Raw genomic sequence first — 115,343 nt, forward strand, 5'->3', positions numbered from 1 at the left:
AGGTCCCTCAAGCGCTTGGCCAGCCTGTCGATATCGCGCAGCGCCGCCTTGCGTCGGTTGAGCCACCCATCGCTGTTCAAGCGATCGAGCGGCACTGCACCGGGTTCCGACCCGTAGCGCCATATCCGCCCAAACTCACCGACCGGAACCAGCAAGGAAGCTCCGTCCTGATATTCCAGCCTGGCGACATCCTGCTGCTCACCGGCCAACTCGACCTGTTCGACCGCCACCAACATGGCCAGGCCATGGTCCTCATGGACGACGACGTCGCCGATGCGCAACTCGGGTTCGAGTATGCTGGTGGCCGCGCCGCCATTTGCTTTCACGGCGTGGCCAAACAGGTCGGCCGCGGCCACCACCGCGATTCCTGATTGCTCGTCGACAAACCCTTCGTCGAGAACGATCTCGGCCTTGAGAAGAGAGCCCCTTGGGGCCGAACGGATCCGCGGCCAGTCAGCCACTTCCCCCATTCGCCGACCAAGCTTCCGATCGAGCAGACGATCGGCTCGCTGCAGTTCGGAGGTTTCGCCCGCGAATGCCACGGTGACACCCAACCTTGTCTGCCTTTCCACAAATTCGGCGAACTGATGCCCGGATCGCACCTGCTGGAAGAATTTGGGAACTCGCGCGGCAGAAACGGCGAGACTCGTGCCGTGGCGTTTACGGACTGCGACGTCCCATTCTTGACGCGACAGGTAAAACTGTTCCGGCAAGGGTTTGGCGGGCGCGGCAACCTCCTGCCTCGCACCACGAGCATCTTCGATCAGGCCCAGGAAGCGGTCGAGCGGCGCGCCTTCGAGACCTTCCGCGATGGAGACACAGGCGCCGGATGCCACATCGAAGACCGACGGCATGCTGCCGTACAACGCGACGAGGCGTTCTTCCATCGACGTCGCGCGCATCGCTGCCAACTCAGGATGATCCCCCGTTGCGAAAATCAACTCGGATGCTGGCCCAACCGTGACCGACTCGCGCGAGTGTTCGCTAAGCTGGCTGATGGGGTCATAGGTCTTGAGTTCCCGGATGCAGCTATCTGGACCGATGACGACACGAACCGGGTGATCGGCGCCAGCAGGGAATATGTCCATGAGGTCGCCCCGAAAAGCTATCTCGCCCGGTTCGTCGACCCTTTCATCGACACCGTATCCAATCGCCTCGGCTCTCGTTCGGAAACCATCCGGGTCGAACTTTTGTCCGAGTTCCAGAATTGTAAAACCGCCAGCAATGACTGGTGCGGGCGGCACCCGCTGGAGCGTGGTCTCGATCGACAGAACCACGATGCGCGGACGTTTTGGCTCGCTTGCGATCTCACGCAGAGCGCGAAGCCTCCGCCCCATATTGGCGCGTGTCGGCCATACCCTGTCGTAAGGCAGGCAATCCCAGGACGGCAGGAAGATGACGTCCGCGCTCGGCAGAAACTGACGCAAAGCCGCAGCGGTCTCTTCGGCACTGCGTTCCGAGGCGGCTATATGGACAATATGCTTGTTTGGACCGCTCTCAAGGGAGTCGGCCAGCGCCGCCGCGATTGCGGCGGAAGGCGAGGCGCCCTGGTCTCTCGCGAGGTCCCCGTCATTCGACGGGTGATCCATTTCTTCGATGATTTCCGTCCGCGAAATGGGTCTGTTCACTGAGGTCTCACCTTGCCATCGTCGGAGAACGTCAGTGGAACCACCCCGTTCCTTGGGGGCGGATAAAGTGTTGCAGGCAGTGGCAGCGCGCGCGGTCTTGCGTTCTATGGAGCAACGCGCCAACGATGCGGCTCTCGATGAGCCGCTTCTGTTGGCAGCGGTCACCGCCGCCGACGATGGCCGTTTAGCCGGCCATGCTTCCAGAGTCTCCACAAGGACTTTGAACGAGCTCGTGATGGCGCGGGCGCTACGTGTCAGCCTTGCCGACCAGCGGGCTAGAATGGCCGCCTTGCTCGGAGACCTGGTTAGAATTCGTTTGGAAATCAGAGACGCCGCCGCCGTCCACGCTCATATAAGAGGCACCGTGGGCCTGTGGCTTCAGGAGCTTCGCTTCCCGGACCAAGGACGACCAATTGAGCCCTAGGAGGGCTATCAGTTCGCGGGCGTCTTTTTCGCTGACGCTGGTTTCCTTGATCAGGCGATCAATGAAAGCTGTCTTAGGCTCATCCATGGCGAACTCCCCGAAGAGTCCGACGTAACCGCGAATGCCTACCCTACGTTCCGGCGGAGCTGCGTTAGGTATGAAAACGTACAAAGCCGTGGGTGCGTTTGTTCCATGGGCTGCGGTTTTGATCGCGCCTTTGGCAAACCAGGTTCTGCTCATTCGGATTTCACCGCCATCCGGAACTTTTGGCTGGGATAAAAGTTCGGTGGGCAACATCAGCTAGGTAGCCATTTTGTCCCCCTCTTCGTCCTCGGATGTACTTATCCGCAAGCTTCAGACCATCTCGGACATTCGAGAAGCCGAAATCGCGGTTTTGAAAAGCATACCGATTCAGGAGAAAGATTTTTCGGCCAACCACGACCTGGTGCGTGAGGGTGACCATCCTGTTTACTCGTTTGTCGTCCTGGACGGTTTGGTCGGGTCCACCAAATACACAAGCGAAGGAAAGCGACAGATCACGTCTTTCTTCGTGGCCGGGGACATTCCCGATCTGCACGGGCTGCATCTGTCGGTCATGGATTGTAATTTCTCGACCATGACGCCGGCCCGAGTGGGCTTCATGCGACACGATGTTCTACGCAGCATCTGTGACCAGCACCCTCGCATCGCCACCGCTTTCTGGCGGTCGACGCTGATCGACGCCGCGATGTACAGGGAGTGGGTCACCAACGTTGGAAGACGTGAGGCTTACACCCGCATGGCTCACATTTTGTGCGAACTCATATTTCGCTTGCGGGCGGTCGGACGCATTCAGGATCACATTGCGGATATTCCCATAACCCAAGCCGCACTTGGCGACGCATTGGGTTTGTCGACGGTCCACGTCAACCGAATGCTTCAGGAACTACGACGTGAAGGCCTGATCGCCACCACGGGGTCGAGAATGCATGCAATCGACTGGCCCGGCCTCACTCACGCAGGGGATTTCGACACGACTTACCTGCATCAAAAGAACCCGGCAGATTAGTGGTGACGGAAGCTCTCCCATGGCACGATTTTTCTTTGACACCGGCGATCGCGATTTGGTCTTGCAGGATGAGATAGGTGTCGAATGCACTGGCCTGGAAGAGGTGCGCCGAGTCGGATTCGAAGGCCTTATCGATCTTACGAGAGACGCATTGAAAAGCGTCGACGGACAGAAATTGTTTGTCGAGGTGCGTGATGAAAATGGCGACAAGGTTCTGCGGCTAAGCCTCTCGCTTCAGATCAAATTGATGAGATGAATTCGGCCGATTTTCGCGCCATTATCGGATCAGCCCCCCACCCAACCAGCTTCAACATGGCCATCGGACTGCATCGAGCGAGAACTCTCGAAGGGCCGCGAGCCATAGATCACTCAGTGCTCGGTCATGGAGTAGATCCATGAATGCAAGTGGGTGGGCGCTTTAATCTATGTAAGTGCGCCTAGTCGGCGACCGGATTAATTGGGTCTGTGCGTGCCGGGGGACAATGCACCCTTGCTCGCACGCAGGACCCTGCTGATGACGGGCCCGAGTATCAGCCTGGAGCAAAACATGACAATTGTCGCTTCTTGGACCCTTCACCCCACCAGATCAGACCGACACGAAAGAGGTCCCATGTCTCTGGAGGATCGGTGTGATGGCTGAACACCGTCGCAAGCTCGAAGCTTCCGATCCGGCGCTTGTGGAGCAGACACAGCCCGTTACCTACCCTGGCGGCTCGTCCTTGCCAGGTTCTGGCGAACAGACGAACCTGGTCGACCTTGTTCCCGCATTGCGGGCATTCGCACGGTCGCTCAGCGGCAGCATCGACGAAGCTGACAATCTTGTTCGAGAAACATTGGTCAAAGGGATTGCAGATCTCGATGGTCTTGATGGAAGCCGGGTAAAGCCCTGGATCTTCGCCACCATGCGCAGGGCTTCCTTGGCCAGGCTTGAAGGCACAGCCCCCCAGGCTCGAGGGTCGGCGAGTTGCTTGTCGGAACCTTTTGCCACCGACACACAGGAACAGATGGAAGCCGGCCCCAGGGTAGCGCGTGCCATTGACCTCCTGGCGGATCCGGAGCGGCAGGCCATCGTTCTGGTTTGCATGCTCGGACTGTCCTATGAAGACGCCGCCGACATCTGCGATTGCGACACAGCCACCATCAAGGGCCGGATACAGGATGCGAGGACAAGAATGGCTGTCCTGTCGGGCGTCCCGGCGGAAGCCACGCCTGAAAAATCGAATTGACGGTGAGCAAAGCGGCCGTGTTCAAGGCAAAAAATTCGGGATGCCTTTCAGGCAGCCACACATCGCTTGCCTTGAGGTGGCCCATAGCTCAACCGCCGGTTTGTTATCCATGACAGGGAACCATGAGGGGATCCGCCGAGTTCGACCCTCGGACAAGCTCGGGTTCCCAACATGGAAGAAATCGGCAAGGCGCAACAGAAGGCCATAGCCCGTCTCATACGTCAGTGGATTGCATCGGACGCCAGTCGTCGCCAGCTTCGCCAGTTGCTGGACTTACCGACAGACGCTGACATGCCGCGCGAGCATCGGTCATTGCTCGACGAACTCGACCGAAAGCTCGACGAATAAGTGCATGCTTGCCGAGACACGGACGCTCAGTCGTCATCTTCCCAGCGGCTGCCGGGACAGCTGTTCAAGCTCGTTCTCGTCCGTGATCCCGGCTTGGTAGTAAGCAAGGATGCGCGATGCGCGCCGTTCTCTCTCGGCTTCAGTCTCGTTCTTGAGATTGCTGCGTGCAAGGACACGGCTCAGTACGGCAAGTTCCGATGGGGTATAGGCATCCCTATGCATTTCATCCCGCCCATGCACTGCAAGAAACCTACAATAAGGATTCTCCGGCGCGCCCTAACGCTGGTCGGGACAGAATGTTCCATGGGTTTTCGTGGAAGGAGAAAAAGCTTATCAGCGCTAGATGTGAGTTTCTGGGGCTTGCCGAGCGTTTAAAAGCTGCGAAACGGCGGTTATGATTTGCGGCAGAAAGAAGGGCTTGGTGATCATAATGCTGTTGGGCACTCCTTCCGCTCCCCAGTGTACCGCGCTGTCGCCGCTCATATAGACAACTGGGATGGTCGAGTTGGACCTACGCAAATGCCGGGCGATCTCCCACCCGGATTGTCCCGGCCCCAAACGGATGTCGGTGAGCACGGCCTTGAACCTGGTGGGATCGGGGTCGAAGGCCGCCAGCGCCTCGGCAGCATTTCGAACGCCGACGACCTGAAAGCCAGCCTCCTCCAAAGCTGACTCGAGGTCGAGCAGTATCATCGTCTCGTCTTCGACGATCAGAACAACGCCATCGCTCATCCGGGATATCCCCAAGTCGCCACCGCTACTACGATCTCGGCGTCAACTTGGTTCCATATGACACGCATCGGCCTGTTGTCACCGCGACCTCGCGGCGGAGTCATGAGAAGCCCGCCTCGGAAAGCCGAGACGGGCTGAAGCTGCTTCGACAGCCTCGAAGGCCAAGACAAGGGAGGATTGTAGGCCCGCGACCGAACCTTGAAGTGCAGCGAATGTTCCTCTGGATGTAGGCTCTTATTCGATTAGCCTCCGCGGCAGCCCGCCTCCAATGCGGGGCATTTCGTTTTTGCTCAAGATTTCTCCTGATCTCCAGAAGCTTGCTGGATTTCCGTCATCACCTGCCGGGGATCGACATTCTCGGCCAGTTGCGGCAGCTCCTGATCGGCCGGTGTGGAGACATTGAGGCGCTCCGTCAAAGCAGCCACCATTTCGATGAGCCTCGTGGTTTCGTGCTCGTTGAGAAGGCTGATCTGCAGATCCAGCTCCGCTCGGCGCTCGCTGTGTTCGGCCATCCTGTTTTGGTTGATCAGCACGAAGGTGGACAGGAAGATCGCCTCGACCGAAGCCACCATGGCCAGGATCACAAAAGTTGGGTCCCAAGCTGGGACGGCCGGTATCAGGCCAAGGTTCGCAAGGATCCAGGCGACCAGAATTGCGAGATGCAAATAGACAAAAGGCATGCTTCCCGCGAAGCGCGAAATGATGCCGGCAATTCGCACCTGAACGCCTTGGTGCTCCTCCTGTTGTCGCCTGTGGTCGACCAGAGCCTGTATGTTCTGCTGAAGGACCGACTGCATGTCGGCGGGATGCTGATCGTTCATCTTTGAAAGCCCGGTTTGGCGGCCAATGTCGTCCGAGCGTTGCTCATCGCCCGCCTGGCACGTCCGGCGAGGCTGCACCGCCTGAACTCGCGGGCTCATGGCCGCCGGTCTCTTCAGACGAGGAGTGCCGTCCTGCAATCGTGTCCACCATGGCGATCACCGCCCCCGGGGCGCTCTGATGAACCATATGGCCGGCGCCCTCAACGACGTCGAGGAGGGACCCACCGACCTCCGCATGCAGGCGTCGTGCCTCCCCCTCGGCGTCGAACAGCCGGTCTCCAGAACCCGCCAGGATGCCTGTCGGGACACCAATGTCCGTGTAGCTGGCCTTCGTCAGCAGGGCCGCCGCCAGCATCGATGCCGATTCCGAACACACCGCCCGCAGTTGGGAAGGGCGGCTGGCGATATCTTTTGCGAGAACGGCGAAGTCGGCAGCGACATCCGCTGGGTGGAAGATCTTCTGCATCGTCCAAGGCCAGGCAAGCCTCACAAGCACCGGCAGCAAGGTGTGGCGAAACGCGGTGCCGACGAATGGCAGAGCCGGGAGGGCGGCCAGCGCAAGATCAAGCCGCGGCGGCGGATAGTAATAGCCGGAGACCAGCACGACGCCGGCAACCGAACGAGAATGCCTGCGCGCCAATTCGAGGGCTACCCAAGCGCCCCACGAATGTCCAAGCACGATGTAGTTCTCGATACCCAGCCTGCCGGCGGCGGCATGTATGAGATCGGCTTGGTCGCGGGCAGACCACCGCCGGCCGCGCGACCGCGTGCTTCGCCCGAAGCCCGGCCGATCAAATGCGAGTACCCGATAGGTTTTTGCCGCCTGATCGAAGATGCCGCTCGACTTGAAATCCTGTGCCATGGATCCGTTTCCATGCAGCAGAATGAGCGGCATGCCGGTGCCGGCTTCGATAAAATGCAGGCGAAGACCGTCAACCTCCATGACATGGCCGTGCGCCCGGCCAACAAGCGCACGTTTGGCGCGGGCGTGATTGTACCCGGCAAGTGCCGATAATGCGGCGATGAGCAGCACGGTCGATAGCTTCGGTCCATCCCTGTCGAACGCCATGCCCATGCCTGCCAGCAACTGCCCTGCCCGGTGCCCTGCCTGCCCAAACCTTCGGAGTGGCGGCTTGTTCCGCTGGACAAAGACGACGCTTTGTAGCCGGCTCAAACGGCCTAGGCGGTAAGCTCTCTATGGGCATGGGACGCGGCGATGGCAGCTTGTCCAAACGCGACCGCAATCTGATTCAGCGCTTTCACAACGTCGCCGATGGCGTACATGCCGGCGACGGAAGTCTGCTGGTGCTCATCGACCGTGACGTAGCCCTCCGCGCAACATCTCGCGCCGACGGCCAGGGCGAGGTGCGAGCGCACCTTGCATCCCAAGGCCGCGTAGACTGCATCGAAGCGGCAGGTCGCTCCATCCTGCAAAATCGCCGCACAACCGTCAGCAGCCGGGCTGAGCCTGTCGAGAGTGTGACGGATGACTATCCCTCTTTCGCCCGCCGCGCGACGCGTGCTGGTTGAAAAGTCCGATGCATGGGTCCCCAGCATCGTTACGTGTGGTGTGAATCGGCTGAGGAAAATGGCCTCGTGCAAGGCTCTGTCACCCTGCCCCACGACCGCTATCTTCCGGTCGATCACCTCATATCCGTCGCACACCGGACAAAGCCGAACGACACCGGCCGCGATTGCCTCCGCCAAGCGGGGCAATTCGGGTGTCGTGTCGACAATCCCGGTCGACAGGAAAACCTTACGCGCGCGGATTGCGCCGATCGAGGTCTCAGCATCAAAGCCTCCCTCGCCAGCGGCCAGCGAAAACACCTGCCCCCGCATCAAGGTTGCTCCGTACAAGCTCGCGTGGCGGCCAAGCCGATCGAGAAGGTCGGGGCCACTTATCCCTTCGGGAAAGCCCGGACAATTATGGCTCTTCGGGATCAGAGCGGCACGGGGCTGGCCGGCATCGACCACCAGCACGCGATGGCGAAAACGGGCGAGATATTGGGCTGCGGTCAGTCCCGCTGGCCCGCCTCCGACGATCAGCACATCTTCAGCGTCGGCGAGCGGGTGACCGGCATGGCTTTCACCGCAGGTTTGCTTCATCAGCGGCGAACTATCTGGTTCGTTCGATGTTCCAGCACGACACGCGGAGAGACCGCATAAGCCCGGCCGGCTTCAGCCGCAGCCAGAGAGCTTCGATCTCGTTGTCACACCGGTCCTGCTCGGCGTCGAAACCTTCTTACCGCTTCGGGGTTAATCCTGACGGACAAGGTGAGCACCTGCGAAACACAACCGTTGACCTCGTCCTCAAACGACGTCGGGCGGCTCGCAGGCCATGAATGATATGAGTGAAGAGCTGAGGCCGCCGACAAAGGGCGCTGCCGAACTCGCTCAAACGGGGAGCGCCGTTTTATGAATGGATGCCTCAAGGCTTCAGATGATCCGGGTCGCTACCTTTAACGTAAACGGCGTCAACGGTCGATTGCCGGTTCTACTCAAATGGCTGGGTGAGACGCACCACGACATCATCTGTCTCCAGGAATTGAAAACATCGGACGAAAAGTTTCCTGCCGATGCCATCAGCAACGCCGGCTACGGGGCGATATGGCACGGACAGAAGTCGTACAACGGCGTAGCCATTCTCGCTCGGGGCAAGCAGCCGCATGAGCGTCGGCGCGGGTTGCCCGGTGACGCCGATGACACGCATAGCCGTTACATCGAGGCGGAGATCGACGGTCTCGTCGTTGGTTGCCTATACCTGCCCAACGGCAACCCGGCGCCTGGTCCGAAGTTCGACTATAAGCTCCGCTGGTTCGAGCGGCTGATCGACTACGGACGGCTCCTGATCAAGGACGCGCCCGCCAGCCTGCTTTGCGGCGACTACAACGTGGTGCCGGCGCCGATCGACGCCGCGGTTCCGGCACGATGGCTGGGCGACGCCGTCTACTTCCCGGAGAGCCGACAGGCTTACGCCGACCTGCTTGCCGATGGCTGGACCGATGCCGTCAGGCTGATCCGTCCCGAGAGAGGCGTCTATACCTACTGGAATTTTTCCTATCGGGGCGGTTACGACCGCAGCTCCGGCCTTCGCATGGACCATCTTCTCGTGAGCCCCTCGCTCACGAACAGGCTGGCCGGCGCGGGCGTGGATGAGACGGTACGGGGATGGGACAAGCCAAGCGATCACGCGCCAGCCTGGATCGAACTCGACTGGCCCCGGTGAACCGAGACATCGGGCTTCAGCCAGACCGCATGACGCCAGGTTCGTCCGCCTCTCTTAATCGTTGCGAATCCTCGGGGGCGGCGACCAGATCCTGGAATCCAAGTGTGACGACGAGATAACCCGCCTCGTCGTAGACTTTCGTCACCCAGTTGGTCGGGTCCGCGCCATCGATAATTCCGTCAAGCATGGCCTCCTTGGCTGCGCGCTTCGCCTCTTTGATGGCCTCATCCCGATCAGCCATGTCGGCGAAGATTGCAGGCTGGGACATGCCTTCGATAAACTCGAAGCGAAATTTCGGCATCGATCCCTCCTGTCGGTGGTGATAACGGATCGGCCATTGCTGGCAGGGTGACGGTCAACGCCACCGTTTCGAAAAGGATGCACCGATTGTGCGTGCCTGAACCGGAGGTCAGGCAGCGTTGCTGGCTTCCGTTTGCCAGTCGTCCTGCCAACGCGCGCGCACGGCAATCATCAGCATGGCCGATTCCGTGATCCCGGTCTGGAACAGCCTGATCAGCTCTCTCGCGATGGAGTGAGCCGCCGCGGTGTCCGGCAAAATGGCAAACTCCTGGCACATCGCGTCGAAGACCGCGCGAAGCGTGTCCAGGTCATTCGGGTAGAGGGTATCCGTGCGAATGGGTCGGTCAAGCATCAAGCGTCTCCAAACGAGCGAGAGTGCGATGGTCTCCCAAGCAGCGGAGCCCGTTACATGCCCGCTGACCTCTCGCTTATGCGGCACAGCGCACGACGTGTCGCTAACCTATGATGGACCGAGGCAAGTTCGCGCACAAAAGATCCAATTGCGTATAGCGACGCGGCTAGCGCCACGCCCAATGGAAGCCGCACGACCGCGTGCGGGCCGCAATGGAACTCTTGGCCGTCAACTGCATTATCCAGTCCGGGCAAAACGGGGGCGATATGGGGGTCACTTCAGGCGATCGTCAATCTGAACTGCAGCGCTTCGAGCTGTTGGCGGCGCTGGGCGACCGGATTCGCGAGATTACTGATCCTGCCGAACTGGCCCACGCTGCCGCGGAACTGGTAGGGAGACATTTCGATGTCAGCCGAGCCGGATACGGCACGATCGATCTTGAGAAAGAAACCATCACGATCGAGAGGGATTGGAACGCGCCAGGCATCAAAAGCCTGGCTGGGACCCTGAATTTCAGGAACTACGGCTCGTATATCGAGGACTTGAAGCGGGGCGACACCGTTGTCTTCGAAAATGCCGAGACAGACCCGCGAACAAGGGATCATGCAGAGGCTCTCAAAGCCATCAGCGCCCAATCCGTCATCAACATGCCGGTTACCGAGCATGGCGGTTTGGTGGCGCTGCTATACCTGAACCACTCCGCGCCCAGACGCTGGGCCAAGGAGGAGGTTGCCCTTATTTCGGAAGTGGCGGACCGGACGCGTACCGCCATCGAGCGGCTTCGCGCTGAGCGAGCGCTGCGTGAGAACGCCGAACGCCTGGCTTTTCTCGACCGTCTTGGAAGGGAGATTGCCCTCGCGGCCGACGCCGACGCCGTCATGGCGATCACCACTCGTCTGTTGGGCGAACATCTTGCCGTCTCGATTTGCGCCTACGCCGACATGGAGCAGGACCGGGACCATTTCACCATCCGTGGCGACTGGAGCGCACCCGGCTCGCCCAGCATCAGAGGGTACTACAGTCTTACCGATTTTGGTCGCCTGGCGGTCACCAATCTCAGCGCCAATCGGCCGCTCATCATCAACAACAACCTCGAGGAAATCGCGCCCGAGGAGGCAAAGACCTTTCAGGACATCGGCATAACGGCAACCATCTGCATGCCCTTGGTAAAACAGGGCCGGCTGACCGCCCTGATGGCCATTCACGACAAGCAGCCCCGCGTCTGGTCACAGCGCGAACTGTCCTTGCTGACGGAGGTGACGGAGCGGTCCTGGGCTCACATCGAGCGCGTTCGCTCGGAACAGGCGGCCCGGGCCAGTGAGGAGCGCCTCCGGCTTGCCACGGACGCAGCCGCTATCGGGACCTGGGACTACGATCCCGTCACCAAGGCGCTGCGGTGGGATGACCGGTGCAAAGCCCTTTTCGGCCTCCCGCCAGACGCGGAGGTAACATATGAAAGCGCGTTCCTGGCGGGTATTCATCCAGAAGATCGGGCCCGCGCCGACGAGGCCGTACGCCAGGCGCTCGCGCCGGGCACGTCTTCCCGCTACGACATCGAATATCGGACGGTCGGCTTGCACGACGGCAAGGAACGCTGGATTGCGGCAGCGGGCGAGTCGCTTTTCCAGTCAGGGCGCGCGGTCCGCTTCATTGGTACCGTCATGGATATCACCGCGCGAAAGCGGGTGGAGCATCAGCTTCAGATGATGAACGTCACCGCTGCCGCGGTAGCGGCCGAGCTCGACGTGGAGCGGATTGTTCAAACGGTAACTGATGCCGGCGTAGCGCTGTCGGGCGCACAATTCGGAGCTTTCTTCTACAATGTGATCGACGACAAGGGCGACAGCTACATGCTCTACGCCCTGTCGGGCGCACCTCGCTCCGCGTTCGAAAATTTTCCAATGCCTCGCAACACGGCGGTGTTCGACCCCACTTTCCGCGGGACAAGCGTGGTGCGCTCCGACGACATCCTCGCCGACCCCCGCTACGGCAAGAACTGGCCCCGCAAGGGAATGCCGGAGGGCCATCTGCCAGTGCGTTCCTATCTTGCGGTACCGGTCGTCTCGCGTTCGGGAGAGGTGCTGGGCGGCCTCTTCTTTGGTCATGCAGAGATCGGCGTCTTCGCCGAACAGCAAGAGAAGGCCTTGCTGGGGCTTGCGGGCCATGCCGCGACGGCAATCGACAATTCTCGACTGTTCAAGGCGCTGCAGACGCTCAATGGCACCCTTGAACAACGTGTCATGGACGAAGTCGCCGAACGCACCAGAGCAGAAGAGCACCTGCGGCAGGCCCAGAAGATGGAAGCTGTCGGACAGCTTACCGGTGGCATCGCGCACGACTTCAACAATATGCTGGCTGTCATCATCGGCGGACTGAACCTTGTGCAGCGCAAGCTCAGAAACGGCGATACCAACGTCCACCAGTTCGTGACCGGCGCGATCGATGGAGCCCAACGTGCTGCAGAACTTACCAAGCGGCTGCTTGCCTTCTCTCGCCAGCAACCTCTGGCGCCCAAGCGCCTGAATCCAAATCGCCTCGTCTCGGATATGAGTGAATTGCTGAGCCGGACGCTTGGGGAGACAATCCAAATCGAGACCGTGCTCGCCGCGGGACTTTGGCATGTGGAAGTCGACGCAGGGCAGCTGGAAAGCGCGTTGCTCAACCTTTGCGTCAACGCGCGGGATGCCATGCCCGCTGGTGGAAGGCTGACCATCGAGACATCCAATGCCCATGTCGACGACCGGTATGCGAGAGAAAACGCAATACCCTCCGGCCAGTATGTGATGATAGCTGTCACGGACACCGGAACCGGCATGACCGCTGACGTGTTGGCCAGAGCCTTCGATCCGTTCTTCACCACAAAGGGGGTTGGCAAAGGCACCGGGCTGGGGCTCAGCCAGGTTTATGGATTTGTTCGCCAGTCCGGCGGCAGCGTCAAGATCTATTCCGAGCAGGGTATCGGAACCACTTTGAAAATCTATCTGCCGCGCTCGCACGGCGACGTGGTCGACAGCCCGGCCGAGTCCGTGGCGGGCGAGCACCCCGGCAGTGAGGACGAGATCATCATGGTTGTCGAGGATGAAGATCGCGTCCGGCTGATGGCTGCGGAGGCGCTGCGGGAACTGGGCTATTCCGTGTTGGAAATGCAAGGGCCGCGGGACGCGCTGGCGGCCGTCGCAAGCGGGCAAGTGCCGTCGCTTCTGTTCACTGACGTCGTCATGCCGGAGATGTCCGGCCGGGAACTGGTGGATCAGGTCAAGAGCATGCACCCGTCGCTAAAAGTGCTCTACACCACCGGCTACACACGAAACGCGATTGTCCACAACGGCACACTTGATTTTGGAACGGAGCTTTTAACCAAGCCCTACACGATTGACGAATTGGCAGAGAAGATCCGTAAGGTGCTGGATCGCAAGTGAATGGTCACTGTCCGAGGCACACCAATCCCTCTCCGCTTCAGTTACTTTACGGGACGCCGCGCTTGGGCGGAATTGATGCCTTCGGCAAGACAACTGCCGTACCGCAGAGGCTATTGGGGCTTCGTGCACCCAACAGTGAAACCTTTTCCCTACTCGCAGCTTGTTTGCGACACCGGAGGAAACGATCGTGTCAAGGCGAGATGGAGAAATGGGGGATCAACCGACCAAGAGGCGTCGTACACGTCCCTTGAAGGGCGAGGACGCGGAGGTCCGGCATGTCGTCGAAACGCATGACCTGTCGCCCGCTCAGGCAAGGGAGCTGGTACGTCGCCACGGCAACGATTGGCGCAAGATCGATGAGGCGGCGAAGTCATACAAGGACAGCACCTGACGGAAGCCTCCAGGTCTCTCGGGAAGACGCTAAATCCTATTTACAGCAGCGGCTCATCTCGCCTGACAGGCTTGTTCGAGAGCCCGCGATTTCCAATTGAAAAAGAAAGCCCACTGCCTCGGGGGAGTGCAGCGGGCGATCGGCTAGGAGTTGAGGGGACATCTCCACGCTGGGTAAACAACAGATCAACAGCGGATCGGTTCCAACGCTGCGCCCGTGGCAAGGAAACCCGACGCCTAATCTCTTTCCGTGCCTTGTTCATCATCAGAATGATCGATGAATTCCCCCTCTTGCAAGCTCATAACCGGGTATCAACCGTAAACCCAGGCAAGCCATGCTCCCGGCGTATTTGAATGCACCAGCAGCGGATCAGGACCATCACCAGGATTCTCGGCCCTCCCGCAGATGGATAGACGTCCCGGCCTACGCCCTGGATCAAGGTGGCCCGGCGCTGCGCCTTCATCAGAAGTTGGGCCCGGCATTTGCAGATGTCGGGATTGCCGATCAGCTCAAGAAAGTCACGGCCCAATATTCCGAAAAAGCCGCTGTGCATGACGGCGTGAATCAACTGTCGTACTTCGAGCTTGCAACTGCCGTCGAAGTCCTGTCCCGCCGGATCGCTGCCGTCGTTCCCGTGGGGCAGCCGATCGGAATTTATCAACCAAACTCCGTCTGGTACATCGTTGCTGTCCTGGCGAGCATGGCGGCGGGAAGGATTTCGGTTCCCCTCAACGCCCGGGACCCAATCGCCCGTGTCAACGAGATTGTCGGCGTCGCGCGGCTCCGCGCCATTCTTGGCGTTGGACACCGGCATGCGGGTTTACCCGAGGACATCCGGTGGATCGATGTGACTGCCAGCCCCGAGTCGACGGCGCCGCTGTCATCGACGCAATTGCCTGCCGTATCCGTCGATGCACCGGCGATGGTTCTTTACACGTCTGGCAGCACCGGATCTCCAAAGGGCATAGTCAACAGCCAGCGCAGCCTGCTCTGGCGGGTGCACCAATATGCCGATGCGTGTCACATCAATTCCGACGATGTCTTCCTCCCCTTGACCGGGCCGGCCACCATAGCCGGATGTCGAGAAATCCTGACTTCGGTCCTGTGCGGCGCCACTTTGCATATGGTCGACGTGGAAGCGATCGGCCTGCGTGCGGTTCGCGAGCGAATGCAGCAGGTTGGCGCGACGCTTACTTACCTCGTGCCCGCGCTGCTTCGCGCCCTCATGGCCAATGCCCCCGCCGATGCGTTCGGATCGCTCAGGGTGGTCCGCGTCGGCGGCGAGAAAGTGCTTTGGACCGACATTGCCCTTTTGCGAAAGGCGATTCCTGCTCATTGCCTCGTACAGATCGGCTACTCGTCAACCGAGACGACCGGGTCACAATGGTTTCTGCCTCGCGTTCAACCAAAGAACCAAACGTCCGTGCCGGTCGGCCGGCTCTTGCCAGGAATAGCTTTTGCGATCGTCAACGAGGACGGTGACAGCGTACCGCGGGGCGGAAGCGGGGAACTCGTCATCAAGAGCCCCTACGTCTTGCTCGGCCACTGGGAAAACGGCACCGTCATCCCTGCCGAGGCGGATCCCGATGATCCAAGTCAACGGATATTCGCGACCGGCGATCTCGTCCAATTGGACAATCGGGGCCTGCTGAGGATCGTCGGCCGCAAGGGGCGCCAGATAAAGATCAACGGTCGGCGCATCGAGCCGGCCGAAGTCGAGAGGATCCTGCGCTCCGCCTCGTCAGTCGAGGATGCGGTGACGATCGTGACCGAGGCCAACGAACTGGTCGCTTTCGCGATCCCCAGGAATTCCGCCGGTCCGGCCTTCGCCGACGACCTTCGCCAGCTGCTTGCAAAGACGCTACCGCCGCCATTGCGGCCGCTTCGGCTCCACAGGGTAGAGGACATTCCGCGCCTGGCGGGCGGAAAAATAGATGTGGCGAAACTCGGGAAAATGGATCTTCTGGCCAAGAAGCCTACCCAAGTTGCCGATCCACCGATTTCAGGCAGCGATCTCAAGGCCCATCAAGCAGTGCAGAATGCCTGGACCAGGGTCCTCAACACGCGGGCAGCCGTCGGGCGATGGGATGAAGCGGGAGGGGACTCGCTGAAGCTGCTCCACTGCGTCATGGAGATCGAGAACGAAATCGGCCAGGAACTGGATCTTGAGGCATTTACCGTCGGGATGAGCGCCGAAGCGATGGTCAGCGCGGTCGCGTCCGCACAAGCCGGCAATGCGCCCGATCATGTGCTGGAGCATGATCGGCCTTTTCTCTTTCTGTTTCCCGGCTCCGTGGGCTATGGGCCTAGTCTTGCAGCCTTCGCCTCAGCCATGGGCAAAGTCGCAACGGTCCGTCCGATAAGATATCCCAGCCTCGCGACCATTCTCAGCGGCCAGAACGATCTTGCCGCCATGGTGGACGCCGCGCTTGAACAGATCAACCGCATCCAGCCGTCGGGCCATGTAAGGCTTCTCGGCCACTCGCTCGGCGGAGCCGTCGCATTCGAAGTTGCCGTGCGCCTGCTGAAGGAGGGAAGGTCCGTGAAGTTTGTCGGTATCCTCGACACCAGCCTGGCTGGCGAGCGGAGCCGTCCCTGGGAGACAATCACCCGCACCTTGCGCCGGGTCCGATCCAACCGCATGTCACCCTATCGAATGGCTTGCCGTGTTTTGGCGAAGCTCACGGTCAAGGTCGGCCAGGAAGCTCGTCTTGCCCAAGCCATCGACCACTTTTCCCGAGGACAATTCAACGCAACCAGCTTCCGCATCAAGCTGGAGTTGCAGGAAGTCTTGCGTGCGCAGGCCTTCTTCCGTTGGTTGGAGCAGCCAAGAACGGTGCTCCCGATCACCGGAACGCTGTTCCGTTGCGCGCGACCGGGAATGCCTCTTGCGATCGGATGGGATCGGGTGTTCGCGGACCTGCAGGTCATCCCGATTGCCGGCAACCACATTGATCTGGTCGTCGAGCCTCACATCGGCGTCAATCGTCCGCTGATCGAGGAGGCGGTCGCTCGCACTTATTCGCCGGCCGAGTCTTCAACCATGAAAGGCAGCTTCGCGTGACTTCGCGGTTCGGCAAGGATGTTCTGGCACTGGATGCGGCCGCGGAGGTCGACCGCATCGTAGCATCCGTGCGCGAGCAGGTATTGGTCGCGCTCCGCCGGCGCGGAGTGGTGGTCGGGCTCTCAGGCGGCATCGACAGTTCGGTGGTCGCGTCGTTGTGCGTGGCTGCCTTCGGCAAGGACAGGGTGCTCGGGATCTTCATGCCGGAGCGTGACTCGTCCGGGGACTCGCTGAGGCTGGGGCGCGTTATCGCCGGTCAGCTGGGCATCGACACCATCGCCGAGGACATTGCGCCGGCTCTCGACGCCATCGGTGCCTATAGCCGGCAGATAGAGGCCATTCGCACCGTTGTTCCGGACTACGGCGAAGGGTGGAAATGCAAGCTGGTGCTGACCTCGGTGCTGGAGAGCAAAGGCCTCAATATCACCCGTCTCACCGTTCAGGATCCCCAGGGGAAGATCGATACCGTGCGCCTGTCAGGAGCGGCCTATCTGCAGATAGTGGCCGCGACCAATTACAAGCAGCGCATTCGCAAGATGACTGAGTACTATCACGCGGACCGTCTCGGCTATGCGGTGGCGGGCACGCCTAACCGGCTCGAATATGATCAGGGTTTTTTCGTCAAGCAAGGCGACGGAATCGCTGACCTGATGCCGATCGTCCACCTCTACAAGACGCAGGTCTATCAACTGGCGGAATATCTCGGTGTGGACGGGGAGATCCGGCGCAGGCCGCCGACGACCGACACCTTCTCCATGGCGCAGAGCCAGGAGGAGTTCTACTTCGCCCTGCCCTATCATCAGACGGACCTATGCCTCTACGGCGTGAACCATGGCATCTGCGCCGATGAGGTCGCTGATGTTGCCGGGTTGTCACCAGACGAGGTCCAGAAGGTCTTCAAGGATATCGAAGCCAAGCGTCGAGCGGCGCGCTATCTGCACGCCCAGCCTTTGCCTTCGGTGCCAATGACGGTGGACTGACGGATGTGCGGGATCGCCGGAATTGTCGCGCTGAGCGCCACTGCCCCACCTCCTTCGCGGGAAGCGCTGTTGCGTATGGTGGGCGCGCTCGCACACCGCGGACCCGACGAGCGGGGGCTGTACCGCGAACGACGTGCGGGTTTGGCGCATGCCCGCCTGTCCGTGGTCGACCTGCTGCACGGCCAGCAGCCACTCGCCGACGTGAGCGGCCTGACATGGATCGTCTTCAACGGTGAAATCTTCAACTACGTCGAATTGCGTGACAAGTTGATCGCGCTTGGTCACCGCTTCCGCACGCGTAGCGACACGGAAGTCGTGCTCCATGCTTACCAGGCCTGGGGCCAGGCCGCCTTTGGGCGGATGAATGGTCAATGGGCAGTCGCGATATGGGACTCTGCTGCCGGCCGCCTGACCCTGTCGCGTGATCGCTACGGCATCTGCCCGCTGTATTATTGCGAGCACGGCGGCCGCGTCTTCTTTGCAAGCGAAGTCAAAGCCATTTTCGCCGCGGAAACAGCGATTCCTCGCGCCTTTGATCCGGCAGGAATCGATCAGACGTTCACATTCTGGACGGTGATCCCGCCGCAGAGCGTCTTCGAAGGCGTCAAGGAACTGCAGCCTGGACATATCCGGCTCTATGAAGGTGGCGTGGCACGGGAGACGGCCTTCTGGGAGCCGCATTATCCCCGAATTTCCGCTTCCGACCCTGAATGGTTCACCGGCTCGTGCGATGATGCCGTCGAGGCGGTCCGCGGTGCGCTCGAAGCCGCGACGGCGCTGCGGATGGTGCAGGCCGACGTGCCGGTGGGCTGCTATTTGTCCGGTGGGCTCGACAGCTCGCTTGTCGCGGCGCTCGGGAGACGTTTCGCGGGGGAGCGCTTCCAGACATTCTCCTTGCGTTTTGCCGACGCCGAATACGACGAGACCTATTTCCAGCGCCTGGTCGCCGCCGCGACCGCGAGCGAGCACCACGAGGTGGTGATTTCCCGCCGCGACATTGCAGCGGTTTTTCCCGAGGTCGTCTACCACGCCGAGCGGCCAATCCTGAGGACGGCGCCGGCCCCGCTCTTCCTTCTGTCCAAGTTGGTCCGCGAGCGCGGCATCAAGGTTGTGCTGACAGGGGAAGGCGCCGACGAGATGTTCGCCGGCTACGACCTTTTCCGCGAAGGCAAGGTTCGCCGCTTCTGGGGGCGTCAACCTGCTTCGAGCCGGCGTGCGCGACTGCTTGAGCGACTCTACCCCTATCTGTCGCGCTCACCGGTGCACCAACAGGCCATGGCGCGACAGTTCTTCGGGCGCGATCTTGATGCCTGCGACAGGCCCGGCTTTGCACATGACACGCGCTGGCGCACCACGAGCGCCATCAAGCGCCTATTCTGCCCCGACATGCGCGGCGCCTCGCAGCACCGCAATGCAGTCTCCGAACTGCTCGCCCCTCTCCCCGCCGAATTTTCGCGATGGAGCTTCCTTGCCCAGGACCAGTATCTCGAAATCCGAACGCTGATGTCGGGCTACCTGCTCTCCTCGCAGGGCGACAGGATGCTGATGGCACACTCGGTCGAGGGGCGCTTCCCCTATCTCGACGACGATGTCGTGGCGCTCGCGAATTCGCTTCCGGATGCTTACAAGTTGCGCGTCCTCGACGAAAAGCACGTGCTCAAGCGAGTGGCGCAGCCGATCGTGCCACCGCAAGTCGTTGCCCGCACGAAGCAGCCCTACAGGGCGCCAAACGCGCTTAGTTTCGTTGGTCATGATGCACCAGATTACATTCGCGAAGCACTGTCGGACACGGCATTGCGCGCGGCAAATGTCTTCGATCCGAAATCGGTGGCTTTCCTGCTTGGAAAGTGCCGGTCCAAGGCCGGCGACGGCGATCTCTCCAACTCCGACAACATGGCACTGGTCGGCGTGTTGTCGACCCAGCTTCTGCATCAGCAGTTCATCGCGAGCCGCCCACGCGGAGCGGACAAAGCCGAGCTCAGGATCGACGTTGATCACGAACAGCGGGAAAGGGTCCTGGCATGATCCACGGCGCCGTACCACTCCTGCAGGACTACCTCATCCATTCCGCCGGCCGGCTTGGCGGCAAGGTCGCGTTGGTGGCCGGCAAGCAACGCGTCACCTACGCGGAGATCGATGAGCGCTCCGACAGGATCGCGCATTTCCTGGCTGCGGCCGGCGTCGAGCGCGGCGACCGCGTCATGATCTTCGCCGACAATACGGTCGAAACCGTCGTCAGCTTCTGGGCGGTCCTCAAGGCGAACGCCGTGGTCTGCATCGTCAACCCGCTTACGAAAAGCGAGAAGCTTCATTACCTGCTCAACGATTGCCTGCCAGCGGCGCTGATCACGGACAGCCATCTGCACTCGATATTCTCCCAGCCGTCGCGCGACTGTCACTCGCTGCGGGCGGTGATTGTCTCTGGGCCGGTCGACGAGGCCGAGTTCAACCGATTGCCGCACGCCGTGCGTTGGGACACGATCATCGAAGGACCTTCTGTTGCGCCGCCGCGCAAATCGATCGACATCGATCTCGCCGCCATCGTCTACACCTCCGGATCCACCGGCGAACCCAAGGGGGTCATGTTGACGCACGGCAACATGACTGCCGCGTGCGCATCGATCGCCTCCTATCTGGAGCTGCGTGAGGATGAGGTGATCCTCAACGTTCTGCCCCTCGCCTTCGACTACGGGCTCTATCAGATGATCATGGCCTTTCGCACCGGCGCACGGCTCGTCCTCGAGCGCTCCTTCGCCTTTCCGGCGCAGATCCTTCAGGTCATCAAGGACGAGCAGATCACAGGTTTTCCGGGCGTGCCCACGATCTTCGCGGCGCTTGCGGAACTCAGATCGCTGAAGAGCAACGATTTCGCGAGCATCCGCTATGTCACCAATACCGCGGCCGCCCTGCCGCTCAAGCAGATTGCCATGCTCAGGGAGCTGTTTTCGGGCGCACGCATCTATTCCATGTACGGCCTCACCGAATGCAAACGCTGCAGCTATCTGCCGCCCGACGATCTCGGGCGAAAGCCCCTCAGCGTAGGCATTGCCATTCCCAACACAGAAGTGTGGATCGTCGACGAGAGTGGCAGGCGGGTCGGTCCGGGCGTCGTTGGCCAACTTGTAGTTCGCGGCGCAACGGTGATGAAAGGCTATTGGGGCAAGCCAGAGGCCACGGCAAGGAAGCTGAAGCCGGGGCCGCTGCCGGGCGAGCAGGTCCTCTACACGGGCGACTACTGCCGGATGGACGCTGAAGGCTATTTGTACTTCGTCGGCCGTGGTGACGAGATCATAAAATCACGAGGCGAAAAGGTCGCTCCCAAAGAGGTGGAAAGCGTGCTGATGGACGTCCCTGGGGTGAAGGAAGCCGCGGTCATCGGTGTTCCCGACGACCTCCTCGGGCAAGCTGTCAAAGCATTCGTCGTCATCGAGCAGGGAAGAATTGTCGGCGAAAGGCAGCTCCTGATGGAGTGCCGGAAACGGCTGGAGAGTTTCATGGTGCCAAAGACCATCGTCATCGTGCCCAGCCTGCCGATGACCGATACCGGAAAACTCAAGAAAGCGGCCCTGTCGTAGATTGTTTCCAGACGCGCGATCGCAAGTCGCCTTTGCAACGGAGGATGGATTAGATGGATTCCATGATATCGGCCGCGGAAAGCGACGACATTCATATCAACCAGATCCGCAGCTTCCTGGCCTCGAATTTCTACATCGCGGACGTCAAGGCGCTATCCCTCACCGCATCATTGCTCGATCAGGGGATCGTCGACTCGACCGGAGTGCTCGAGGTGATCGGGTTCATCGAAGAGACTTTCGGCATCACAGTGGAAGACAGTGAACTCCTGCCGGAAAACCTCGATTCGATTCAAGGAATCGCGCGGTTCATCGTTCGCAAGAAGAAATGATCTGGCGCAAGAAGCAATGATCTGGACGGTCGGCCCGATACCGGCCGAACGCGGTCATGCCTGCCGCCTGGCCCCTGCCAGGACCACCCGCACTTCACCGGCATGGTTGGCGAAGGTGCGTATCTGCTCGTAGCCCTTGCTGCGCTCCAGAAGACTTATGACCTGGCGGTCCTGACCAAGCCCCACCTCGAACAGCAGGACGCCGCCTGGTCGGAGGTAGCGCAGCGCGTCCTTGACGACCCGCATATGAATGCTGAGCCCATAAGGACCGGCCGCGAATGCCTCTCGCGGCTCAAGCACGACCAGATGGCGGCGATCACCCTCGAGCCGCTTCTCCGAAATGTAGGGCGGATTGCAGACGATGGCATCAAGCGTGCCGTTGAGCTCCAGTCCGGACACGCCTTCGAACAAATCACCCTGATGCACTGAAATCCGGTCAGTCAAGCCATGATGAACGACATTTCGCCGCGCCGCGTCGATACAGCCGTCGGTAAGATCGCAGGCCCAAACTCGGGCGGATTGGATATGGCTAGCGATCGCGCAGGCCAGGTTGCCGGCGCCACAGCACATGTCGACGACACGCGGCGCCGGCAGGTCCATTGCGCGCAGGACATCTACGGCAATGGAGCCGAGCAGCTCTGTTTCCGGCCGCGGCACCAGTGCACCGGGCGCAACCAGGATCTTCATTCCCATGAAGATGATGCTGCCTTTGTTGTAAGCGCCGGCGACGCTGATCTCTTCGCTCACGACCGTTCTCGCAACGACATCGAAGATATTGCCGCTACCGGCGACGCCGGCAGCGATTGTCTATTGCACCGCCGCGTTTTCGAGCGCGCTGCTGAACCTGACCTCGATCGTATCACCCGGCGCCACCGCGGTATCCTGGTCGGCCGGCTGCTTGCGCCATTGCGCATCGACGGAGCGGATGATCGTCACCTGGGCCCGCACGGTTTCGCCGCCGATCGGCTGCGGCAAGGCGGATGCTCCCTGCGGCTGCAATTTCTGGCTGACCGCGTGCAGCCTTGCGGTGATGTCGGCAAGGCGCGCCTGTGTATCCCGCAACTCGTTCAACAAACCGGCACGCCTCTGGTTGTCATTGCGCTCGATCTGCCTTGCAAGATCATCCTGTTGGCGCCGAGCCCTCATGAGTTCGACCGAAGTTTCAAGCGCACGGCTCGAGGACAGAAGCACCGCGCGCCGGACATCGGCGAGCCGGTTGTTGGTCAGGTTGCCAGCCTTGAAGAGCTTGGTCACCTGCGCCAAATCCTCTTCATCGGCCTTGACTCCATCGGCTTCGTCCTGCTCGCGCTGGAGCAACGCCTGGACCTGGGTCGCTGCATCCTTGGCGCCCTTCTCCAGAAAGCTCTGCTCCTGCCCGAAATTGTCCAGCGAGAGCTTCAGCCCTTCTGCCTCGGCCTGCGCGATTTCGGTTGCGAGGGAAGAAGACAGCGGAAAGCCCTGGGGGGCCTTCATGTCGAAATCGGGCTGTTTTTGAAGTTCGGCACGTATGCGCGCACTGTGGAAATAGTCCTTGATGTATTCTCCCCAGATCGTCTCATAATCGCGCTGCAGGTCCGTTGGGTCCGGCCCAGCCTGGTTCGCCCGTGCACGCAAGAGGCTGAAGCCGCCGGCGACGGCTATCGCCTGCCGAACCGTCATGAGCGGACGAAAGGCCTGCTGGCCAGGAGCGAGCACTTCGCCAGTCACATAAATTGGACGGTATTCAGCGACGATCGCCGTCACGTCGCCGGGCCTGACGACCGCCACCTGCTCACGGCCGTCCGGCATGCGTATGTGGTAGATCTTGGTCGGCAGGATCGCCTGCAAGCGCGTCTGAAGTTCGGACGGGGTCAGGCCGGCGACAGGCACCGTGCCTGCCTCGGCGAGAACGATGGTGCCGTCCATCTGCACCACCGCACGCTGCGTCCGCTCGGGAAGCGAGGTGATTGCGATCTCGATGGTGTCTCCGGGCGAAATTCGATAGATCGTCGCATCGGCTGCCGCAGCCATCGGCAGGGCGCAAAGCATCGCAAGTGTCGCAAGGAAGAATCGGCTAAGGTTGACCATTCGCGACAATCTCCTTCTTGTCCTGGTTTTCGGGCCAGTCGACGCGGGTGACGAAGTCGTAAACCGGTCCACCGGCCACGCCCCAATTGCTGGACCAGATCACCTGTGTGCCGTCCGGCGAAGGTGACGCATGCGTCTCGCTCCAGTAGTCGAAGGGCGCGTTGCGTGTCTGCACGATGCGCCGAACTTCGCCGCTGCCGTCGATGCGCAACGCGATGACCTCCCGTGCATATGGTGCCCAGCCTGGATTGGCCGATATCTCCTCAGGGTTGCCGCCATAGGTCAGGAAGACCCAGCCGGGCCGCTTCAGAGCACGCGACGATGCATGCTCTGCTTCGCCGTATCCGGTCAGGGAGGTCACCTTCCCATCGGACAATCTTCGCTTGATCACGTGATACTTGTCGGGGCCGGATTTGCTGATGCCAACATAGACCTCGCTGCCGTCGTCATCGAGCGTAAGGTCTCCGTGGCCGGGGCGGTGATGGTCCGTCCACCTCTGTCGCAAGGTGCCATCGACACTGAAAATGGCCCTCTGCTCGGTGCCGTCGGCCAGGTTTTGAAAGCAAAGGATGTTCGTCCCGAGCGGGGAGATGGTGCAGGAGCTGGTGGTTCCGGGAACCTGAGCGAGATCGATGTCCGGGAATTTGAATCGATCCGCGAGATCGAAGGCGAACACCACGGCTTTTCCATCCGCGCGGACAGCGCGGACGGCTATACGTTTGCCGTCACGGCTTGGATTGCCCTTCGACGGCCCGAACTGCAGATCGTGGTATTGAGCCGTGACGAAGACAACCTCTTCGTGGTTTGTCCTTGGCGCCCATGTCGAGATCTTCCGATCCTCAACGCAGATCATCACGTCTGCGTTTCGTGGATGCCATTCGCATTCACCGCCTTTGTCGCGGTGGAATAGCGGAGCATATGTCTTGCCGTCGAGGAAGCACAGCCCGTTGCAGCCATTGGCCAGCACGAGCAGGCTCTGGTCCGCATTCCAGGCTTGAGCGCTCGAATAGCGATGGCTGCAATATTTCGTCCCACACACGACACCTCCCCCAAGTGCGCCGGGTTTAGTGATGCGCATGAAATTCGTGCCGAATGCCGGATCTGTCGCGGGATGCAGATAATCTGGGAGATCCATCGGCATTGGCGCGACGAACGTCGTGGACATGCTGTTTCCCTGGCTGTCGGCCGCCCGCAGCAGGACGGCAAAGGCGATCAGGAGCAGTGCCAATGGAAATGGGTAAAACCTCATGTCATGTAGCTCATTTCGCGGCGTACCCGACCTTCGCCTAGGCGCGCCCGCCACCAATCGATGGTTCTGGCCAAGCCGTGGCGCAAACTCGTTTGCGCAGTCCATCCGGTTTCGCGTTCGAGCCGTGATGAATCGGCCAGCAGAGCGCGAACCTCGGAGTTTTGCGGCCGCAATCGACTCTCGTCGCGGTGAACGGGCTTCTTGCAGTTGCTCAGTTCGCGCACGAGATCGAGCACGTCCGATATGGTCACGGCACGCTGGCTTCCAGCATTGTAGGCATGGCCGAATTCGAGTGTGGCTGAACCCGCGCTCAGGAAGGCAGCCGCTGTGTCCTCGACGAAGGTCAGGTCGCGGACCGGGCTGGTATCTCCCACCATGATCGAAACACATTTTGGATCGAGCGCCTGCCGGATGATTGTCGGTATTATGGCTCGTTCGCTTTGTCGCGGCCCGAATGTATTGAACGGCCGGAGGATCACGACGGGCAGGTCGAACGATCTGGCATAGGACTGCGCCATCATGTCGGCGCCGATCTTGGACGCCGAATATGGCGATTGTCCCTGAAGAGGATGGGACTCGCTGATCGGCATGCTGAGCGCCGTGCCGTAAACCTCACTGGTCGAGGTGTGAATGATCCGTTCCGTCTCCCATTGGCGGGCCGCTTCAAGGACATTCAGCGTCCCCATGATATTGGTTTCCACATAGGACTGGGCGGCCGCGTATGAGTACGGGATCGCGATAAGCGCAGCGAGATGAAACACGACGGCTTGGCCGCGCACGATCCGGTTCAGGAATGCACCGTCGCGTACATCGCCTCGAACGAGTTTCAGATGACCTCGGATGTCGTCTGGCAGATCATCCAGCCATCCATGACTGTCGAACGAATTATAGAGGGCCAATGCGGTCACCTCGGCACCGTTGCGGACGAGTGCCTCGGTCAGGTGCGATCCAATGAACCCATCCGCGCCAGTGACCAGAACTCTCTTGCCATTGTAGCTCATAACCAGGTGTTCCTTCTTTCACCTGAAGCGCTCCGGTTGCCGAGCGCGCACACACAAACAGCCTTCAACGCCTGAGTAGCCCGACAGGCACCCAGCCGATTACCGCCAGAAAACCGAGGATCATCCACACAACATCCGAAGCGATGGTTCGTCGGGGATAATAGGAAAGATCGAACTTGGCTTTGATCGGAAACAGCGCCTCCCTGTAGAAGGACGACAGGTCTCCTGAGGCCGGGTAGAGAGAGGCTTCGTGACGGAAAAGAACTTGCGTCGGGCCGACCAAGCCGGGTTTATATCTTAGGACCGCCTCGAAGCCGCCATGGAAGCAGTCAGCAAAGGCGAGGCTTTCCGGCCGTGGCCCGACGATGGCCATGTCGCCTCTGAGCACATTCCAGAGTTGCGGCAACTCATCCAGTTTGGTGCTGGCCAAAATGCGCCCGATCTTCGTCAGCCGACGGTCGCCTATGCTGGTCAACGCAGGGCCCTGAGGATCACACAGAACCTCGAATTTGCGGAACTTATAGATATGAAACATGCGCCCCCCTGCACCGATGCGAGGCTGCCGGAAAAGCACGGGGCGTCCGCCCTCGAGAAATAGCGCAAATGCAATCAGCAACATCAGCGGCGCGAAAACGATCGCGGCCAAGGATGCGGCCACGACATCCATCGCCCGTCTGCCAAAACCATGGCTCACGCCTGACACGACGGGCGGGTGGATGGACAGATCAAACGCGTTCATGCGGCGGTTCCCGCGTGGATGCCGCTATTGAGCGCGGTCGCCAGGACGTCCACCACGGCTTCAACCGCGGGCGCGGTAATCTGAGGATGCAGCGGAATGGTCAACTCGCGTTCCGCGAAATCCTCGGTGCGCGGCAGGTGGGTACCCGGGTAAAGCTCACGGTAGAGGGTCATCTGATGAACGGGCGGGTAATGGACCGTGGTTTGTATGTCCTGCGCCCGCAGCTCATCGACGACATGCTGCCTGTTGACGTAGCGCGGCAAGAGGATCGGCATGATGTGGTAAGCCGAGGCTCGCGGTTCTTCGAACGGTATTGTGATCGCCGGACAACGCAACGCGATAAGGCGCCGGTACAACACGACAAGAATGCGCCTTATCTCGTTCCACTCCTGCAGGTTCTGGAGCTGAACCAAGCCGATCGCGGCCCGCATTTCATCCATTCGGTAGTTAAAGCCGAGCATGGTCACATCGTAGTGCGCGGTGCGGCTGTTTAGTCGCTGGCGTGTTCCGGTGGTCATGCCGTGCGCGCGAGCCTGGCGAATCCTGTCCAGCAGTTGGGGGTCCCGGGCAATTACGGCCCCACCCTCCGCCGTCGTCATGTTCTTGTTGCCGTAGAAGCTGAAGGCGGCGCCCGCACCAAAGGTGCCAACCGCTTTTAGGCCGGGAGCATGTGCCGCATCCTCGATGATCGAGAGCCCGCGTGCGCTGGCGAATGCTTGCCAGGCGTCCTTGTCGGCAAGATAGCCGGCGAAATGAACCAGGATCACGGCCCTGGTGCGAGGGCTGCAGCGTGCTTCTGCTTCTTTGAGCGACATCAGAGGGACGTCTGCCGATTCTATGTCGACAAAGACAGGAGTGGCGCCGACATAGAGCACTGCGTTCGCGGTAGCCACGAAGGTCAGCGAAGGAACCAGCACCTCGTCGCCCGGACCAATCCCCAATCCGTGAAGGATAAGATGAAGGGCTGCGGTGCAGGAACTAACCGCTACGCAGTCCTCTGCCTCGTGCATCAAGGCAAACGCCTCTTCGAAAGCCCGGACCCGTTCACCCATCGTCAGCCAACCGCTGTCGATCACTTTCGCCAAAGCCGCTTTTTCTGGCACTCCCAGGACCGGGGAACTTACCAAGAGCATCGTCACCTCCTCGATGATCCTCGCGCCTGGCCGTTACGCTGCCGCGGCGGCCACTTCGATGGACGCCGACTGCTCTTCCCAGGAAACTGTCTGCGCGTTCTGGAAGTCCTCGACGCGTCCGATGTCGAGCCAAAGACCTTCGTGCTTGTAGACATGCACGACGCGTCCGGCCTGGAGCATCTGCAGCATGAGGTCGTCGAACCCAAACGGTATCCCGGATGGGATGAAGTCGAGGACGTCCGGGTTCATGCAGTAGATGCCCATGCTTACCAGATGCGACAGCGCAGGCTTCTCGCGGAACACCTGGACGGTGTTGTCAACCTCGTCGATGACGCCGAAATCCATCTTGGTAAGCCGCAGCGACGTCGCTATCGTGACGGAGTCTTTGTGCAGGCGGTGCGCCGCGGTAAACCGGCTGATGCTCAGGTCGGTCAGCACATCGCCGTTCAAGACAATGAACGGCTCATTCAATTCGTCTCTGATCAAGGAAAGCGGGCCGATCGTTCCGAGCGGTTCCATTTCCTGCGTGTAGCGGATCCTCAGATTCCACTGCGAGCCGTCACCGCACACGCTCCGGATCAGGTGCCCGAGATAGCCGGTGGTGACGTAGACGTCTTCGATTCCGCTACGCCGCAGCCATTTCAGCAGCAACTCGAGGACTGGCCGCGCGCCAATTGGCATCAGCGGCTTGGGCAAAACCGATGTAAATGGCCGAAGGCGCGTTCCCATGCCACCGCATTGAATTACCGCTTTCATTCGATCCTCCCTACGCACATGGCCAGAGTTGGCCTTGACGGCTGAAACCGCATCCGGAGCCAAGACGGCGAACCGCCTCGCGCAGCAGGGTTTCAGTTGTCCGAACCTGCGAGAGATTAGGGAGCCAACCGGGATACTGTCGTCGTGCGTTTGAATGGCACGGGCGAATTTCTCTGATCCCGGAACCGTAGGGGACGAAACATATCCCGCGGACCTGACGGGCGTGGTCGAGACGCGCAACAGACCAAGGTCCCACTTGAATTGCGATTGAAGGTAAACATTTTCCTAAAACCGAGCTACATTAGCGTACGGTAATTAGCAGGACGGGGTTGTAGGACGTCGGGGTCCACCTTTCTGGACGTACCGGCGCTCCTGCAAGGCGCGGCCAGGTAGTGCGGGTTGTTTGTGCGTGGGGGTTTCTATGTACAAGATCGTCATAGCCGATGATCATGGCCTTTATCGACGTGGCTTGCGCATGGCGCTGACAGCCGGAATCCCTGGTACGGAAATAATCGAGGCGACCTGTTTTGATGCCGTGGTTGGGCTCTTGGCCGAACACGAAACAATTGATCTTGCGATCCTGGACCTGAACATGCCCGGGCTGCTCACCCAGGAAGTGCTCGGCGATGTTCTCGCCGCCTATCCCAAAAGCAGGTTTGCGATTGTGTCAGGAAACGATTCACGATCGGAAATTTTGTTGGCCCTTTCAGTTGGCCTCCACGGCTACATCGTGAAGTCGCAGCCGGATGAGGAGGTGGTGCTGGCCGTCAAAGAGATCTTGTCAGGCCGCATCTATGTACCAGCCCTCCTGTCGCGAAGCTCTGGCGCAGCCGCGCCTCAGACGCATAGATCTCCCGTGGAGGCTTCGCACCAGGCCTTGGCCAGCCCAGGTTCTCTGGGAAGGCTCACGTCAAGGCAAAAGGACGTGCTCAAGCTTATGGCCGAAGGTTATTCGAACAAGGAGATCGCCCGCGATCTCGACATCGCCGAGGCCACGACCAAGATCCATGCCGCCGCAATCTTGCGTGAACTGGGAGTCCGAAACCGCACCGAGGTCGCTGTTTTGATGAGGACATGGCTTGGAACGATCTAAGTTAAGGCTGAATCTCGCCCTGGGATAGGCGTAGCTGATATCGCAATCCACCAGCCGACATTTCCAGTTTCGAAGAGTGACCGACCAAGGGCGTTCCATCGGCGCCAAGGACAATCGACCCAAAACCTTTCCGCAGGACAGGCTTGGCATTTCGGCCGCCTCGTTCGATCCAGTCGAACACGATGTCGCCGTCCGAGCCCTCGGGTGCGACGCCCCACCTTACCTCCACCTGGCCTTGGGAGTTCCCGAGCACCCCGTGCTTGACCGAATTTGTCGTGAGTTCGTGGACGACCATCGCGAAACTTTCCGCAGCGCCTCCGACGATTCTGACATGAGGCCCTGTGATCGTTGCTCTGTGTGCCTCCGCGTAGGGGCGAAGCGCATGTGCGACAATATCGCGGATCGTAGATGATAACTCTGCATTGTTGATCAACAGCAGGTGCGTGGATTCGAGCGCCCGAATTCGCTCTAAAAGATCTCCTCTGTACTTGGAAATATCCTGGTCTGAAGCAGGGATCATTTTCACGACAGCCGTGATCACGGCAAACAGATTACTGAGCCGGTGCCGCTGTTCAAGTATAAGCCGCTCCTGTCTTCTCACCGCGGCCCGCAACAGTGTCGTCTGCCGCCGCTCGGTAAGGTCAGCCGCGATCCCGAACCGCTGATGATAGCCATCGCGGATGTCCTCACGGCCGCGCAGGGCAATCCAGCGGAACTGTCCGTCCGACCGCCGAACTCGAACCTCTGCGTCGTAGTTGGCGGTTGCCGCGATGAATTCTGAATGGGCCCCGAGTTTTGGCCAGTCCGCCGTATGAATGATCGCCGACAGCTCGTCCAGAGGACGGGAAGCGGCTGGCGGCAAACCAAGAATTTCCCAAAATTGATCTGAACCGGAGACAATTCTCTCCTTGTAGTCCACGCGCCATGTGCCAAGCCTTCCGGCGAGCAGCGCAAGGTCCAGCCATTCCTTTTGGCTCAAGAGCGCTTCGCTTGCAGCCCTGCGTTCAGTGATATCCTCGAAGACGACAAATATGCCCATCGGCAGTTGTTTCTCCGGACCAGACCAAGAGAGGGTCACGCGAGCCCAGAAAACAGTGCCATCCTTCCTTCTCAAGCGCATTTCCAAGCCAAACGACGGCGCCTCCGCGCTTAGACCACGTCCAAGCCTGGCGAACAGATCGCGTTCGTCAGGATGAACGAGCGTTTCGATATGCTGGCCGACGAGCTCTTCCTGTGCGTAGCCGGACATACTGCACATGCACATGTTGACCTGCAGCAGCTCACCACGGTCATTTGCGGTCGCAAATCCCAAGGCGGCCCGCTCGAAAGCCCAGCGATATCGCGCTTCGGTCGTCTCGATGGCGGTAAGCCTGTTCTCGGCGACATCGAGCGCGCTCCTCAACTCCTGCCTTGAACGATGGAAAAGAAAGGCGATCATCCCGCCGGACAAGGCGAGGAGAATGGCCCCGGAAAGATCATCTCCGACCAACTGACCGTTCGCCGCCAGGCGAACTGCCAAGCCGACAGCCACCATGGCAAACGTGGCAGCCATCGCAGGCCAGCGGTCCTCCAGGAAGGCGATGATGACAATCGCCGGCACACATTCCAGAAAGGCCGCACTGCCACCACCTGTCAGCGACGATTTCATCTCGATAAAAAGGGTAGCCAGCAGGACGGCCGACGAAACCAGATGTTGTCGTAGCCTGTCCGACAGTACGGGACCGCCTATCCGCAATCTCATCCTGACTACCTACAACTTTTGGCTTAGCCAATGCGGCTTAGAGCCTTTGGTTATCGGACCTAGTGCTGCTGCTCGCTTTCGCGCGCCGAAATGTCAGCCTATCAGAATCATCAGAAGAAAGTTCCAACACTTAGCCCATGCGCTGGCGCCGATCTGACAGCGAAACCGGAAAGTGGTGACGACAATGAACCTGGTCGAACGGCCGAGAAGTACTGTTTTCCAAGTGCAACGTGCGATGGCGGCCATGGGGCCTGGCAGCAGGCCGTCTCCCTTGCGCCATGCCCAAAGCTCCGACCGGCAGGTTGAAAGGCCTGCTGCCGCCACCGAAGGTGACCAACCGCCGCTGCATTCTTTCCCGGGTATGCTTGATCGCCTTGGCTACGGATGTCTCGTGCTCAGCGAAACCAGGAAAGTCCTCAAGTGGAACGCCACCGCGCGCGTCATTCTCAGCGGTTATGGCAGCCAGGTGAACAACGCCGACGGCCTTTCGGGAGCGCTCAGAAGCCTGATCGCGAACGTGCCGTGCCACCTCAACCCCGGATCGTTTGCATGGATTGTGATCCGCAGCAGCGGAGATCGCCCCGTTGTCATCAACGAGCGCGGCCTCTTCGCAGCCGACAACACGATCGTCGTCGCCCTGTTGGACCGAGAGACGAAATCGGCGCCCAATCCTCAAACCCTGCAGCGAATGTTCGGTTTGACCGGAGCCGAGACACATCTGGCGGTGCGGCTGGCAAAGGGCTACACCCCATTGGAAATCGCTGAAAGCTGTGCGCTCAGCCGGACGACCATCCGAACCCAGCTCGCATCACTGTTCGCCAAAACTGAAACCAGGCGTCAGGCAGAATTGGTCACCCTTCTCGCACGCGTCTCGGTGTTGCCCTAGTTCCCTGAACATTCGGGGATGATCGTGTCCAGCCTTGCGGCCACCGCAGGGGCGGCCGTCGTGAATCCGTGCTCCATAAATCGGTTCGGCGCGTGCCGCGTCCCGTGCGCGGCCTTGAACGGTCAGCTCCATCACTGTCTTCGGGTATACCATGGCCCTAGTACCGGGCGGATCCTGAACAGGTATTCCACGAGGTACTGGCTTGCGATCTTCATCACTGATGGGCGAAGAATTTGCAGCGTGTCGCGGATAGTCACGGGCAAGGACTGGTGATGAAATCTGGCGGGTACGCGTGCAACCCGCAATGCTCGCAAGAGGCTCTCGGGGTCAGGAAGATTCCTTCTGTTTTCGAGCAGCTGCCAATTAAGCTGCTTAACGGCAAGCGTAACTTCGTCCACTTCCGTGTAGCTCTTCGATGTGGTGATGCTCGGATGGTTCGTCGCGTCGTAAAAAATCAGACCCTCATTGATCGCAACCATGTCTCCGTGACCGGCCAGGTCCACGAAGAACAGTTGGTCAACGCCGGCGGGGATCGATTTGTGTGCACGCATTCGGCATCCAGCCTGAAGAACCTTGCTGTTGATCAACAGTGTCGAGGGGATGATGCCGAGGCTCCTCGTCGTCCGGACAAGGTAAAGATCCCTGAGGCATTGCTGGCTCGAATAGACTGAAACGCGGTTTTCCTCCGATGGCGTCGAGCGGAGCATGATCCTGCCGTCTTCCACGATATTGGCTGCACAGGTCATGAATGCGGCCGAGGGATGCTCCTTGGACACCTCGGCAAATCGCTTGAGCGCGCCGGGCGCGAGCCAGTCGTCGTCATGCAGCAACTTGATCCAGGTGCCGGTGCAAGCGAGCATGGCGTTGTTGGTATTCTCGACCTGGCCTCGCCCCCTGCCGTTCTCGACAATCCGAATGCGACCGTCGGCACGCGCATATTCGTCGACGATCCTCCAGGACAGCCCTCCTTGCCCCTCGTCGTCGCTAACCACCAGTTCCCAATTCGCAAAATCCTGCTGGAGGATGCTGTCGATTGTCCTTCGAATGGTATCTGGCCTGCGAAAGGTCGGGATGGCCACTGAAATGAACGGCCGCAGTGTCACCAACTCCGCCGACCCCTCATCTTGCGAAGGTCCGACCCCTGTTGGCAGGGCTGCGGAAGGAAGGGCGTCGCGACTGTCCATCTGCGTCATGTTATCTTTCCTCCAAGGCGATGCACCGGCTGCGAGGCGACGTCTCGTCCGGTTGAACACTTTGCTTCAACAGATAGAGAGAGGCTGCCGTCTTGATGAAGAAGCCCCCGGCGCCGCCGGCAGCCATGAGATAAATGACAGTGAGAGGTTCCCAGCCAGCTCTGGCGCCGGCTAGAAGCGGACCAAACACGAGCACCGTCCTTACGGCATCGACGACCAGGCGCACCTCCTGCCGTCGCAGGAGAGCCGGCACATCCTGAAGCGGCGTCGACAAAGCTTGCACCGCGCCCATGAACGCCAGCGCCGTCATGATTTCGGCGGCGGGCAGCCATGGCCGTCCCAATAGGGGTACGACGAGCTGCGGTGCGGCGAGGCCAAGAGCCAGAATGGGCAGTGAAGTGAGCCCGCCGGCAAGGATCAGCAGGCCTCGTGCGAGGCCGAGCAGATGCCTGCGGCCGCCGCCCTTATTGGCTTCGGCGACAAAGACATTGCTGAGCGGCGTGGCAATGAGTGTGACGGGGCCGGTGACGAGCCGCGACGCGACGCCCAGATAGCCAGCATAGGCGGTCCCGAACATCGAGCCGACGAGTATCGCCGGAAGGTTGTTGATGGCGAAACTTGCGACCGTTGCCGGGATGTCGAACAGTGGAAATTTGTATTCGCGCCTGGCCTTTTCAAAGACCGTTTGCCACGGCGCGCGGGCAATACCGCACACGTCCTCCCAGCGGAAAATCCGAACGCCAAGGAACCCAATGAAGATGAATTGGCTGAGAATGTGAGCGTGCACCATCGCCTCTCCTCCGAGATGGACGATGCCGAACATCAGCTGCAACAACGCCATCGTCGCGGGCAAGATCAAGCGGCCGAGCGCGAAGTCGCGCAGCAGGCCGGCACGCAGGCTCCAGCAATTCATGGTCTCCACAAGACCTGCGCCTGCCATGCCGATCGGAACCAGCCACACAAGGTCAACAGCGCGGACCGGAACGGTGCTCGACAACATAACCCCCGCCGTCAAGGCAAGAACGCCGGTTGCCGACACGGCCAAAAGAATGAGCTTAACCGTGACGTATGCCTGCGCGTCGCTCTTGACGCCGTACAGCGAAGCCTCAAAGCGCAGTGCCGCAACCGCCCCCAGTATGTTCACGGTCGAAAGATAGATCGTGAACAAGCCGAAATCAGCAGGAGAATAGAGCCTAGCCAACACCGGAATGGTCGCGACAAGAATGAGCTGACCGGCAATTGCCATGGCCGACACGCCACCGGCCGCTCGAAGGACCTTGCCGATCGGGCTTTGAGGAAGTCGGATCATGGCGAGCCTTGCTCACGGCCGATGCCGTTCGAATTCATGAGATCCTCTCGCGCAAAAGATCGGCACTGTCGCCAAACCGATATCTGCCGTACCGGGTGAGGTTCACCCGGGTGAGGACGCTCGCCACCGGAACCGAGAGCGTTCCGTCGCTCAGGAGCTGCTCCACCACCCCGCGCGCGACATGCCGCGAGGTTCTTGCCCAGCGAACGGTAACGAGAACCGCGTCCGCCCAGCTCTTGAGGAACATGGCTTCTGGCCCAGCCAGCCCCGATGGCCCGTTTATGATGACGAGGCTGTACGCCGAGTGCAGATCTTCCCTGCACTTGGCGGTGTCGACACGCGCCAGGAGAGCCAAAAGATCTTCTGCAGGTGCCATGGTCGTCAGGTCGATGCCAATTTCGGGAATGCTGGCGACCGCGTCATCCAAGGTACAACGACTGCTGATGTAGTCCGCGAAGGAATGACGGGCCTTGGGTCCGTTGAACTGGCGCAGAAACTCGGGCGTAAGTTGGGAGCCCGCCCGCTGGAGATCCACCAGAAGAACACGATTGCCCAGTCGGGTGGCCGCCAAGGCCAGGCCCCACGCAAGCTCGGTCGCTCCGTCAGCCCGGACGCTTGGCGTGAGCAGGATCGTGTGCGGAGCACGACCCCTTGCCTGATTTGGCGCGGCCGCGACCAGCAGCGACGTCACCGCACGGCTGTAGGCCGACTTGGGCTGGCCCAAAACCAAGTCACGCAACTGTTTGGCGTGCATCCTGCCCGGTTCGGGCACGAGCCCCACGCACGGTATCCTGAGCACGGCTTCCGCCTCCGCTTCACCGCGCAAGGTGCGATCGAAGCGATTTCGCATGAGGACCAAAACGGCGCCAAGGAGGCCGAACGCAATCATTCCCGGTGGAACCAAAAAAACCGGCGGCAATGTCTGCGGAATTGTCGGCGGCCATGCAACGGAAAGGACCGAGACCCCGGCGGACGGAGCTCCGATGCGCCGCTTCAGGTCCTGCTGGCGGCCGAGAAGTTCGTTGTAGCGTTGCGTCAGGAGGCTGACTTGAGGTTCGAGCGCCCGCAAACCGGCGAGCCGGCTGGCCGTGTCGGCCGCGACCGCATCGAGCACATGCATTCGATTTCCCAGAACCTCGACCTGGGCACGATAGATGTCCGCTTCAGCGACGATATCAGCGATTGCCTTTTCGATCGCGACGGAAAAGGCATTGGCCAGATCCTTGTCCGCTGGCGCCCTGGCCACGCGAGCCGAAAGGTCGGCCAACTCCTGCGTGCCGGCGGCCTCGGCCAGGGTCGCGGCCGGCGCGCCCTGCTTTCGAAGCTCCTGGATACGCTGGAGCCGGGACTCCAGCGCCGCCAGATCCGCTTTGGACATCGATATCTGTTGGCTGAGATCCGCCCTCTCCCCGGCCACCTTGTCAGCCGAGCCTTGATCGACCGCGCCATGGCTCAGCCGATACTCCTCGAGCCGATTGGACGCATCCACCAGTTCATTCTGCAGTTTGGGCAAACTGGCGACGACGGCGTCAAGTTCCTGCATGTTCGACGCCTGACTTTTCTGCGCGAGGTCGTCGACATAGATCTTGGTGAATGTATTGGCCACCAGCGCCGCGCGCGCCGGGTCATCGTCCGAGAAGCCGACGGAAATGACCCGGGACCGGAGCTCTTGTCCGACCCTTACCCCTTTGCGCAGCGCTTTCATCTCGGCGGCCTCTGCTGCTTGCGGCGCATTGGTGGATACAACATCCCGCGGCCAAAGGCGCTTCAGCAGATCGCCAGCGAAAGAGTGCGATGTCGGCGGATCGGCGGGCGTTGGCCCCTGGCTGGAGCTTCCCTTCCCGGCTTGCGGTTGTGCGGTCGCGTTGGCCGCGCTCGGTTGACGCAGCGCTGCGGCGACTCGACGAAGGTGGCTCTCCGACGAGAGCATCGTGATGTGGTCGTCAATGCTTGAATCGATCATGTCCTGCGCTGAGCCCGGGCTGGCGGGAAGGGCCGCCCTGGCAGGAGCGTCTATGATAAGCTGGCTGGTGGCTTCGTACATGGTAGGGCGGGTTATTCCCGCCAAGGCCGCCAAGATGCCGCCGACAACCGCGAAGAGCAGAATGATCCATTTCCTGCTCGCTAATGTCACCAGCAGTTGGCGAGACGGGGTTGCTGAATTCGGGGCGCTTCTGGGAGGCCGTACGCGGGCCCTGCTTTCAGGAACCGGGGCAGCCACCGGGGTGGCTCGTGGCAATTCAATTCGGCTGACTGCGGAACCCGCCATTTCATACTCCTGCCAGATCGAGTTCACGGGATGAGTTCGATGCCGACGCCTGCCGCTTGGCCTCGTTGCACCAGGCTTGAAACATCAGCACCGACCACAGTTCACGGGAGCGGTCCTGTCCTGTAACGTGATCGCGCCAGCAGGCGTCCACCTTTGTGCTGTCCAGCAAGCCTTCGCCCTGGTTGCGAACATCGGACAGAATATCGGTGGCCCAGCTGCGCAACGGGCCCCGCAGCCAAGCCGCGATCGGCACGTCGAAGCCCTGCTTCGGCCGGTCGATCAGCCGTTGCGGAAGATAACGACGCAGCACATTTCGAAGGATCCACTTGCCTCTGCCGTTGCGAACCTTCATGGCAGCCGGAAGGCGCCAAGCGAATTCGACGGCGCGGTGGTCCAGCAGGGGACAACGCGCCTCGAGGCTGTTGGCCATGCTGGCTCGATCCAGTTTGACGAGAATGTCACCAGCGAGGTAACCGGACATGTCGTCGTACAGGAGGCGAGACAACAGCCCGTCGAGCCGCGGTGCAGAGACTATGGATGCAGGAGTCTCGTGCCGGGTGAGGTTTTCGGCCGATGATCCCGTCAGCCGCCTGTGCAGCTCGTCTTCATCCTTCGCGGCGAGAAGCCAGGCGAAGCGAGTGAGCCGATCGCTGCGCAGCGCATGCCGCACATGCGACGGAAGTGGCAGGTTGCCAATGAAATCGTGACGAGCCGCCCTGGACAGCATCCCTGCGCCGGCCGCCACCGTTCGTCGTGCACTTGCGGGTAGGCCTTGGTACCGTTTCAGCCGGTCCGCCATGAAGTGGCGGCCATAGCCTGCAAAGCACTCGTCTCCGCCGTCCCCCGACAGCGCCACGGTCACGTGCTGGCGGGCCAGCCGCGCCACCAGCAGAGTCGGTATCTGCGATTCGTCGGCGAATGGCTCATCCCACACCGTTGGCAGTTCGGGGATCACGTCACGCGCGGCGGCGGCCGAAAGGTGTAGTTCCGTGTGGTGGGTGCCCAGATGGCGCGCTACCTCGGCGGCGTAAGGGGCCTCGTCAAAGCCGCTCTCCGCGAAGGCGATGGTGAAAGTGCGCACGGGATTTGGCGATTGAGCCTGCATCAAGGCTGCAACGGTAGAGCTGTCGACGCCTCCCGACAGGAAACCGCCCAACGGAACGTCGGCGATCATGCGCTCGCGAACGGCAAGCCGGAGCAGATCATCCAGTTCATTGGTCAAATCGTCGTCACTGCCGGCGATCTGGTGTTCTCGGCCGTTCTTGGCGACTTCGGCCAGCGACCACCAGCGACTTGCGCCCTGCGAAAGGGAGGCGGCCCCGCGCCCCTCCGCCACAGTCGCGGCCGTGAGGGTCAGGACCGAGCCGGGTGGCAGCTTGAAGACACCTCGCCAAATGCAACTCTGATCCGGGACCCACCCCTTGGAAAGCATTGCAGTGGCGGCATCCAGATCGATCTCCGGAGAGTAGCCTGAAAAGCGGCTGATTGCTTTCAGTTCGGAAGCAAAGACCAGCGCATGCCTGGCTGAAGCGATGTAGAGGGGCTTTTTGCCCAGTCGATCCCGCGCGAGATGGAGGGTCCTCGTCTTCAGGTCCCACAAGGCGAACGCGAACATGCCAGCAAAACGCTGGAGTGCGGCCTCGAGGCCCCAGCTCTCGATCGCACACAACATGACTTCCGTGTCGCTGGTGCCGCGGAAATGGTGCCCGACGCCTTCAAGCTCGAGACGCAGGTCACGGAAATTATATATCTCGCCGTTGAAGGTGATCGCATACCGACCGCTTGTGGACAGCATGGGCTGTTGCCCCGTTTCCGACAGATCGACGATCGCCAGCCGCCTGTGGCCTAAGGCAATGCCTGCTTCGCGATCCGTCCAGAGTCCTTCGCCATCCGGACCGCGGTGACGAAGCGCCATCATCATTTGCCCGATCTGATCGAGCGACTTGGGGTCGGCAGCATTGGACGCGAGAAGTATCCCGGCTATCCCGCACATCACATCACCTCTGAAGGCTCAAGCTCGCGCCGGAAAACGCTTGGCGGTCCCGCGACGAGGCAGAAGGTCAATGCAAACCACACGATCGGATGACGAATGATGAGGTGCGGTATGCTGAACACGGCTGCGGACGCCACGAGCACCAAAAGCGCGTCGTAGCGAGCGCGCCAGGCGGACATGGCCGCCGATCCAACGATCCACAGCAAGGCGATGACCGCGACCAGCCCGCCCTGCAGATAGAGGTCGAGAACCGTATTGTGCGCTTCGAACGGCCGCTCCAGAAATTGCATGTCGGCCGTCGGCGGGCGCTCCAGGTGGGGGCCAGGACCGAGGCCGAGCGATGCCGATTGCAGCCCCTTCTGAAGCGCCTCATCCCACAGATAAACCCGAAGTTCGAATGTTTCAGCCGTGGCCTCGCCGCCTCCGTCCTTGGTGAGGCTCTTGGCAAAATTCGCCGCAAAGCTTTCCTCGCTAAGAAGATAGGGGGTCATCGCTATCACCAAGGGGACAGCGCCGACCATCAGCAGAAGTGCGATCTGCCTGGGCAGGCTGGTTCGATTGCCATCGGATGCCAACCATGCCTTCAACCGCAACCCGAGGAAGGCGACGCCGCTTACAATCGTGGTGTAGAGATAGGCATCGCTCCTGGTCAGGCGGCCGACAAAAAAGATGAACACGAGGCTTGAGAGCGCAAGGACCTGACCCCACCGATTGCGAGTAGTGGTTGCAAGGTGCAGCGCCAGCGGACCAAGAAGCGCGCAATAGAGCGCGAGCTGGTTCGGATTTTCAGACCAGCCGCGGAAGCGGTCCCAATACCACGGATCGACGCCGGGCTGATGGAGCCAGCCCCACGCGATGGCGAGTTGGATGGCAAATATTGCGTCGGCGAACACGATTGTCCACCAACCGCTGCGCCGAAGACGACGCCCCGCGTCGGGCTCAACACTCGCCAGGCAAGTGATGCTGGCCAACAGCACGTAGGCCATTGTGTCGTGCAACAACCCTGTCGGGTAAAGCAGGGTCGTCAAGTAGCCGACGATCGTGCCGATCCCCAATGCGAGAGAAAGGAGCAGCCAAAAAGTCGCGAGTTGCGCGAAGGCTGGTGTCGCTTCGACGCGCCCGCCGACCAACATTCGTCCGGCCGACAGCATGATCCAAAGCGCCAGGAGCAGTTCGCCATAGCCGAATGGCATGCCGGGGACGGAGAGCTGCGACGCGGCTGACAGGATGACACCGCCGGCAAGCAACGCGTCGCGCATCATTGCCGCGCCCCGTCCAACCGGCGGTTCGCAATGCCGCTCTCCAGAGGCGATGGAGCAAGCAAGCCGCGAGATTTGGTCCTGAGATTGCTCTTATAGACATCGCAGTACTGGTCGACGATGCCCGGCAGGGCAAAACGCTCCCTGACAAGCGAGGCGGAGCGCTGCCCCATGGCCGCTCCCAAGGTGCGGTCCGACAGTATGTCGACTATCCGGTCCGCAAGGGCGCGAGCATCGCGCGGCGTGACCAGATAACCGTTCCACCCATCTTCGACGACGTCGCTGCAACCGGGCATTCGCGATGCGACTATCGGCAATCCAGCGAGTCCGGCTTCCAGCAAGACGCGCGGAACGCCCTCCCGATATTGTGTTGGGAAGGCGAACAAATCAGCCATGCCAAGCAGACTGGGGACATCATGCCGTTTGCCCAGCACGGTTACATGAGAAGCAAATCGTTGGATTTCGGACTTTTCGACGGCGAATGGTCCTTCCGATTCCCGTGGGCCAACGAGCACGAAACGCGCATGAGGTCTTTTGGAGAGAATGTGCGGAATCGCCTCGAGAAGGGTCGGAATGCCCTTAAGGCGGGTGAGCCGGCCGACAAAAATGACGATCTCGGCCGATTCCAGTCCGAATTCCCGCCGCATTGCCGCTGGAGATGAGGCAAGACGTCTTGCCACCGCGAATGCATTGACGTCGATGCCCGACCCCTGAATAAGGCGTCCGCTGCCGCGTGGGATCAGCCGATAGCGCTCAAAAAAGGCTTGGTCGTCGCGATTTTGGAAAACCGTGGCAGCAGTCCAGAAGGAAGCAACCCACTGCAGACCGCAGAAGGCGGGCCGCATGGCCAAGGCTCGCGGCTCCAGCGATGAGAAGGTCCAGCCCAAGCCGTTGATCGTGCGGACGACCGGGACTTCTCCCCGCACCGCCAGCGGGGTTAGCAAATTGGGTTTCGTATCGAAGCTTTGGACGATGTCGGGGCAGAGTTCCCGCAACAACCTTCGCAATGTCCTGATCGTCCCGGCTTTGCCGCTGCCATTGGCAAAGCGATTGAACTCGTAGCGGCGGTGCGGAATGCCGTGCCGTAAAAACAGAGCTTCATCGCCGGTCGAGACCGCGGTGACCCGAAAACCCCGCTCGCGGAGTTCCATCAGAAACGAGATTCTCAGGGCGTGATCCTCGCCGCCGATGCAGACCAGGTGCGGGTTCATCGTGCCGCTCCCGAAATCCAGCAGGCCTTCGGCTCCCATAAGCGGCTCGAACTTGGATCGTTTCCCATGGCCCGATTTCGTTGCGATTTACACCAGCAATTCAGGCTACGGGCAGGGCTGGCCGTTGTCCTCGTCCGTTCGAATGACGCAACTAGAACCATGCTTGCGTGCCAACGGCGCAAGGATCAGACCGCGGGCTGGACTGTTTGGATCGAGACGCCGTGCGCTATGGGATCAGCCGCGCGAATGCGCATTCATCGCGAACGGGTGATCGGACTATCAAGATTGCTCGTTGGGGTGGGTTGAGGTCGATCCGAGAACGTATATTCATAGGCTCGGCGGCGGCCGTCCTGCTCGAATACCCGGATCCAGCGGACCTCGGAAGCACGAAGCGTGATTTCCCGGTTTGTCGCGAGCTTGGCTGCTCGAAACGGAGTTGGTGCGACTACCTTGTGGGTCACCACGACTTGGCCGGCGAAAATCTCCTCGACTTCGTAGCTTGGCACGTCATCCATCCCCTGCGCGATGGCACCAAACCACGATCAAGGCAGAATGTTCCCGCAATGCCTCGGACGGCAGCCGTTTTTAGCCCAAAAAGCGGCGTGCGCGCTCAACTCGACGGCGAGCGGAGGAGCCGACCGGCAGGAGCGCTCAGCTCCTGCCGGAAGCACAATTGCGTGCGTCAAACCACGAAAAAGGAGCTCGCGCCAATTGAGAGATGCGGAGCAACGGTCGCAAACTGCGTCTGAGCATGGCCGCCGATACCGTCACTGTCGAAAGAGAGCGCGCCGGTCGAACTGTTATAGATGACGTGGTCGCTTCCATCATGCGCACCTTTGCCGATGTGGAAGTTCGCGGCCGAAAGGGCGCCCTGCTGGAGTCCGGTGAATACGCTGTGATCAAGTTGGATCTTGTCCTGGGAAACCTTGAAGTCGGTTATCTTGTCGATATTTCCAGAGCCAAGCGCGGTGTTGAACACGAAGACGTCCTTGCCGCCAAAGCCCGTCAGCGTATCGGAACCACCCCCGCCATTGATCTTGTTGGCGCCGGCATTTCCTTGGATCGTCTGGGCAAACTCGTTGCCGGTCAGGTTGATTTGCCCCGTTCCCGAAGCCTGCGTGGTCGCAAGTTTCTCGACGGATGAGCCCGCCGAGAGAGCATAGCTCACCGAGGCGAACACCGCGTCCTTGCCGTTGCCTGGCTGCTCCACCACCTTGTCATGCACATTGTCGACAAAATAGGTGTCGTTGCCGCCATAGCCTTTCATTGTATCGGCGCCGCCTCGACCATCGATCTTGTTGGCGCCGTAATTGCCATTGATCGCCTGGCCGAACTCGTTGCCCGTCAAGTTGATCGTATGTGTGCCGCCCGTCTTGTCGGTCGAGAGTTGCTCGACATGCGAACCAGCAGACAATGCGTAGCTGACCGAGGCGACCACCTTGTCGAAGCCGCCGCCTGATGCCTCCATCACCTTATCATGTGCATTGTTGACATAGTAAACGTCGTCCCCGCTGGTCGAATGAAATACGTCCGCGCCAGGGCCGCCATGGAAGATGTGATGGGTCGACTGCGTGGGATCGGGGACAGTCGGCGTGGTGGGCGTAGGCGTTGTCGGCTCAGAACTCGGAGGCGGTGTCGAAGGACTAGGGCTGGCGAGGTTGTGCTGGCGAAAAACGGCCTGCAACTCAGGGGAGTTCTCCAGGGCGGTGTCGCCATTCTGAGAACCCCAGGCATACGCATAGTCGAAGGCTGGGGACGGAACCAACTTTGCCCAGTGATCGATCATCGTTTGCATTTGGGTCGACGTCGGCATGACGTGCTTGCCGCCGGTGTCCGTCTGCCAACCGCCGCCGCCAAATGTCTGATATACAGGAACGATCTTGTCAGCCGGAATGCCTGATTTCACGGCCGCAGCCACGGCTCTGTCGATCATGTTGTAGTCGACGCTGCTTATCCCCGTGCGAACCGGGTATGGGTCCAGTCCATAGTAGTCGATCCCGGTGTTGGCGGGATTATAGGTGTTGGAAAAGTCCGGGTTGGTGGACGACCCCATATTCATCATGGTGATGAAGGTCTTGGCGCCCGGGAAATGGGAATGGATCCAGTCGGATTCAGCCTTCAGATTTGCCGCACTCGCGTAGGTGCCCCATCTGCCGGTAGGATCCGGCTCGTCCATCAGGAAAAATCCAAACACTTTTGGATTGTTGAGGAAGGGCGTGACTTTTTCGATGAACGACGAGGTCACCCCGTCATGAGCGCTTAGATAGACAAGCCCCTTCATTCCGCTGGGCAGCTCATTGACCTGCGAAAGATACTGAACGTCCGCCAGGTTAAATCCGGCGCCCGCAACTTCGGCAGCCGAACCGCCTGATGCATAATGGAGAGTCGCCATGCGTTTTCCTTCTTGTTTGGCAACACCCCGCCCTGGATGGGGGTTAGACCGAAAGCTACATTAGATGAAAATCACATACCAACATCTTTGAACGAAGTTTTTGATCGCTGTGGGGATGGCCACATCAACGGGTCGGTGCAATTTACTGTAAAGTCAGTGGCTTGCAGAGAAATCTGCGGGTTTTCCACTGACGACCGCATGCACAGTTCTCCACTGTTTTCACAGGCACCCCTCTCCCCACCGCGACTCCCGGCCACGATTTCGCTTCATTTTGCATAAAGTTCGCCATATGTTAGCGAGCCATCATGTCCCGGGGGCACATGTGATATGGTGGAATCAGAAAAGGTTACCTTCGGATGAACAAAGAAAGACACACGACAACGTCGTGTCATAGCAATAAGCTATGAATAAAGAACCACAAAACGCCTCTCCGCTACGCTCCGCAATACTGGACTGCCTGCCTGGGATAGCTGGCATCGGACTCTTTTCCGCAATGATAAACATCCTTGCGTTGACCGGATCCGTTTACATGCTGCAGGTCTATGATCGCGTCCTGCCGTCGCAAAGCGTCCCGACCTTGGTCGGGTTTACCATCGGAATGCTGGGCCTCTACGCGGCCTACGGTCTGCTCGATTTCGTGCGGCTTCGCCTGCTGGTCCGAATCGCCAGTCGATTCTACTGCAGTTTACAGCAGAGAACATTCGCGATTTCGTTGCTTCTTCCGCTCAGGGCCGGTCGAGAAGCGGACCGGGTGCTTCCGTTGCGGGACCTGGATCAGTTGCGCGCATTCCTTTCGGGAACGGGGCCGACGGTTCTTTTCGACGCGCCATGGATCCCGTTTTATCTGCTCATTATCTACATGTTGCATCCGTCGCTCGGCGTGCTTGCGACCCTCGGCTCCGTCGCCGTCGTCGTGCTGACCATCGTGGCTGAGATCATCAGCCGCCGCCCTGCGGCGCTGGCGTCCGAAGCGATCCTGACACAGCGCGCGCTTGCTGATTCCGGCCGTCGGAACGCCGAGGTGGTCCACGCCATGGGCCTCTCCGAACGGCTGGCGGGGCGCTGGGGCGAAGTCACTCACGCTTATCTCTCCTATCAGGAGCGGCTCTCCGACATCGTGGGTGGAATCAGCTCGCTGTCGAAGGCGCTTAGGATGGTGCTGCAATCTTCGGTGCTAGGGCTCGGCGCGTATCTCGTCATCGGAGGCGAAGCATCCCCTGGCGTGATCATCGCGTCGTCGATATTGCTGGGTCGCGCGCTAGCCCCGGTCGATGCGGCGATTGCGAACTGGCGGGGTTTCCTGTCCACCCGGCAGAGCTATTCCCAGTTGAAAGCGGCGCTCCGTGCGTTCGAGAGTCCAATCGAATCCATGAAGTTGCCGCCGCCAGAGGCTCGTCTGGCGGTCGATAGTTTGGCGGTAGCGCCTCCGGGTACACCCAGGCCGACGCTCATCGATGTAAGCTTCCAGCTTTCGAGCGGCGCGGGAATGGCCGTTATCGGCCCAAGCGGCTCGGGAAAGACAACATTGGTGCGCGCGCTGGTGGGAGTTTGGAGCCCTCTGCACGGCACGGTACGGCTGGACGGGGCCTCTCTCGACCAGTGGGACGCGCAACGGCTCGGCGCCCACATTGGCTATCTGCCGCAAGATGTTGAACTGTTCGACGGGACGGTGGCGGACAATATTTCGAGATTTGGCGGCAAGAGCGACCCCCAGGGCGTGCTCGCCGCGGCGAAAGCCGCGGGCGTCCACTCGATGATCATGCATCTGCCGGCAGGCTTCCAGACGCGCATCGGCGAGGGAGGAAGAGCGCTGTCGGCAGGGCAAAGGCAGCTTATCGGCCTTGCCCGGGCGCTCTACGGCAACCCGTTCCTGGTCGTGCTGGACGAGCCAAACTCAAATCTCGACGTTGAAGGTGACGCCGCCCTGGCCGGAGCCATCATGGCCGTCCGCCAGCGTGGGGGTATTGTGATCGTTGTTGCACACAGGCCATCTGCCCTCACCAACATCGATCAGGTCATGGTCCTGGCGGATGGCAGGCTGCGCACCTTCGGCTCGCGCGAGGAAGTGCTTGCCGGCATGCGGCGGCCGCCCTCGCCTGCCGCGCAACGTCCATCTTCGATCGCGCCCATCCACTCGGGAGTGACCGGACATGCGTGACATCTTGCCCCGCGTGCTTGCGTTCATGCCGACACTTGCCCGGTTCGGAACTCGATACCAGCCCGCCGAAACCGACTTGCCAAAGGTGCCAGGCAGCATCCCTGCGCCAGGGACCCTTTGGCCAAGCATGACGCTGGGGCTCGTTGTGACTGGCCTGCTGGTGGTCGGCGGCGGAGCATGGCTTGGCTTGACCAAGATAGCTGGTGCCGTGATCGCGCCCGCCACGGTGGTGGTCGAAAGCAACATCAAGAAGGTCCAGCACCAGACCGGCGGCACGATCGGCGGCATCTTTGCGCAAGACGGCGACCATGTTCGGGCCGGTGACATATTGGTCCGGCTGGACGGCACGCTGCCACGGGCCAATCTGCAGATCATCAGCGAAGATCTTGATCGCACCACGGTGCGGCTTGCGCGACTGGAGGCCGAACGCGGCGGTTTGCGTGAAATGCAGCTTCCAGCCGGCCTTGAGGCCGGGATGCCAAAGCCGGAGCTGGCCGCCCTTGTCAGCGGCGAGCGCGCTCTGTTCGAAACCCGTGCCTCGGCATTGGCCGGGCAGAAGGCGCTCTTGTCGAGCCAAACAAAGCAACTCGAGCGTCAGATCGATGGCCTGAAGGCGCAGCAGGTTGCAGCCGATGAATCAGCGGCGCTGCTGAGCACTGACCTTACGGATGTCGATGCCCTCTATTCGAAGAAACTGGTATCCAAAGAGAGGATCAGCAACGTCAGGCTGGATGCGACGCGAGCCAAGGGCGAGTCGGGGCGACTTGCAGCCGCGGTAGCAGAGGCACAGGCCAAGATCAGCGAGATCGAGTTGCAAATCCTGCAGCTCGACGAGCAACGGCGAAGCGATGTGACCGGTGAACTGCGCGAGACTGAAGCCAAGCGCACCGAACTCAACGAACGCAAGATCGTGGCGCAAGACGAACTGACCAAAACCGAGATCCGCGCTCCGCAATCCGGCACAGTTCAGCAGTCGTCCGTTCACACTGTCGGCGGCGTGGTCGCCCCGGGCGAACTGCTGATGACGATCGTTCCCGAGGCCGACAACCTTGTCGTGGACGCGTTGATCCCTCCTTCCCGCATAGACGACGTCAACCCGGGACAGAGCGTTTCGATCCGGTTTCCAGCTTTCGATGCCGGGACTACCCCTGTTTGCAACGGCTCCGTCAAGTACATCTCGGCGGACCTGATCAAAGATCCGCAACGCCAGCTTTCGTACTTTTCGGCCCGTATCAAGGTCGACAGTCAGTCGGAGTGCTTGAAGGAAGCCAGGCAACTCAGACCGGGCATGCCAGCGGAAGTTCACATCCGCACGGATGAACGCAATGTCTGGTCGTATATGCTGAAACCTCTCACGGACCAGATTTCCAGGGCTTTCCGCTAAGCAGGCCTGGAATTCCGCATGCCGGGTCCAGCCCGAGAGCCATGGGCTGGACATATCATGCGTCCGCAGGATGCCGGTTTCGCGGCGCAACCTATAATGCCTTCTGATGAAGGTACTGGTCACCGGCGCTGCCGGCTTCATAGGCTATCATGTCGCCAGGCGGCTCCTGGAGCGCGGTGACGAGGTCGTCGGCATCGACAGCATCAACGATTACTACGACCCGCAAATCAAGCAGGCGCGGCTGCGGCTCCTGGACGAGGCGAGCCGCAAGACCAATGCCGGCTATCATTTCATCCATGGCGATCTCGCCGACAGGGGCGTGGTCGACGGCTGCTTTGCCGACCATGGCTTCGACCGGGTGATCCATCTCGCCGCCCAGGCCGGCGTGCGCTACAGCCTGGAAAATCCGCGTGCCTATGTCGAGAGCAACATTATCGCCTACACCAACATGCTCGAGGCCTGCCGCGGCAGCCGTGTCGGGCACCTGACCTATGCCAGCACCTCGAGCGTCTACGGCGCCAACACCGACATGCCGTTTTCCGAGCATCGGCCGGCCGACCATCCGCTGCAGTTCTACGCCGCCACCAAGCGTGCCAACGAACTGATGGCGCACAGCTACAGCCACCTGTTCGGCCTGCCGACCACGGGGCTGCGCTTCTTCACCGTGTACGGCCCCTGGGGCCGCCCTGACATGGCGCTGTTCCTGTTCACCAGGAGCATCCTGGCCGGTGAGCCGATCAAGCTGTTCAACAACGGCAACCACACGCGCGACTTCACCTATGTCGAGGACATCGCCGAGGGCGTGATCCGTGCCAGCGACAGCCCCGCCGCGGCCAACCCGGCCTGGGATTCCGGCCGTCCGGATCCGGCGACCAGCAGCGCGCCCTGGCGCATCTTCAACATCGGCAACAACAACCCGGTGAAGCTGACCGCCTATGTCGAGGCGCTGGAAAACGCGCTCGGCCGCAAGGCGGTGATCGAGCTGCTGCCGCTGCAGGCCGGCGACGTGCCCGACACCTTCGCCGACACTTCGGCGCTGCAGGCGGCGGTCAGCTATCGCCCCCGCACCTCCGTCACCGAGGGGGTGGGGCGGTTCGTCGAGTGGTACCAGGATTTCTACAGCTGACGGGTCGGGTTCGCGAGGCCCGGGCCGCAGCCGACGGTTTAAGAGCGGGGCGTGGTTTTGCGGGTCGAGCCATCACTTACTGATGCGCCGGAACACCGCGAAAGTTGCGGTGCGCGAGAGCAAGGGGCGCAGCATCGAAGGCGATGCAATCAGGAAAGGACCCGCTATTGGAAAAACCTTCTCCAATAGTTTCGACCGGTTATGGGGAGAGTGCTAGTGGTACCGTTGGCTGGGATCGAACCAGCGACCTCCGGATCCACAATCCGGCGCTCTAACCATCTGAGCTACAACGGCACGTCTTAACGTTGGTAGCAGGATCGGGGTGGAAGGTTCACTCTCCGCGATCCGCTCTTTCGTTCGGCGATGCGTCCTTACGGGCTTATGAATTCTAATTCAAGGCTTTTGCAAAGCAAAGGCCACTTCCCCACAGCGGCGCCCCTTTCGCCGGGCAAAGAAAAAGGCCGGCGGGAGGAGGTGCCGGCCTTTTCCTGTTACGAGCCAGCGGGAGGAGGTGCTGGCTGGTCACCCCGAAGAGCAGAGGGAGGAGGTTCCACTTGCCGGGTATTCGCTCGGTCGCCACTGTCTCACATCTATTTGTCCGACAAAATGCGACCTTTTGTTGCATCCGCGGACGATGCGCACTTGTTAGGCGGCCTTGATTTCCTTGATCGCCTTCTCGAAGGCGGTCTTGATCGGCTTCGAGACGTCCTCGGCCGCCTTGGAGGCAACGGCCTGGAAGTCCTTGGCCTGCTCGACGGTCAGTTCGACGCGCTTACGCAGGAACGCGGTCTGCAACTCGATGACTTCCGACAGCGACTTCGCGCCGATCAGGGCTTCGAGATGCGAGAAGCCGGCCTCGGCGTTGGCGCGCAGCGCGGTGATGGTCTTGAGCGACAGGTCGCTGGAAACAGCCTTGGCGGTTTCGTAGGTCGACTCCAGGGCCTTCTGGGTCTCCTCGGCACCGGTCTTGAGCTTGGCGTAGGCCTCCTTCGACTGCTCAACGCCCTTTTCGGCGAAAGCGCGGATCTGGTCGGTGGCCTTGGAAGCGTCGAAGCTCGGGAATTCAACGTTTTCAATCGTCTCGGCGGTCTTGGTCCTGGACATTTTCCATCCTTTTCAGCGGCAGCGGCTTTGACAGAAAGCCGTCTCGTTCATGTATGATGGCAATATAAAGGCAAATCTTGTGCATTGCAATATCTTTGTTGCAGTGCACAAAAAAATGTTTTCGGACGTTAACCAAACGGCCAAAATTCAGCCTTTGCACGTTCTGGCTTGTGGACCTTCGTGGCTGCGGCTTTTATTAACAAAGCGTTAACTGCAAATTCGCCGCTCCGTGAGGGTTCGCCAAGCGCATGCCGTCCGAATATTCCTTCCTCGACGTCGCCGTGCTTGACGCGGTCCGCCAGCGGTTTGCCGCCGGCGACGCAATCGCGATCCTGTCGGTGGACCTCGAGCAGGTGATCTGGGCCAACGGGCCGGGCGCCGCCATGTTCGGCTATCGCGACATCGAAGCGATCATTGGGGCCTCGGCCCGGCTGCCGCTGGTCGCACGCCGCCAGGTCATGGCGACCAGCGGTTTTCCCCAGATCGGGGTCGATCGATCGATCACCGTGCGCCTGGCGACCGGCATGACCAGTCGTGCCGTCGGCTTTCTCGCCAGTGCCGTGACCCTGCCCGACGGCGAGAATGCCATCATGCTGGCGGTGCCGGCCGCGCAGACCGGCTCGCGCAGTGCCGCCGAGATCGCCGGCCGGGCAATCAGCGGCTTTACCGAAGACGGCCATTTCATCGCCTTCATCGATGCCAAGGGCAATGTCGAGGCCGCCTCGGAGGGATTTTCGGCGCTTGGCATCCAGCCCGCGACACTGGCGGCCCTGGTGGCAGACGTCGCGGCCGAGGGCGAGCGCATCGTCAAGCGCCTCGTTCCGGGCGGCAGGACCTCCTACCCCGCCGGTCTCGCCCGGCTGACGCCGGAGCGGCATCTGCTGGTGGTGATAGACGAGGACCAACTCGAGGACAGCGCGGCTCCGGCAGACGGTTCGCCCGCGACCACGGAAAGCCCTGCCGAGGAGGTTGGCGTTCGGATGGTGGGAACCGCCGCGACAGAGGCGAGCGAGCGGTTGCCCGTCGCTGCCGCGACCGAGCACGAACACGTCCCTTCCGAACCCATGGCTGGCGAGATGCCGGAGCCGACAGCGCGGGAAATCGAGGAGCCGGCCGGGCCGACACCCGCTGCCGCCGACAATGATCAGCCGGCGGCGGGCACGCCGGGGCAGCACGATCATTGGTATTTCAATGCCGGAGAAGACGACGCGCCAGCCGCGCCGGAACCGAAACACGTGGCAGAGGCGGTCGGCACCGAAGCTGCGGTGCACAGCGTAAAGCAGGACGAGGCCACCTCGCCCGTAGCCCCGACCGCGACCATGGCCACCCGGACGATAGACCGCTCGGCCGCACCGCTGCGTTTTGTCTGGCGGACCGACGCCGAGGGTAAGTTCAGCGCCCTGTCGCCGGAATTCGCCGATATCGTCGGCCATCCGGCCGCCGACGTGATCGGCCGGCGCTTCCGAGATGTGGCGGCGGCCTTCGGCCTTGATGCATCCGGCGAGATCTCCGGCCTGCTGGAGCGGCGCGACACCTGGTCCGGCCGCTCGGTGCTGTGGCCGGTCGTCGGTACCGACCTGAAGATCCCTGTCGACCTGGCGGCATTGCCTGTCTATGGGCGCGGCCGCGCCTTCGAAGGCTTTCGCGGCTTCGGCGTCGCGCGAAGCGGGGATGCGGTCGTCGATCCGGAAGCGATCGGCATGGCCCTGGTGCCCAATGGCGAGATGCCGGCGGCACCCAAGCCGAAAACCGTGGAGACAATGCCGGAAGACCCAAAGGCCGAAGAACCAAAAGCATCGGATCCGTTCAAGGGCGAAGTGCCGGCGCTGACCATCGTCCCGAAACCGGAGCGGCGCTTTGCCGACAAGGTCATCCGGTTGGCCGAACACCGGCAGCCGGCCAACGACAAGGGACTGTCCTCGCTGGAACGCAGCGCATTCCGCGAGATCGGCGAGCGGCTGAAAAAAGACAGTTCCACGGCAGAGCCGCCGGCGGCAGCCGAGCCGGCAAGGCAGGCGGAACAAGGTGCCGGAATAGGGTCCTTGCCCGGGCCGCACGACGCGGCCAAGCCGGAGGCCGATGCGAAGCCGCGGGCGGATATCGCCGACCCGAATGCCGGACCAGCAGGCTTGAGCCAAGAACCGGCGAGCGGCCCGGCGCATGAGATGGCAGCGCCCGATGCGGAAGACGAGCCGGATGCGGGCGAATTTTCCCCAAGCGATGCCGAGGATCAGAGGGATCTGGCGCGGCTCGACGGTGCGCAACCGGACCAGGCCGAACAACAGGCGCCGGCCTCCGGATCCCCGCCGCCGGAGGCCTCGGGCTCCCTGCTCGACTATGCCGCCCACGATAGCGACAAAGAGGCGGCGACGGCCGAGGATGGCGAGGCTGCGGCCCAGGCAGAACCTGCCCAAGCACCGGCCGATGACGACAGCATGACGTCAGACGATTTTCGCGACGCCGAGGATGACGAGGATTGGGCCGGCGACGCAGCAACTGCATCCGGCGATCAAGCGATTGCGGCCACCGGCGGAACCGGCGGCACGCATCACGCGGCCGAGACGCTCATCCAGCCGCCACGGCTGCAGGTACCGCCGCTCAAGACCGAAGGGTTCATGCCGTCGGCTTTTTCCGTCGGCACAGAAAACAAGACGCCCGATACATCGCTGCTCGGCAAGCTGCCGGTGCCGCTGATCATCCATTCAGGCGACCAGTTGCACTATGCCAACGAGGAATTCCTCGACCTGACCAGGTACGCGACGCTGGAGGACCTCGAGGATGCGGGCGGCCTCGGCGCTTTGTTTGCCGATCCCTATGCCGATGACGGCGCCTCCGACGGCAGCGACCGGGCGCTGCGGCTGAAGACGCGCGACGGGCAGGAATTCCCGATCGACGCCATCCTGCGCTCCGTGCCCTGGCGCGACGGCAAGGCCCTGATGCTGGTCGTTCGCCGTTCCGGCGAGGATGATGCGCCCGCGGCGGCGCATGCGATCGGCGAGGAGCCGACGCAGCCCGACATTTCCGAGCTCAAGGCACGCATCGCCGAGATGCGCACCATCATCGACACAGCTACCGACGGGGTCGTGCTGATCGGCAGCGACGGCACCATCCGTTCGATCAGCCGCCCGGCCGAGGCGCTGTTCGGTTTCGACAGCGACGAGGTGACCGGCAAGCCGTTCGCCTCGCTGTTTGCCATCGAGAGCCAGCGCGCGGCGCGCGACTATCTCACCGGCCTGTCGGAGCCTGGTGTGGCGAGCGTCTTGAACGACGGCCGCGAGGTGATCGGCCGCGAAGCACAGGGACGCTTCATCCCGCTGTTCATGACCATCGGCCGGTTGCCCAACGACAGCGGCTTCTGTGCCGTGGTGCGCGACATCACGCAGTGGAAGCGGGCCGAAGAGGATCTCACCCAGGCGCGTGCGGTGGCCGAACGCGCCTCCTCGCAGAAGACAGATTTCCTCGCCCGCATCAGCCATGAGATCCGCACGCCGCTCAACGCCATCATCGGCTTTTCCGAACTGATGGTCGACGAGAAGTTCGGGCCGGTGGCCAACGACCGCTACCGCGATTATCTGCGCGACATCAACCGCTCGGGCAACCACGTGCTCGATCTGGTCAACGACCTCCTGGATATCTCGAAGATCGAGGCCGGCCAGCAGGAAATGGCTTATGAGGCGGTGTCGCTCAACGATACACTGGCCGAAACCGTGGCGATGATGCAGCCCCAGGCCAACCGCGAACGCGTCATCATCCGCTCCAGCTTCGCCTCGCGGCTGCCGGAAGTGGTGGCGGACCTGCGCAGCGTGCGCCAGATCGCGCTCAACATCCTGTCCAACGCCGTGCGCTATACCCAGGCTGGCGGCCAGGTGATCGTCTCGACCGCCTACGAGACCTCGGGCGACGTCGTCATGCGGGTGCGCGACACCGGCATCGGCATGAGCCAGGCCGAGATCGAGCAGGCGCTGAAGCCGTTCAAGCAGATCAATGCGCTGAAGCGCGGGCGCGGCGACGGCACCGGCCTTGGCCTGCCGCTGACCAAGGCGATGGTGGAAGCCAACCGCGCCCGCTTCACCATCAATTCGACGCCCGGCGAAGGCACGCTGGTGGAGGTTGCGTTCCCCTCGACCCGGGTGCTCGCGGAGTAGCAAGCCAAGAAAAAAGGCGCCCGGTAAGGACGCCTTAGGAAATTGGATTGCTGTCACAACGGGGGCTTGAGCTGAATTCAGATCCTCGGGGCTGAGGAACGGGATTTCTCCCTCAAGTTACGTGCGACTATCGACGCCGGGCCTTAACAAGTCCTTACCGGGGCGCCAAAAAATTTACGAATGTGTACCACTCGTGAAATCTAGGTAAATTCGTGCGACATATTTCGTTAACCATGGCGGTCGTGGTCACTGCGCGAGCTGCGGCAAGTCGCGGAACAGTTCCAGCGCTTCCGGGTTGGCCAGCGCTTCCTTGTTCTTGATGGCGCGGCCGTGGACCACGTCGCGCACCGCAAGCTCGGTGATCTTGCCCGACTTGGTGCGGGGGATGTCGGAGACGGCGACGATCCTGGCCGGAACATGGCGTGGGCTGGCGCCGCTGCGGATCTTGGCCCGGATGCGCTTTTCGAGATCGTCATCGAGCTTGACGCCGGCGGCAAGCCGCACGAACAGCACGACGCGCACATCATTGTCGAAATCCTGGCCGATGCACAGCGCCTCGAGGATTTCCGGCATCTGCTCGACCTGGTTGTAGATCTCGGCCGTGCCGATGCGCACGCCGCCGGGGTTGAGCGTCGCGTCGGAGCGGCCATGGATGACCATGCCGCCATGATCGGTCCATTCGGCGAAATCGCCATGGCACCAGACATTGTCGAAACGCTCGAAATAGGCCGCCTGGTATTTCCTGCCGTCGGGATCGTTCCAGAAGCCGATCGGCATGGACGGGAAAGCCCTGGTGCACACCAGCTCTCCCTTCTCCTGCCGGACCGGCTTGCCGTCATCGTCCCAGACGTCGACGGCGAGGCCGAGGCCCGGCCCCTGGATCTCGCCGGTCCAGACCGGCTGGGTCGGCACGCCGAGCACGAAGCACGAGACGATATCGGTGCCCCCGGACACCGAGGCAAGGTGCACGTCCTTCTTGATGCCATCATAGACGAAGCGGAAATCCTCGGGCGAAAGCGGCGATCCGGTGGAGGATATGGCGCGTATCGTCGACAGATCATGGCTGCGGATCGGCTTGAGGCCGGCCTTGCGCACTGAATCGATGAACTTGGCCGAGGTGCCGAAAAAGGTCATCTTCTCAGCGTCGGCGAAATCGAACAGCACATTGCCGTCGGGATAGAAGGGAGAACCGTCGTAGAGCAGCAACGTGGCGCCGGAAGCGAGGCCCGAAACCAGCCAGTTCCACATCATCCAGCCGCAGGTGGTGAAATAGAAGAAGCGGTCGCCATCGCCGAGGCCGGCATGCAACCGGTGTTCCTTGACATGCTGAATGAGCGTGCCGCCGGCCGAATGGACGATGCATTTGGGAACGCCGGTGGTACCGGACGAAAACAGGATGTAGAGCGGATGCGAAAACGGCAGCCCCTCGAAGGTGACGGGCCTGACGGCAAAGGGCGACAGGGCCTCTTCCATCGCCACTGCCTTGTCGATGGTATCAGCCACGTCGGCGGAGGTGCCAAGATAGTCGACGAGCAGGACTTTGCGGACGCCGCCGAGCCTGGCCGCGACCGCCTTGACCTTGTCGGCGACCTCGATCGCCTTGCCATTATACCAATAGCCGTCCGGCGCGATGAAGATGACGGGCTCGATCTGGCCGAACCTATCGAGCACGCCCTGCTCGCCGAAATCGGGAGAACAGGATGACCACACCGCCCCGATGGAGGCCGCCGCCAGCATGGCGGCGACGGCTTCGGGCATGTTGGGCATCATCGCCGCTATACGGTCACCCTTCTTCACCTTGAGCGCCAGGAAAAGCTGCTGCAGGCGCGAGACCAGGCCATGCAGTTCATTCCACGACAGCCGCCTCTCGACCTTGTCCTCGCCGCGAAAGACGATGGCCTCGCCAGCGCCGGTCTTTTTCAGAAGGTTTTCGGCGAAATTCAAAGATGCGTCCGGAAAGAAAGAGGCGCCGGGCATCTTCTCGCCGTCGAGCAGCAGTCGTTCACCCTTGTCGCCTTCAAGACCGCAGAAATCCCAGACGAGACCCCAGAACGCCTCCCGGTTCTCGACCGACCAGAGGTGGAGGTCGGCATAGGACGAGAATGGACTGCCGGTACTCGCTGCCGCGGCCTTCATGAAAGCGGTCAATGGCGAGGCATCAATCTGGTCTTGCGTCGGGGTCCAGAGCGGTAGTTCGCCAGCCATGATCGATCCTCCCACGGTCGCCATCGCTTATGCATATCGCTGCGCGGCAGAGCAAGATTTTGTTGGGCCGATGCGGTCAGGTGTGCGCAAATGCCATCGCCGGGCCATAAAGACTTGAAATGCGTCGGCCCTAAGTCGTAGTGACGACAGGGGTTATACCCGTCGGACGCTCGTTTTTGTCGGAATGGAAGCATACGGGGCTATATGCCATCATCCTTGATCCGCCGCGGAGTATGGGCGATCGGCGCTGCCGCGATCGTCATCGCTCTGGTGGTCGCGGCCCTGCCGCTGATCGCCTCGACGCGGATCGTGCGTGACCGCATCGCGTGGGAATTGAGCGCCTGGAGTGGCTTTCGGGTTGCCATCGAGGGGTCGCCACGAATCGAGGTCTGGCCGAATTTCCGCGCGATCCTGACCGATGTGACGCTGTCAAAATGGACCGACGGCGATGCGCCGCCGGTCGTCGAAGCCGAACGGGTCGAGGTCGACCTCTCGGCCATGGCGGCATTGCAGGGCGATGTGGTGTTTTCCACGGCACGACTGGTGCGGCCGACGATCCGGGTCCAGCGCACGGCCGACGGTCTGTTCCTGCCCACGGCGCCGACCGGCGGGCGCATCGCGCGCTCGATCGACGCGGCCCGTGGCCTGGTCAACGCCGACCCCGCCAAGCCCGACCTCGATAAACTGCCGGCCGATACTTTCGGCACAGTGGAGTTCAGGGACGGCCGCATGGTGGCGTCCGTCAACGGCAAGGATGAAGAGATCCTGAGCAGTCTTAGCGGCCAGGCCAACTGGGCGGCGATGAACAGCAATGCGACGCTGTCCGCGACCGGGATCTGGCGTGGCGAAAGCGTGACCGTGGACGCCGCCTCGCCGAGGCCGCTGGTGCTGTTTGCCGGGGGCATGGCGCCGCTGACCCTGTCCTTCAAGGCGGCGCCGGCCACCTTTTCCTTCGACGGCACGGCCAGCATGTCCGAAAACGCCTATTTCGACGGCCAGGTAAAATTCGCGGCTCCTTCGCTGCGCCGCGTACTGGAATGGTCGCAGGCCGGCATCGCGCCGAGCGCCGCGATCGGCTCGGTCAGCATTTCCAGCAAGGTCACGGCATCGGCCGGACGCGTCAAGTTCGAGAACACGGCGCTGGCGCTGGACAACAATCCGGGCATGGGTGCGCTGGACGTGTCGCTTGGCGAGGCACAGCCGGTGATCTCGGGCACACTTGCCTTCGACACGCTCGACCTCAGGTCGTTTCTATCCGCCTTCACGTCGCTGGGACCGGCGAGCAGCGGCGAACCAGGTCAGATCGACACGAGTTTCGCCGACCGGGTCAACCTCGATCTCAGGCTATCGGCGGCGCATGCCACGGCGGGGAGCATCCAGCTTGCCGATGTCGCGGCCACCGCGCAGGTCAAGGACGGCCTTTCCGTCTTTGACATCTCCGACGCCTCCGCCTTCGGCGGCAACATCCAGACCAGCCTTCGTTTCGACCGCAAGCCCGAGGGCACTCAGGTCGAGATCCGGCTGCTGGCCTCCGATGTCGATGGCGGGGCGTTCGGCACCGCGGCCGGGATGACCCGGCTGGTGCCGGTCGGCACGGGCACCGTCTCGGTCATCCTCAAGGGACCAGGAAGGACCTGGGATTCGGTTTTTGAGAACGCCGACGGCTCTGTCTCGGCGACCTTTGGCCCTGGCGCGCTCAGCAAGTTCAACCTGCCGGCCTTTCTCAAGCATACCGAACAGGGCGGCTTCTTCGCGCTCGACGATGTCTCGGACGGGACGCTGCCCATCGATGGCGCCGAAGTGAAGGCAACCATTTCGCGAGGCGTGGCCAGACTGGACAAGGCCGAGGCCAATTCGGCGAAATACAAGATCTGGCTTTCCGGCATCGCATCCTACGCAGGACGCGGACTGGCGCTGTCGGGCGGTGTCATCCAGCCGGATCAGCCAGCAACGCAGAAGAGCGGCCAGCAGGGACCCAACCAGTCGTCGTTTTTCGTCGGCGGAACCTGGAGCACGCCGTTCATTTCACCCATCAGCCGCGGCGTTTCGGGCGAATAAGGCCTGGCCCCTCAGTTGAAACGCTTCTAACCGCGTTGCGCGGCCCGCTCGTCAAGCTGCCGCTGCACCTCGCGCCGCTTATTGGCGACGGAAGCGATGATGACGCCAACCGTGACGATCGCGATCAGAAGGGTGCAGGCGGCATTGATCTCCGGCGTCACACCGAGGCGGACCTGGCTGTAGATCTTCATCGGCAGCGTGGTGGCGCCAGGGCCGGAAGCAAAGCTGGCGATGACCAGGTCGTCCAGTGACAGCGTGAAGGCCAGCATCCAACCAGACACGATCGCCGGCAGAATGACTGGCAGGGTGATCTGGAAAAAGGTCTTCACAGGTGGCGCGCCAAGATCCATGGCGGCTTCTTCCAGCGAGCGATCGAAGCTGACAAGCCGCGACTGCACGACAACAGCGACAAAGCACATCGTGAAGGTGATATGCGCGAGGATCACGGTCGTCATGCCGCGATCCATGCCGATTGCGACAAACAGCAGGAGCAGCGACAGGCCGGTAATGACGTCAGGCATGACCAATGGTGCGAAGATCATGCCGGAGAACAGGACCCTGCCCCGGAAGCGTGTGTAGCGGGTCAGCGCCAGGGCCCCCATTGTGCCGAGAACGGTGGCCACGGTCGCTGAAATCAGACCGACGCGGATGGTCACCCATGCGGCGTCCATCAGGCCCTGATTGTGGAACAGCGATACGTACCATTTGGTGGAAAAGCCGCCCCAGACGGTGACGAGCTTTGACTCGTTGAAGGAAAAGACGACGAGCAGCACGATCGGCAAATAGAGAAAGGCAAAACCGAGCGTGATCGAGGTGATGTTGAAGCGGCTCCAGGTGGTGTTCATTTGTCCTGCTCCTGCGCGCGGGCCTGGGCATGCTGGAACAACACGATCGGTACGATCAGCAGCAGCAGCAGGATGACGGCAACGGCCGACGACACCGGCCAGTCACGATTGGCGAAAAACTCGTTCCACAGCGTCTTGCCGATCATCAGCGTCTGCGAGCCGCCGAGCAAATCGGGGATGACGAACTCGCCGACGGCAGGGATGAACACCAGCAGGCAGCCGGCTATGACGCCGGGCAGCGACAGCGGAAAAGTGATCTTCCAGAAGGCTGACGTCGGCGGGCAGCCGAGGTCCTTGGCTGCCTCGATCAGCGAATAGTCCATTTTTTCCAGCGACGAATAAAGCGGCAGCACCATGAACGGCAGGTAGGAATAGACGATGCCGATGAAGATGGCCGTGTAGGTGTTGAGGATCACCAGCGGCTGGTTGATGATGTGCAGCGACAACAGCAGCTGGTTGAGCAGGCCCTCGGGCTTGAGGATGCCGATCCAGGCATAGACGCGGATCAGGAACGACGTCCAGAACGGCAGGATGACCAGCATCAGCAATGTCGGGCGGATTGTCGCCGGAGCGCGGGCCATGCCATATGCGATGGGATAGCCAACCAGCAGGGTCAGCACCGTCGAGATGGCAGCGATGACGACGCTGGTGAGATAGGCCTTGAAATAGAGTGCGTCCTGCGTCAGCCAGACATAATTGTCGAAGTTGAGGTCGCGAAAGCCGGCGAAGAAACCGGAAACGCCGTCCCTGAAATCGAGCACCGGCGTATAGGGTGGCATGGCGATAGCCGTCTGCGACAACGAGATCTTGAAGACGATGACAAAGGGGACAAGAAAGAAGAACAGCAGCCAGAGATAGGGAACGATGATGACGAGCCGGCTGACGAAGCCGGCACCGAGCCGCGTCAGGAACGGATTGGCGGCGGTCGGTGGCGCGGCGGCATCGGTAACGGCGATGTTGGACATGACCGCCCCCTACCGTGCCAGCACGACGCCGGCGTCGGGCCGGAAAGACACCCAGGCACGGTCGTTCCAGGTCAGTGGATCCTCGGTCACACGGGCCGCGTTCAAGGCGCTTGCCCGCACGATCTGCCCGTCGTCCAGCCTGACGTGATAGACAGTCATGTCGCCGAGATAGGCGATGTCGTAAACCTCACCTTCCAGCGCGTTGACGGCATCGGCCGGCTTCTTAGACGAGACCCTGATCTTCTCCGGCCTGACGGCGAAGACGATATCCGCATTGGCCTTCGCAGCCGCGCCACCGTTCTCGACGACGATCTGAGCTCCGCTTGGACCTGTAATGCGCGTCGTGTTGGCCGCCTGTTCGGCAACCTTGCCCTCGAACATGTTCACGTTGCCGACGAAATGGGCGACGAAGCGCGAGGTCGGGGCTTCATAGACTTCCGGCGGCGTCGCCACCTGCATCACCTCGCCCTTATCCATGATGGCGATGCGATCGGCCATCGTCATCGCCTCTTCCTGATCATGGGTGACGACGACGAAGGTGAGACCAAGCTCCTGCTGCAGATCCATCAGTTCGAACTGAGTTTCCTCGCGCAGTTTCTTGTCGAGCGCGCCGAGCGGCTCGTCGAGCAGCAGCACCTTCGGTCGCTTGGCTACCGAGCGGGCAAGCGCGACGCGCTGGCGCTGGCCGCCGGAAAGCTGGTGCGGCTTGCGCTTGGCGAACTGCTCGAGCTTGACCAGCTTCAGCATGTCGGCGACGCGTTTTTCGATATCCGGCTTCGGCATGCCTTCCTGTTTGAGACCGAAGGCGATGTTCTTCTCGACGGTCATATGCGGGAACAAGGCATAGGACTGGAACATCATGTTGACCGGCCGGCGATAGGGCGGAATGCCGCGCAGATCCTGGCCGTCGAGCAGGATGCGCCCGGCCGTCGGCTCCTCGAAGCCGGCAAGCATCCTGAGCAGCGTCGACTTTCCGCAACCCGATGCGCCAAGCAGAGCGAAGAATTCACGCTCGAAAATGGTCAGCGACAGATTGTTGACGGCGGTAAAGTCACCAAACTTCTTGGTGACATTGTCGAACTGGATATATGGCTTGGCGTTCGGGTCGTTCCATGGCGCGAAGTCCCTGCGGATGCTGCCAAGCGATTTCATATCCCCACTCCGTGCTTTTTTATTCCCCAAAAGAAATCGACCCCGGCAGTTGGCTGCCGGGGTCGCGCCGGATTGCCTACTGGCCGGTGACGATCTTGGTCCAGCTGCGCGTGACGATGCGCTGGGTCTTGGGATCGTAAGGCTGGGTGGTATAGAGCTTCTGCAAGGTCGCGGCGTCCGGATAGACCGAGGGATCGTCGAGCAGCGCCTTGTCCACGAATTGCTGCGATGCCTTGTTGCCGTTGGCATAAAGGACATAGTTCGACGACTTGGCGATCACTTCCGGCGTCATCATGTAGTTGATGAATTCAAGCGCCTCGGCAACGTGCGGCGCGTCGGCGGGGATCGCCATCTGATCGAACCACATCTGGGCGCCTTCCTTCGGCACGGAATAGCCGATTTCCACGCCTTGCTTGGCCTCGACCGCGCGGTTGCGAGCCTGGAACACGTCACCCGACCAGCCGACCGCCAGGCAGATATCGCCATTGGCAAGTGCGTTGATGTATTCGGACGAGTGGAACTTCCTGATATAGGGACGGACCTTGAGAAGAGCTTCCTCGGCCTTGGCGATATCGTCGGGCGACGTGCTGTTGGGGTCGAGACCGAGGTACTTCAGCGCCGCCGGCAGGATGTCGGATGGAGAATCCAGCACATAGACGCCGCAATCCTTCAATTTGGCCAGGCTATCGGGGTTGAAGAAGGTATCCCAGCTGTCGATCTTGTCGGTGCCGAGCGCCGCCTGCACTTTCTTGGTGTTGTAGCCGATGCCGACCGTGCCCCACATGTAATTGACCGAGTATTCGTTGCCGGGATCGTATTTGGCGGTGCGCTCCGTAACCGTGTCCCACATGTTGGAGAGGTTCGGCAGCTTCGACTTGTCGAGTTTCTGGAACACACCGGCCTGGATCTGGCGGGCCAGAAAATTGCCGCTCGGCACGACGACGTCGTAGCCGCTGCCGCCGGCGAGCAGCTTGGTTTCGAGGATCTCGTTGGAATCGAACGTATCGTAAACGACCTTGATGCCAGTTTTCTTGGTGAAATCATCGATGATCGAACTGTCGATGTAATCTGACCAGTTGAAGACGTTGACGACGCGGTCCGCGGCGTGACCGGCGGGCGTCAAAAGCGCCAGAAATACCGAGGTTGCCGAAAGCCAGAGTGCTTTGCGGATCATGCTATTCTCCTTTGGTGAGTGTTCCATTGCCGGCGCGTCGCGACATGCTCGCGCGGCCGGGCATTTGCTTTAGACTGTTGAGCTTTCCAGAGGTCGACGGCCGCCATTCGGCACGCCGCCGACGGCCGCCCGCACGGTCGGGGCGGGAAGGAATTGCGATGCCGTCAGAAGCTTTCGCCGCCGTGCGGTCAGAGATACTAGAATGTGGTCCGGTCTCGATCGGGCCGCCGGGGAGACTTGGCAAGATACGCCTGTCTTGTTGTTGCCGTGTTCCCAGCCTGCCCGGGCGGAAGCGACATTGTCAATGGGCAAAGCTTCGGCGCCCGCATCAATTAGGCGAAGGCACTCCGGTGACCCCAGCCCGCTGAGGCCGCGCCTGGCGCTTGAATTCGAGCCCAATATGGACAAGCAGCGCCGTGACCACCACCGCGCCGCCGACGATGGTGCGCCCGGACGGCACCTCGGAATGGATGAGCCAGACCCATATCGGCCCCAGGATCGGCTCGAACGTGCCGAGCAACGCCGCGATAGCCGCCGGGATCAAGCGCGCGCCAGTGGCGAAGAAAGCAAGACCAAGGCCGAGATTGACCACGCCGAAGACGAAGAGGAAGCCCATGTCGCCGACCGACACCGCGAACGTCGAGGCCTGCGAGGCAGCGAAGCCCGCCGCAAGGATCGTGCCGAGACACGTCGCCGGCGTCATGCGCACGCTGGAGAAGCGCCGGGTGATGACGGTGGCGATCGAGAACATGAACGCGATCAGCAGCGCCAGTCCATCGCCTATGGGCGAGACGGCGCCGTCAACAGATTCAGACACCATGATGGCGACGCCGGCGATGACGGCGACGATTGCTATCCAGGTCGCGACGGTTACCTTTTCGCGGAACAGCGCCCAGGCAAACAGGGCCGCCAGAAGCGGCACGCCGGCTTGCATCAAAAGAATATTGGCGACGGTGGTATAGGCAAGCGCCACCACGAACGAGGTCGACGCAATGGCGAAGCAGAACCCCACCGCAATGCCTGGCAGGCCCATGTCGCGGAATGATTTCAGCATGCCGCGCCAGCCGTCACGCCAGACCATGAAGCAAAGCAGGAAGACGGCAGCCCACGCGGAGCGCCAGAATATCACGGTCCAGCTGTCGCCGACCGTGATGAACCGGGCGATGGTGCCGCCGAAACTCCACATCAGCGCCGACAGGAACACCAGAAGGAAGCCGATGCGCTCCTCGCGCAGCGGGATGGCCGCGGACGTGGCGATCTGCCTTGATGTGGTGTCGGTCATGGGCGCGACTGTCGAGATTTTGAGGACGGCACGATGCGCAGGAGACGACAAGAACGTACCCTGTTCGCGTACCGCAAAGGCATTGGCGAGGCGTGATCCAGTGCAGTGTTCCGTTTGGCGCACTGCCGGCACCCTACCGGCGCGCCCGACAACAGTCAGCAGCGCTTGGGCGACGCCTACGACGTGCGCTTGTTGCCGCGAATGAAGCGCCAGACTCCGGCCAAGGGAACCAGCAAGATCAAACCGAATTTCTTCAGCGCAATGAGCGCCACGGCCAGAAGGCCCGCCTTCGCCGCCAATTTTCCCGCTATGAGGCCACCAATGCCAACTGCCGCAACTGTATCGGAGCCGGGTATGAAATCAGTGTATTTCTTGCCGGTATTGAAGGCGGCGAGGCCAAGGACTTCGTCCAGGCTTTGCCTTATCTCCGGCAATTGCTCCACCGTAGCGATATAACTCATCACAAAAACGCCCTCCTTACCCAGAAAACGGACGTCGTAGTTGAGCGTGTGGACGGTATCGTCTCCGAATTGCAGTTCCTTTGCCCAGTGCAAACGCTTGTTGACCGAGTCGTAGACTGGCGGCGAGGCCCAGCCGATCAGGGTAATGGGAGGAAAGCCATCCTTTGCCCTTTGATCGTTGCCTGACAATGTGTCCGCCTGCATGGTGCGCAGCAACTCGCCGTAGTCGATGGATGCGGCGTCGCCATCATCGACATAGCCTATCTTCTCCATCGCAACTCTATGCCCCAATTGCCATCGGCAATGGGATCATATTTGGCCGGAAAGATCATGCCGACCGAATCGGCAGCGGAACTGGCAGGATTGCCCCAGGCTTCTGTCAAAACAGAGGCAGTGTCTTTCTTGTTAAGAAAATAGAACTTATCGCCAAGGGTCAGGTGTACACCTTCGGCAAGGTCCACCGTGCCGATCTTCGGCTCGATTTTGTCCAGGAAAGCCTTGCCGTCGTCATTGTACCCTTGGTAAGATTTAAAAAAATCCGAGGATTTTTCCGCCTGAGCGGGCCAGACCGAAAGGGCAAGGCCCAAACCAAGCCAAAGAGCTATCCGGCTCATCAATCCCCCCGATCGCTGCACAGATTGTCGTTGATATCTTAACAGCAATGCTTAATCAATATTGCATCCGCTATGTTTAGCGTGACGGCTTATTGTCTTCCTGAGTAGGAAGCAGTCTTCTTCTTCGCGCGGCAAGTCACCACGACATCACTGGAAGTCGAAGGCACTCAAGCCGGTGACCATCTCGTCGAGGCCGAGCGGTCGCGTCACCGGCGGCTCTGCGCGCGCCAGGCAGCCGACGCGCTCGCAAAGCCGGCAAGCGGGGCCGACAGGCGTCGCCGCGACGGTGCCCGCCCCCATCTTCGCGCCGGTCGCCGCGCCAGGCAGCACCGTGCCATAGACGATGTCGTCGCGAAAGCCGATGTCGCAGCCGAGCAGCAGTGCCGTGCGGCGGGGTCGTTCGGAGAACGCGCCTTGCGGCCCCTCCAGCGTGCGGGCGATGCACAGGAACTCGGCGCCGTCGGGCATTTCCACCGCCTCGACGAATATCTGGCCCGGCTGAGTGAAGGCGACATGCACGGGAAGCTTGGCACAGCCCCCGCCGAAGCGGCTTTGCGGAAAGCCCTGGCTGCCGGCCTTGCGGAAGCGGTTTCCCGCATTGTCGATCTCCAGCATGAAGAAGGGCACGCCGGAAGCACCTGGCCGCTGCAGCATGGTCAGCCGGTTTGCCGTCTGCTCGAAGGAAACGCCGAAGCGCGAGCGCAGGACATCAATGTCGTAGCGTGAGCGAACGGCCGCCGCGTGAAAGGGCAGATAGGGCATCATCAGCGCATGGGCGGCGTAGCGGCCGAGTTCGAAGCGGGCAAGGCGGCGCGCCTCGTCCGTGGTCAGCCTCAGTGCCTGGATCTCACTGGCGACCGCAACCGACATGCGGATCAGGCAGGCCTCCATCGCGACTTCACGCAACTGGTCGAACGGCGACAGACGCTCGGACAGGAACAGGCGCTGCGAGTGGCGGTCGTAGCGGCGGCGCCAGTTCGGCATGGTGGCGACCGGGAGAACCTTGACCACGATGCCGTATTCGCGCTTCAGCCATGCCTTCAAGGCGCCAAGCAGGTCGTCGCCGGGATCGAGCACCGACGTGAACGCCTCGGCCTCTTCCTCGATCGAGGCGAAATGGTTCGGTCGCCGCTCGAAAATCTCGCGCACCTCGTCGATCGGCAGGCGGGCGCCAGAGAGGGCGGTCGCCCGGCCCTCGCGGGCCAGAAGCTCGTTGAGATCGGACAGCCGCTCGGCTTGCTCGCGATAGGCGCGGAACAGTTTTATGACCGCGGCGGAGGCGTTGGGCGCCGCCTCGGCAAACTCGATCAATTCCTGGTCTCCCGGCAGTTCGCCGACCAGCAGCGGATCGGTGAACACCTCCTTGAGGGCAGCGACCGATCCCCTTGCCTCGCCCTGAAGCTCATGCGGATCGACTTTGTAGACGGAGGCGAGCTTCAGGATCAATTGCACCGTCAGCGGCCGCTGGTTGCGCTCGATCAGGTTGAGGTAGGACGGCGAGATGCCGAGCCCCTCGGCCATCGCCGTCTGGGTCAGGCCCTTGGCGCCACGGATGCGGCGGATGCGCGGCCCAGCGAAAATCTTCTGGTCAGCCATCGCCAATCCTTGACAGGAATTTACACGCCGCCCGCTGCATCCCGTCTCCTTCGCTTTACAGGATTGACAAATTTACAGCGCCTTGCTGTCAAATACAACACAGGTTTTCTCTTATATCCGCCCGATTTTACTGATTTTTCTAGCCCATGCGGTGCCAGAATGTAAATTCAGTCACATAGAAGCAGCCCGAGAATTGGCTGTGCAGAAATCTTCGGAGTGACCAATGACTGATTTTTACAACCTCGTCCCCTCGGCGCCTGAAGGTCGCTTCGACGGCATTGAACGTCCCTATTCGCCGGAGGACGTGAAGCGGCTGCGCGGTTCGGTGCAGATTCGTCAGAGCCTTGCCGAAATGGGCGCCAACCGGCTGTGGAAACTCATCCACGAGGAGGACTTCGTCAACGCGCTCGGCGCCATGTCCGGCAACCAGGCGATGCAGCAGGTGCGCGCCGGGCTGAAGGCGATCTACCTGTCGGGCTGGCAAGTCGCCGCCGACGCAAACACCGCCTCGGCAATGTATCCGGACCAGTCGCTCTATCCGGCCAATGCGGCGCCCGAACTGGTCAAGCGCATCAACCGCACGCTGCAGCGCGCCGACCAGATCGAAACCTCCGAAGGCAAGGGGCTTTCTGTCGAGACCTGGTTCGCGCCGATCGTTGCCGACGCGGAAGCCGGCTTCGGCGGTCCGCTCAACGCCTTCGAGATCATGAAGGCGTTCATCGAGGCCGGTGCCGCTGGCGTCCATTACGAGGACCAGTTGGCGTCGGAGAAGAAGTGCGGCCATCTCGGCGGCAAGGTGCTGATCCCGACCGCGGCGCATATCCGCAACCTCAACGCGGCGCGGCTCGCGGCCGACGTGATGGCTACGCCCACCTTGGTCGTGGCACGCACGGACGCGGAAGCTGCAAAGCTGCTGACCTCCGATATCGATGAGCGCGACCAGCCCTTCGTCGACTATGATGCCGGCCGCACGGTGGAAGGCTTCTACCAGGTCCGGAACGGCATCGAGCCTTGCATCGCGCGGGCCATTGCCTATGCGCCGCACGCCGACCTGATCTGGTGCGAGACCTCGAAGCCCGACCTGGCGCAGGCCAAGAAATTCGCCGAGGGGGTGCGCAGGCACCATCCAGGCAAGCTGCTCGCCTACAATTGCTCGCCGTCGTTCAACTGGAAGAAGAATCTCGACGACGCGACGATCGCCAAGTTCCAGAGGGAACTGGGCGCCATGGGCTACAAGTTCCAATTCATCACGCTGGCCGGCTTCCACCAGCTCAACTACGGCATGTTCGAACTCGCCCGCGGCTACAAGGCGCGGCAGATGGCGGCCTATTCCGAGTTGCAGGAAGCGGAATTCGCGGCGGAAGCCAATGGCTATACGGCGACCAAGCACCAGCGCGAGGTCGGCACCGGCTATTTCGACGCGGTCTCGATGGCGATCACCGGCGGCCGGTCGTCGACCACGGCCATGCATGAATCGACCGAGCATGCGCAGTTCAAGCCGGCCGCGGAATAGCGACCAGGAAATACCGAGGAAACGCCCAACAGGGCCTCAGACACAGGAGAAGACCAATGGCATCGATAAGCCGCGTCAAGGAACGGGCCGAAGAGCAATCGACCACGATGAGCGTCGACCAGCAGGCGACAATCCGCATGCTGGCCAACGACCTGCACAGGCTCAACCAATCGGTGATGAAGGCGGTCGAGGCGGGCGTCTCGGTGGAGCTCGTGCGCTCCGCGAGGCACCATGGCGGCGACGGCAATTGGGGCGACCTGCTGATCCCGGTCATCGTTACACAACAAAGCCATGGCTGACCCGGAAGCGCTACAACCGGCCATTTGCCCACGCCGCGTATGCGTAGGTGAATTTTATTTTCACGCAACCAAGCTATGGACAGGGCAGTACAGTACTGTTGCTTGAATCCACTGTGTGGGAGACGGTTTCAGAAGTCTTTTATTTCAACTTGACATAGGGTGCGATCTCACGCCAATTGTCCGCAGATTCAACTCTGCATTGAAATAGGGGCAAGATTCTTGGCCGACTTGGGTGCCTAGTGAGTGACGAGGACGAGAGTACAAAACATCTGAATCGGGTGACCCGGGGTTCAAACATTGCGACGATCCGAGATCCTTCGCGGGTGCTTGTTGTCGGGAAGTCGCCGATCAATCGCGTCGTGGTGTCTAAAATCGTCGAGCGTTCCGGGCTCAAGCCAATCTCGGAATCGCCTGAAATGGCGGTGAAGACCTTACGTTCGCTTATCCCCGGGGCGGTTGTCCTCGATGGTGGCCCCGACAACAAAGACTGCGACACGCTGATGTCCAGTATCGACACGTTGCGGCGAGCCGCGGGCAAGGCACTTCCTCCCGTGATCCTGCTTTCAACCAAGAATGACACGCCGGAGAGCCTGGGCCTGGCGCATGTCGTCGACGCGGTGGTGGCCAAGCCGATCACGCCCGAACGGCTGCAACCGGTCATCGATCGCCTGACCGGCCGCTAAAAACGAGTCCAAAAAGGCGAGATCCGTTTTTCCATCCAGAATTGCGCGAAAAAAAGCAGTCGGAGGTCTACGATCAAACTCTGTTGTTGATGCTTTCGACCAGCGCGGGCAATTGGCTGAGATCCGATGTCTGGCGGAAACGCGGCTCGGCGACCGGCGCCTCGACATGTTCGAGCACCCAGGTCAATTCGTGCGGCACATGGACACCCCAGCCGCCGGCCTCGATGGCGGGCAGCACGTCCGACTTTAGCGAATTGCCGACCATCATGCTCCTTGCCGGGCCATCGCCATGGCGGTCGAATAGGCGCGCATAGGTCGCGGCGGTCTTGTCGCTGACGATCTCGACGGCGTCGAACAACTCGCCCAGCCCGGAGCCGGCCAGCTTGCGCTCCTGATCGAACAGATCGCCCTTGGTGATCAGCACGAGGCGGAAGGTGCCGGCGAGCTTCTCGACCGTCTCGCGTGCATGCGGCAAGGGCTCGATCGGATGGCCCAGCATCTCGCGGCCGGCGTCGAGAATCTCCGATATGACGGAAGCCGGCACGCGCCCGTCGGTGACCTCTATCGCCGTCTCGATCATCGAGAGCGTAAATCCCTTGATGCCGAAACCGTAGATCGCGAGATTGCGCCTCTCGGCTTCCAACAGTCGAGCCGAGATCTGCTCCCCCTCGCCATGATCGGCCAGCATGGCGGCAAAGCGCTTTTCCGTCATGCGGAAGAACCGTTCGTTCTGCCAAAGCGTGTCGTCGGCATCGAAGCCGATCGTGGTCAGTTCGTTGCTGGATCTCATCGCCGGCTTCTCGAGTGCGGGAAGACGCCAACCTATGCCGACGGGCAAGCGGTTTTCAACCCGCAACGGCAAATGCCCGCGGCGGCTCCCCTTCCCTTCGGTCGCACGGCACGGCTATACTTGAAAATCCGCAACCCAATCTGGTGAATGATGCCGCCTGCAAAAAAGGAAGTCCGTCCGTCGAGCCGCGGAGGACGGGCGCGCACGCCTGCCTTCGTGAAAAACCTGCGAGGTGTGAAGAACTGGAAGGAAGTCAGCGATTGGCTGGAATGGCGCGGCATCGAGGATATCGAATGCATCACGCCTGATCAGGCCGGTGTGGCGCGCGGCAAGATGATGCCGTCGAAGAAATTCACTTCCAACACCTCACTGGCGCTGCCTTCGGCGGTCTTCATGACGACGATTTCCGGCGGCTATCCGGAGGACGGCAACGGCTTTCACTATCCGGAAGACGACGGCGACCTCAAGCTGATGCCGGACCTGTCGACATTGACCGTGGTGCCCTGGGAGGAAGACCCGACGGCCGCCGTCATCTGCGACCTCGTCCATCAGGACGGCCGCTCGGTCGAGTTCACGCCGCGCAATGTGCTGAAGCGCGTGCTCGCGGCCTATGACAAGCTTGGGCTGAAGCCGGTCGTGGCACCCGAAATCGAGTTCTACCTCGTGCGCAAGAATCCGGACCCGGACTATCCCCTGACCCCGCCTGTCGGCCGCTCGGGGCGCGCGATCGGCGGCGGCGCCGGCTATTCGATCGCCGGCGTCAACGAGTTCGACGAACTGATCGACGACATCTACCATTTCTCCGAAAGCCAGGGCCTGGAGATCGACACGCTCATCCACGAAGAGGGCGCCGGCCAGCTCGAGATCAATCTGCGCCACGGCGACCCGATCGAGCTCGCCGACCAGGTGTTCATGTTCAAGCGCACCATTCGTGAAGCCGCGCTCAAGCATGAGATCTACGCGACCTTCATGGCCAAGCCGATTCAGGGCCAGCCGGGCTCCGCCATGCATATCCATCAGTCGATCGTCGACAAGAAGACGGGCAGGAACATCTTTTCGGCCGAGGATGGTTCGGAGACCGAGGATTTCTTCCATTTCATCGGCGGCATGCAGAAACACGTGCCGAATGCGCTGGTTATGTTCGCGCCCTACGTCAATTCCTACCGGCGGCTGACGCAGGCGGCCTCTGCCCCGGTCAACAACAAATGGGGTTACGACAACCGCACAACGGCGTTCCGCGTGCCGCGTTCCGACCCTGCGGCGCGGCGCGTTGAAAACCGCATCCCGTCCTCCGATGCCAATCCCTATCTGGCGCTGGCGGCTTCGCTTGCCTGCGGGTTGATTGGCATCACCAGGAAGATAAAGGCCGAGCCTCCCGTGCTGACCACTGCCAACGCACACGAGATCGATCTGCCGCGCAGCCTGCTCGAAGCCGTCGACCTGTTCGAGGGCGACGAGGAACTCTGCGCATTGCTGGGCAAGTCCTTCGCCGCCACCTATGCGGCGATCAAGCGGGCGGAATTCGAAACGTTCATGGAAGTGATCAGTCCGTGGGAGCGGGAATATCTGCTGCTGAATGTTTAGGGGAGTAAGGCAGTAGGGCAGTAGGGCAGTAAGGCAGTAAGGCAGTAAGGGGGGTGGCAGACGATGGCGAAGATCGAATCGTACAGGGATCTGATCGTCTGGCAGCAGGCCATGGACCTAGCAGTATCAGTCTACGAGGCGACAAAAGCCTGGCCGAAAGAAGAACTCTATGGCGTGACTGCTCAGCTACGCAGGGCAGCCACCTCCGTGCCCGCCAACATAGCTGAGGGTTACGGACGGGAAAGCCGGGCTTCCTATCAGCAATTTCTCAGGATTGCGCAAGGATCACTCAAAGAATTGGAGACCCATCTGCTGATCGCGCAACGCGTCGGCATCACCTCGCATGAGATAGCCCAACCGCTGATGAACCGCAGCGAGAGTGTGGGAACGCTCTTGCGGCTTCTAATCCGCAAATTGTCACCCGAGTAGTTTATCTACTGCCCTACTGCCCTGTGAGCATCATGAACTACCAATCCCCCATTTCCCCCGGCCGGTCCTGGTATGAGGACACGGCCGGGCCGCGGCCCGAATATCCAGCGCTCGACGGTGATCGGACCTGCGACGTCGTTATTATCGGCGGCGGCTTTACCGGCCTGTCGGCAGCGACGCATTTGGCCAAGGCCGGTACTAGCGTCGTCCTGATCGAAGCATATCGTTTTGGCGACGGCGCTTCGGGGCGCAATGGCGGCCAGCTCGGCACCGGGCAGCGTGCCTGGGCCGAGGACCTGGAGGCCGAATACGGTCTGTCCCGCGCCAGGGCGCTGTTCGATCTCGCCGAAGAGGCGAAGGCGCATCTGCTCGACTTCGCCGCCATCAACCAGATCGACATCGACTACATGCCGGGCCAGCTCTCGGTCGCGCACAAGCCGCGCTATGTCGACGACTACAAGGCGCATGCCGAAATCATGGCCGGCCGCTTCTCATACCCGCACATCTCCTTCATGGATGCGAAGGAGACGGCGGATCGGCTGGGGTCGAGCGCTTATTTCGGCGGCACGCGCGACACCGGCACCGGCCATATCCATCCGATGAAGCTGGTGATCGGCACGGCGCGGGCGGCGGCACAAGCTGGCGCCCACTTGTTCGAAGGAACGCCATCGACCGCCATCGTCTCGGCAGGCGGCAAGGTCAGGGTCTCCACGCCAAGAGGGACGATCTCGGCGCAAAAATGCCTGATCGCGGTCAACGCCTATGGCGGCACGCTCGAGCCGGTGAGTGCCGCGCACATCATGCCGATCGGATCCTTCATCGGCGCGACCGTGCCGCTGGGGTCGGATTCGAACGTGTTGCCGGGGGGCGAATCGGTCGACGATTCCCGCTTCGTCGTGCGCTATTTCCGCAAATCCAGGGATGGACGGCTGCTGTTCGGCGGACGCGAGGTCTATGGCGTCAACGATCCCAAAGATATCCACATCCACATTCGCCGCCAGATCGCGGAGCTCTATCCGGCGCTCAGCGATGTCCAGATCACCCATGGCTGGGGCGGCTATGTCGGCATCACGGTGCCGAGGAAGCCATTCGTGCGCGAAGTGATGCCGAATGTGATCTCAGCCGGCGGCTATTCCGGTCACGGCGTCATGCTGTCGAACTTCTTCGGCAAGCTCTATGCCGAAACCATCACTGGCAACCGCGACCGGCTGAAGCTGATCGAGGACCTGAAAATCCCGCCATTTCCTGGCGGCCGCCGGTTCCGGGCGCCGCTGCTTTTCCTTGCGCTCAACTGGTTTGCGCTGCGGGACAGGATCTAATGCGTCGCGCAAAGTGACCTTTGGGAAGAACGACATGCACAAAACAAGATCCAAGTGCGTCGTGGGGCCTTTTCCGACGCGACGTGCTTAGGCTGGGATTGGATCGCCGTTATCGCTGCGATCACGAACTCATGTAATATTGTAATATTCATGTAATATTTGTTGCCCGGGCGACACATTGCGGAATTGTCGGCAAAAGCGCAGAATCCTTGCTAATGGCGTACTGACGCCACAATCGCGGGCGAAAGGTCCGCATCTGGGCGATTGTTCGGGGATTGTTGCGGGCTCGCCCGCGTTTTGGGACCGATGCTGATCGAACGCGTGACTTGCGATATTAGATCGAAAGAACACCGGCCCGCTTATGGAGGTGGCAAGAGTGAGAGAGCCCTTCAGTTTCGGTGCTCCGGAACGTCGGCGCTTCGCCATGCAGTTCGGCTATGACATGCGCCCGTCATTCTGGCAGGGAGTCCGTTCGAACTCGCACCTGGTTATCGCGGCAATAGGCACCGCGGCACTGCTTGGCGTTGCCGCAGTGGCGCTCTGGCTGGCGTTGCCGACCGGCGAGAGGCAAGCAGCCGCCAGTCCCGAGCAGAGCATTCCGACCATTCCGGTGAAGACGACGAAAGTTCCCTCCTCGGGGACGACGGTGACGGTGGCGGCCGTGACGCCGCAGGCGGAGCGCAAGTCCAGCCAGGTGTCACCGACCAAGGCAGCGGCGGCGGTGGACATACCAGCGCTTGCCGCCAATGATCCCCGCTGGACAGGGGCGCAGCCGAAGGCTGCCGCGGCAACTGATCCCGATCAAACGGCGGCTCCCAGCCAGGTAGCCAAGCAGCCCGAGCCGGCGCCTGGCAAAACAGCGGCGGCATTCGCGCAATCGTCTACCGGTACCGATGCCACCGACGAGCTTGCCAAGGTCGCCGCGCCGACCCCGCCTGTCAATAGCAGCAATCCCGATGGCGCGCAGACCGCCGCCATTCCGGAGACGCAGCCGCAAGCACCGGACCAAAAACCCGCGAATGCACAAGGCGAGGACAACGCAGCCAAAGCGAAGCCGCGCAAGGTGGCGGCGACGGGCAACGGCCGTATTCTCAGGGCTGTGACCATGCGCGGTGCTCCGAAGAAGGGGGCCACCCCCATCGGTACGATCCCTGCCCGGACCTCGGTGCAACTGATGGGCTGCAAGCAGTGGTGCGAGATCGTCTACAACGGCAAGCACGGCTGGGTGTACAAGAGCTACGTCAAGCCCGGCACGTAATATCCGACGATCGCCGCGTTCAGATGCAGCGCCCCCCGTCGACCTCCAGCGCGACCCCGGTGATGAAAGCGGCCTCGTCCGAGGCCAGCCATAAAGCCGCGTTGGCGATATCGAGCGGGGTCGACAGCCGCCCGAGCGGGATCGAGGCGCGGAATGCCTCGCGGATCTCGGGCGTGTCGGCGCCCATGAATTTTTCAAGCATCCCGGTCTCGCCGGCAACCGGGCAAAGGCAGTTGACGCGAATGTTCCTGGGCGCGAGTTCCACCGCCATCGACTTGGTGGCGGTGATCGCCCAACCTTTCGAGGCATTGTACCAGGTGAGGCCGGGCCGCGGCCGCAATCCTGCGGTGGACGCCGTGGTCAGGATGACACCGCCACCTTGCCGCTCCATGATCGGCACAACCGCAAGGGCGGCGTGATAGATCGCCTTCATGTTGACTGATGTGATCAGGTCGAAGGTTTCCTCGTCGACCTTGAGCATGTCGCCATTGCGATGGGTGAACCCGGCATTGTTGACCATGATGTCGATACGGCCGAAGGCGCTTTTGGCGGCATAGACCATCTCGTCGAACTCGGAGCGCAACGAAACGTCGGTCTGCGTCCAGATTGCCGCCTCGCCGATCTGATCGGCGACGCGTTTCGCACCCTTGGCGTTGAGATCGGCGACAACGACCCTGGCGCCCTCTTCCGCGAAGCGCTTGGCCATGCCTTCGCCGAAACCCGATGCCGCACCGGTGATAATGGCGACCTTGTTTTCCAGACGCATGCTTTTCCCGCTCATGGATTTCCTCGATATCACTGCACAGCTTGCACAAGGGCCGGCGACCGATGCGATCGATGCCGCACGGATGGCGCGCCGATTTCTCCCTTAGCTTTCGTCACATTCACGTTCTATGCTGCAACTGCGAAAGCTTCCGGAGTCTTCGTTCACCGACAAGCCTCCCGGCGGCGCCAGTGTCAAGCGCACACGTGGACCGACGCAAAATCCAGCGGTTGGTCCCCGATGTGACACCATGGCACTGGAAAATTTAAATCGATTAGAATATATCAGCCGCGTATTTGCGACCGGCGTCAAAGCGGACAGACCATGACCAGCCAGATCATCCCCGTCGACCCTTTCGACTTCATCATTTTCGGTGGTACCGGCGACCTGTCGGAACGCAAGCTGCTGCCGTCGCTCTACTATCGCCAGCGCGACCATCAATTCTCCGAGCCGACGCGCATCATTGGCACATCGCGCTCGAAAATGAGCGACGAGGAGTTCCAGGCTTTCGCCAAGCAGGCGATTTCGGACCATGTCAAGCCGGCCGATATCGATGCCAAGGAGTTGAAGACCTTCCTCGCCCGGCTTTCCTACGTTCCGGCCGATGCAACGAGCGGCGCCGGCTTCGACAAGCTGAAAAAGGCGATCGGCGAAAGCGACCACATCCGCGCCTTTTACCTGGCCGTGGCGCCGGCGCTGTTCGGCGACATCTCGCACAAGCTCAAAGAGCACAACCTGATCACGCCGAATTCGCGCATCGTGCTGGAGAAGCCGATCGGCCGCGATCTAGCCTCGGCGCAGGCGCTCAACGACCTGGTCGGCGACGACTTCCACGAAAGCCAGATTTTCCGCATCGACCACTATCTCGGCAAGGAGACGGTGCAGAACCTGATGGCGCTGCGCTTTGCCAATGCGCTGTACGAGCCGCTGTGGAATTCCGCCCACATCGACCACGTGCAGATCACCGTCGCCGAGACCGTGGGCCTGGAAGACCGCGTCACCTACTACGACAAGGCCGGTGCGCTGCGCGACATGGTGCAGAACCACATGCTGCAGCTGCTTTGCCTCGTCGCCATGGAAGCGCCCTCGTCGATGGACGCCGACGCGGTGCGCGACGAGAAGCTCAAGGTGCTGCGGGCGCTGAAGCGCATCAACGGCAACGAGGCGCCGAAGCACACCGTGCGCGGCCAGTACCGCGCCGGCGCCTCGGCCGGGGGACCGGTGAAAGGCTATGTCGAGGAACTCGGCAAGGACAGCAACACCGAGACCTTCGTCGCCATCAAGGCCGAGATCGGCACCTGGCGCTGGGCGGGCGTTCCGTTCTACCTCAGGACCGGAAAGCGGCTGGCGACCCGGGTTTCGGAAATCGTCATCGAGTTCAAGCCGATCCCGCATTCGATCTTCGGCGACAGCGGCGCGGGGCCGATCTTTGCCAACCAGCTGGTCATCCGGCTGCAGCCGGACGAAGGCGTCAAGCAGTTCATCATGATCAAGGACCCAGGCCCGGGCGGCATGCGGCTGCGCCAGATCTCGCTCGACATGAGTTTCGCGCAGTCGTTCGACGGCCGCGCGCCCGACGCCTATGAACGGCTGATCATGGATGTAATCCGCGGCAACCAGACGCTGTTCATGCGTCGCGACGAGGTGGAAGCCGCCTGGAAGTGGATCGACCCGATCCAGAATGCCTGGGAAGGCGCCAAGCAGGAAGCGCAGGGCTATACGGCAGGCACATGGGGGCCGTCGGCCTCGATAGCGCTGATCGAACGTGACGGGCGGACATGGCACGAGAGCAATTGAACGGCGCCAGCTACAACTGGAACGCTTTTCCCGACCGTCCGCAACTGGCCTCGGCGCTGGCTGGCCGCGTCGCCGATGCCTTGACCAAGGCGATCACCGGGCGCGGCACGGCATTGCTGGCGGTCTCCGGCGGCACGACACCGGCAAAGTTCTTTGCCGCGCTCTCTGCGGCGCCGATCGCCTGGGACAAGGTGATCGTGACGCTGGTCGACGAACGTTTCGTGCCGGCCTCCTCGCCGCGATCCAATGCCGGGCTGGTTGCCGCCAACCTGCTGCAGAACGCGGCCAAGGCGGCCCGCTTCGTTCCGCTCTACCACGAAGCGGTCGGCATCGAGGATGCCGCGGCTTCCGACGATGCGGCCCTGCGATCCCTTCCCTGGCCGCTCGATGTCGTGATCCTCGGCATGGGGCCTGACGGCCATACCGCCTCTTTCTTTCCCGACGCCGACGATCTGCCGAAGCTGCTCGACCCCGCCTCGGACAGGATCATCCTGCCGGTTCACGCGGCAAGTGCGGGTGAGCCTCGGCTGACCCTGACCCTGGCGCGGATCATCGACGCCGGTTTCATCGCGCTGCACATCGAGGGCGAGGACAAGCGCACCGCCTTCGACGGCGCGGCCGCGCCCGGGCCGCGAAAGCCTATCCGTGCCGTGCTCGACGCATCGCCCAAGCCCGTGGAGGTTTTCTGGGCGCCCTGATTTCAAGTTTACAAGTGGTCCCGGCAACGGCGGGAGGATGTTTCCGGGACCTCGCCTGAAAGGACCTGATCCCATGACCGCAAGACGCGACATCGAAGCCATCACCGAACGGATACGCCAGCGCTCCAAACCGGGCCGGGAGCGCTACCTCAGCCGTATCGCCGAAGCGTCGAACCAGACCGCCAACCGGTCGGTGCTGTCCTGCGGCAACCTTGCCCATGGCTTCGCGGTCTGCAGCCCCTCGGAAAAGCTGGCGCTAGGTGCCGACAAGGTGCCCAATCTCGGCATCATCACCTCTTACAACGACATGCTGTCGGCGCATCAGCCCTTCGAGACCTTCCCTGCCCTGATCAAGGAGGCCGCGCGCGAGGCGGGCGGCCTCGCCCAGGTGGCCGGCGGCGTGCCGGCGATGTGCGATGGCGTCACCCAAGGCCAGCCCGGCATGGAGCTGTCGCTGTTTTCGCGCGACGTGATCGCCATGGCAGCCGCGATCGGCCTGTCGCACAACATGTTCGACGCCGCCGTCTATCTCGGCGTCTGCGACAAGATCGTCCCGGGTCTGGTGATCGCCGCATTGACCTTCGGCCATCTGCCGGCGGTGTTCATTCCTGCCGGCCCGATGACGACGGGCCTGCCCAACGATGAAAAGGCCAAGGTCCGCCAGCTCTATGCCGAGGGCAAGGCAGGACGCGCCGAACTCCTGGAAGCCGAGTCCAAGTCGTATCACGGCCCGGGCACCTGCACCTTCTACGGGACGGCGAACTCCAACCAGATGCTGATGGAGATCATGGGCCTGCACACGCCGGGCGCGTCCTTCGTCAACCCCGGCACGCCGCTGCGCGACGCCTTGACCCGCGAAGCGACGAAACGGGCGCTGGCGATCACCGCGCTCGGCAACGCCTATACGCCGGTCGGACGGATGATCGACGAACGTTCGTTCGTCAATGGCGTCGTCGGCCTGCATGCCACCGGCGGCTCGACCAACCACACCATCCACCTGATCGCCATGGCGGCCGCCGCCGGCATCGCGCTGACCTGGCAGGATATTTCCGACCTCTCGGAAGCGGTGCCTCTGTTGGCACGTGTCTATCCGAACGGGCTTGCAGACGTGAACCATTTCCATGCCGCCGGCGGCCTCGGCTTCCTGATCCGCGAACTGCTCGACGAAGGCGTCCTGCACGAGGATGTGCAGACGGTGTGGGGCGAAGGCCTGCGGCCCTATGCGGTCGAGGCAAAGCTCGGCGCCGACGGCGGCGTGCTGCGCGAGGCTTCGCCGCGCGCAAGCGGCGACGAAAAGGTGCTGGCGCCGTTCAACAAGGCCTTCCAGGCGACGGGCGGCCTGAAGGTTTTGGCGGGCAATCTCGGCCACGCCGTCATCAAGACATCGGCCGTCAAACCGGAGCGGCGTATCATCGAAGCGCCGGCCAAGGTGTTCGACAGCCAGCAGGGGCTGAACGACGCCTTCAAGGCGGGCACACTCACCGGCGACTTCATCGCCGTTATCCGCTTCCAGGGTCCGAAGGCCAACGGCATGCCGGAACTGCACAAGCTGACCACCGTGCTCGGCATCCTGCAGGATCGCGGCCAGCGCGTCGCGCTGGTCACCGACGGGCGCATGTCGGGCGCCTCCGGCAAGGTGCCGGCGGCAATCCATGTGACGCCGGAAGCGGTCGAGGACGGGCCGATCGCGCGGATCCATGACGGCGACATCATCCGCCTCGACGCCGATGCCGGCACGCTGGAAGTGCTGGTGCCAGGCACCGAATTCGCGTTGCGCCGCACGGCCGAAGTCGATCTCATCGGCAATGAATTCGGCTTTGGACGCGAGTTGTTCGCCGGCTTCCGCCAATTGGTGGGCCGCGCCGATCACGGCGCCAGCGCGTTCGGCACTGCCTGACGCATTCTGTCCGGCATGAAAAAGGGCGGCTCGTGGCCGCCCTTTTTGCCGGTCGAAATCGCAATCCTTATTGCACCGTCAGTTCAACCCGCTCTCCGGCCTTCACGGTCACGGCGCCTTCCTTCTTGCTGTTGTCCGACTTCTCCGAAACCACGGCGTAATCGCCGGCCGCTATCGCGGCCTGATACTTCTCGTCATAGGCATAGCCGATCGACTTGCGATTGCCATTGATGTCCTTCTTCGTCTCGAAGATCTCGATCTTGGAGGTGCCGGGCGCCGTGATTGCCAGCACGCCGGCATTCATGGCGACCTTGAGGTCCTGGAACTCGCCGACCTTGACGCTGAAAGGCTGTTCCACGATGGCGAGATCGACCGTCGCGATCAGCACATAGTCATCGGGCGGCAGATCGAACTTGCTGTCGGGGCCATAGGCATAGGTGACCTCGTCGCGGGTGCCATCGATCTTCTTCTTGGCCTTGAGCACCTTGAAGCCGATGCCTGAACCGTCAGCCTTGTCGCCGCCGGCCACATAGTATGCGTTGGCAACGACATGGCCGACGCCGACGATGATGTCCTTGTCGATCACCCTGCCCGCGGCGAGCGGGATCGTTTCGGTGACCACGCCCTGCCCGATCGTGACGGTCACTTTCTCGTCGCCGGCCGGCAACACGACTTTCGTGTCTCCATAATAGGTCGGAGGGTTGTCGACGCCCGGATAGGCGATCACGACAGCCGCCCCGCTGGCCACATCGGCACCTTGGCTCGGACGCGGATGCAGGATGAGTGTGCCGGCATTCAAGGTGAACAGCGGCTTGTAGACCTGGCCCGCCTCGATCTTGATCTTCTGCTCCGTCTTGGCCTCACCGTCGCGCGCGACGACGATGTAGTCGCCCGGTTCCAGATTGGCTTTGTAGTCGCCGTATTCGGTGGTGACGTTGTCGCCGCGCGTGCCGTCCGATTTGGCCTTGTAGACTTCCCAGGCATTGCCGTCGGTGACAGGATCGCCGCCCTCGGCCAGCACCACGGTCGGCATGAAATTGAACTCGGGCTTCGCCGGCTCGGGCGCTGGTGCCGGAGCGGGGGCCGGTGCTGGCTCGGGCGCCGGTGCCGCGACGGTCTCGACCAGCGCCTCCTGCAGCGCCTTCTCATCGGAAGCCTGGATGTATTTGCCGCCGGTATTGTCGGCGAGGCAGGCAATCTGCTTACCTTCGTCGGCGGTCAGGCCGAAGCCGACGACGTCGGCGGTGAAATCGACGCCGGAGGCTTCGAGTTCCTTGCCCAGCGCACAAGGGTCGCCGCCGCACGTTTCCAGCCCATCGGTGATAAGAACGACAGTTGCCTTGTCCTCGGTGTAATTCAGCGCTTCGGCCGCCTGCTTGACGGCTGCCGTCAGCGGCGTCTTGCCGAGGAACTTCATGCTGTCGGCGGCTGCCGAGATGGCGCTTGCCGAGCCCGCCTGGGGCGGCACGATCAGTTGGATGTCGTCGCAGCTGCCTTTTTCGCGATGGCCATAGGCCATGAAGCCGATCTCGTCGTCGGCGGGAACCGATTGAAGCACGGTCCTCAGCGATTCGCGGGCGATTTCCAGCTTGGGCTTTCCGTCGATCTGCGCCCACATCGATCCCGACGCGTCGAGGATGATGATGACCTTGTTGGCGGCAAAGCCGAATGTCGTCGTCGACAAAAGGAGGATCGCCGCAGCGACGCTCCGCGCAAGTATCGCCATCGAAATCTCCTGAGTTAGCCACCCCGTCCGCTGGCCGAAGCTATTTGAGCGCGTGCAGGGACACAAGCCACCGCTATCAACGATAGCTCGCATAGGGCCCGTGCGTACCCAATTCAGTATGTCGTGCGGCGCTCTTCCGAGGGCGGGCGGCCAAACTGCAGCCGATAGCTCTGGGCAAAATAGGAATGCGAGGTGAAGCCGGTCGCGATCGCCACGTCGAGGATCGGCATGTTGGTCTGGCGCAGCAATTCGCGCGCCCGCTCCAGCCGCAGCCGCATATAGTAGCGTCCGGGCGTGACGTTGAGATGGCGCAGGAACAGCCGCTCCACCTGGCGCACCGAGAGGCCCGCCGACTTGGCGAGCTGTACCGCTGACAGCGGCTCATCGAGATGGTCGGCCATCAGTTCGACGATGCGTCGCAACTTCTCCGACTTACCGGTGAGGTCACGTTCCGGCCCGACGCGCTGGCGGTCTCCGGCGGAGCGGATGCGCTCGTGCTGGAACTGGTTGGCGACGCCATTGGCGAGGTTGGAGCCGAAATCGCCACGCACGATCTCCAGCATCAGATCGATCGAGGTGGTGCCGCCGGCGCAGGTGTAGCGTTTGCGGTCGATCTCGAAGACGTTGCCCGTGCAGTTGATGTCGGGAAAGCGCTCGACGAAGCCGGCGCGGTTTTCCCAATGGATGGTGCAGCGATAGCCTTCGAGCTGGCCGGCCTCGGCCAGCAGGTAGGATCCGACCGACAAGGCACCAAGCGCGTTGCCGCGCCGGCCCCAGCTGCGCAAGGCGGCCAGAACCTTGCTCTTGCCCGGAAATTCTGTCGTCAAGCCGACCGAGACGAAGAGAATATCGACCGGCGGCAGGTCGGCGACGGCGTAGTCGATCTTAAGCGGCAGGCCGTTGGAAGCCATCACCGGGTCACCATCGGCCGACACAGTTGTCCAGCCGTAGAAGTCACGGCCAAGCAGGCGGTTCGCCGACCGGAAGGTATCGATCGCAGCGGCCAGCGAGAACATGGAAAACTTGTCGACCAGCAGGAAGGCGAACTGCCGGCCGCCTTGAACGGGATCATTCGTGACCGGCCGTTCCGGGGAAATAGTGGGGTTCGGCAAAGCTGCGGCTTTCAGGGTCAACCCGGGCTCAGAAGGAAGGCCGCTTCAATCCGGCCGCAAGGTAGGCCGAAGCTAACGTATTGGCCATCAACATGGCAATGGTCATCGGCCCGACACCGCCGGGCACCGGAGTGATCGCACCGGCCGCCCTGGCCGCTTCGGCATAGGCGACATCGCCGACGAGACGCGACTTGCCCTCGCCTTTCTCGGGCGCGGGAATGCGGTTGATGCCGACATCGATGACGGTGGCGCCAGGCTTAACCCAGTCACCCCTGATCATTTCCGGCCTGCCGACAGCGGCGACCAGGATGTCGGCCGTGCGGGCAAGCGCCGGCAGGTCCTTGGTGCGGCTGTGCGCGATGGTGACGGTGCAGTTGGCGGCAAGCAGCAGATTGGCCATCGGCTTGCCGACGATGTTGGAGCGGCCGACGACGACGGCGTTGAGGCCGGACAGGTCCTTGCCGCGCACGCGCTCGATCAAAAGCATCGAGCCGGCGGGCGTGCAGGGAACGAAGGCCGTGTCGAGTTCACCGGTGCCGAGCTTGCCGACATTGATAAAATGGAACCCGTCGACGTCCTTGTGCGGCGCGATCGCCTGGATGATCTTGCCGGCATCGACATGGGCTGGCAGCGGAAGCTGGACCAGGATGCCGTTGATTTCAGGATCGGCGTTGAGTTCGGCGATGAGCTTGAGCAGCGCCTCTTGGGACGTTTCCGCCGGCAGCGTGTGCTGAAGCGAATGAAAGCCGCATTCCTTGGCGGTGCGGGATTTGGAGGCGACATAGACCTGGCTCGCCGGATCCTCGCCGACGATGACCACGGCCAGGCCTGGCTTGGCCTTGCCTTTGGCGACCAGCTCGGCGGTCAGCGCCTTGACCGTCCGCACCACGTCTTCGGCAACGCTTTTTCCGTCAATCACTTCGGCCATGCCACCCTCAACATCGTTCCGCCCAACGCCGCTTCGAGAACATAATGCCGCGGCGCAGGCAATCTGCAGCGCGGCATTGTCACGAAAATACAAGCTCGCAATCCCGTCAAAGCGCCTTCCCATGCCGTTTACGCGAAACCGGCACGGTTTTGTTCGGCCTCCGCAGCCTATCTGATGGTTCAGAAGTAGCGGCGGCGGGTGCGGTTTTCCGTGAGTTCGCGGACCGCTTCGCGGAATTCACGCAGGCTGGCGCGGATCTCTTCGACCGATGCTTGTTCGCCACCCTCCTCGACCGGGGTCGGCCTCGCGGGCGGGGCGGCCGGTGGCTGCGCCGGAGGAGCGGGCGGCGGCGGATACGGCATCTGCGCCGCATAAGGTCCCGCTGAGCTTTGCGTGGAGGGATGGCCCGCTTGCGACCAGGGCTGCGCCTGGGGGTAGCCCAACGGCTGTGCATAGGGAGAGGACGGAAACGGGGGAGCCGGGTACGTTGCCTGTTGCGGCATCAGGGGCGAGCGCGAAGGCAAGGTCATCCGCTGCCCATACCCCGCATCGGGGCCCGGCTGGAAGGGTGACTGCGAATAATCCAGGCCGGCCGCCTGCCGAGGCCCGAAACCGGACTCCGGATGGCCAGGAAATAGCGGAGCGTTGACAGGCCGTCCGTTGTCGGCGAAGGCGGGCAGGCCGAACCCGCTGGAGATGTCGTCGTCGGCTTCGGCGGACGGCTTGCGGGACATGGCCTTGCGCATTCTCGACATAAGTGCGCCGATCCTCCCGGAGCTTTCGGCGGGAGCGGCCTCGGTCCGCGTGACCGGCGGCGGTGGTGCGGGCGGCGGCGGCACAGGCGCTGCCGCCATCGGTGGCTCTGGCGGAGGCTCCGCCCGGAATGCCTGCTCCTCGCGAGGCGCTCTCTGGTCAGCCAACTTGCGTTCGTCCACCTTGCGCTCGCGGCGTGAGCGCGCGCTTGCCGTCTCGCGCAGGCTGTCATAGGTGCCACGCAGAGCGCCGAGGCCAACACCGGAAGCAAGGCCAAGCAGCAGGCCGGCCAGCGCCACCAAGGCTCGTGAGGGTCCATTTGGCTCGAGGGGGGCCTGGGCGGGAGTGATCACATTGATGTTGGTCGTGTTGATGCCCGTCTGTTCACCAGTCTCCTTGGCGCGCAGGAGATATTGTTCGTAGACGGAACGCTTGGCTGTGGCCTCGCGCTCCAGTTCCCGCAGGACAACCAGGTCGCTGTTGACGTCGCCGCTTTGGACCTTTGCCTGGGCCAGCCGGGAAGCGAGATCCTGTTCGAGCTGAACCGCGCGCTTCAAGTCGACCTGCAGCGAAGAGGCGATGCGGCGCAGTTCGGCCGCGATGCGCTCGCGCGCGCCGGCGATCTGGGCGTCGAGGGCCTGGAGTTCTGGATGCCGCGGTCCCAGCCGGACCGCGGCACGATCGGCCTCCTGCTTCAGCGTTGCATATTGCGAGCGCAGATCGCTCATGGCGTTGGAGTTGATCTCTTCAGGCAACGTGCCGGTCAGAACGGAATTGACGTCCAGCGAACGCGCCGACGCCGCCCGGGCATTGAGTTCCAGCGTGCGGGCGCGGGCGACCGAGAGCTGCTCGTTGAGCTTGAGCATTTGATCGTCGCTGATCAGATGGCCTTGCGCGTCGACCAGGCCATGCGTGGCCCTGAAATCCTCGACCTTGCGCTCGGCCGCCTCGACCCCCTTGCGCAGATCGTCGAGCTTGGACGTCAACTCGTTCGTCGCGCGTCCGGCCATGTCGGACTGGTATTTGGCGGCTTCCTGCTGGAAGACGGTTCTCGTCGTATTGGCAATGAGCGCCGATTTGTCGCCGTTCTGGGTTACGGCGCTGACGGAAATGACAAAAGTCTTGCCGCTGCGTTCGACCGACAGGCTCTTGGCCAGATTGCCGACAGCCAGAGCCTGGCGGCGAACCTCATCGACGCCGCCCGGCCCATCGTTGCGTGACACGATCGAGCGGATGAGCGACATGACGCCGAGGCCGCCGGAGCCCTGGCCATTGAATTCCGGGTCGTTGACGAGGTTGAGATTCTTGACGACCTGATCGAGAACGGTGCCCGAGGTGAGCATCTTGATCCGGGTTTCGACGACGGCCAGCGCGGCATCGGGCTGGCCTACCGGTTGGGTGAGATCGCGGTCGGAGAGCTTCAGGTCACCCGGCTCGATGATCAGTTCGGTCGTGGCTTCGTATTTCTTCGGCATCGACAAGGCGATGGCAACGCCAAGTCCAGCGCCCAGTATCGTGGTCGCAACGATCAGCAGCTTCGACCTGGCAACGCCGCGAACGACCAGCATCGGATCGATCAGCGGCTTCCACTGCTGACTGTCCGCCCCGCCATTGGAGGACGGGTCGGCTCTGCCCGTAGCGCGGGACCCGATTGCATCATGGGCGCCACCCGTGCCCGAAGGTTCCTCCGGGGCGGGCCTTGCTGGCGGCATGTCGGGTGGCAAATCGCCGGTGCCGGTTTCCCCCCGCGAATGCCAGGCGCCGTCGGATTCAAACGGCTGCTCCTCGTCCAGGCGAGACCGTTCGGCGCTATCGGCTGCCGACCGAGGCGGGCTCGCCTTCGTCTCGCGACGGGAACGAGCCAGGCGATGGCGCGTGGCGGCATCCTCGCGCCACGAAGGGTCCGCGCGATCTCCAATCGAGACCAGCGAAGCATCGTCCTCGCCACGCACGGCTTCGCCAAGCGCCAGCAACGAGCGCTCGCGCTTCCAGTCTTCACGGTTTTCCCTGTCGACCATGTCGTGGAGCTTTACTCTTGGCCGCTTGGCAGCGGCGGTCGGCCATTCGTTAAGTCACGCTAAACAGGCATAGGAAACAAAAGGTTAATTTTCGAAAGAGGACGGCAAGAATTCACGCCATGGTTGCAACAATTTTCAACACAGCTGAAAGCTTCAGAACGGCGCGTTAAACTTTCCAGCCTATGCATTTTCCTCGACGTATGACTGAGGCCAGCGACATACCGCAAAGGCGGACCTTCGCGCGGATCGGCACCTTGATGGCCGAACGGCGGGGGCTGGTGCGCGACTATTTTTCGGCGATCAGCGGCGCCGGCGGGCGATTGGTGTTTTCACTCGCCTATTTCATCGCGCTCGCCAATACGCTGTCGATCGCAGAGTTCGGCATGTTCGCCACCGCCTCGGCGGCCGGCGTCATGCTGTCGAGGCTTCTCGCCTTCGGTTTCATTTCGGCACTCTACCGCACCGCCACCATCCGCCCCAATCTGATCGGCACGTTCACGGCGGGTTTCCTGCTGCTCGGCGCCGTCTCGCTGCCGCTTTTGGCCGTGGCCTCGTTCGGCGTCTACCTGATCTTCTTTGCCGGCACCGTGCCGCTGTCGGTATTCACGGCGATCGTTTTTGCCGAGGCGCTGCTGTGGCGGCCGGTGGAAGTGGCGCTGATCGTCAACAACGGGCTGGGCAAATTCGGCCGTGCAGCCGTGCTGGCGATCCTGGCCACCGCACTGCGGGCGCTTGGCGCGGTGTTGTTCATGGTCTCGCCACAGCATGACATTTGGATGTGGTCGTGGTTCTACATAGGGGCCAACGCCGCCTCGCTGCTTTTGGCTTTCGGCTGGTTCTATCCACGCCAGCGGCTGCGGCTGCGCATCGAACTCTATCTGCGGCGGCTCGCCGATTCCATCTATGTGGCCGGCGCCGAGGTGCTGTTCTACCTGCAATCGGAATTCGACAAGCTGCTGGTGCTGGCGATCGGCGGCCCGCATTTGGCCGGCATTTATGCCATCATCATGCGGCTCGTCGACCTGACGGCGATCCCCATCCGTACCTTCTCCATGATGCTCGTGCAGCGCATGATGCGCGCGCCGGAGCTGCTGTCGCGCCTTGCGATAAAGAGCGGCATCGAGGGCGGCGTGTTCCTCGTTTCAACGCTGGCGCTGGCAGCGCTTGGCATCGTGCTGCATTTCTTTCCCAACGCGCTCGGCAGGAATGTTTCCGAGGCCGCCCCCCTGGTGGCGCTGGCGATCTGCGTGCCTGGACTGCGCAATCTGGTCGAATACCAGGCCGAGCTTCTTTTCGCGCGCGGCCAGACGCTGGTGCGAGCGCTCAATCTCGGCCTGCTCGCCGCCCTCAAGGCGCTGCTGCTAATCTATGTGCTGACCACCATTTCCGAAACATCTGATCTGGTGCTGTCGCTCAACATCGTCTTCCTGCTGCTCTACCTCGCGTCCATGCTGCTGACCTATTCGGCGCTGCGCAGACCGGCCAAGGCAATCTAGGACAATCAGCGATCAAGCCCGATCAGGCGTCGGATCCGGCCTATATCGGTGCCGATAAAGGACTGCATGCCGATTGCCACCTGCTCTGGCGCCATGCTGGCAACGAAGCGGCGGAACTCGTCGTCCGACAGCGCCTTGCCCGTCCAGTGGACGCGGCAGAATTCTTCCGAACCGTGGAAGTGGCCGGCTCCGTCCAGCAGATCGTCGACATAGCGTCCGTAGATCATGCATTCGGAGAATTTGCGCGCCGAGCCGATGACCTCGACCCAGTCGCGGCCATGGACCTTTTCGATCCGGCCGCACATGGCAAGCACCGTGTCGCGGCGCCAGGCGATCAGCGTCGAGATATAATCATGGACCGATGTCCGGGACGAATCGATGCCAAGTGCCGTTCCGGCATTGCGCGACCACAAGCGATGCTCGTCATGGCCGTCATCGGCGAGCACACCATCCCGGCGAAACAAACGCGCCTTGCCATCTCGCCAAAAGGCACCGCAATCGAAGGCCTTCAGGAAAGCGACGTCGGAATCGCAGAAGATCAGCACATCTTCCCCCGCGTGGGCCGATATGGCGATACGGCGCAGCTGCTGCACGTGCCAGCCACGCAGCGGCTGGGTCTTCAGGCTGAGCCAGACGCGGCGGCGAAACAAGCTGAGCGGATCGTCGAAGGCGCGCAGCCAGCGCGGCAGGAGATCCCGCTCATCGACGACCGAACGGCGGCTGGTCTGCAACTGACGGAAAAGCGCAAGGTCGCGATGTTCGACCAGAATGTAGTGGTGCGCGGCACCCGAGACATGCCGGTCAAGCGTTTCGCACAGCAGTCGGCAGCGTTCGAAATCCGGGGCGTAGCTTGCCGTCACAACCGCTGCCGTCGGCGTGTTCGGCACCAGGCGTGGGCCGGCCAGCGGGTCTGGGACGAACCGCTTGTTCAACGAAACTCTCCGGGAGCATCTGCGACGGCTTCGGCGCCGCGCGCCCATTTCTGCTTGACGACCCGCCACAGGAACAGGGGGTTGCCGACCACGTAGCGGCGCCAGAGCCGGCCGGGCTCGACCGCCAGGCGGAACAGCCATTCCAACCGCAGGCGGCGCATCCACAGCGGTGCGCGCGGCACCGAGCCGCTCAGGAAATCGAGCAGCGCGCCGACCGCGATCGGCAGCGTGCAATGGCGTTCGTCGATGTGACGTTCAATCCACAATTCCTGGCGCGGCACGCCCATCGCGACCAGCAGCATATCAGGCCGTAGCTTGGCGATCCGGTCGATGATCTCCGGCTCCTGCGCGGGGGAGAAATAACCGTCGTGAATGACCACAAAGTTGTGCTGTACGGCAAGCGCCGCCAGCTTCACGGACGCCGCCTCGGCGTTGACACGGGTCGCTCCGAGCAGCCCCACCGTCAGCGGCCTCTTGGAAGCCTGCAGGAAGGCCGGCACGAAATCGGTGCCGTTGAGATTGTCGGGAAACGGCGCGCCGTAGAGAAGCTTCGCGGCGAGATCGACGCCAATGCCGTCCGGCAGGATGAGGAAATCGTCGAGCGCCTCGGCGAACACCGGGTCGGTGTGGGCGATATTGGCATTGTGGGCGTTGAGGAAACTGACCTTGGTGAAGCGCCGCTCGGCGATCAATCGGTTCAGCAAGGCAATCGCATCGTCCCAGCGGATCGCCAGCACCGGGATGCCGAGGATTGCCTTCAGGCTGTCAAAGCCGAACGCGGCACGGGCGGCGTGCATGTTCATGCAAACACCTCCTGCCGCACGGCGCCGATTCTTTCGAGACCGACACGAACCGCGGCGTCGAGCGCCTTGACCTGCCGGCGATGGAAGGTGCTGCCATCGACATCGTTGATGTCGGCCGCGGCTGCCTCCAGGGCCTTGGCGAAGCCGGCCGGATCGTCAGTGACGACGCAATTGTCGGGGCGATGACCGATACCGCGCAGCGACCGGCTGGTGGCCACCGAGGGCAGGCCAAGCTCGAAGGTCTCGATGGTCTTCAGCTGCACGCCGCTGCCCGCGGTGCTGATCAGCGGGATGACGGCCGCGCCGCGCACGAAAGCCCTGGCATCCGCGACACGGCCGACAAACTCGACGCCCGGATGCGCGGAGGTGACGCCGGAAGGCATGTGACCCGCTATGCGGATGCGGAAACCAGGCCGCAGATGCGGCACCACCTTGCCCAAGAACCAGTCGAGGCCGATGCGGTTCGGCTGCCAGGTCCAGGTGCCGATCAGGGCCGCGTCACAGTCGATCGCGCGCCGGCCGTTCCAGACTGGCGCCGTGGCGCCGGTCACCAGCGGCAGCACCGCCGAACGATCATCCGAGGCGACGCCAAGTGCCCCGCGATCCTCCTCGGCCAACGTGAAGACAAAACGCGCGCGGCGGCAGAGGCGCTCTTCGACCAGTTTGAGCAGCCTTGCCTCGCGCCGAAACAGCAGGCGCTGGAAAATGCCGGCGGCGGCAACGGCGTTCTCCCGCGCCGAGAGATGCTCGACATTGTGGGCGACGAAAATCGAAGGCCGGTCTTCGAAGACCCGTTCGAAAGCACCGGCGAACTGCACGGAATTCAACACATAGCCATCGAACGGACCGGCTCGTTCGAGGGCGGCCTGAACATCGTGGCTGGACACCGCACGCAACTTGACCGACGCGAAGGTCAGGCCTGAAAACATCGCCTTGCCGACCCAGACAAGCTTTTGCAGCGGCGAAGCACTTTCGGTGCGCACGTCGACCGCCCCCAGCACCACGGTATTTTCGGGATCGGCCGCGGCTTTTCCGGGCCAGGTGAAGCCGATGACCGTGACGCGCGCGCCGGCGCGCCGCAGGGCGGCGATAATCGCGGCGTTGGCTATCTCGTAGCCCGAGGCGAGAGCACCGTCGGGCACGATCGATGTGGCGAACAGCAGATGCATCTTACCTATCCTGTGGTGTAGCCGGTAGCAAAGCGCGGTGAACCCTTGATTAAACGAGCACGATCAACGCCCCAAAACCCATGTCAGGCGGGCCTCTCCGTGCAAGGTGATTAACGAAACCTTATCATCGTGGTGCTACCAGAACGCGACTCACGACGCGGCTGGACACGGATGATCCCTTTGCCATTGGACGGTTCGGTATCGATCGCGGGACGATCTCGCCTGCTCGACGTGGAGGCCGTCGAAGCGATCGTCACCTTGCCGACGTTCAAGCGGCCGCAACAGGTGCTGGAGACACTGGCGTCGCTTCGCGCGCAGCAAACCGACAGGCGCTTTGCCGTCATCCTCATCGAAAACGAGGCCGAGGCGCGGGAGGGCGCCAAGGCGGTGCTGCCGCTGTTAGAGCGCGGCGAGATACCGGGCATGGTCATCATCGCGCATGAGCGCGGCAATTGCAGCGCCTACAATGCCGGCTGGCAGACGGCGATCCTGCAGTTCCCGAACTTCAAGCATCTTCTGGTCATCGACGATGACGAGACCGCCGATCCGCAATGGCTGGAGCGGATGTGCCACGCCGCCGAAACGCTCGCCGCCGACATCGTCGGCGGCCCGCAGGTGCCCGTTTTTGCCGATCCTGCCCATGCCAAATGGGCCGAGCATCCCGTCTTCGCACCCCCCTACCGGGAGACGGGACGGGTGCCCGCGCTCTATTCGTCCGGCAATCTTCTGGTCGGGCGCAACGTGCTGACCGCGATGGGGCCGCCCTTCCTCGATCTCAGATTCAATTTCATGGGCGGCGGCGATTCCGACTTTCTCAGCCGGTCGGCGCAACGCGGCTTCGTGCTGGGCTGGTGCGCCGAAGCCAAGGTGCGGGAGACCGTTCCGGCCCGGCGCGTCGAGACCGACTGGATCCGCGCCCGCAGCCTACGCAACGGTGTCATCTCGACACTGGTGGAAAAGAAGAGGCGCGCCGGCATGCCGTTCGCCGGCGCCAAGGTATTCGCCAGGAGCCTGGCGCTGCTTGCCGCCTCGCCGCTTCGCGGCATCATGCGGCTGGCGCGCACGGGATCCCCGGCGGCCGCCATCTACCCCGTCCATGTGGCGCTGGGCCGCGTGCTGGCCGAATTCGGATATGCCAATGAGCAATACCGCCAGCCTGAGAAGAACTGAGCGCGCGCCGCTCAGCGCCGCGTTCACGCGCGGTGGCGTGGCGACCGCGATCGCCGCGCTGCTGTTCACCGTCATCATGGTGTCCTTCCGCCCGTTCCAGCCGGCCGGCGCCGAACTCACCGGCGAAGGGGGCGACATCGTCAATCAGCTCGGCTTCGGCTCGCTCGGCGGGATTTCGATCTTCGCTCTGCTGGCCTTCGCCGATCCGCGCGTCGTGCGCTCGCTGCTCAGCCCGTCCTGGATACTGATGCTGGGCTTCTTCTTCCTGTCCGTGGTGCTGGCGACCGATCCGCCCTCGGCAATGCGCGCGGCGTCCTTCACCATGATCGGCATCCTGACGATGGCGACGATCCTGGCGCTACCCCGCGACGCGGAGTCCTTCTCCAGGGTCATCATCTTCACCGCGGTCGTGGTCATGGGCCTGTCCTATCTCGGCCTGATCGTCTTTCCGCACGAGGCGATGCACACGGCTGACTCGCAGGAGCCCGAACATGCCGGCCTGTGGCGCGGGGTGTTCACCCACAAGAACATCGCCGGCCCGATCATGGCCTGCTTCAGCTTCGCCGGGCTTTATCTCTACCGACGCGGCCAGCGCTGGTGGGGCGCGGGTATCTTCTGCGCGGCGATGATCTTCATGCTGCACACCGGCTCCAAGACCACCGCCGGGCTGGTGCCGTTCTCGATCCTGATCGTGATGTTTCCGAGTCTGATGGGCATGCGGCTCGGTACGCCGATCCTGTTCATGCTGGCGATCATCGCCACGGCGGTCGGCACGCTGGGCATCGTCTTCCTGCCGCCGGTGAAGCATCTGGCGGCCATCTACTTCCCCGACCTCACCTATACCGGCCGGACGACACTGTGGGAGTTCGCCGGCTCGATGCTGGCGAAGAAGCCGTGGACCGGCTACGGTTATGAGAGCTTCTGGGGCACGCCGCTGCTGCTCAACCAGGACCAACCCTTCGATCGCCCGTGGGACATCAGGACCATCGTGCACGGCCATGACGGCTATCTCGACATCGCGGTGCTGATGGGCATCCCTGCCCTTTGCGTGGCGGTCTACACCTTCCTCATCGCACCATTGCGCGACTATATGCGCATTCCGCAGCGCAAGGAGAACATCTATCTCGGCGATTTCTTCATGATGGTAGTGCTGTTCACCGCACTCAACGCCTTTCTCGAGAGCTTCTTCTTCCATCGCGGTGATCCGGTCTGGCTGTTCTTCGTGCTCGGCGTGCTGGGCCTCAGGCAAGTGTCGTTGCGGCCGATCGCGGTGCGCACGCCTGTTCAGCGGTCCTGAGAGGGCTTCCCCACCGACCCGCGAGCGTCTATGTCATGGCCTTTCCTCGGAGGGCTCTCGATGACGATCAGGCTTGTTCTCGCCGGTTGCGGCAATATGGGTTACGCCATGCTCTCGGGCTGGCTGAAGTCCGGCAAGCTTGCACCCTCGGCGGTTTTCGTGGTCGAGCCCAATGCCGAGCTGCGCGATCGCGCAGTGGCGCTTGGCTGCGGCTCGGCAGCGGATGCCGGGGCCATTCCGGCGGATGCCGTGCCCGATCTGGCCGTCATCGCGGTGAAACCTCAGGTGATTCGCGACGTCACCGCCGCGTACAAGCGCTTCGGCGATGGACGCACCACTTTCGTCAGCATCGCCGCCGGCACGCCGTCCGCCACCTTCGAGGGCATTCTCGGCAACCGCGCTCCCGTTGTGCGGTGCATGCCCAACACGCCGGCGGCCATCGGCAAGGGCATGATGGTGGTGTTTTCCAATCCCCTGGTTTCCGCCGACGCCAAGCGCTTCGTCGCCGACCTTCTGTCGGCCAGCGGCGAAGTGGCCACTATCGATGACGAGGGCCTTATGGATGCGGTGACCGCCGTGTCCGGATCGGGTCCGGCCTATATCTTCCATTTCATCGAGGCGCTGACGGTGGCCGCCGAGAAGGCCGGCCTGCCGGCGGCGACCGCCAGGCTGCTCGCCATGCAGACCGTTTACGGCGCGGCCTCGCTCGCCGCCGAAAGCCGCGAGGACCCGGCCGTGCTGCGCAAGCAGGTGACCAGCCCCAACGGCACGACGGCGGCGGCGCTTGGCGTGCTGATGGGCGATGACCGGTTGACCAATCTCCTCACGCAAGCGGTGGAAGCGGCGCGGCTGCGGTCGATCGAACTAGGGAAATAGAGCAGACTCCCTAGGCCAGATCGGTATGCGAGAAGTCGTTGCCTTTGTAGAGCAGAGCAGAGCCGCGGCCCTTTGCGCAAGCATAGGACAGGCAATCGGCCAGGTTGAGTTGGGCGGGATGCCCGCGTCCTTTTCCATAGTCTGAAAAAGCTTGGACCGCGAGCTTGGCATCGCCGGCGTCGATGGGAACGATTTCGATTTCGGCCTCGCGCAGAAAAGCCTCTATCGCCACTTCAGCGACGAGCGGCTCGACGGCCAGCATAGTTGAAAGCCGCATAGCCGCTTCGAGCACCACCAGCGCGGAAGTAATCCTGCGAGGTGCTACCGCGATGCGGTTGCTCCACTCGCCAGCATCTCCTTCTCCCGAAAGAATTGCGACGACCACCGAGGTGTCGACAAACATCAGGAGTGGCCCCACATCTCATCGATCTCATCCTTGTGTACGGGCCGGCCGCCCTGGCCAGCTCTGGCTTTGAGTTCATCGGCGATGGCAGCCAGCCGCTGCGCCAACGGAGCGCGTCCACTTTCCCGTTTCAGTTCGGACTCAAGAGCTTCGATCACCGCCTCGGTCATCGAAATCTTGCGTTTGGCGGCGAGCCGCTGTGCCAGTTCACGTGCACGCGGGTCCCTGATCTGGAGGTTCATTGGTCGATCCTCGGCGTCATCTGCCATTACAATATAGCGCATCTGTCATGACAGCGCCACAACGGGCTTGTTTCCGTACAGCATCTCGTCTTGCAGGCGGCGCAGCGCGAACAGACTGGTCGTCCGGTCTGGCGCTGCATTGTCGGTGGTCAGCAGTGCACCTTTCCTGACCGGCTTCAGCACCTTGCCGCCCTCGAGCAGGCCGACCGGCACGGCGCGCTGGGAATGCGCGTCGCCGACGGTCATGGTCCAGGAGCGATAGCAAGTCTCGCCGATCGCATCGAAGGTCTCGCCGGCGGCGAGATCGCGCTTGGCGACGGCGCAGACCTCGGCAACCGGCCGCGGCAGCGGCACCATGTCGGGCTTGCCGAACAGCACGATGCGAGCGGCCGTCAGCGGCACTTCCAGTGAGGTCAGATGGTAGGGCCGGAACAGGCTGTAATAGGGACCGCGGCCGATATGCAGGTCGTCCATGCGTTCGATGATGCGCGGATGCGTCGCCTCGACGATGACGAAGACACCGGGCGCCACACCCTTGCCGATAGTGTAGTCGACGACGCCTTTTTTCAGCAGGAGGCCACCATCCTCGCGCGGGATCAGCACCTTGACGAGGTCATCGCGGTCGGCCTTGGGACCATGCATGCCGGGCACGTCAGGCACCAGCCCGGTGGCGTTGGCGATGGCGCACATCTCGACCATGGTCTTGGAGCCGTCGACGAACTCGACCAGCATGCGCGGGTTCATGTTGCGGCGGGTCGCTTCCTCGCGATAGTCGTCAGGCACGGCATCGTGGTTGAGCGGGTTGTTCTTGCCCTTGCCAGCCGAGACGATGGTAAGGCCGAGTGCGGACGCGAACTCGATCAGTTCCATGCAACTCGACGGCTCGTCGCCGGCGCCGACCGAATAAACCACGCCAAGCCGGTCGGCCTGCTGCTTGAGGTAACAGCCGATGGTGACGTCGGCCTCGACATTCATCATTACCAGGTGCTTGCCGTGCTCCATCGCCATCAGGTCGAAATCGGCGGCGACGCCCGGCTTGCCGGTGGCGTCGATGACGACGTCGATCAGTGGGTTGGTGACCAGCATCTCGTTCGAGGTGATGGCTATTTTTCCAACCTCGATCGCCGCGGTGACTTTCGACGCGGTGTCGGCTTCGACCGCCATCGCCTCGTCACCGTAGGCGATGCGGATGGCGTCACGCGCGGTGTGCGGGCGCCGGGTCGAGACGGCGCAAACCGCAATGCCGGGCATCAGCATGCCTTGCGTGACGAGGTCAGTGCCCATTTCGCCGGAGCCGATGATGCCGATGCGCACCGGGCGGCCCTCGGCGGCACGTCTGGCGAGATCGCGGGCAAGCCCGGTCAAGGCGACATTGGTCATGCGGGATGTCCACAGCTTCTTGGTCTGGACGCGAATTAGCAGGGACCATTCCCCTGTGCCAACAAAACCGCTCGCGACCGGCGATTTCCAACGAAAATGGCCCGTGACAAGCGTCGTCGCCTTGGCCGATTGGCCCAAAGGCTTGCCAATTGACATTGTTGCGAACAGTCTCAATAAAACATTCGTTTGCCAACAAAGGCAAATGTTCATCGAGACAACCGCTCGGAGGGGCACTCGTCTCGCGGCATCTGGGGAGTGCCTTTGCGCTAAGGTGGCGGCAGAGGCTGAGAGAAAGGAGCACCGCGAAGCTTTAGGCTCGGGGCTCCAGGGGAGGAAGAATGGATACTCTACTCGCTGGCCTCAAGGGGGCCATCGACACGCTCGGCGCGACAATCCTGCTGCCGATCGTCATTTTCATCATTGCCGTGGTTTTGGGCGCCAAGGTCAGCAAGGCCTTTCGCGCCGCCGTCACCATCGGGGTCGCCTTCATCGGTATCAACCTTGTGCTTGGCCTGATGTTCACGTCGATCGGCGACGTCGCCAAGGCCATCGTCACCAACACCGGCATTCATCGCGACATTATCGACGTCGGCTGGCCCTCGGCGGCCGCCATCGCCTTTGGCTCCTCGGTCGGGCTTTGGGTCATCCCGGTCGGCATCCTGGTCAACATCGTGCTGTTGCTGACGCGCATGACGCGCACGCTCAATGTCGACGTCTGGAATTTCTGGCATTTCGCCTTCGTTGGCTCGCTCGTCGTCGCCGCCATCGACAATCTGGCCTACGGCATTGCCATCGCGGCCCTGGTTGCGGCGCTGTCGCTGCTGTTCGCCGATTGGTCGGCGCGCGCGGTGCAGCAATTCTACGGCGTTCCCGGCATTTCGGTGCCGCATCTCGCCTCGGCGCAAATCCTGCCGATCGCCATCATCCTGAACTGGATCATGGACCACATTCCCGGCATCAACCGCATCAACATCAACACCGAAACCATCGAGCGCCGCTTCGGCGTGTTCGGCGAACCGGTCGTGCTCGGCCTGATCATCGGCCTCGTGCTCGGCGCCATCGCCTTCTACAATGCCGGCGATCCCGGCACGGTGCTGGCCAAGGTGCTGGGCACCGGAATGACACTTGCCGCGGTTATGCTGCTGCTGCCGCGCATGGTGAAGATCCTGATGGAGGGCCTGATCCCGGTTTCCGACGCGGCGCAGGAGTTCGTGCGCAAGCGCACCGGCGATCGCGAGCTTCTCGTCGGCCTCGATTCGGCGATCCTGATCGGCCATCCCGCCGCGATCTCGTCGTCGCTGATCCTGGTGCCGATCGCGATCATCCTGTCGGTGATCCTGCCGGGCAACCGCGTCATCCTGTTCGCCGATCTGGCGGTCATCCCGTTCATCGTCGCCATGACCGCCCCGCTGGTCAAGGGCAATGTGTTCCGCATGGTGGTGATCGGCACGGTGACCTTGGCGATCGGCTTCTATGTCGCCAACGCCCTGGCGCCGCTGTTCACCAGTGCGGCCGTCGCGTCGGGCTTCAAACTGCCAGCGGATGCTTTGCAGATCACCTCGGTGGTCGACGGCTTCCTGTGGGTACCCTATGTGATCATCGAGGCGATCCAGGGACTTGGGCTCATCGGCATCGTCGTGATCGCTGTGGTCATCGCGGCGCTGTTCGTGCTCTATCGCCGCAATCCGCTCGGCTGGGAACGGGCGGCGGGCGCCGAGGACGAGCCGGCCGAAGGCACGGCCTGAACGCACGCGTGCCTTCATCTGAAACGATCGTGCGCCTTCGCCGGGCGCACGATTTATCGACGGAGCAAGACATGTCCGACGCCCTCATGCAGCTTCTGGATCCCGAAGCGATCGTGCTCGGGTCGGACGCGTCGACCAATGAGGAGATCATCCGCGTCCTGGCGGGACGGCTCGAGGCCCTTGGCTATGTCAAGAGCTCCTATGCCGACGCGGTCGTGCGCCGCGAAACGACCATCCCGACAGGATTGCCGCTGGAACGCGCCGACAATGTCGCGGTGCCCCACACCGATCCCGAGCATGTGCTGAAGCCCGGCATCGCAATGGGCACGCTGAGAAAGCCGGTGATCTTCGCCAACATGGAAGACCCCGACGAGAAGCTGCCGGTGGGTTTCGTCTTCCTGCTTGCGATCAATGACAAGGACAAGCAGATTGAAGCGCTGCAGTCCGTCATGGCCACGATCCAGAATCCAGATGCATTGGACGGCTTGAGGTCGGCCAGGACGCTTGACGACGTGCGCACCGTGCTCGGCTGATATCAAGGGAAAGCAAAGATGGCCCGACAGAAGACAATTCTCTTTGCCTGCGGCACCGGCATCGCCACCTCGACTGCGGTCAACGTCGCGGTCACCGAGGCGATGAAGATGCGCGGCCTTACCTTCAACGCGCAGCAGGCCAAGGCGACCGAAGTGCCGGGGCTCGCCGATAGCGTCGACTTCATCGTCGCCACCACGCCGATCTCGGCTTCGGTGACCAAGCCGGTCATCAAGGGCCTCGCCTTCCTCACCGGCATCGGCAAGGACAAGGTGCTCGACGAGATCGAGGCGCAACTGCGCAAGTAGGTCGCGGACAATGCTGCCTTCGGTGGGCCCGGCTCAGACCACCCTGACGTAACTCGTCATGCCCGATTTCTGGTGCTCGATGATGTGGCAATGCAGCAGCCAGTCGCCGGGATTGTCGGCGACGAAGCCGAGGCTCACCTTCTCATTGGGCTGGATGAGATAGGTGTCCGAAATCAACGGCTGCACCGGCCGCGTCGAGGATGACAAAACCTTGAAGCTCATGCCGTGCAAATGCATCGGATGCGATTGCGGCGTCAGGTTCTCCATGTCAATGACATAGCTCCTGCCGAGCTTCAATTCGGCCAGCGGCGCGGTTGGATCGGGCGTATCGCCCGGCCACGGCACCTTGTTGATCGCCCAGAAACTGTAGCCGAGCGAACCGCAGATGCTGTCGCTCGGGACGTTCTCCGCCGTGGCGCTGAGCGACAGGGAGATATGCTGGGCCGAGCCGAGATCCACTTCCGCCACCGGATTCACTTCCAGCGGCGCAACGTCGCGAACGTCCCGCTTGAGCGAGTTGCCCGTCGCGCGCAGCGTCGCCAGCACCTTGGGCTTGGTGCCCCTGACGTCCCGCAGGCTGACGGTCGCGCCCTCATCGTCGGGCATGCGGATGGCGAGTTCCATGCGCTGTCCCGGTCCAAGCAGCAAGGCATCGGGCGCAAAGCGCTCCGGCACCGGATTGCCGTCCAGCGCCATCACCATCGCTTCGGCGCCGTCGACGCGAAAGGCATGGATGCGGGTGACATCGGTAATGGCGATGCGCAGCCGCACCAGCCCGCCGGCGGGCGCGTCATATTGCGGCTGATCGAGCCAGTTGGCGGTACGCACCGTGCCGTAAGTGCCGGTTCTCGCGGCATCGCGCGGCCGGAACTGGTCGATGAACTGGCCGTCGTCGCCAAGGCGCCAGTCGCGCAGGTTGAGGACAAACTCGGCGTCGAATTCCGGATCGTTCGGGTTTTCAACCACGATCACGCCGGTCAGGCCGTGCCCCATCTGCTCCAGCGTGTTGCAGTGCGGGTGATACCAGAAGGTGCCGGCGTCGGGCGGCGTGAAGGCATAGTCGAAATGATCGCCGGTGTAGACGTAAGGCTGCACCAGGAAGGGCACGCCATCCATCTTGTTCGGCAGGCGAATGCCGTGCCAGTGGATGGTCGTCGGATCGTCGATGGCATTGTCGAGGCGCGCGGCAAAGGGTTCGCCTTTTTTCATCCTGAGCACCGGCGGCATTCCCGCTTTGCCGTAAGTCAGCACATTGTTGGTCTGGCCGACATCCATCAGCTTCGCCTGGATTTTAGCCGTCCGCAGCACCACCGGCTCAGGCGCGGACGCCGCCCAGCCGCCAATCCTGCCCATGGCGGCAAGCCCGAGCCCGCTCGCACCGGCAACGGCGGCAGTTTTCAGCAGTCCGCGGCGTGTAAATACGGTCATGTCGCACTCCAACGGAAAAGCTGACTGCTCTCCGCAACTTTGCCGTCATAGCCGGACACGCATGCCTTGCCAACGGCCCAGTCGCGGCCGCCCTCCTCCTGTCAGTGCAATGAGGCCAGCAGGGCTGGACACATTCCGGTCGATGGCGGCTGGTCGGTGCCTTGCGGCGGGTCTATGCCTGATCCACGCTTTCCAGGAAGCGGGCGAAGATCGGGTTGAAGCGGCCGGGAGAATCCCAGAACGGCGCATGGCCCGATTTGTCGAGCAGATGCGCCTTGCCACCAGCCGGACAGGCAGCCATCCGACAACCCGTCATGTCGAAGAACAGCATCTTGGTTAACGAATTGTGTCATGCTGAAGCCTGCGTTCGACCTATGAGGCCGCGCCACCGGCAAGCACCATAGGCCTGTTCACATTGCCGGCGGCCATTGATTGGTGATGAAATTGTGCTGCCGCGCCTTGTCGATCGGCCTCGCGGGGACGCCGACCGCGGTGCTCCCCGCCGGAATATTCCTGGTGACAACGGCGCCCGCACCGATAAGCGAGCGGCTGCCGATTGTGACCTCTTCTACGATGCACACGTTTGGGCCGATATAGACCTCGTCCCCTATCGACGCGGATTTGCCAAGCGTCGCCCCGATCGTCACATACTGGGAGTTGTTGCCGATCGTTGCCGTATGATGGACCACGCAAGGGCCGCCATGGCCGATGTAAAAGCCAAGGCCGATGCTGGTCTCCACAGGGATTTGTATGCCGAATTTCCTCATCTTCAGCGAGAGGAAGAGACGGGCTGTCCGGCACACGACGGAATTGTCCGACTCCCGCGATCCGGTGCCAGACCATGTAGTTGAAGCCCCGATTCGGGAGGTACTACCGGCACAAGTCACGATGTCGATGCTGCGCGTATAGCGATACAGATCGCTCTTGATGGCCTCGAATATCTGCATTATGGCCTCGGCACCCATGCCCGGAATGGGAACGGGCACTAGATCATCCCGGTAGCGCAAAGGGAACAAACGCCGTGGGCAATCCACGGATTCCGGCGCATGCCGTGACTTCATCGCCTGTCCGTGCCGGAAAGACGGTTGTTTGCAGGGTGTCTGGTGCTGCGAGAGAGGATTGAACTCGCTTGACCAGCTACTAACAGTCTGTAAAACCACGGTTTTCAGTCGCCGTCGACTGCAGTCTGTGTACCATTCGGATGTACTTACGTCCAGTCCTCAGCGACCCCTCCAAGTCGCGTTAACGGAGAAGTTCGACCTCAGCCTCAAAAATTGAACCGATCGTTAGCTTGGCGGTAGTCTCGGCAGATACCCCTTTGATGCCTGCAACACCAATGCCGTCCAACTGCCCGGCCGGCTCGGAATTCTGTAGCCTCTCTCGTAACGACGTGAAAATCGGGAGCGGCATGGCGAGCCGTGCACGTATCCTCGTGAACCTGCCTTCTGGAGTATTTATGGGATCGGGCGCGGAGAGAATTACCTCTCGTCCAATATGATTTGCGGTGGCGAAACGGTCGGAACTGCGCTCAACCGCCCCTTGGAGCTCCAGGCCGATGGCTGCGCGCTTCCGCTGCACGACTTCGAGCCGAAGTTGCTCTTCCTCGCCGGATGTTTCCCGGTCGTAGGCATTTTGACCGTAAGGCGCCGCTATGGTGGCGGCCATAGCCGGATAACCAATCAACCCTAGCGCCCGCGCCAAGGTTGCTCGGCGACCGGCTTCGTCGGCGCTGGACAAAGTGTCCTTCCTTACACGAAACCGGGTATCGCCTTCAGGGTCCTCGATTAGCAGAGACGATTCGAACCCTCCTCCAGTCCGTCCGACCAAGAGCGCAGATATAAGCTTTTGCCCGCGAACAGCTGGCGGAAGCACGACATTCGTCTTTTGAAGCCGCCCCGCTTTAATCTGATCCAGCCTCGTCTGAGACGAGGTCTGAGTTCCTTTACACTCGATTGCATGCCAGCGACCTGAGCTGTCCTGACCTATGAAATCAGGTGACTTGAACTGTCCATTCTTTGCGATCAGAAGTGCCTTTGCTCCCACGGCTGGCGCGAGGAATTGGACGAAATAGCGGCCGTCGAAAACGGTCTGGAGATCTAGCGCGGACACTAAGTAGGAAAGAGCCACTCCCATCCCAAAATCGTCGCTCAGGATCGTCTTTTGATGGGCATCCAAATCGACATAACTTGATTTGAGCAGAAATCCCGGCCCATCGGCGAAAGCTGACGCGTATCGAAGCCAAGCCCACCATGCGTTGATCGAAAGCCCCATCGACGTCACGGGTATCGCTAGCGAACCGATCCGGACCATCATGTCCAAAATATCGACTGACAACTGCTTTGTCACAGGAAGCAAGCTGCGCGGCGGAGCTTTTCCGCGCGGCCAGGTATTCCTCGTCAAGTTTACCAATAGCGTTCGCTGCATCGCTCAGCCCCCTTTGCATCCGTCCCCCTAGTATCGCGCCCAGCCTCGGACGCGAATCCAGCAATTGCTCTTGTTCTTGCAATCCGGGTCAATCGTTAAGAATAATTTCGGCGCTGTGGTCGAGGCGAGACTTGATCGCCTCCCAGCCCGGCATGGAGCGCGTCAGAAGGCGGAAGAACTCGGGGCTGTGATTGTGTTCCCTGAGATGGCAAAGCTCGTGGGTGATGACGTAGTCGATCGCCTCACGCGGGGCCTTGACCAGGAACGGATTGAGCGTGACCGAACCGCCTGTCGCGCAACTTCCCCACTGCCGCTTCATGTCGAGCAGGCGAAATGCCGGCGGCTCCTGGACCCAGGGCAGCGCCTTTGAGACCACCTCGATGCGGCCGGCGAAATAGTCCCGTGCTCTGAGGCGATACCAGGCCCGGATGCGAGCCCGAAGCGCCGACCTATCGATGTTGTCCGTCGCCACGATGAGCAGCCCGCGCTTCAGCTTTATGGACCGCTCAGCCTTGGGCACCTGCACAACTTTCAGGACGTAACGGCGGCCGAGATAGAGCGCCTGCTCGCCACTGACATATTGCCGGGGCAGGACATGCTCGAAGCGTTTTCGGGCATCGGTGACGTGCTGGATAACCCAGCGGGCACGTTTCATCACAGCCTTGCGGATAGCCTCCTCGCGGGCGTCCTCAGGAGCTTCGACTTCGACGGCTCCATCTGGATGGACATGGATGGCAATGCGCCCACGCCGTGCCGGATTGACCCGCACGGAATAGATGATGTTCGCGTCGCCATAGCGCAGCGTCGACAGATCGCGCTCAGAGAGTGCCACGGGAGGCTCCCAAGCGAACGATTTCGACGATACGGTCCACCAGCGCCCCGGCCTTGGCCAGGCCGCCCAGCGCCTTGAAATAGCGCGGCAGGAGCTTGTTCCTTATGTCGGCCTCGATGTTGGCCGGGTTGATGGAGAACGTCGCCACTGCGTTGTTCACGACCCCGTCGATATGGAAGGCCTCGGCGACAAGCCAATCCTCGCCGCGATCCCGCGCCGCGACCTCGCCCAGCACCAGCGGGAATAGACCGAAATAGGCCTGTGCATGGGGATTGTCGGGGAAGCGGTCGGGGACTTGCGGATTGGCCCGAGTCCTCGCCTTCTCTTCAAGGTCCTTGAAGAGGATGTATTGCTTGTGCGGGTGATCGAAGAGGGCTTCAGCCTCCCTGATCGCCTGTCGCAGCAAATCTGAAAAGACCGCCTTGGCATAGGGGTCATCAGCCAGGGTCTGCTCGATGGTCTTGGTCAGCCGAGTCTTGATGACATCGGTCTCAGCGCGAGTCTTGTCGTCGCTCCAGCCGGTCGCGTCATAGTCGGCCTGGTTGCCCTCCGCCAGGCCGGTGAGGTCGATGACGCCTTCCGATTCTTTGATCTCGACGCCGACGACCTGCTTGTCGACCAGCTTGCGTATCTGCTCTTCGTAGGCCGAGAAATCGACTGTCTCCATGGCGTCCTGTTTGGCCTGGATGCGCAGCTCGGTGAAGAATTTCAGGTCCTTCTTGTAGTCGGTGATCGTCAGCTCGCTGAAGGAGCCGTCCTCGAAGAAGGCGCGGGATGAAAGAGCCAGCTTCAGGCACATGCCGAACTCGGTCAGAGCCGCATAGAAGTCCTCGCGCACCTTCTGGTTTCGGTCATAGCTCGCGCCGTCCTCGCCAAGCACCGAATCCGGCGTCAGCACCAGGCGGAACTGCTCGCGGTCGGCCTTGTTCTTGACCCCGGCGAAGATCGCCCACAACGCGGCATGAAGGCCCGGCAGGCGCTTGTACTCGGTCGAGACGTTGGCGAAGGTCCCTTCGATGTCCTCGATATCGTAGCCGCCCTGGGTGCGCTCGGCGAGGTTCTGGTAGTCCTTCAGGGAGGTATCGAGTTCGGTCAGGATGCCGCGATAGTCGATCAGGAAGCCGAACTGCTTGGCTTCATGCAGCCGGTTCACCCGCGCGATGGCTTGGAGCAGATTGTGCTCCTTGAGGTATTTGTCGATGTAGAGCACCGCATTGCGCGGCTCGTCGAAGCCGGTCAGCAGCTTGTCGACGACGATCAGGATGTCGGGCATGCCTGGCGTGGCGAAATCCTCGATGGTGCGTCGCTCGTATCCTTCCGCATCGTTGCCGACATTGGCCGCCCACCATTTTTGAACTTCCGGGGTCCTCGACTCGTCGGTGTCCTCATGGCCTTCGCGGGTGTCGGGCGGCGAGATGATGACGGCGCTGGTGACAAGGCCCGTGGCATCGAGCGCCTGCTTATAGCGGATTGCGGAGAGCTTGGAGTCGGTCGCCAGTTGCGCCTTCAGGCCGGTGCCAAGCTCCTTGAAGTTCTGCGAGAAGTGCGTGGCGATGTCCCAGGCGATAAGGTCGATGCGGTTGCCGGCGCGATAGACGCTGCCACGGGTGGCGAACTTCTTCTTCAAGTCGGATTGCTGCTTTTCGGAAAGGCCCGTGGTGATCTTGTCGAACCATTTGTCGATCGCCTCGGCGTTCACGTCGACCACCGGCCGGCGCTCCTCATAAAGAAGCGGGGTGACCGTCCCATCTTCGACCGCCCGTTGCATGGTGTAGGCGTGAAGGATTGGCCCGAATTTGTTCTGCGTCTTGTCCTCCTTCAGCAGGGGCGTGCCGGTGAACGCGATGAAGGCGGCGTTGGGCAGGGCCTTGCGCATCCGCTCATGGTTCTCGCCTCCATGACTGCGGTGCCCCTCGTCGACCAGCACAATGAGGTCTTCGGACGCGTTGTGGCATTCCTTGAAGCGCGTCGCGGAATTGAACTTTTGCAGCAGCGTGAACATGATGCGTTCGGTGCCGGAGCCGATGCGCTGCGCCAGGTCGCGACCTGACGACGCCTTGGCGTTCTCACCGTCCTTCTTCGTCGCCACCGCAGAGCCGAAAGCACCGCCCGCCATGAAGGTGGTCGACAGCTGGCGCTCCAGGTCGACCCGGTCGGTGATGACGATGATGCGGCAGCGGGCAAGGGCGTCGTGGATCAGCAGCGCCTTGAGCAGAAAGACCATGGTGAAGGACTTGCCCGAGCCGGTGGTGTGCCAGATGACGCCGCCCTCGCGTCCGCCGTCGCGGTTGCGCTTTTCCATCCGCGCCAGCATCGACTTGATGCCGAAGACCTGCGGATAGCGGGCGGCGATCTTGCCGAGCTTGCGGTCGAAAAGGAGGAAGTAACGGACGAACTCCAGAAGGCGATCGGGCCGCAACAGGGAAATTATCAGCCGATCCTGTCCGGTCGCGGCGACAGGCTTCGACCAAAGGCCGTCGAAGAAGGCGCGAACGTGGGGCTGGCGCTCAGCGAACAGGGCGGAATGCTGCCGCGCCGTCAGCTTGGCGTTGACCATTGTGTCGATGTCGGCAGCAGGAATCTCCTCCTCGCGCCAAAGCGACCAGAATTTCGCCGGGGTCTCGGTGGTGGCGTATTTGCCATCCTGTCCGGAGATGGAGAGCAGGAGCTGGGCATAGGCATAGAGCGCGGGGATACCATCCGGCTTCTGGTTGCGGAGTTGCTGTGAGACGCCCTCGGCCAGCATCAGTTTTTCGGCATGGCTTCCTGTCGGGCGCTTGGCTTCGACGACGGCCAGGGGGACGCCGTTGACATAGAGCACGATGTCGGGCCGGAAGCGGCCATGCCCGCCCTCCCTTTCGACGGATAGTTCCTCGGTGACGTGGAGGCGATTGTTGGCGGGGTCCGCGAAGTTGACCAGCGGCACGGTGACGGAATGCTTGTGTCCGTCTGGCATGAACTCGGACACGGTGACGCCAAGGGCGAGATGCTTCCAGGCCCGCTCGTTGGCCGGCGTCAGGCCCTCGTTGAGGCCGGTGTCATTGAGCGCCTTCAAAACCTGGGCGATGCCGCTGGCGGAGAGCGCATGGCTCGCGCCGCGATAGGCAAAGCGCCAGGCTGTGAGATGGTCGCGGATCACGCCATCGAGCAACACAACCCGTTCGCTGCCGCGCAGCTTCAGGCAGTCGGCCGGCGACAAATAGGACCAGCCGAGCTTCATCAGCAAAGCGAGTGCCGGAACCTTGGCCTGGATTTCCTCATTGGTCCGTGGGCGCTCGGGGGCGTTCACACTGTCACCCGTCGCATGCCCGTCATGAGCTGCTGCATTAGGGCGCGTTTTTCCGACCGGAGCATCTCAATGTCTTTCCGATAAGCTTCCACCCTGTCGTCCTCGGCGTCCAGAATACCGACGATCTGCTCCTGTTCTTCGAAGCTGGGTAGTTCAACATAAAGATGCATCAGTTGCCGCTTTGACAGATTGTACCTTGTTGCGCCTTGAGCAAGCTTGCGGATGTCCCTGCGGAACTGCGATCCCCGCAACAGGTATCGTGCGTATTCCGGCCGAAGTGTCTTGAGGCTGTTCAGCCGATAGCCGAAGCAGAAACTATTGAGATAAGCCTCACCGACATCATCCAGGAGGACCGACGACATTCCAACCTCGTCAGGTGTCTCGGAAGACACGGTGAAGAAGATGTCCCCCTTGCGAACACGATGCTGTTTTTCCTTCGGACCGATTTCCACAAATTGCATCGCGTTCACGTCAACGCGTGACCGGCTGAATACCGTCATGTAGGTGATGAACGGCTTCCCTTGGCCGAAATCGCCGGCCGATTTTCCAGACAATCCCCCATAAGGTTCGCCGAGTTCGCCGAGGGTTCGCCGGATCCACTCCCGCCCCTCGAATCCCTTCAGCCGCCTCTTCCCCGCGAGCAATGGCTGCATGAGGGCTCTCTTCTGGGTCTCGGCATTGGCGAGCAGCTTTTCGGCCGTCTCGATGGCCGCGTCCCAGGTGGAGAGGATTTCGGCGATCTTCTTCTGTTCGGGGAGAGGGGGGACCGTTACAATCAGCTTTCGTATTTCTCCCAAATTGATTCGAGAAAAAGTTGAGCCGCCTGACAGCTTCTTGATCTGGCGTAACACCAGGGAAGACTGCAACTGCTCATAGAGAAATCGCGGATCAATCCGTTTGGGTTTGATGAGAACAGTGTCCTGTCCCAATGCAAAGGGCTGGTCGCATACTACCCTGGAACCTACCCCAACCGACTGGTTTCGACCGTAGACGATATCTCCAATTTCGACCGTGCAATGATCCATCAGGGAGACGTGATCTTTTGATGACACACGCCGACACGTCTCAAACGAGAGAGCTCCCCATCTGAGGTTTCCGGGAGATACGATTGGAATGCCATTCCCAACATATGTTGGTGTCCGATGCTTGCAGTCGATTATTGGTCCAACTTCCTGAAGGGCCGACACACCCCAGCCGTCAGGCACCATAACCAAGTTCCCTCAAATAAGCGTCCATCTTTGCCTCAAGATCGGCTATATCCGCCGTCAGTTTCAACCGCTCCGACCGCATAGTCATCAAGTCGACCTGCTCCTCGTCCTCGAAGGTGTCGATGTAGCGCGGTATATTGAGGTTGAAGTCGTTGTCGGCGATCTCCTTTGCCGTCGCCAGATGGGCGTACCCGTCGATTGAGACGCGGTCATCGTAGGCGGCGAATATTTTCAGGAGTTGCTCCTCGCCCAGCCGGTTCTGGTTCGTCCCCTCCTCGTAGTCGCGGCTTGCGTCGATGAAGAGCACGGTGTCATCAGGTTTCTTTTTGCGGAAAACAAGGATGGCGGCGGGAATGCCGGTGCCGAAGAACAGCTTTTCGGGCAGGCCGATGACCGTATCCAGAAGGTTTTCCTCGATGAGATTGCGGCGGATTTCGCCCTCGCTCGATCCCCGGAAGAGGACACCATTCGGCACGACAACGGCCATACGACCAGTGCGCGGCTTCATAGTCTCGATCATGTGCAGGATGAAGGCATAGTCGCCCTTGGTTTTCGGCGGCAGGCCCCTACGGAAGCGCCCGAAGGGATCGGCCGCGGCCTTTTCGGATCCCCATTTGTCGAGGCTGAAGGGCGGATTGGCAACCACGACATCGAAATGGCGCAGCCGGTCTTCCGCCATGCGCAACTTGGGGTTGCCGATGGTGTCGCCCCATTCGATCTGGTGATTGGTCTCGCCATGCAGGAACATGTTCATCTTGGCCAGCGCCCAGGTCGAGCCGATCGCCTCCTGGCCATAGAGCGCGTATTTTCGGGAACCGGTGTGCCTGGTGATCTCCTGTCCGCATTTCATCAGCAGAGACCCAGACCCGCATGTCGGATCGCAGATATCGTCCCCCTCTTGCGGCTCGACCAGCCGCGCCATCAAGGTGGAGACCTCGGCCGGGGTGTAGAACTCGCCCGCCTTCTTGCCGGCCGACGCGGCGAAGCGCGAGATGAGATATTCGTAAGCGCCGCCGATGATGTCGAGGCTGCCGACCCGGCTTGGCCTGAGGTCTAGGCTTTCCTTGGCGAAATCTTCCAGCAGCATACGCAAGATGTCGTTCTTCTGCTCCTCGTCGCCGAGCTTGTTGGCGTTGAAGGAGATGTCCTGGAACACGTCGCGCAGCTTGTTGCCGTTCGCCTCTTCGATAGCATGCAGCGCGGTGTCGATGCGCTCGCCATTGCCGGCCTTGTTGCGGTCGCGATGGAGGTCATAGAAGCTCGCGCCCCTGGGCAGCACGAACTGCTCGTTCTTCATCAGCGCCTCGATGAGGTCGGGATGATCGCCGTGCTCCTTGCGGTAGGTCTCGTAGTGGTCCTTCCACACATCGGAGATGTATTTCAGGAACAGCATGGTCAGCACGTAGTCCTTGTAGACCGACGCGTCGACCGTGCCCCTGAAGGTGTCGCAGGCAGCCCACGCCGCCTTGTTGATTTCCGCCTGTGTGACACGACCTGCAGCCATGTTGCCCCCCCTACGAATCGGGTCGAATACACCAGCCTCCATCGGTCTTTGCAATCTCAAACGAGCAGGGCATTCTATCGATGGAGGGCGGTCTAATGAAAATGTTTGCAAAATACTTCCACGGTTTCGACCCCATCGGATGGCCGGCTGTGACTTTTAGTTCGGAAGCCGCCGCTCGATCTCTCGTCGAGGAGTTTGAGCCGGGCAGCAGGATGGTTTTTCTGGCGACCAAGAAGGCTCCCATTGCTGCGATGCGCGGAAGCATCGTCGGCATGATGGAATTTGCCGGCGAGAGGGGAAGAGTTGAGCAGTATTTTTCAGAGGCGGTGATCGCGGCCAACGTCAGGGAATACGGAGAATTTCGATGGCCTTGGGCAGTCCGAGCGCTCAGAGCCTGGGAGTTCGAACAGCCCTATCCGAAGACGCGCGAGGTGCTCGGCCATGTTCCAGTGAGCGCTAGAAACACTCCTTGGATGCTATCTAAGCGTCTTGCCTCAAAAGTGTTGAGGCTCGCGCATTTCGAAGTTCCATTGGCGAGGCCGGTGACAGTTCTTCAAAGTACACCGAGACAAGTTACAGGACGCGCTACTAGGCGAAACTCCAAGGGTCCACCTCCGACTAGTTATGAGGCTTTGGTCGTCAGGAGCTGCGACGGTCCCTGTTTCACCTATCTTTTGAGGTTCGGCGCCCGCGATATCTGGAAAGTAGGTATGAGCGTCGACCCCAATCGCCGACTGGATGAAATCAATTCCCACATCCCGACAGAGGTGTTGGATGAAAAATGGGAGATGGTGCAACGTGCGCGGTTCAAGGATGCGCAAACAGCATACGATGTTGAACAAGCGTTACTCGATCACTTTCACACACATCGGACAGTTGGGGAACGCATCGTGCTTTCATCGATAGAGATAGCTACGGGTTGGGACACCGTAGTAGGCGAGCTAGGGGCATAGGCTGACCAAACACGTCAGCTCTAGTTTGGTCCGTAGACGTTGCAACGCCGGTTCGAAAATTAGGATGTGCGAGATGGGTTGGGAATCTGTTGCCGCGTTAGCCGCTGTATTGTTCGGGACTACAACGCTCGTTCAATCGTACCTGGCTTGGAGCACTGACAAACGCTACCGCGAAGATGAAAAGCGCTACAGGGAGGATGAAAAAAGAAATCGGGACCGTCAGCGTGATACAGAGATGACGAGATGGGGTGGAGAGGTTATCGACGTCATGGCGGAAATCGAAACCGCCTGTGCACCTCTGACGACTGAGAACGCATACGGCCCAGCTGCGATTGAGGCACTCAGCCATCGCGCCAGTGCTCTTGTTGATCGTGGCCGGCTATTTTTCCCGAATGTCCAATTTGAAAATCGATCAGCCGTCAACGATGAAGGTATCCGCGTCCGTGTCTTGGACCAGGTCTTGCGGGCCTGCTACGTCGCAAGGCACATGGTGGTGCACGGGAATGAGGACGGCCTGAAACTCAGAGGGCAGGTGTGGGAAGCGCGGCGGCGGTTTGTGATCCTTTTGCAGAATGAGATGGCCGGCTCGCTTCGTGAGGTTGGAGCCGACAGCGCTGGCGATCATGTGCCAATAGACCCTCGCTTGTGGGCGCCCCCCACACGACCGCTTAAGCTTCCCGCGTCTGACATCGCACGGAACAAATCTGGGCGCTAGGGAAGTGTGTCTGATCACACCCAAGGCTCCAGGTTAAAGGATAGCCGGACCTGGACCTTGTTCAGGTCTGGAACAAAAATCCGAGGGGTAGATCGAAAACGTTCGGCCCCACATACCCTTGGGTAGCCCGTGATTCACCCTTGATCGCACGGCCCCCACGTGGGTTTATCTAAAGCCTACCACTGAAGCTCGGGTACTCGACAACGAGGTCGGGGGAAGGTCTGCTGCATATTGCGATCTGTCTCGCAATGCCGCCTGGGATGGAGCGGCCGTGCAGGACAGTGGGACGTGGATTTCAGGCCAAGAGTTATTTGTAGATCTCAGACGGGTGCAGCTCGAAGTAAAAGTCGCGCTGTCGGAATTGTAGGTCTTCGATCTCTTCTGGCTCACCGTTGTCGTCGACCAGAATTGACATCGAGGCGTCGACATTGAACTGAACCTCGGTCTCGCCAGCCACATGATCAAATGGGATAAGCACCTTGTCTTCGGAGTCATAGGCGGCGGTGTCCCAGTCCGGGTGGGTGAAGGAAAGGTTGGCTGTTATCGTGAGTTGACCAACGACTAGGATAGGGCCGTGTTTCTCAATAGAGCCGAAACTTCTCAACACTCCAACGTCGACGTCAATCACTGAGACCTCGTCGATTTCAGAATCCTCGACATCTCCAATCAGTCCGGCATTGCCCAATTCCGAATTGGCGGCCGCAATCAGCTCATCCTTGTGCTGTTCAAGAAAATTATCGATCTCTGGTGCCTTTACTTGCAGCCCGAGTTTGCTGAAGAGGTCAGGTATTGACTTTACCAGCGCGATATCGGCGTCCGCCACGACCGGTTTATCAAAATCACCGTCCGACGAAACGATAATCACAGGGTTAGCCTTGTCAGTTTCAGCCCTCAGGCACTCAAAGATGAATGCATCTGGAAACTGATCTTTCTTCCCCTCACCGTTGAAGAAGCCGTCGGAGTTGGCGTACGCTCTGAAAACTACTGAAGGCTTCACGTCGTCGATCTTGAGCGTCTTCGCGCCTATCGCGTCGAACATTGCCTTTGTTGCCACATCATAGTCAGCGGTGAGTTTCGCCTTTATCTCTGCCTTGGTCGTCGTAGGCAGTTTCGTTCCGAGCACGTCCTCGACCAACTTGCGAAAGTGGAGGCGACCGACCTCAGCAATGACTTTGAAGTCGTTCTCGGCGTGCTTCTTCGCCACCTCTGTGACTGTCAGATCTGTCGTGAGCACCGCGATCAGGCCCGCTTCGACGAGGTCCCGAACTCGCGCCAATACGGGGCCGCCCGGAGGTTTGCCGGCTGCTATGATAACGTTGGCATCGAGAAAGACTTTGCGCGTCTCGTCTTTTGGCATACCTACCCCGTGCAATGTATCGATGCGCACTCGCGAATCGTAAGCTCCACTATCGCTTCTTTAGGCGTATTTTCTTCGTCGGTCCGAAAATAAGATTTGAGCCCGCTCGGTGAAACCGACAAATGCCGATGGCTGCCAACAACCGTGCTGGGCCGCTCTCGCAAGGCGTCGGGTGCGACGCAGAAATCACGCTTAACTTCGCCCGGGTCATTTGCTGAGTGGCGGTTCCCGGTCGTCCTTCTTTTCCGCGTCAATCACCGAGTAGCTGGCGCCGCTTTGGACTTTCGGCGAACGAGAGGCGAGTTCCTCGTAAAGGTAGCGTGCGAACATCGAACCCGCGCCAAGCACCACCCACAGAGGTACTCCCACCGCCCCTCCAAGTGCCGCAATTCCGGCACTTTGGCCGCCGAACAGTGCAACGCCGACAGCAGCGGCACCTAGACCCAACCGCTGGGCAGCGGTCCGGTTGTCCCAGCCTAGACTCTTGGTCTGTGAGGCGACGATTTTCACAATTGGCCAGATGACCTTGCTTGAGATCGTTGCCGCGATGGCACTCTTCGCCTTTTGGCGGATAGGCAGGTCGGAGTTGCGAATGTCCAGAAGCTTCAGCGCCCAAGCCTGGAGCGCGTCACTTTGGGCCGGCGTTGCCTCTTGGGCTATTCTGACCGCAAGTTGACGATAACTCTTCTCATCCATTTGGCGGCTCCTCAATCTGCGTTGGCTCGTATCGGAGCCGGGCTGAAATGACTGGATTCTCTGGGGATCGGACAGGAAGTTCCTGCAAGGCCAATTTGTCAGAGACAATGATCGTGCCTTAGAAAAGCGCCGCCTCTTGGCCCAGGATTGGCCGCAACTAAGTTCGGCCCAGCAACCATGCTCTGTGGTAAGCGCAAGAAGCTTCTGCCGTGCCTTCTTTAACCTGGAGTTGGGCAGTCTCGGCAGCAAAGTCAGACGCCAATGAGCGGACTTTGCCAAGGCTCACCTTCAGCCGTTCGGCAGCCACATCGAGCGCCGCTCGGCGGATAATGTCGGTCTGTGATCTCTCGCGAGCGCTGAGCTTGCACGAGGCCAATTTGACACTCATGTCCACCGCGATTGTGAACGGCTTTTCGTTCATCGCTCTTCCCAGCAACTCCATGTCGCTTGCGGCCGCTGGAATCGCTACGCCGCCGAGGCACAAAGGGACTAAAGCCTGCAGGAACGCTCGACCGACAACCATTTAAGCCTCTTGCTTCACCAGGGAATCTGCTCACTGCCACGCCTATTTCGCTGGTTTGGTGGCAACCCGCGTGAGATCGAGAGATGCCCCAGCAAGGGCTTGGGCCACGATCGAAAACCAACGAAAAATCTGAGGGGTCGAACTAGACAATTGCAGCCGCGCGATACCCCCCGTACTGTCGACGCTTCGGACGCCGGGGATAACCATGCGACTTGTGAAACAGAGCGATGAGAACGGTTGTGGCGTGGCGTGCGTTGCGATGATTGCAGATATCACCTACTCGCAGGCCCGAAAGCAGATGTTCGGAGACCGGCGAGGAGGATACACCAACACTGGCGACCTAAGGCGTGCGCTTGCCCAACTGGGCATCCAAACAGGGCCGAGACTGGTTCGATTAAAGAAGAACCAAACGCCGGCCGAATTGCCGTTCGATGCGATCCTTAAGACCAACGTCAAGCAGGACGGAGAGTGGCACTGGGTGATTTGGGATTCTGGGCGTCAGAAGGTTTTGGATTCTCGCGTTCCTCCATACCGTAAGTACCGCCACCGCTCTTATCTCGAAATACTCCCTCTCGACCGTTAGGGTATAGCCCAGCGTACAGCGGCGATGCCATCCCAGTGGTGTCCGTTAGGGTTGATTTCTATCAACGGACAGTCTAGTCAACGTACATTACGCTAACGGACACCGAGGAAACCCATGTCCAAGACCATTCTCTATGCCCGCGTCTCAACCGTTGACCAGACGCTCGGCCACCAACAAACCCAAGCGGAGGCCGCCGGGTTCACCATTGATGAGGTAGTAGCCGACCACGGCGTCTCCGGCGTCAGCACGACGCTTGCCGAGCGCCCCGAAGGGAGGCGGCTCCGGGACATGCTGCGGAGGGGCGATACGCTGGTGGTGCGATGGGTGGATCGGCTCGGCCGCAACTACCAAGACGTTTGTGACACCATCCGTGAGTTCATGCGGAAGGGCGTTGTCGTGCGGACCGTGATCAACAGCATGACCTTCGACGGGGCCACCAAAGACCCCATGCAGCAAGCCGTCAGGGACGCGCTCATTGCCTTCATGGCGGCAACCGCCCAGGCGCAGGCCGAGGCCACCAAGGAGGCCCAACGGGCAGGCATAGAGGCCGCCAGGGCGCAGGACGACCGCTACAGGGGCCGCAAGCCCAGTTACGACAGAGCCGCGCTACAGGCCGTCACCGACATGCTGGCGCAGGGACAAGGAACGTCCGCCGTCGCCAAGGCGTCAGGTCTCACGCGTCAGACTGTGCTGCGGATCAGGGAAGACCCAGCAGGGGCCGAAAAGGCGCTTGTGGCTTGGGGCATGTGAGGGAGGATCGGATATGGCTTACACGCTGGCAACGACCTTCATGGCCCTTTACGGCATGTGCGGAGCGGTTGCAGTCGTGAGGTGGATCGTTGGCCGGTAGCTAGACGCCTGCGGTCGTCCTTACCATACCCGTCTTCGCACTTCCCGGCTTCGGTATCCAAATCGCCGACTGGTCGTCGCCGAAGGGCACGGCGCGACCTTCCAGCACGCAAATGCCGACCGCCGCACAGACCACGGCGTCAAGCATGTCTTCGTAGGCTTTCCACTCTCGGCCGCTCGCACGCTCAAAATCGAGTTCTGGCATCGCCGCTGCTACACTGCGGAGTTCGTTTTCCATCAGGGCCGCAATGGCGCTCATCTGACGTTGAATGTTGAGCGCCCGGACCTTCGGCGTCTCGTCGGGCCAGTAGCTGCGTCGGTTGCCGAACTTGTAGGGAAGGCGTCGCTCGGCAGAAGCGAACTCAATCAGAGCCGGGTGCGGATAGACCTCCACAAGACCGCTCACAACCGACCCAGAGGTACGCAGCTCGTAACCCTTCAGCTCGAAGCTCGTCCGCAGCTTGTCGCTCACAGGCCCAGGACGGATCGCACTCGGCGTGTGTGTCGCCGCCCACCGATGCCCGTACGCGCGAGAGACAGCATCATCGCTGGCGCGGCGAGCTACAATCGGCTTTCGCGAAAGCGGCATGTCGACCGCGACCAGATCGACCGGCGAACCCACCAAGGCTTCGGCCGCTTC

98 protein-coding genes and 1 tRNA gene (2 of these 99 cut by a window edge) are annotated in these 115,343 nt (G+C 61.5%); 40 read left to right on the forward strand and 59 right to left on the reverse strand.

The features are described 5' to 3' along the window. Together FJ527_RS00550 and FJ527_RS29215 are read right to left on the reverse strand one after the other, a co-directional pair. Window positions 1-1,628 carry the 5' portion of a DEAD/DEAH box helicase gene (locus FJ527_RS00550; protein ID WP_181166255.1) on the reverse strand. 1,714 nt of this gene lie to the left of the window's left edge, so only the first 1,628 of its 3,342 coding nucleotides appear in the window; the start codon lies at window positions 1,626-1,628; its stop codon lies off the left edge, out of view. A 247-nt stretch (window positions 1,629-1,875) separates the two neighbouring features. Then, entirely contained in the window at window positions 1,876-2,349 is a 474-nt protein-coding gene (locus tag FJ527_RS29215; RefSeq protein WP_181166256.1) for a hypothetical protein, read from the reverse strand. A gap of 16 nt (window positions 2,350-2,365) precedes the next feature. On the opposite strand from FJ527_RS29215, the gene FJ527_RS00560 reads away from it, so the two are divergent. The 4 genes from FJ527_RS00560 (at window position 2,366) to FJ527_RS29220 (ending at window position 4,674) form a co-directional block, all read left to right on the forward strand. After that, complete coding sequence (locus FJ527_RS00560; protein WP_015316416.1) at window positions 2,366-3,100, forward strand: Crp/Fnr family transcriptional regulator; 735 nt, start codon at window positions 2,366-2,368, stop codon at window positions 3,098-3,100. A gap of 19 nt (window positions 3,101-3,119) precedes the next feature. Beyond that, window positions 3,120-3,356 (forward strand): hypothetical protein, encoded by a 237-nt coding sequence (locus tag FJ527_RS00565; protein ID WP_140660820.1) that lies wholly within the window; start codon window positions 3,120-3,122, stop codon window positions 3,354-3,356. Between the two features lie 376 nt (window positions 3,357-3,732). After that, window positions 3,733-4,326 (forward strand): sigma factor-like helix-turn-helix DNA-binding protein, encoded by a 594-nt coding sequence (locus tag FJ527_RS00570; RefSeq protein ID WP_140790229.1) that lies wholly within the window; start codon window positions 3,733-3,735, stop codon window positions 4,324-4,326. A 171-nt stretch (window positions 4,327-4,497) separates the two neighbouring features. Beyond that, window positions 4,498-4,674, forward strand: coding sequence for a hypothetical protein (locus tag FJ527_RS29220; RefSeq protein ID WP_157163632.1), 177 nt, complete (start codon window positions 4,498-4,500; stop codon window positions 4,672-4,674). A 339-nt stretch (window positions 4,675-5,013) separates the two neighbouring features. On the opposite strand, the gene FJ527_RS00580 is transcribed toward FJ527_RS29220, so the two are convergent. From FJ527_RS00580 to FJ527_RS00595, 4 genes are all read right to left on the reverse strand, one after another. Next, entirely contained in the window at window positions 5,014-5,406 is a 393-nt protein-coding gene (locus tag FJ527_RS00580; RefSeq protein ID WP_015316412.1) for a response regulator, read from the reverse strand. A 290-nt stretch (window positions 5,407-5,696) separates the two neighbouring features. Next, window positions 5,697-6,227 carry a DUF1003 domain-containing protein gene (locus FJ527_RS00585; RefSeq protein ID WP_140725922.1) on the reverse strand — a complete coding sequence of 177 codons (531 nt, stop codon included), beginning with the start codon at window positions 6,225-6,227 and terminating at the stop codon, window positions 5,697-5,699. Between the two features lie 43 nt (window positions 6,228-6,270). Continuing rightward, window positions 6,271-7,260: an alpha/beta hydrolase gene (locus FJ527_RS00590; protein WP_246677665.1), complete on the reverse strand. Its 990-nt coding sequence runs from the start codon at window positions 7,258-7,260 to the stop codon at window positions 6,271-6,273. Window positions 7,261-7,406: 146 nt separating this feature from the next. Then, a complete protein-coding gene (locus tag FJ527_RS00595; RefSeq protein ID WP_015316409.1) occupies window positions 7,407-8,333 on the reverse strand; it encodes an NAD(P)/FAD-dependent oxidoreductase in 927 nt (308 codons plus the stop codon). A gap of 313 nt (window positions 8,334-8,646) precedes the next feature. Between FJ527_RS00595 and xth the strand changes: the two genes are divergently transcribed. Beyond that, window positions 8,647-9,453 carry an exodeoxyribonuclease III gene (gene xth, locus FJ527_RS00600; protein WP_224531226.1) on the forward strand — a complete coding sequence of 269 codons (807 nt, stop codon included), beginning with the start codon at window positions 8,647-8,649 and terminating at the stop codon, window positions 9,451-9,453. Between the two features lie 16 nt (window positions 9,454-9,469). On the opposite strand, the gene FJ527_RS00605 is transcribed toward xth, so the two are convergent. Beyond that, complete coding sequence (locus tag FJ527_RS00605; RefSeq protein ID WP_140614627.1) at window positions 9,470-9,754, reverse strand: hypothetical protein; 285 nt, start codon at window positions 9,752-9,754, stop codon at window positions 9,470-9,472. A 108-nt stretch (window positions 9,755-9,862) separates the two neighbouring features. Then, complete coding sequence (locus FJ527_RS00610) at window positions 9,863-10,105, reverse strand: hypothetical protein (protein WP_015316406.1); 243 nt, start codon at window positions 10,103-10,105, stop codon at window positions 9,863-9,865. Window positions 10,106-10,371: 266 nt separating this feature from the next. Between FJ527_RS00610 and FJ527_RS00615 the strand changes: the two genes are divergently transcribed. The 7 genes from FJ527_RS00615 to FJ527_RS00640 all read left to right on the forward strand — a co-directional run bounded on the left by FJ527_RS00615 (window position 10,372) and on the right by FJ527_RS00640 (window position 21,863). Then, window positions 10,372-13,524, forward strand: coding sequence for a GAF domain-containing protein (locus FJ527_RS00615; RefSeq protein WP_140615397.1), 3,153 nt, complete (start codon window positions 10,372-10,374; stop codon window positions 13,522-13,524). Between the two features lie 247 nt (window positions 13,525-13,771). Then, window positions 13,772-13,915, forward strand: a complete 144-nt coding sequence (locus FJ527_RS29225) for a hypothetical protein (RefSeq protein WP_167331116.1) — start codon at window positions 13,772-13,774, stop codon at window positions 13,913-13,915. A 334-nt stretch (window positions 13,916-14,249) separates the two neighbouring features. Continuing rightward, on the forward strand, window positions 14,250-16,979 hold the full coding sequence (locus FJ527_RS00620) for an AMP-binding protein (RefSeq protein WP_140790221.1): 2,730 nt from the start codon (window positions 14,250-14,252) through the stop codon (window positions 16,977-16,979). Continuing rightward, window positions 16,976-17,959 (forward strand): NAD(+) synthase, encoded by a 984-nt coding sequence (gene nadE / locus FJ527_RS00625; RefSeq protein ID WP_140821175.1) that lies wholly within the window; start codon window positions 16,976-16,978, stop codon window positions 17,957-17,959. The genes FJ527_RS00620 and nadE overlap by 4 nt, the downstream gene beginning before the upstream one ends. 3 nt (window positions 17,960-17,962) lie before the next feature. Further along, on the forward strand, window positions 17,963-19,984 hold the full coding sequence (gene asnB / locus FJ527_RS00630) for an asparagine synthase (glutamine-hydrolyzing) (RefSeq protein WP_140821177.1): 2,022 nt from the start codon (window positions 17,963-17,965) through the stop codon (window positions 19,982-19,984). Further along, window positions 19,981-21,534: an AMP-binding protein gene (locus FJ527_RS00635; RefSeq protein ID WP_181166257.1), complete on the forward strand. Its 1,554-nt coding sequence runs from the start codon at window positions 19,981-19,983 to the stop codon at window positions 21,532-21,534. Before asnB (FJ527_RS00630) ends, FJ527_RS00635 begins: the two co-directional genes overlap by 4 nt. Before the next feature lie 62 nt (window positions 21,535-21,596). Next, window positions 21,597-21,863, forward strand: a complete 267-nt coding sequence (locus FJ527_RS00640) for an acyl carrier protein (RefSeq protein WP_023771446.1) — start codon at window positions 21,597-21,599, stop codon at window positions 21,861-21,863. 54 nt (window positions 21,864-21,917) lie between these two features. Here the strand turns inward: FJ527_RS00640 and FJ527_RS00645 are convergent, their stop codons facing one another. The 7 genes from FJ527_RS00645 to FJ527_RS00675 form a co-directional block, all read right to left on the reverse strand. Then, window positions 21,918-22,610 (reverse strand): class I SAM-dependent methyltransferase, encoded by a 693-nt coding sequence (locus FJ527_RS00645; protein WP_140821179.1) that lies wholly within the window; start codon window positions 22,608-22,610, stop codon window positions 21,918-21,920. Between the two features lie 60 nt (window positions 22,611-22,670). After that, window positions 22,671-23,930 (reverse strand): polysaccharide biosynthesis/export family protein, encoded by a 1,260-nt coding sequence (locus tag FJ527_RS00650; protein WP_140821180.1) that lies wholly within the window; start codon window positions 23,928-23,930, stop codon window positions 22,671-22,673. Further along, the gene (locus FJ527_RS00655; RefSeq protein WP_140821182.1) at window positions 23,917-25,179 is read right to left on the reverse strand and encodes a hypothetical protein; all 1,263 of its coding nucleotides are present in this window, start codon (window positions 25,177-25,179) and stop codon (window positions 23,917-23,919) included. Before FJ527_RS00655 ends, FJ527_RS00650 begins: the two co-directional genes overlap by 14 nt. Next, a complete protein-coding gene (locus FJ527_RS00660; RefSeq protein ID WP_140614634.1) occupies window positions 25,176-26,180 on the reverse strand; it encodes an SDR family NAD(P)-dependent oxidoreductase in 1,005 nt (334 codons plus the stop codon). Before FJ527_RS00660 ends, FJ527_RS00655 begins: the two co-directional genes overlap by 4 nt. A gap of 64 nt (window positions 26,181-26,244) precedes the next feature. Then, on the reverse strand, window positions 26,245-26,919 hold the full coding sequence (locus FJ527_RS00665) for a sugar transferase (protein WP_140821183.1): 675 nt from the start codon (window positions 26,917-26,919) through the stop codon (window positions 26,245-26,247). Next, window positions 26,916-28,052 (reverse strand): DegT/DnrJ/EryC1/StrS aminotransferase family protein, encoded by a 1,137-nt coding sequence (locus FJ527_RS00670; RefSeq protein WP_015316393.1) that lies wholly within the window; start codon window positions 28,050-28,052, stop codon window positions 26,916-26,918. Before FJ527_RS00670 ends, FJ527_RS00665 begins: the two co-directional genes overlap by 4 nt. 33 nt (window positions 28,053-28,085) lie before the next feature. Continuing rightward, entirely contained in the window at window positions 28,086-28,808 is a 723-nt protein-coding gene (locus FJ527_RS00675) for an NDP-sugar synthase (RefSeq protein ID WP_015316392.1), read from the reverse strand. Between the two features lie 421 nt (window positions 28,809-29,229). Between FJ527_RS00675 and FJ527_RS00680 the strand changes: the two genes are divergently transcribed. Continuing rightward, on the forward strand, window positions 29,230-29,901 hold the full coding sequence (locus FJ527_RS00680) for a response regulator transcription factor (RefSeq protein ID WP_140821185.1): 672 nt from the start codon (window positions 29,230-29,232) through the stop codon (window positions 29,899-29,901). Between the two features lies 1 nt (window position 29,902). On the opposite strand, the gene FJ527_RS00685 is transcribed toward FJ527_RS00680, so the two are convergent. After that, on the reverse strand, window positions 29,903-31,642 hold the full coding sequence (locus FJ527_RS00685; protein WP_140660807.1) for a PAS domain S-box protein: 1,740 nt from the start codon (window positions 31,640-31,642) through the stop codon (window positions 29,903-29,905). A 184-nt stretch (window positions 31,643-31,826) separates the two neighbouring features. Here FJ527_RS00685 and FJ527_RS00690 point away from each other — a divergent pair, with 184 nt between their 5' ends. Beyond that, a complete protein-coding gene (locus FJ527_RS00690; protein WP_224586269.1) occupies window positions 31,827-32,528 on the forward strand; it encodes a helix-turn-helix transcriptional regulator in 702 nt (233 codons plus the stop codon). 131 nt (window positions 32,529-32,659) lie between these two features. Here the strand turns inward: FJ527_RS00690 and FJ527_RS00695 are convergent, their stop codons facing one another. From FJ527_RS00695 to FJ527_RS00730, 8 genes are all read right to left on the reverse strand, one after another. Continuing rightward, a complete protein-coding gene (locus FJ527_RS00695) occupies window positions 32,660-33,721 on the reverse strand; it encodes a glycosyltransferase family 2 protein (RefSeq protein ID WP_140790207.1) in 1,062 nt (353 codons plus the stop codon). 1 nt (window position 33,722) lies between these two features. Further along, the gene (locus tag FJ527_RS00700) at window positions 33,723-35,030 is read right to left on the reverse strand and encodes a lipopolysaccharide biosynthesis protein (RefSeq protein WP_015316387.1); all 1,308 of its coding nucleotides are present in this window, start codon (window positions 35,028-35,030) and stop codon (window positions 33,723-33,725) included. 34 nt (window positions 35,031-35,064) lie between these two features. Beyond that, window positions 35,065-37,299 (reverse strand): exopolysaccharide transport family protein, encoded by a 2,235-nt coding sequence (locus FJ527_RS00705; protein ID WP_140821719.1) that lies wholly within the window; start codon window positions 37,297-37,299, stop codon window positions 35,065-35,067. A 1-nt stretch (window position 37,300) separates the two neighbouring features. Next, window positions 37,301-39,292: an asparagine synthase (glutamine-hydrolyzing) gene (gene asnB, locus FJ527_RS00710; protein ID WP_140821187.1), complete on the reverse strand. Its 1,992-nt coding sequence runs from the start codon at window positions 39,290-39,292 to the stop codon at window positions 37,301-37,303. Next, entirely contained in the window at window positions 39,292-40,554 is a 1,263-nt protein-coding gene (locus FJ527_RS00715; RefSeq protein WP_140715622.1) for an O-antigen ligase family protein, read from the reverse strand. Before FJ527_RS00715 ends, asnB (FJ527_RS00710) begins: the two co-directional genes overlap by 1 nt. Beyond that, complete coding sequence (locus tag FJ527_RS00720) at window positions 40,551-41,762, reverse strand: glycosyltransferase (RefSeq protein WP_140821721.1); 1,212 nt, start codon at window positions 41,760-41,762, stop codon at window positions 40,551-40,553. The genes FJ527_RS00715 and FJ527_RS00720 overlap by 4 nt, the downstream gene beginning before the upstream one ends. Before the next feature lie 254 nt (window positions 41,763-42,016). Continuing rightward, window positions 42,017-42,268: a hypothetical protein gene (locus FJ527_RS00725; protein ID WP_140660803.1), complete on the reverse strand. Its 252-nt coding sequence runs from the start codon at window positions 42,266-42,268 to the stop codon at window positions 42,017-42,019. A gap of 176 nt (window positions 42,269-42,444) precedes the next feature. Then, window positions 42,445-44,154 (reverse strand): calcium-binding protein, encoded by a 1,710-nt coding sequence (locus tag FJ527_RS00730; RefSeq protein ID WP_140660802.1) that lies wholly within the window; start codon window positions 44,152-44,154, stop codon window positions 42,445-42,447. A gap of 403 nt (window positions 44,155-44,557) precedes the next feature. Here FJ527_RS00730 and FJ527_RS00735 point away from each other — a divergent pair, with 403 nt between their 5' ends. The 3 genes from FJ527_RS00735 to FJ527_RS00745 all read left to right on the forward strand — a co-directional run bounded on the left by FJ527_RS00735 (window position 44,558) and on the right by FJ527_RS00745 (window position 48,822). Then, window positions 44,558-46,312, forward strand: a complete 1,755-nt coding sequence (locus tag FJ527_RS00735; protein ID WP_140614642.1) for a type I secretion system permease/ATPase — start codon at window positions 44,558-44,560, stop codon at window positions 46,310-46,312. Next, window positions 46,305-47,696 (forward strand): HlyD family type I secretion periplasmic adaptor subunit, encoded by a 1,392-nt coding sequence (locus tag FJ527_RS00740; protein ID WP_140660800.1) that lies wholly within the window; start codon window positions 46,305-46,307, stop codon window positions 47,694-47,696. The genes FJ527_RS00735 and FJ527_RS00740 overlap by 8 nt, the downstream gene beginning before the upstream one ends. A gap of 106 nt (window positions 47,697-47,802) precedes the next feature. After that, window positions 47,803-48,822 (forward strand): NAD-dependent epimerase, encoded by a 1,020-nt coding sequence (locus FJ527_RS00745; protein ID WP_140821188.1) that lies wholly within the window; start codon window positions 47,803-47,805, stop codon window positions 48,820-48,822. A 217-nt stretch (window positions 48,823-49,039) separates the two neighbouring features. Here the strand turns inward: FJ527_RS00745 and FJ527_RS00750 are convergent. Together FJ527_RS00750 and FJ527_RS00755 are read right to left on the reverse strand one after the other, a co-directional pair. After that, window positions 49,040-49,116: transfer RNA gene (locus tag FJ527_RS00750), tRNA-His, on the reverse strand. Between the two features lie 351 nt (window positions 49,117-49,467). Then, window positions 49,468-49,926: a phasin gene (locus FJ527_RS00755; protein ID WP_140614645.1), complete on the reverse strand. Its 459-nt coding sequence runs from the start codon at window positions 49,924-49,926 to the stop codon at window positions 49,468-49,470. Window positions 49,927-50,174: 248 nt separating this feature from the next. On the opposite strand from FJ527_RS00755, the gene FJ527_RS00760 reads away from it, so the two are divergent. Beyond that, complete coding sequence (locus tag FJ527_RS00760) at window positions 50,175-54,071, forward strand: PAS domain S-box protein (protein WP_140821190.1); 3,897 nt, start codon at window positions 50,175-50,177, stop codon at window positions 54,069-54,071. A gap of 246 nt (window positions 54,072-54,317) precedes the next feature. On the opposite strand, the gene FJ527_RS00765 is transcribed toward FJ527_RS00760, so the two are convergent. Further along, window positions 54,318-56,276 carry an acetoacetate--CoA ligase gene (locus FJ527_RS00765; protein ID WP_140821192.1) on the reverse strand — a complete coding sequence of 653 codons (1,959 nt, stop codon included), beginning with the start codon at window positions 56,274-56,276 and terminating at the stop codon, window positions 54,318-54,320. Window positions 56,277-56,480: 204 nt separating this feature from the next. Between FJ527_RS00765 and FJ527_RS00770 the strand changes: the two genes are divergently transcribed. After that, entirely contained in the window at window positions 56,481-58,334 is a 1,854-nt protein-coding gene (locus tag FJ527_RS00770) for an AsmA family protein (protein ID WP_140614648.1), read from the forward strand. A gap of 26 nt (window positions 58,335-58,360) precedes the next feature. On the opposite strand, the gene FJ527_RS00775 is transcribed toward FJ527_RS00770, so the two are convergent. From FJ527_RS00775 to FJ527_RS00810, 8 genes are all read right to left on the reverse strand, one after another. Next, window positions 58,361-59,179 (reverse strand): ABC transporter permease subunit, encoded by an 819-nt coding sequence (locus FJ527_RS00775; protein WP_015316315.1) that lies wholly within the window; start codon window positions 59,177-59,179, stop codon window positions 58,361-58,363. Next, complete coding sequence (locus tag FJ527_RS00780) at window positions 59,176-60,144, reverse strand: ABC transporter permease subunit (RefSeq protein WP_015316314.1); 969 nt, start codon at window positions 60,142-60,144, stop codon at window positions 59,176-59,178. Before FJ527_RS00780 ends, FJ527_RS00775 begins: the two co-directional genes overlap by 4 nt. A 9-nt stretch (window positions 60,145-60,153) precedes the next feature. Further along, window positions 60,154-61,296, reverse strand: a complete 1,143-nt coding sequence (locus tag FJ527_RS00785) for an ABC transporter ATP-binding protein (protein WP_015316313.1) — start codon at window positions 61,294-61,296, stop codon at window positions 60,154-60,156. Window positions 61,297-61,372: 76 nt separating this feature from the next. Then, window positions 61,373-62,470 (reverse strand): polyamine ABC transporter substrate-binding protein, encoded by a 1,098-nt coding sequence (locus FJ527_RS00790; protein WP_023772832.1) that lies wholly within the window; start codon window positions 62,468-62,470, stop codon window positions 61,373-61,375. Between the two features lie 328 nt (window positions 62,471-62,798). Continuing rightward, window positions 62,799-63,752, reverse strand: coding sequence for a DMT family transporter (locus FJ527_RS00795; protein ID WP_015316311.1), 954 nt, complete (start codon window positions 63,750-63,752; stop codon window positions 62,799-62,801). Between the two features lie 176 nt (window positions 63,753-63,928). After that, window positions 63,929-64,486, reverse strand: coding sequence for a DUF2167 domain-containing protein (locus tag FJ527_RS00800; RefSeq protein ID WP_140821194.1), 558 nt, complete (start codon window positions 64,484-64,486; stop codon window positions 63,929-63,931). Then, the gene (locus FJ527_RS00805) at window positions 64,474-64,827 is read right to left on the reverse strand and encodes a DUF2167 domain-containing protein (RefSeq protein WP_140821196.1); all 354 of its coding nucleotides are present in this window, start codon (window positions 64,825-64,827) and stop codon (window positions 64,474-64,476) included. Before FJ527_RS00805 ends, FJ527_RS00800 begins: the two co-directional genes overlap by 13 nt. A gap of 147 nt (window positions 64,828-64,974) precedes the next feature. Beyond that, a complete protein-coding gene (locus tag FJ527_RS00810; protein WP_140821198.1) occupies window positions 64,975-66,423 on the reverse strand; it encodes a helix-turn-helix domain-containing protein in 1,449 nt (482 codons plus the stop codon). Between the two features lie 223 nt (window positions 66,424-66,646). Between FJ527_RS00810 and aceA the strand changes: the two genes are divergently transcribed. From aceA to FJ527_RS00825, 3 genes are all read left to right on the forward strand, one after another. After that, on the forward strand, window positions 66,647-67,936 hold the full coding sequence (aceA, locus tag FJ527_RS00815; protein WP_023772829.1) for an isocitrate lyase: 1,290 nt from the start codon (window positions 66,647-66,649) through the stop codon (window positions 67,934-67,936). Window positions 67,937-67,992: 56 nt separating this feature from the next. Beyond that, window positions 67,993-68,235 (forward strand): hypothetical protein, encoded by a 243-nt coding sequence (locus FJ527_RS00820; protein WP_006202762.1) that lies wholly within the window; start codon window positions 67,993-67,995, stop codon window positions 68,233-68,235. Between the two features lie 239 nt (window positions 68,236-68,474). Beyond that, window positions 68,475-68,918, forward strand: coding sequence for a response regulator (locus FJ527_RS00825; protein ID WP_181166258.1), 444 nt, complete (start codon window positions 68,475-68,477; stop codon window positions 68,916-68,918). A gap of 73 nt (window positions 68,919-68,991) precedes the next feature. On the opposite strand, the gene FJ527_RS00830 is transcribed toward FJ527_RS00825, so the two are convergent. Further along, window positions 68,992-69,708 carry an HAD family hydrolase gene (locus tag FJ527_RS00830; protein ID WP_140821202.1) on the reverse strand — a complete coding sequence of 239 codons (717 nt, stop codon included), beginning with the start codon at window positions 69,706-69,708 and terminating at the stop codon, window positions 68,992-68,994. A 147-nt stretch (window positions 69,709-69,855) separates the two neighbouring features. Here FJ527_RS00830 and FJ527_RS00835 point away from each other — a divergent pair, with 147 nt between their 5' ends. The 4 genes from FJ527_RS00835 (at window position 69,856) to FJ527_RS00850 (ending at window position 74,298) form a co-directional block, all read left to right on the forward strand. Beyond that, entirely contained in the window at window positions 69,856-71,292 is a 1,437-nt protein-coding gene (locus tag FJ527_RS00835; RefSeq protein ID WP_015316305.1) for a glutamine synthetase family protein, read from the forward strand. A 63-nt stretch (window positions 71,293-71,355) separates the two neighbouring features. Next, complete coding sequence (locus FJ527_RS00840) at window positions 71,356-71,721, forward strand: four helix bundle protein (RefSeq protein WP_015316304.1); 366 nt, start codon at window positions 71,356-71,358, stop codon at window positions 71,719-71,721. Window positions 71,722-71,753: 32 nt separating this feature from the next. Then, window positions 71,754-73,040, forward strand: a complete 1,287-nt coding sequence (locus FJ527_RS00845) for an FAD-binding oxidoreductase (protein ID WP_140821205.1) — start codon at window positions 71,754-71,756, stop codon at window positions 73,038-73,040. A 376-nt stretch (window positions 73,041-73,416) separates the two neighbouring features. Next, complete coding sequence (locus FJ527_RS00850; protein WP_140821208.1) at window positions 73,417-74,298, forward strand: SH3 domain-containing protein; 882 nt, start codon at window positions 73,417-73,419, stop codon at window positions 74,296-74,298. 19 nt (window positions 74,299-74,317) lie between these two features. On the opposite strand, the gene FJ527_RS00855 is transcribed toward FJ527_RS00850, so the two are convergent. Beyond that, complete coding sequence (locus FJ527_RS00855; protein WP_140821723.1) at window positions 74,318-75,064, reverse strand: SDR family oxidoreductase; 747 nt, start codon at window positions 75,062-75,064, stop codon at window positions 74,318-74,320. Between the two features lie 321 nt (window positions 75,065-75,385). On the opposite strand from FJ527_RS00855, the gene zwf reads away from it, so the two are divergent. From zwf to edd, 3 genes are all read left to right on the forward strand, one after another. After that, on the forward strand, window positions 75,386-76,858 hold the full coding sequence (gene zwf / locus FJ527_RS00860) for a glucose-6-phosphate dehydrogenase (RefSeq protein ID WP_015316300.1): 1,473 nt from the start codon (window positions 75,386-75,388) through the stop codon (window positions 76,856-76,858). Next, complete coding sequence (pgl, locus tag FJ527_RS00865) at window positions 76,840-77,556, forward strand: 6-phosphogluconolactonase (protein ID WP_140821210.1); 717 nt, start codon at window positions 76,840-76,842, stop codon at window positions 77,554-77,556. The genes zwf and pgl overlap by 19 nt, the downstream gene beginning before the upstream one ends. Window positions 77,557-77,629: 73 nt before the next feature. Next, window positions 77,630-79,453, forward strand: a complete 1,824-nt coding sequence (gene edd, locus FJ527_RS00870; protein ID WP_140821212.1) for a phosphogluconate dehydratase — start codon at window positions 77,630-77,632, stop codon at window positions 79,451-79,453. A gap of 67 nt (window positions 79,454-79,520) precedes the next feature. Here the strand turns inward: edd and FJ527_RS00875 are convergent, their stop codons facing one another. The 4 genes from FJ527_RS00875 to FJ527_RS00890 form a co-directional block, all read right to left on the reverse strand. Beyond that, on the reverse strand, window positions 79,521-81,179 hold the full coding sequence (locus FJ527_RS00875) for a VWA domain-containing protein (RefSeq protein ID WP_140821214.1): 1,659 nt from the start codon (window positions 81,177-81,179) through the stop codon (window positions 79,521-79,523). A gap of 113 nt (window positions 81,180-81,292) precedes the next feature. Beyond that, entirely contained in the window at window positions 81,293-82,291 is a 999-nt protein-coding gene (locus tag FJ527_RS00880) for a GlxA family transcriptional regulator (RefSeq protein ID WP_032922464.1), read from the reverse strand. Between the two features lie 28 nt (window positions 82,292-82,319). Next, window positions 82,320-83,219 carry a bifunctional methylenetetrahydrofolate dehydrogenase/methenyltetrahydrofolate cyclohydrolase FolD gene (gene folD, locus FJ527_RS00885; RefSeq protein WP_140715820.1) on the reverse strand — a complete coding sequence of 300 codons (900 nt, stop codon included), beginning with the start codon at window positions 83,217-83,219 and terminating at the stop codon, window positions 82,320-82,322. A gap of 179 nt (window positions 83,220-83,398) precedes the next feature. Beyond that, a complete protein-coding gene (locus tag FJ527_RS00890; RefSeq protein WP_140821216.1) occupies window positions 83,399-85,990 on the reverse strand; it encodes a GumC family protein in 2,592 nt (863 codons plus the stop codon). 200 nt (window positions 85,991-86,190) lie between these two features. Between FJ527_RS00890 and FJ527_RS00895 the strand changes: the two genes are divergently transcribed. Continuing rightward, complete coding sequence (locus FJ527_RS00895; protein ID WP_140821218.1) at window positions 86,191-87,486, forward strand: lipopolysaccharide biosynthesis protein; 1,296 nt, start codon at window positions 86,191-86,193, stop codon at window positions 87,484-87,486. 5 nt (window positions 87,487-87,491) lie between these two features. On the opposite strand, the gene FJ527_RS00900 is transcribed toward FJ527_RS00895, so the two are convergent. Genes FJ527_RS00900 through FJ527_RS00910 form a run of 3 tightly spaced genes read right to left on the reverse strand, consistent with a single transcriptional unit; the run spans window position 87,492 to window position 90,390 of the window. Continuing rightward, window positions 87,492-88,418 (reverse strand): DUF6492 family protein, encoded by a 927-nt coding sequence (locus tag FJ527_RS00900; RefSeq protein WP_140821220.1) that lies wholly within the window; start codon window positions 88,416-88,418, stop codon window positions 87,492-87,494. Then, on the reverse strand, window positions 88,415-89,221 hold the full coding sequence (locus tag FJ527_RS00905; protein WP_015316291.1) for a WecB/TagA/CpsF family glycosyltransferase: 807 nt from the start codon (window positions 89,219-89,221) through the stop codon (window positions 88,415-88,417). Before FJ527_RS00905 ends, FJ527_RS00900 begins: the two co-directional genes overlap by 4 nt. Further along, the gene (locus tag FJ527_RS00910; protein WP_140821222.1) at window positions 89,218-90,390 is read right to left on the reverse strand and encodes a glycosyltransferase family 4 protein; all 1,173 of its coding nucleotides are present in this window, start codon (window positions 90,388-90,390) and stop codon (window positions 89,218-89,220) included. Before FJ527_RS00910 ends, FJ527_RS00905 begins: the two co-directional genes overlap by 4 nt. Before the next feature lie 171 nt (window positions 90,391-90,561). Here FJ527_RS00910 and FJ527_RS00915 point away from each other — a divergent pair, with 171 nt between their 5' ends. The 3 genes from FJ527_RS00915 to proC are packed head-to-tail and all read left to right on the forward strand — an operon-like array spanning window position 90,562 to window position 93,733. Then, entirely contained in the window at window positions 90,562-91,560 is a 999-nt protein-coding gene (locus FJ527_RS00915) for a glycosyltransferase (RefSeq protein ID WP_140821224.1), read from the forward strand. Next, complete coding sequence (locus tag FJ527_RS00920) at window positions 91,529-92,857, forward strand: O-antigen ligase (protein WP_140821226.1); 1,329 nt, start codon at window positions 91,529-91,531, stop codon at window positions 92,855-92,857. The genes FJ527_RS00915 and FJ527_RS00920 overlap by 32 nt, the downstream gene beginning before the upstream one ends. A 60-nt stretch (window positions 92,858-92,917) precedes the next feature. After that, window positions 92,918-93,733, forward strand: a complete 816-nt coding sequence (proC, locus tag FJ527_RS00925; RefSeq protein ID WP_140821228.1) for a pyrroline-5-carboxylate reductase — start codon at window positions 92,918-92,920, stop codon at window positions 93,731-93,733. Between the two features lie 10 nt (window positions 93,734-93,743). Here proC and FJ527_RS00930 read toward each other — a convergent pair whose 3' ends face one another. Genes FJ527_RS00930 through FJ527_RS00940 form a run of 3 tightly spaced genes read right to left on the reverse strand, consistent with a single transcriptional unit; the run spans window position 93,744 to window position 95,758 of the window. Beyond that, window positions 93,744-94,136 (reverse strand): type II toxin-antitoxin system VapC family toxin, encoded by a 393-nt coding sequence (locus FJ527_RS00930; RefSeq protein WP_015316286.1) that lies wholly within the window; start codon window positions 94,134-94,136, stop codon window positions 93,744-93,746. Continuing rightward, window positions 94,136-94,378 carry a type II toxin-antitoxin system VapB family antitoxin gene (locus tag FJ527_RS00935; protein WP_015316285.1) on the reverse strand — a complete coding sequence of 81 codons (243 nt, stop codon included), beginning with the start codon at window positions 94,376-94,378 and terminating at the stop codon, window positions 94,136-94,138. The genes FJ527_RS00930 and FJ527_RS00935 overlap by 1 nt, the downstream gene beginning before the upstream one ends. Before the next feature lie 45 nt (window positions 94,379-94,423). After that, window positions 94,424-95,758, reverse strand: coding sequence for an NAD(P)H-dependent oxidoreductase (locus FJ527_RS00940; RefSeq protein ID WP_140821230.1), 1,335 nt, complete (start codon window positions 95,756-95,758; stop codon window positions 94,424-94,426). A gap of 338 nt (window positions 95,759-96,096) precedes the next feature. Here FJ527_RS00940 and FJ527_RS00945 point away from each other — a divergent pair, with 338 nt between their 5' ends. The 3 genes from FJ527_RS00945 (at window position 96,097) to FJ527_RS00955 (ending at window position 98,342) form a co-directional block, all read left to right on the forward strand. Next, window positions 96,097-97,503 carry a PTS transporter subunit IIC gene (locus FJ527_RS00945; RefSeq protein WP_140821232.1) on the forward strand — a complete coding sequence of 469 codons (1,407 nt, stop codon included), beginning with the start codon at window positions 96,097-96,099 and terminating at the stop codon, window positions 97,501-97,503. Window positions 97,504-97,574: 71 nt separating this feature from the next. After that, window positions 97,575-98,036, forward strand: coding sequence for a PTS sugar transporter subunit IIA (locus tag FJ527_RS00950; RefSeq protein ID WP_140821234.1), 462 nt, complete (start codon window positions 97,575-97,577; stop codon window positions 98,034-98,036). A gap of 18 nt (window positions 98,037-98,054) precedes the next feature. Next, the gene (locus FJ527_RS00955; RefSeq protein WP_015316281.1) at window positions 98,055-98,342 is read left to right on the forward strand and encodes a PTS sugar transporter subunit IIB; all 288 of its coding nucleotides are present in this window, start codon (window positions 98,055-98,057) and stop codon (window positions 98,340-98,342) included. A 33-nt stretch (window positions 98,343-98,375) separates the two neighbouring features. On the opposite strand, the gene FJ527_RS00960 is transcribed toward FJ527_RS00955, so the two are convergent. The 8 genes from FJ527_RS00960 to FJ527_RS00995 all read right to left on the reverse strand — a co-directional run bounded on the left by FJ527_RS00960 (window position 98,376) and on the right by FJ527_RS00995 (window position 109,027). Next, window positions 98,376-99,770: a multicopper oxidase family protein gene (locus FJ527_RS00960; RefSeq protein WP_140821236.1), complete on the reverse strand. Its 1,395-nt coding sequence runs from the start codon at window positions 99,768-99,770 to the stop codon at window positions 98,376-98,378. 172 nt (window positions 99,771-99,942) lie between these two features. Further along, on the reverse strand, window positions 99,943-100,101 hold the full coding sequence (locus FJ527_RS00965) for a hypothetical protein (RefSeq protein ID WP_246677667.1): 159 nt from the start codon (window positions 100,099-100,101) through the stop codon (window positions 99,943-99,945). A gap of 79 nt (window positions 100,102-100,180) precedes the next feature. Then, the gene (locus FJ527_RS00970) at window positions 100,181-100,717 is read right to left on the reverse strand and encodes a hypothetical protein (RefSeq protein WP_210241243.1); all 537 of its coding nucleotides are present in this window, start codon (window positions 100,715-100,717) and stop codon (window positions 100,181-100,183) included. A gap of 295 nt (window positions 100,718-101,012) precedes the next feature. Beyond that, complete coding sequence (locus FJ527_RS00975; protein ID WP_140821238.1) at window positions 101,013-102,194, reverse strand: hypothetical protein; 1,182 nt, start codon at window positions 102,192-102,194, stop codon at window positions 101,013-101,015. An 88-nt stretch (window positions 102,195-102,282) separates the two neighbouring features. Beyond that, the gene (locus FJ527_RS00980; RefSeq protein ID WP_140821240.1) at window positions 102,283-103,026 is read right to left on the reverse strand and encodes a SprT family zinc-dependent metalloprotease; all 744 of its coding nucleotides are present in this window, start codon (window positions 103,024-103,026) and stop codon (window positions 102,283-102,285) included. Continuing rightward, the gene (locus FJ527_RS00985) at window positions 103,013-106,315 is read right to left on the reverse strand and encodes an HsdR family type I site-specific deoxyribonuclease (RefSeq protein WP_140821242.1); all 3,303 of its coding nucleotides are present in this window, start codon (window positions 106,313-106,315) and stop codon (window positions 103,013-103,015) included. Before FJ527_RS00985 ends, FJ527_RS00980 begins: the two co-directional genes overlap by 14 nt. Next, a complete protein-coding gene (locus FJ527_RS00990) occupies window positions 106,312-107,523 on the reverse strand; it encodes a restriction endonuclease subunit S (RefSeq protein ID WP_140821244.1) in 1,212 nt (403 codons plus the stop codon). The genes FJ527_RS00985 and FJ527_RS00990 overlap by 4 nt, the downstream gene beginning before the upstream one ends. Beyond that, window positions 107,513-109,027, reverse strand: a complete 1,515-nt coding sequence (locus tag FJ527_RS00995) for a type I restriction-modification system subunit M (protein WP_140821246.1) — start codon at window positions 109,025-109,027, stop codon at window positions 107,513-107,515. The genes FJ527_RS00990 and FJ527_RS00995 overlap by 11 nt, the downstream gene beginning before the upstream one ends. 95 nt (window positions 109,028-109,122) lie before the next feature. On the opposite strand from FJ527_RS00995, the gene FJ527_RS01000 reads away from it, so the two are divergent. Further along, window positions 109,123-109,980, forward strand: a complete 858-nt coding sequence (locus FJ527_RS01000) for a GIY-YIG nuclease family protein (RefSeq protein ID WP_140821248.1) — start codon at window positions 109,123-109,125, stop codon at window positions 109,978-109,980. A 73-nt stretch (window positions 109,981-110,053) separates the two neighbouring features. After that, window positions 110,054-110,695, forward strand: a complete 642-nt coding sequence (locus FJ527_RS01005) for a hypothetical protein (protein ID WP_140821250.1) — start codon at window positions 110,054-110,056, stop codon at window positions 110,693-110,695. Between the two features lie 307 nt (window positions 110,696-111,002). Here FJ527_RS01005 and FJ527_RS01010 read toward each other — a convergent pair whose 3' ends face one another. The 3 genes from FJ527_RS01010 to FJ527_RS01020 all read right to left on the reverse strand — a co-directional run bounded on the left by FJ527_RS01010 (window position 111,003) and on the right by FJ527_RS01020 (window position 113,169). Further along, the gene (locus FJ527_RS01010) at window positions 111,003-112,052 is read right to left on the reverse strand and encodes a PIN domain-containing protein (RefSeq protein ID WP_140821252.1); all 1,050 of its coding nucleotides are present in this window, start codon (window positions 112,050-112,052) and stop codon (window positions 111,003-111,005) included. A 207-nt stretch (window positions 112,053-112,259) separates the two neighbouring features. Beyond that, on the reverse strand, window positions 112,260-112,748 hold the full coding sequence (locus tag FJ527_RS01015) for a hypothetical protein (protein WP_140821254.1): 489 nt from the start codon (window positions 112,746-112,748) through the stop codon (window positions 112,260-112,262). A 157-nt stretch (window positions 112,749-112,905) separates the two neighbouring features. Further along, window positions 112,906-113,169 carry a hypothetical protein gene (locus FJ527_RS01020; RefSeq protein WP_140821256.1) on the reverse strand — a complete coding sequence of 88 codons (264 nt, stop codon included), beginning with the start codon at window positions 113,167-113,169 and terminating at the stop codon, window positions 112,906-112,908. A 307-nt stretch (window positions 113,170-113,476) separates the two neighbouring features. Between FJ527_RS01020 and FJ527_RS01025 the strand changes: the two genes are divergently transcribed. Then, complete coding sequence (locus FJ527_RS01025) at window positions 113,477-113,854, forward strand: cysteine peptidase family C39 domain-containing protein (protein WP_140821258.1); 378 nt, start codon at window positions 113,477-113,479, stop codon at window positions 113,852-113,854. Between the two features lie 114 nt (window positions 113,855-113,968). Then, complete coding sequence (locus tag FJ527_RS01030) at window positions 113,969-114,604, forward strand: recombinase family protein (RefSeq protein WP_140821260.1); 636 nt, start codon at window positions 113,969-113,971, stop codon at window positions 114,602-114,604. Between the two features lie 100 nt (window positions 114,605-114,704). On the opposite strand, the gene FJ527_RS01035 is transcribed toward FJ527_RS01030, so the two are convergent. Next, window positions 114,705-115,343 carry the 3' portion of a DUF429 domain-containing protein gene (locus FJ527_RS01035; RefSeq protein WP_348642606.1) on the reverse strand. Its footprint extends 183 nt past the window's final position, so only the last 639 of its 822 coding nucleotides appear in the window; the start codon falls outside the window, past its right edge; the stop codon is at window positions 114,705-114,707.

The organism is Mesorhizobium sp. B2-4-18 (assembly GCF_006441385.1).
Lineage (GTDB): Bacteria > Pseudomonadota > Alphaproteobacteria > Rhizobiales > Rhizobiaceae > Mesorhizobium > Mesorhizobium australicum.

Bases quoted from the DNA above. Each gene is read 5' to 3' on its own strand.
- FJ527_RS00695 (WP_140790207.1), bottom strand. From the start codon at position 33,721: ATGACGCAGATGGACAGTCGCGACGCCCTTCCTTCCGCAGCCCTGCCA.
- asnB (WP_140821187.1), bottom strand. From the start codon at position 39,292: ATGTGCGGGATAGCCGGGATACTTCTCGCGTCCAATGCTGCCGACCCC.
- FJ527_RS00650 (WP_140821180.1), bottom strand. From the start codon at position 23,930: ATGGTCAACCTTAGCCGATTCTTCCTTGCGACACTTGCGATGCTTTGC.
- FJ527_RS00970 (WP_210241243.1), bottom strand. From the start codon at position 100,717: ATGCAGATATTCGAGGCCATCAAGAGCGATCTGTATCGCTATACGCGC.
- proC (WP_140821228.1), top strand. From the start codon at position 92,918: ATGACGATCAGGCTTGTTCTCGCCGGTTGCGGCAATATGGGTTACGCC.
- FJ527_RS00810 (WP_140821198.1), bottom strand. From the start codon at position 66,423: ATGGCTGACCAGAAGATTTTCGCTGGGCCGCGCATCCGCCGCATCCGT.
- FJ527_RS00915 (WP_140821224.1), top strand. From the start codon at position 90,562: ATGATCCCTTTGCCATTGGACGGTTCGGTATCGATCGCGGGACGATCT.
- FJ527_RS00585 (WP_140725922.1), bottom strand. From the start codon at position 6,227: ATGAACGATCAGCATCCCGCCGACATGCAGTCGGTCCTTCAGCAGAAC.
- FJ527_RS00765 (WP_140821192.1), bottom strand. From the start codon at position 56,276: ATGGCTGGCGAACTACCGCTCTGGACCCCGACGCAAGACCAGATTGAT.
- FJ527_RS29220 (WP_157163632.1), top strand. From the start codon at position 4,498: ATGGAAGAAATCGGCAAGGCGCAACAGAAGGCCATAGCCCGTCTCATA.
- FJ527_RS00620 (WP_140790221.1), top strand. From the start codon at position 14,250: ATGCTCCCGGCGTATTTGAATGCACCAGCAGCGGATCAGGACCATCAC.
- FJ527_RS00845 (WP_140821205.1), top strand. From the start codon at position 71,754: ATGAACTACCAATCCCCCATTTCCCCCGGCCGGTCCTGGTATGAGGAC.
- FJ527_RS01000 (WP_140821248.1), top strand. From the start codon at position 109,123: ATGAAAATGTTTGCAAAATACTTCCACGGTTTCGACCCCATCGGATGG.
- FJ527_RS00720 (WP_140821721.1), bottom strand. From the start codon at position 41,762: ATGAACCCGCACCTGGTCTGCATCGGCGGCGAGGATCACGCCCTGAGA.
- FJ527_RS00665 (WP_140821183.1), bottom strand. From the start codon at position 26,919: ATGAACGCGTTTGATCTGTCCATCCACCCGCCCGTCGTGTCAGGCGTG.
- FJ527_RS00635 (WP_181166257.1), top strand. From the start codon at position 19,981: ATGATCCACGGCGCCGTACCACTCCTGCAGGACTACCTCATCCATTCC.
- FJ527_RS00975 (WP_140821238.1), bottom strand. From the start codon at position 102,194: ATGCAGCGAACGCTATTGGTAAACTTGACGAGGAATACCTGGCCGCGC.
- FJ527_RS00785 (WP_015316313.1), bottom strand. From the start codon at position 61,296: ATGAAATCGCTTGGCAGCATCCGCAGGGACTTCGCGCCATGGAACGAC.
- FJ527_RS00890 (WP_140821216.1), bottom strand. From the start codon at position 85,990: ATGGTCGACAGGGAAAACCGTGAAGACTGGAAGCGCGAGCGCTCGTTG.
- FJ527_RS00855 (WP_140821723.1), bottom strand. From the start codon at position 75,064: ATGCGTCTGGAAAACAAGGTCGCCATTATCACCGGTGCGGCATCGGGT.
- FJ527_RS00940 (WP_140821230.1), bottom strand. From the start codon at position 95,758: ATGACCAATGTCGCCTTGACCGGGCTTGCCCGCGATCTCGCCAGACGT.
- FJ527_RS01005 (WP_140821250.1), top strand. From the start codon at position 110,054: ATGGGTTGGGAATCTGTTGCCGCGTTAGCCGCTGTATTGTTCGGGACT.
- FJ527_RS01030 (WP_140821260.1), top strand. From the start codon at position 113,969: ATGTCCAAGACCATTCTCTATGCCCGCGTCTCAACCGTTGACCAGACG.
- FJ527_RS00580 (WP_015316412.1), bottom strand. From the start codon at position 5,406: ATGAGCGATGGCGTTGTTCTGATCGTCGAAGACGAGACGATGATACTG.
- asnB (WP_140821177.1), top strand. From the start codon at position 17,963: ATGTGCGGGATCGCCGGAATTGTCGCGCTGAGCGCCACTGCCCCACCT.
- folD (WP_140715820.1), bottom strand. From the start codon at position 83,219: ATGGCCGAAGTGATTGACGGAAAAAGCGTTGCCGAAGACGTGGTGCGG.
- FJ527_RS00875 (WP_140821214.1), bottom strand. From the start codon at position 81,179: ATGGCGATACTTGCGCGGAGCGTCGCTGCGGCGATCCTCCTTTTGTCG.
- FJ527_RS00960 (WP_140821236.1), bottom strand. From the start codon at position 99,770: ATGACCGTATTTACACGCCGCGGACTGCTGAAAACTGCCGCCGTTGCC.
- FJ527_RS00805 (WP_140821196.1), bottom strand. From the start codon at position 64,827: ATGAGCCGGATAGCTCTTTGGCTTGGTTTGGGCCTTGCCCTTTCGGTC.
- FJ527_RS00680 (WP_140821185.1), top strand. From the start codon at position 29,230: ATGTACAAGATCGTCATAGCCGATGATCATGGCCTTTATCGACGTGGC.
- FJ527_RS00755 (WP_140614645.1), bottom strand. From the start codon at position 49,926: ATGTCCAGGACCAAGACCGCCGAGACGATTGAAAACGTTGAATTCCCG.
- FJ527_RS00685 (WP_140660807.1), bottom strand. From the start codon at position 31,642: ATGAGATTGCGGATAGGCGGTCCCGTACTGTCGGACAGGCTACGACAA.
- zwf (WP_015316300.1), top strand. From the start codon at position 75,386: ATGACCAGCCAGATCATCCCCGTCGACCCTTTCGACTTCATCATTTTC.
- FJ527_RS00745 (WP_140821188.1), top strand. From the start codon at position 47,803: ATGAAGGTACTGGTCACCGGCGCTGCCGGCTTCATAGGCTATCATGTC.
- FJ527_RS00800 (WP_140821194.1), bottom strand. From the start codon at position 64,486: ATGGAGAAGATAGGCTATGTCGATGATGGCGACGCCGCATCCATCGAC.
- FJ527_RS00930 (WP_015316286.1), bottom strand. From the start codon at position 94,136: ATGTTTGTCGACACCTCGGTGGTCGTCGCAATTCTTTCGGGAGAAGGA.
- FJ527_RS00990 (WP_140821244.1), bottom strand. From the start codon at position 107,523: ATGGTGCCTGACGGCTGGGGTGTGTCGGCCCTTCAGGAAGTTGGACCA.
- FJ527_RS00995 (WP_140821246.1), bottom strand. From the start codon at position 109,027: ATGGCTGCAGGTCGTGTCACACAGGCGGAAATCAACAAGGCGGCGTGG.
- FJ527_RS00830 (WP_140821202.1), bottom strand. From the start codon at position 69,708: ATGAGATCCAGCAACGAACTGACCACGATCGGCTTCGATGCCGACGAC.
- FJ527_RS00715 (WP_140715622.1), bottom strand. From the start codon at position 40,554: ATGATGCGCGACGCGTTGCTTGCCGGCGGTGTCATCCTGTCAGCCGCG.
- FJ527_RS00565 (WP_140660820.1), top strand. From the start codon at position 3,120: ATGGCACGATTTTTCTTTGACACCGGCGATCGCGATTTGGTCTTGCAG.
- FJ527_RS01015 (WP_140821254.1), bottom strand. From the start codon at position 112,748: ATGGATGAGAAGAGTTATCGTCAACTTGCGGTCAGAATAGCCCAAGAG.
- FJ527_RS00670 (WP_015316393.1), bottom strand. From the start codon at position 28,052: ATGCTCTTGGTAAGTTCCCCGGTCCTGGGAGTGCCAGAAAAAGCGGCT.
- FJ527_RS00775 (WP_015316315.1), bottom strand. From the start codon at position 59,179: ATGAACACCACCTGGAGCCGCTTCAACATCACCTCGATCACGCTCGGT.
- FJ527_RS00820 (WP_006202762.1), top strand. From the start codon at position 67,993: ATGGCATCGATAAGCCGCGTCAAGGAACGGGCCGAAGAGCAATCGACC.
- FJ527_RS00605 (WP_140614627.1), bottom strand. From the start codon at position 9,754: ATGCCGAAATTTCGCTTCGAGTTTATCGAAGGCATGTCCCAGCCTGCA.
- FJ527_RS00835 (WP_015316305.1), top strand. From the start codon at position 69,856: ATGATGCCGCCTGCAAAAAAGGAAGTCCGTCCGTCGAGCCGCGGAGGA.
- FJ527_RS00945 (WP_140821232.1), top strand. From the start codon at position 96,097: ATGGATACTCTACTCGCTGGCCTCAAGGGGGCCATCGACACGCTCGGC.
- FJ527_RS00740 (WP_140660800.1), top strand. From the start codon at position 46,305: ATGCGTGACATCTTGCCCCGCGTGCTTGCGTTCATGCCGACACTTGCC.
- FJ527_RS00780 (WP_015316314.1), bottom strand. From the start codon at position 60,144: ATGTCCAACATCGCCGTTACCGATGCCGCCGCGCCACCGACCGCCGCC.
- FJ527_RS00700 (WP_015316387.1), bottom strand. From the start codon at position 35,030: ATGATCCGACTTCCTCAAAGCCCGATCGGCAAGGTCCTTCGAGCGGCC.
- FJ527_RS00955 (WP_015316281.1), top strand. From the start codon at position 98,055: ATGGCCCGACAGAAGACAATTCTCTTTGCCTGCGGCACCGGCATCGCC.
- FJ527_RS00795 (WP_015316311.1), bottom strand. From the start codon at position 63,752: ATGACCGACACCACATCAAGGCAGATCGCCACGTCCGCGGCCATCCCG.
- FJ527_RS00895 (WP_140821218.1), top strand. From the start codon at position 86,191: ATGACTGAGGCCAGCGACATACCGCAAAGGCGGACCTTCGCGCGGATC.
- FJ527_RS29215 (WP_181166256.1), bottom strand. From the start codon at position 2,349: ATGTTGCCCACCGAACTTTTATCCCAGCCAAAAGTTCCGGATGGCGGT.
- FJ527_RS00615 (WP_140615397.1), top strand. From the start codon at position 10,372: ATGGGGGTCACTTCAGGCGATCGTCAATCTGAACTGCAGCGCTTCGAG.
- FJ527_RS00840 (WP_015316304.1), top strand. From the start codon at position 71,356: ATGGCGAAGATCGAATCGTACAGGGATCTGATCGTCTGGCAGCAGGCC.
- FJ527_RS01020 (WP_140821256.1), bottom strand. From the start codon at position 113,169: ATGAACGAAAAGCCGTTCACAATCGCGGTGGACATGAGTGTCAAATTG.
- FJ527_RS01010 (WP_140821252.1), bottom strand. From the start codon at position 112,052: ATGCCAAAAGACGAGACGCGCAAAGTCTTTCTCGATGCCAACGTTATC.
- FJ527_RS00570 (WP_140790229.1), top strand. From the start codon at position 3,733: ATGGCTGAACACCGTCGCAAGCTCGAAGCTTCCGATCCGGCGCTTGTG.
- pgl (WP_140821210.1), top strand. From the start codon at position 76,840: ATGGCACGAGAGCAATTGAACGGCGCCAGCTACAACTGGAACGCTTTT.
- FJ527_RS00735 (WP_140614642.1), top strand. From the start codon at position 44,558: ATGAATAAAGAACCACAAAACGCCTCTCCGCTACGCTCCGCAATACTG.
- FJ527_RS00770 (WP_140614648.1), top strand. From the start codon at position 56,481: ATGCCATCATCCTTGATCCGCCGCGGAGTATGGGCGATCGGCGCTGCC.
- FJ527_RS00610 (WP_015316406.1), bottom strand. From the start codon at position 10,105: ATGCTTGACCGACCCATTCGCACGGATACCCTCTACCCGAATGACCTG.
- FJ527_RS00690 (WP_224586269.1), top strand. From the start codon at position 31,827: ATGAACCTGGTCGAACGGCCGAGAAGTACTGTTTTCCAAGTGCAACGT.
- FJ527_RS00790 (WP_023772832.1), bottom strand. From the start codon at position 62,470: ATGATCCGCAAAGCACTCTGGCTTTCGGCAACCTCGGTATTTCTGGCG.
- FJ527_RS00910 (WP_140821222.1), bottom strand. From the start codon at position 90,390: ATGCATCTGCTGTTCGCCACATCGATCGTGCCCGACGGTGCTCTCGCC.
- FJ527_RS00935 (WP_015316285.1), bottom strand. From the start codon at position 94,378: ATGAACCTCCAGATCAGGGACCCGCGTGCACGTGAACTGGCACAGCGG.
- FJ527_RS00760 (WP_140821190.1), top strand. From the start codon at position 50,175: ATGCCGTCCGAATATTCCTTCCTCGACGTCGCCGTGCTTGACGCGGTC.
- edd (WP_140821212.1), top strand. From the start codon at position 77,630: ATGACCGCAAGACGCGACATCGAAGCCATCACCGAACGGATACGCCAG.
- FJ527_RS00640 (WP_023771446.1), top strand. From the start codon at position 21,597: ATGATATCGGCCGCGGAAAGCGACGACATTCATATCAACCAGATCCGC.
- FJ527_RS00920 (WP_140821226.1), top strand. From the start codon at position 91,529: ATGAGCAATACCGCCAGCCTGAGAAGAACTGAGCGCGCGCCGCTCAGC.
- FJ527_RS00730 (WP_140660802.1), bottom strand. From the start codon at position 44,154: ATGGCGACTCTCCATTATGCATCAGGCGGTTCGGCTGCCGAAGTTGCG.
- FJ527_RS00950 (WP_140821234.1), top strand. From the start codon at position 97,575: ATGTCCGACGCCCTCATGCAGCTTCTGGATCCCGAAGCGATCGTGCTC.
- FJ527_RS01025 (WP_140821258.1), top strand. From the start codon at position 113,477: ATGCGACTTGTGAAACAGAGCGATGAGAACGGTTGTGGCGTGGCGTGC.
- FJ527_RS00675 (WP_015316392.1), bottom strand. From the start codon at position 28,808: ATGAAAGCGGTAATTCAATGCGGTGGCATGGGAACGCGCCTTCGGCCA.
- FJ527_RS00660 (WP_140614634.1), bottom strand. From the start codon at position 26,180: ATGAGCTACAATGGCAAGAGAGTTCTGGTCACTGGCGCGGATGGGTTC.
- FJ527_RS00905 (WP_015316291.1), bottom strand. From the start codon at position 89,221: ATGAACATGCACGCCGCCCGTGCCGCGTTCGGCTTTGACAGCCTGAAG.
- aceA (WP_023772829.1), top strand. From the start codon at position 66,647: ATGACTGATTTTTACAACCTCGTCCCCTCGGCGCCTGAAGGTCGCTTC.
- FJ527_RS00655 (WP_140821182.1), bottom strand. From the start codon at position 25,179: ATGAGGTTTTACCCATTTCCATTGGCACTGCTCCTGATCGCCTTTGCC.
- FJ527_RS00705 (WP_140821719.1), bottom strand. From the start codon at position 37,299: ATGGCGGGTTCCGCAGTCAGCCGAATTGAATTGCCACGAGCCACCCCG.
- FJ527_RS00965 (WP_246677667.1), bottom strand. From the start codon at position 100,101: ATGCTGTTCTTCGACATGACGGGTTGTCGGATGGCTGCCTGTCCGGCT.
- xth (WP_224531226.1), top strand. From the start codon at position 8,647: ATGGATGCCTCAAGGCTTCAGATGATCCGGGTCGCTACCTTTAACGTA.
- FJ527_RS00595 (WP_015316409.1), bottom strand. From the start codon at position 8,333: ATGAAGCAAACCTGCGGTGAAAGCCATGCCGGTCACCCGCTCGCCGAC.